This window comes from Streptomyces sp. NPDC001137 (assembly GCF_040298885.1).
Classification (GTDB): domain Bacteria; phylum Actinomycetota; class Actinomycetes; order Streptomycetales; family Streptomycetaceae; genus Streptomyces.
The window spans coordinates 1-112,747 of record NZ_JBEPBA010000004.1 but is presented as its reverse complement, the minus strand read 5'-3'; the positions used below and the strand labels follow the sequence as shown (position 1 = coordinate 112,747).

The window sequence follows — 112,747 nt, the reverse complement described above, 5'->3', positions numbered from 1 at the left end:
CCAGTCGAAGGCGGCCTTCATCACCTGCCGGGCCCGGCGTCCGCTCCAGTGGCCGGAGGCGGCGGGGTCGGCGGGCTCGTGCCCGGCGGCGGCCAGCACGCGGTAGCGCTCGGCGTGGGCGACGACCGGGAGGATGGCGAGGGGGGAGTCGGCGGGGGCGTGCAGGGCGGAGTGGTTGGCGAAGTCGTAGACCTCGTGCAGCGGGTCCGGGCCGGCGTCGGCGTGCCGCTCGGCGAGGCGGGCGACCATCAGGTGGTGGGCGTGGTGGTGGTCGGGGTAGCGGCCGCGGACCTCGGCGAAGAGCCGCTCGCAGTCCGGGCCCGGGTCGCGCTCCAGCATCAGCAGGCCGAGCCACGGCGTGGGGTCGGCGGGCACGCGCACGGCGGCGTCCCGGCAGGCCTCGCGGGCGCGCTCCGGATTCTCCTTGCCCCGTAAGGCACCTTGCACGAGCGCGAGCGCGAGCAGCACGGCGGCGTCGGCGGAGTCGGGCTCGGCGAGCAGCCAGTCCCGTGCCCAGGCGGCACTGTACGACTCCAGCGCGAGCACGGTGACCCGGTGTCCGCGCAGATCCCACTCGTCCCCCGTCTGAACGAGCAGCGATCGCGCGGCCTGCCACCGTCCCTGCGCCAACGCGGCCCGGGCTGCGACGAGTTCGGTGTCGTCGAGGGCGGCGTCGAGGGTCTGGGCCGCGCGCTTGCGGCCCCGGCCGAAGGGTGGGGGTGGGGACACCGCGGGATCTTCCTCACGCGACGCGGCTCGACGTCTGGTATCGGTCCGGCCTGATATCGGTTTGCCGTCAGCTGATCACGCACAGCAAACCCCCCGCCAAGGCTTTACGTCAAGGGAGGAAGGGTTGTTACACGCGTCAACTTCCGTGGTTGATGGGGCACTTGTGATCACCCAGCCCCCCGCGTTGCAGAGCACCAGGTCACGCATGTGGCGCACGCCATGGCGCCGCACGTCCAGGCACCCCACCATGACGGGACGACGTGGCACCCGCCCTTGATCCCCGGGGAGACGTGACCGAGTCGACGGCCCGGATCCGGGCACTCCCAGGGGCAAGCCGGGCCCTGGGACGCTACAGTCACCCACTACGCACCCCGAAGCCCGGCCTATCCGACCCGAGGTACGCAGCGTGTCCGTTCTGGTTCTGATTCTCGCCGTGAGCGCTGCCTGCTGCCTGGGCTTCGGATTCGTGCTCCAGCAGAGCGCGGCCCAGCGGGCGCCCCTCAGCGACTTCCTCTCGCCGCGACTGCTCCTCGACCTGATGCAGGTGCCGCGCTGGCTGGGCGGCATCGCGCTGATGGTGGCCGGCATGGCCCTCGGGGCGATCGCCCTGAGCCAGGGCGAGATCTCCCTGGTCGAGCCGCTCCTCGCCACCAACCTCCTGTTCGCCCTGGCCCTCTCCCGCAAGCAGACCAGACAGCCCCTGGGCCGCCAGGGCTGGACCGGCCTCGCGCTGCTCGCGGGCGGTGTCACCGCCTTCATCGTCGCGGGCGAGCCGCGCGGCGGCACCGCGGTCAGCGACCCCTTCCGGCACTGGCTGATCATCGGCGCCATGATCGGCCTGGCCCTCCTGCTGACGACGTACGCGAAGCGCTCCCGGCTGAGCGCCGCCCCCGTCCTGCTCGCCCTCGCCGCCGGTCTCCTCTACGGCGTCCAGGACGCACTCACCCGGGTCAGCGGCGAGCGCTTCACCCAGGGCGGCCTCACCGAGCTGGTGACGGGCTGGCAGCCGTACGGCGTGGCGGCGCTCGGGGTGGCCGGCCTGATCCTGGTCCAGAGCGCCTTCGAGACCGCGCCCCTGCGGATGTCGCTGCCCGCCCTCACCGCCGCCCAGCCGCTGGCGGGCATCCTGTGCGGAGTGGGCTTCCTGGGCGACCGCCTGCGCACCGACACGGGGGCCCTCGCCTGGGAGGCCGCCGGCCTCGCGGCGATCGTCGGCGGAATCGTCCTCCTCGGCCTGCACCCGTGCATGCCGAGCGGCACGGCGAAGCCGCAGCGGGTCCAGGCCCTGCAGCGCAGCTGAGAGCCTGGGTCGGACACAGGCTCTGCCGTCCTGCTTGGATGGCGGCATGACGAGCCCCGCAGACGAAATCCTCGACATCGTCGACGAGAACGACCAGGTCGTCGGCCAGTCCCCACGCGGCGAGGCCTACGCCAAGGGCCTGCGCCACCGCTGTGTCTTCATCCAGGCCCGGGACGCGGAAGGCCGCCTGTTCGTCCACCGCCGCACCCCCACCAAGCTGGTCTTCCCCTCCCTCTACGACATGTGGGTCGGCGGAGTGGTCGGCGCGGGCGAGTCCTACGACGACGCCGCGCTGCGCGAGGCCGAGGAGGAACTCGGCGTCTCCGGCCTCCCGAGCCCGCGCTTCCTGTTCAAGTTCCTCTACGACGACGGCGCCGGCCAGACATGGTGGTCGGCGGTGTACGAGGTCCGCTGCGAGCTGCCGGTCAGCCCGCAGGTGGAGGAGGTGGCCTGGCACGCCTTCCTGCCGGAGGCGGAGGTGCAGCGGCGGCTGACGGAATGGGAGTGGGTTCCGGACGGCCTGGCGGCGTACGAGCGGCTTTTGTCAGCCCGTCCGGCGATTGAGGACGAGGCCCCTTAAGGGCCGAGGCGGGGGTCTGGGGGCGGCAGCCCCCCAGCCGACGGCGCCGGACGAAGCTGGATAAGGTCGTAAGCGTGATCGAATTCGCGCGAAACGTCCGGCTCTGGTTCGCCCCGGAACAGGTCCGGAGCGAGGGCGGAACGCCGGACTACCGCTTCTCCCTGGCGAACGAGCGCACCTTCCTGGCCTGGCTGCGCACCGCCCTCGCCCTGATCGGCGGCGGCTTCGCGGTGGACCAGTTCCTGCCGGATCTGCGCTGGGCCTGGCGCGTGGGGCTGGCGCTCGCGCTGCTCGGCGCGGGCGTGCTGTGCTCGCTGCGCGCGGTCAACCACTGGATGCGCTGCGAACGGGCCATGCGGCGCGGCGAGGATCTGCCGGTCTCACGGTTCCCCGCGCTGCTGAGCATCGTCGTCGCCGTCGTGGCCGTGGCGATGGTCGTCGTCGTCCTCGTCGGGTGGGAGGGATGAACGCCGGCCCGGGCCAGGACCGCGACCCCGGCCTCCAGCCGGAGCGGACCCGGCTCGCCTGGCGGCGTACGACGCTGGCGAGCACCGTGGCCGCCGTCCTCGCCACGAAGACCGCGCTGCACGGCAGCGTCTCCGCGGTGGGGATCATCGCCTGCGCCCTGTGCTGCGCCCTCTGGCTGGGCTTCCTGCTCGTCGCCCACCGCCGCATCAGCGCCCTGGCGTCCTCGGGCAGCCCCCTGGCACTCGCCCCCCGGCATGCCACGGCGGCGGCCCTGTGCACGGTGGCCCTGGCCGCGTGCGGGGTGGCACTGGTCCTCTGACCAGGTCCGACGACTTTCACGGGCTCGCTCCTCCGGCGCACGCGGACGCCACGCAAGCCGAATGGTCCGATATGCACCATTCACATGGCACCCTGTCCGACGTCATCAGCCGCATTTCCCGAAGGCGAGCCCCCCATGACCACCCTCCACCTGGAACACACCTCTCACGCCCACATCCACGGCTCCGACTGCGGACACACGCAGGTGCCGCACGGGGACCACGTCGACTACGCGCACGACGGACACCTGCACCGCGAGCACGGCGGCCACTGGGACGAGTGCGAGCCGGACGGGCACGCACCCCACGAGGGTCACGACCACCGGCACGGCGAGGGCTGCGGACACGAGAGCGTCCTGCACGGCGACCACGTCGACTACCTGCACGACGGCCATCGGCACGCCCCGCACGACGGCCACTGGGACGACCACTGAGCCTGCCGGAAAAGGCCGGAACCAGGCGGTCGACAGCTCCCCGCGCCACCGCGCCGGGAGCTGTCGGCTTATCGTGGCTCGAATCACGTTCGGCGCACGCACTGGACGACATACCGACCGGTCGGCATCATAGTCGGGAACCGTTCTGACGCCCGTGAAGGAGCACCGATGAGCCCCGACCACCCGCCAGGTCTCGATCTCGACCGGCTGCGCGGCCTGCTCGACCAGGAGCGGCCCGGCCTGGTGCACGGCCCCCTGACCGGCCGGCTGATCGAGGGCGGGCGGTCGAACCTCACGTACGCCGTCTCGGACGGCACCTCGAAGTGGGTCGTGCGCCGCCCCCCGCTCGGCCATGTCCTGGCCACCGCGCACGACATGAAGCGCGAGCACCGGGTGATCAGCGCACTGCACCCGACGAACGTGCCGGTGCCGACGCCGGTGTTGCTGTGCGAGGACGAGGAGGTGCTGGGGTCGCCGTTCTACGTCATGGAGTTCGTGGAGGGCACGCCGTACCGCACGGCCGACCAGCTCGCCCCGCTCGGCCCGGAGCGCACCCGCGGCGCGGTGCTGTCCCTGGTGGACACGCTCGTCGAACTGCACGCGGTGGACCCCGCCGAGGTGGGCCTCGCGGACTTCGGCCGCCCCGAGGGCTTCCTGGACCGGCAGCTGCGCCGCTGGGGCAAGCAGCTGGACGCCTCCCGCAACCGTGACCTGGCCGGCATCGACGAGCTGCACGCCTCGCTGGGCCGGCAGCTGCCCGCCTCCCCCGCACCGGCCGTGGTCCATGGCGACTACCGGCTCGACAACGTCCTGATCGGTCAGGACGACCGGATCAAGGCGATCCTCGACTGGGAGATGTCCACCCTCGGCGACCCGCTCACCGACCTGGGCCTGCTGGTCATGTACAGCATGCCGCTGGGCATGCCCGACTCCCCGGTCTCCACGACCGCCGAGGCCCCCGGCCACCCGGATCCGGCCGAGCTGATCGAGCGGTACGCCGCCCGCTCCGGGCGCGACGTCTCGTCCGTGTCCTGGTACACGGCGTTCGCCTGGTTCAAGCTCGCCGTGATCCTCGAAGGCATCCACTACCGCTACACGCTGGGCCAGACGGTCGGCCGCGGCTTCGACCGCATCGGCGACCTGGTGCCCGTGTTCATCGAGCACGGCCTGACCACTCTTCAGGAAGGCTGACAGACCATGGACTTCGCGTTCGACGCGCGCACCGAGGAACTGCGCGTCAAGCTGCTCGCCTTCATGGACGAGTACGTCTACCCGGCCGAGGCGGTGGCGGAGGAGCAGCGGGCCGCGCTGGCCTCCCCCTGGGACACCCCTGCCGTGGTGGAGGAGCTGAAGGCCGAGGCGCGCCGGCAGGGCCTGTGGAACCTCTTCCTGCCGGACGCCGAGCACGGCGCCGGACTGACCAACCTCCAGTACGCCCCGCTGGCCGAGATCACCGGCCGCAGCCCGCAGCTGGCGCCGACGGCCACGAACTGCGCGGCCCCCGACACCGGCAACATGGAGGTGCTCGCGCAGTTCGGCGACGAGCAGCAGAAGAAGCAGTGGCTGGAGCCGCTGCTGGCGGGCGAGATCCGCTCGGCGTTCGCGATGACCGAGCCGGAGGTGGCCTCGTCCGACGCCACCAACATCACCACGCACCTCGAGCGGGACGGCGACGAGTACGTCATCACGGGCCGCAAGTGGTACATCTCCGGGGCGATGAACCCGGACTGCAAGATCTTCATCGTGATGGGCAAGACGAACCCGGACGGCGCGGACATCCGCCGCCAGCAGTCCATGGTCCTGGTGCCCCGCGACACCCCTGGCGTCACCGTCAAGCGGGCGATGCAGGTCTTCGGCTACGAGGACCACTACCACGGCGGCCACGCCGAGGTGATCTTCGACCACGCGCGCGTGCCGGTGTCCAACCTGATCGGCGAGGAGGGCGGCGGCTTCGCCATCGCCCAGGCCCGCCTGGGTCCGGGCCGTATCCACCACTGCATGCGGCTCATCGGCATGGCGGAGCGGGCGATCGAGCTGATGTGCCGCCGGGCGGTGTCCCGTACGGCCTTCGGCAAGGCGCTGGCCCAGCAGGGCGTGGTGCACAACTGGATCGCCGACGCGCGCGTGACGGTGGAGCAGCTGCGGCTGCTCGTCCTCAAGACGGCCTGGCTGATGGACACGGTCGGCAACAGGGGGGCCCACGCGGAGATCCAGGCCATCAAGATCGCCACGCCTCGCGCGGTCGTCGACATCATCGACCGGGCGATCCAGCTGCACGGCGCGGGCGGCGTCAGCCAGGACTTCCCGCTGGCCGAGCTGTACGCCGGCGCGCGGACACTGATGATCGCGGACGGCCCGGACGAGGTGCACCAGCGGTCGCTGGCGCGCCGGGAGCTGAAGAAGTACCTGTAGGGCATGGGTGAGGGGCGGTCGCCGTGGCGACCGCCCCTCACCCGTGTACGTCCTACGGCCGCAGCGCCCGCAGCAGCAGGTCCGCCAGGTGGTCGGCGACCTCCTGCGGGCTCATCGGCCCGTCCGGGCGGTACCAGGTCGACAGGTGGTGCACGGAGCCGAAGTGGTAGTCCACCACCAGGTCGGCGGGTGTCGCCTTGGAGAAGACGCCCGCCTGCTGCCCCTCCTCCACCAGCGCACGGAAGCGCTCGTGGTAGCGCCGGCGCTCCGCACGCACCTGCTTGTTCTTCTCCGGGCTCAGGTGGTGCATGGAACGGAAGAAGATCATCGCGTCGTCGAGGTTCTCGATCGTCGTGACGACGACATCGGCCGCCGCGCCCCGCAGGCGCTTCTCGATCGGCTCGTCGGCGTCCGCGAACGCGTCGAGGCGCTCCTGCTGGAGGCGCAGGACACGCGAGTACACCTCGTGCAGGAGGTCGTCCTTGGAGCCGAAGTAGTGGTACAGCGCCCCCTTGGTGACGCCGGCCGCTTCGACGATCTCCTGCACGGAGGTGCGGTCGTAGCCCTGCTCGGCGAAGAGCCGGGTGGCGGCGGCCAGCAGCCGCTGCGGGACGGGAGTACCGTCACCGTCCGTCGTTCTGGGCACTGTGCCGCCACCTGCCTTTCAAGCTCTCTGCCTGTATCTGTTCGCTGGTTATTCGCTGTCCTGCGGCCGGGAACGAAGCTCCCGACGGAGGATCTTCCCACTCGCCGTCTTCGGCAAGTCGGGCAGGATCTCCACCTGCCGCGGGTACTTGTAGGCGGCCAGTCTCTCCTTGCAGTACGTCGCGAGTTCACCCGGGTCCGTGTCGGCGCCCGGACGAAGGCTGATGTACGCCTTGACGGTCTCCCCGCGATACCCGTCCGGCACCCCGACGACGGCCGCCTCACGGACCGCGGGATGCGTGTAGAGGACGTCCTCGACCTCGCGCGGCCACACCTTGAAACCGGACGCGTTGATCATGTCCTTCTTGCGGTCGACGACGTACAGCCAGCCCTGCTCGTCCATGAAGCCGATGTCGCCGGTGCGCAGCTCACCGCCCGGGAAGGTCTCGGCGGTCGCCTCCGGCCGCCGCCAGTAGCCGGGCACCACCTGCGGCCCGCGGACGACGATCTCGCCCTGCTCGCCGAAGGGCACCTCCTTGCCCTGGTCGTCGACGATGCGTACGAGGGTGTCGGGACCGGGCAGCCCCACGGCCAGCGTGCCGGAGGCCGGGTCGACGGGCGCCTCGAGGCCGGGCGGCACGGAGGCACAGGGCGCGGTGCACTCGGTCAGCCCGTAGCCGTTGCGGATGTACGGGCCGAAGCCCGCCCGGAACTTCTCCACCAGGGCGGGCGGCACGGGCGCACCGCCGCTGGAGATGTTCACGAACGAGGAGAAGTGCTCCCGGGTGGCGTCCGGGTGGGCGCCCAGCGCCATGAAGGCGGTCGACGGGCCGACCGTGTAGTGCGGCCGGTGCTCGGCGAACGCCTCCAGCACGACACCCGCCTCGAAGCGGTACGTCAGCACGAGCGTGCCCGCGCTGTTGAGACACGCACCGAGCTGGCACACCATCCCGGTGATGTGGAACAGCGGCGCCAGCGCGTAGTACACGGGTGGGTCCGGCAGAGCGAGCCCGGTCCGCTGCCGCTCCGCGTTGTACATGATGTTGCCGTGCGTGTTGGTGGCGCCCTTGGGGGTGCCGCTGGTGCCCGAGGTGTAGCTGATCAGCGCGATGTCCGACGGCGTGAGCCGGCGGCCCTCGGGCGCCTCGTACCCGGCGCGGGCCACGGTCGTCAGATCGGCGGCGTCCGCGGCCTGCGGCAGCCGCTCGAAGCCCAGCACCCGCGCGTCGCCACGCGTCTGGAAGTCCAGCTCGCAGGCGGTCAGCACGATCTGCACGGGCGAGCCTTCGGCCGTGTCCCGCAGATACGACTCCCAGGCCCGGTCGGTGCAGATGAGCGCCGTGACCTCGCCGTCCCGCAGGACGTGTCCGACCTCCCCGGACTTGTACATGGGGTTGACGGGCACGACGATCGCCCCCGCCTTCCAGGCGCCCAGCAGTGCCAGCACGAAGAGCGGGGAGTTCTGCAGCAGGATCGCCACCCGGTCGCCGCGCTCCAGGCCGCGGGCGGCCAGATGTCCGGCGACCGAGTCGCTCAGCTCGTCGACCTCGCGGTAGCTCAGCCGCCCGTCGAAGTAGGCGAGGAAGGTGCGCTCCGGGGCCTCGGCGACCGACCGGCGCAGCGCGTGCACCAGGGAGTCGGCGGGCTCTATCGGTCCGCGCTGGGCCTCGTTCAGCAGGGCCACCCAGGGCCGTGCGGCGTAGGAGGAGCCGGTCATCGCGCCTCCTCCCACTTCTGCTGGAGGTGGTTCATGTTCGTCAGCCAGTGGTCGGGGTGGGTGGCCCTGGCCTGGTAGTACCCGGCGACCTCGGGATGCGGCAGGATCAGGAACCGGTCCTCCTCGATCCCCTTGAACAGGGCGTCGGCGACGTCCGCCGGCTCGATCGCGGTCGGCTGCAGCACCAGGTCGCCCGCGGTTCCGGTGGCGGCCAGCATGTCGGTGCGCACACCCTGCGGACAGATGGCGTGCACCTTGAGCCCCCGGTGCCGGTACGTGAGCGACAGCCACTCGGCGAAGGCGTACGCACCGTGCTTGGTGACGCTGTAGGAGGGCGCCCCGATCATGGTCAGCAGCCCGGCGGCGGAGACGGTGGACACGAAACGACCGCTGCCCCGCTCCAGCCACTCGGGAAGCAGCTCATGAGCGGCACGGACATGGGCCATCAGGTTGACGTCCCAGGAGACGGCCCAGGACTTCTCGTCCAGCGGCTGCCCCGGCCCCGCGTCCTCGAAGGCGACACCGGCGTTGGCGCAGAAGACGTCGATGGATCCGCCGAGCGCGTCCCGGGCGTCGGCGACGATCGCGGAGGCGTCCCCGGGCACGGCTGTACCGCCGATCTCCTCGGCCACAGCCTTGGCCCGGTCCGCATCAAGATCGTTCACAACGACCCGGGCCCCTTCGGCGGCGAACCGCCGGGCGAGGGCGGCCCCGATCCCGCCTCCCGCTCCGGTGACGACCACTCCGGCATCCTGCACGGCTTCCACCATCGGTCTCCTTCGACTGCGGCTCTGGCTGCCCGCCAGACTAACCGGTCGGTATGTAACAGGAAAGAGGTGCCTGCAACACCGTCAAGGGGCGCGGGGAACTGCGCGACAAGCCACCACGAACCCGCACCTTCCCCACGACCTGCGGCAGCAATACCGTGCACCCCATGCGCCTATCCAGACGAGCCTTACTCGCAGCGACAACGGCAGCAGCGTCCCTCGCCTCGGCACCCCCGGCCTCGGCGGCCACCCCAACCAAAAAACTCCGCACCGGCTTCGAGCGCCTCTCCGCAGCAGGCTACGCACTCCTCGACGGGCAACGAGTCGGAATCGTCACCAACCCCACCGGGGTGACCCGAGACGTCCACCACATCGTCGATGTGATGCACGCGGACAACCGCGTGAACCTGGGGGCCGTCTTCGGTCCCGAACACGGCTTCCGCGGCACCGCCCAGGCAGGTGGCTCCGAAGGCGGCTACGACGACCCCGCCACCGGCCTGCCCGTCTACGACACGTACCTCAAGAGCGGCCGGCCCCTCGCCGACGTCTTCACGGCGTCCGGCGTCGACACGGTCGTCTTCGACATCCAGGACGTCGGCGCCCGCTTCTACACGTACATCTGGACGCTGTACGACTGCATGGAGGCCGCCCAGCTCGCCGGCAAACGCTTCGTCGTCCTCGACCGGCCGAACCCGGCGACCGGCCGCGCGGCCCAAGGCCCGGTGCTGCACAAGGAGTTCGCGACCTTCGTGGGACGGCAGCCGATCTCCCAGGCGCACGGCATGACGGTCGCGGAGCTGGCCCGGCTGTTCAACGGGGAGTTCCTGACCACCCCCGTGCCCCTGGAGACCGTACTGATGTCGGGATGGAAGCGCTCGGAGTTCTACGACGCCTGGTCGCTGCCCTGGGTGCCGCCGAGCCCCAACATGCCGACGCCCGACACGGCGCTGGTGTACTCCGGGACGTGCCTGTTCGAGGGCACCAATCTGTCGGAGGGCCGCGGCACCACCCGCCCCTTCGAGCTGCTCGGCGCGGAGGGCATCGACGGGAGGTGGGCGGCCGCGGCGAACGAACTCGCCCTGCCAGGTGTCCACTTCAGGGAGGCGTACTTCGCGCCGACCTTCTCCAAGTTCCAGGGGAAGACCATCGGCGGCGTGCAGATCCACGTGCACGACCGGGCCGCCTACGACCCGGTCCGTACCGGGATCGCGCTGCTGGTGACCGCCAAGAAGGTGTGGAGCGGCTTCGGCTGGCGCTCCGACAACTGGATCGACAAGCTCACGGGCTCCACGGGTGTGCGTACGGCGATCGACGCGGGCGCGGGCACCGACGAGGTGGTGGCGGGCTGGCAGGAGGAACTCGCCGCGTTCCGGCGGATTCGAAAGGAATACCTCCTCTACAAGTGAGTCGGGACGTATGGCCATCCTCGGCCGGTAGCAGGACGATGCGCCCACATCGCACTGCTACGGGGGACGAGGGGGCCTGTCATGGCACAGCCGGCAATGAGTGTGACTCCTTACTGGGAGCTGACCTTCGACGCGGACGGGGACGTCGACGGGCGGGAGCGGGACCGGCTGCTCGCCGAGGTCACGGACCGCAAAGTCCGTGACCTGATCGTCTTCGCACACGGCTGGAACAACGACCGCTCGGGCGCGACCGCCCTCTACAGCCGGTTCTTCGCGCCGTTCCCGCAGCTCGCGGCCCAGGCGAGGATCGGGTACGTGGGCGTGATCTGGCCGTCGATGCGGTTCTGCGACGAGCCGATCCCCGACTTCCCGAAGTCCGTGGTGGCCATGGAGGCGGAGACCACCCCGGCGCCCGCGCTCGACAAGGACACCCGGCACGCGCTCATGGAGACGTTCCCCGGGCGGGCCACCGTCGTCGACCAGATCGCACGGATGCTGGAGCAGCGGCCCGAGAACGAGCTGGAGGAGTTCGGGCGGCTGGTCCGGCTGCTGGTGGAGCTCGTGCCGGGCGGGCCGCAGCCGCTGTTCGCGGCGGACACCCTCGCGGAGGGTGTCCCGCAGAGCGAGCCGGTGCTGTTCACCGGCGACACGGCGACGCTCTGCGACGAGTTCGCGCGGGCGCTGGTCGCGGTCCGGTCCGGTGGCGACGCGGAGGGTTTCTCGTTGCCGAACCCCTGGGACGGAGCGAAGGAACTGCTGCGGCAGGCGACGTACTACGCGATGAAACGGCGTGCGGGCACGGTCGGCGAGCGGGGGCTCGGCCCCGTGGTCGGGCAGCTCGCCGCCTCCGCCCCCGGCGTGCGCGTGCACCTCGTGGGGCACAGCTTCGGCGGCCGGCTGGTGTCGTTCGCGCTGCGCGGGCTGCCCCAGGGCGTGCGCACGGTGAAGTCGGTGACGCTGCTGCAAGGGGCGTTCTCGCACTACGCGTTCGCGGCACGGCTGCCGTACGACGCCCATGCGGGAGGGGTGCTGCAGGGCCAGCAGAACCGCGTCGACGGCCCTCTGGTGTGCTGCTACTCCCACTTCGACTCGGCGCTCGGCACGATCTACCCGCTGGCCTCGCGCATGGCGGACGACGCACAGGGCGTCGTCCAGGGAACCACGGAGGGCTTCGGCATCGCGGCGATGCTGGGCGCCAAGTGGGGTGCGATGGGGCACGACGGTGTGCAGGCCGTGCCGGGCACGCGCGCGTACAAGCTCGCGGACGCCCTGACCAGCACCCTGCCGGCCTCGGGTTGCGTCAACATCGACGCCGCGGCCGTGGTCAGGAGCGGCGGACCACCCGCCGGTGCGCACAGCGACATCGTGCACCGGGAGCTGGCCCAGGTGGTGCTGGCGGCGGGCCGCATCCGCTGACCCGCCGCCGCTGGTCCGTCACCGGTGCGAGGTGTACTCCACCACCTGCTGGAAGGTGGGCCGGTTCTGCCAGCTGATGTTGTAGTGCTTGATGCCGCCGAGCGTGCGCTGCACGATCGAGTCGGCGCACCACTGGTCGCCCGGCGAGCACAGGGAGTCGCCGGGGTAGACGGTCGACGCGGAGGTGCCGGCCGCCGTCTTCAGGGTGCTGATCAGGATGTCCCGGCAGGAACTGAGGCTGCCGCCGCCGCAGTACTTCTGCGCCAGCGGCCCCTGCACGGAATCACCGAGCACCGCCCGGATGTCCTTGTCGATGTAGCTCCACCAGCCGTACTGGAAGGAGCTGCCGGCGTGCGAGCCGGTCGGCCCGTGTGCGGCCGACGGGGACTCGTCGACGGGCAGGTTGTTGGTGAAGGCGGTGTACAGATCGCTGCCGAGGCCCGGTTGGAACTCGGCCTTCACCAGCAGCGGCCACCAGGCGTCCAGGATGCGGATCGCGTCGGCGTTGGCGTATTTCTTCGAACCGGCCGACGTCTCGGTCCGCTTGGCGCCCGCGGTCACCCACGCCTGCAGCTTGCTCACGGCGTCCGCGGCGGTGGAGTCGGTCACCGTGCTGCTGTTGATGACCTTGAGCAGCTTCGGCAGCACGTCCTCCGCCCGCAGATCCTCCAGTGCCGCGTCCGCCATGGCCTGCACCAGCTTGGTACGGGTCACCCCGCCGGCCGCGACCAGCTTCTTCACCCGGTCCTCCAGCAGGTTGCCGCGGTGCACGGACCCGTCGCCCCAGGGCGCGGTCGTGTAGTCCTTGGCCTGCTTGTTGTTCCAGGAGATGTAGTAGTCCTGGTCGATGGAGTTGGGGTGAGCGGAGGCCGGTGTGTAGTCGGCGGTGTTCGTCGTCGGGTCCCAGTTCTTCCACTCGTAGGCCGCCTGCCCCCACACCGGGAACTCGGCGTCGACGCCGCTCGCCCGCACGGGGTTGTTGCCGCTGTTGTAGTACGCGGTGTGCTGGGAGTCGGCGTAGAACCAGTTGAAGGTGTAGTTGATGTGCTGCGCCGCGCTCTGGAAGTCCTGCGGGCCCTTGACGTAGTCGGGGTCGTTGAGCATCTGGAAGCCGATGATCGAGTCGGCCTCGTGCATGTAGGACGAGCGCAGGGTGGTGTACGCGACCTTCTTGCCGCCGACGGTCGCCCGGTACTGCACCGGCCCGTATTTCGTGCGCCAGACTCTCATCGTGTACGAGCCCGCCGCGGTGCCGTCGGCCGTGGTCGGCTTCCAGGAGTTGGTCTGCTCGACCTTGTCCATGGCCGTGCAGGTGCCGTGGAACAGATAGTGGTAGTCGTCCTGGCACAGCTCGACGGCGTAGGTGTCGATGATGTCCTGGCCGGAGGTGGTCGCGGACCACGAGTAGTCCTGGCCGCGGCCCAGTTCGACGTACATGCTCAGGCCGGCGAAGGAGGCGCCGCGGGCGCTGAGGCCCGGTCCCTGGAGCTCCTGGAGCATGAGCAGCTGGGGCGCGAAGTAGCCGGTCTGCGGGCCGAAGACGGCGATCGGGTGCCCGCTGGCGGTGTACTTGCCGCTCACCACCAGGGCGTTGGACATGCCGCGTCTGGCCGAGCTGAGCGCGGTCGTGGTCGCCGCCTTGGAGGCGGCGGTGGCGCTCTGGCTCGCCCCGGTGCCGGTGGCGTCGTAGACCAGCGGCTCGGTCGTCACCGAGCCGGCGTCCGGCAGGGCCTCGCCCTGGGCGGTGTCGGGCTTGGTGGCGTACGGGAAGCTCTCGCCGTTGTGGACGGTGAGCACGGCCTCGGGGTCGTTGCGCTCGCGGAAGGACTCCCAGACCTTGGTGCCTTCCGCGACGCCGTACTTGGACTGGGCGGCCAGGAGTGAGATCGCGTTGTTGACCTCGCCGCCGCCGCCGGCGCCGAACAGGGCACCGATGACGGAACCCAGCGCCACCAGGTCGGTGATCTTGAAGTGGTCGATGGTGCCGGCGTTGGTGATCGAGTCCTTGTGACCGGTCAGGACGTACTCGCCGGGGAAGTAACGGCCGCTGTCGGAGGCGTCGATGTAGGCGTTGATGCCGGCCAGGTAGGCGTTGGCGTCGGCGAGGGCCTGCCGGCCGCGGGCGCCGTTGGTCGCGACGGCGTTGTCGATCTGGGCCTGCAGGTCGGCCTCGCTGTAGGGGGCGTTGCGGTAGAACTGCTGCTCCAGGCCCTGGTTGGAGGCCGCGCCGCCCGCGAACGTCGTCAGCTGGCCGCGTCCCACGTGCCGGAAGACGTCCATGAGCCACAGCCGGTCCTCAGCTGCGGCATATCCGGCGCCGAACTCCGTGCCGTATCTGGTGGTGCCGGTGATGTGCGGAATGCCCGCCTTCTTGTCGCGGACGATCGTCACGTCGGTGCGGCCCGCAGGCTTCTCGGTGGAGGCGACTTGATCGGAAGGGACCCCGAACGACGCGTCGTTGAAGAAGGTGTTGATCGTCGAGTCGGTGAGCGAGGAGTACCCCTTGGCCAGGTTGGCGTACGGGCCGAGCTGGTCCTCCGCATGGTCGGGCTGGGTGCCGAACGCCTGGTTGAGCAGGACCTGGGCGAGGGTCGCGTTGCCGTTCTCACCGGGCGGCAGGATGTCGGAACACTGGCCGCCGCAGTAGTCGTTCGAGGTGGCGGCCGCGGCCGTCGCCTGGGTGAGTGGGGACAAAAGTCCAGCAATCAGGACGCATATGGATGCGGTCTTCAGGAACCCGGCGAGTCTGCCGGGAGTTCTCAGTCTGACTGGGGCGCTACGAGAGGTACGCCAGGGCATGGCAGCTCCTACCGACGGGGGTGAGCCGGGACGTTACCGCCGGTATCCCCGGGAGTGAAGATGAACATGCGTCAAGTTTTGGAGTGGGCGGGACGGCTTATGGAGGGCATCGGAAATCGGATGGAGCCGAATCGCTTGTCGATACGTCTATTCGGCGACGTCCGTACGACGACGCCGAAGTGACCGAAGTACAGGTGCAGGTGTGACGGAGGTGCAGGGCGATGGCCGGTTTCCGGAGTCTGGCGAGACAGGTCCGCGACCCGCGGTGCGATCTGGCACTGCGGCGCTACTCACTGCGCAAGTGCCTTGAGAGGTTTGCCCCTTACGGGCACAGGGCGACCTGGGACCATTTGTGCTCCCGGGCAGGGTTCGGTCCCGAGGACCGCTCTCCCGACCCGGCGCGGCTCGTGGCCGCACTGGAGGAGCTGGAAGAAGCGCGTTCGGTCTGGCTGGCCTACGAGGTCGAGTTCGCCGAGCGGCGCAAGAAGGAAAAGCACGACGGGCTGCGCCGGCCGGGCACGGTGGACGACTGGCACCGGCTGACCTGGGGCGGTTTCGGTGTCGCCTGGTGCGACGACCCACGGGTGCACCCCCGTGAACCGCTTGCGGAGGTGCTGCGCCGGCTGATCTCCGGCCTGGAGCGTGAGCCGGGCTCCGGTTGCCCGGTGTGCGGCGCGGAGCGCCTGATCTGGAAGTACGACCTGGACCACGAACCCTCCTCGGGTCCGGTCTGCACTCACTGCGGAATTCTCGTGCCACGGCCCGTGCTCAGTCCCGAGGCCCTGGCGGACGCAAGGCGCGGAAGGCTGCTGGTGTCGGCCTAGTACGGCGGGGGTGCGCCGGGGATGCCGCACCCCCTGTATGTCCCTGTTGTCGGCTTGTCCTCGTTGTCAGTGGTGACTGGCACCATCGAGACATGGTGCAGGTGTGTCTCAACGGGCCCCGGGGGGCCGCCGACGGAGCGATGGTTCCGCTGACTCCACAAGCCATGGCCGAGTCCGCGGCGCAAGCCGTCGCGGCCGGGGCCACGGACATCCACGTCCACCCCAAGACACCCTGCGGGCGCGACTCGTTGTCGCCCCGCGTGATCGGCCCGGTCCTCGAGGCGATACGGGCGCGGGTGTCGGTGCCGGTGGGCGTGACCACGGGCGCCTGGGCGGAACCGGATCCTGCGGCACGGATGGAGCGCGTCCTGAGCTGGGCCGCGCTCTCCGAGCTTCCTGACCACGCCTCGGTCAACTGGCATGAGGAGGGCGCCGAGCAGATCGCCGCCGCGCTGCTCGACCTGGGCGTGGAGGTCGAGGCCGGCATCTGGTCCGGGACGGACGGGGCGATACGGTTCGCGGCCTCACCCCTGGCCCCGAGAGTGCTCCGCGTACTCGCCGAGGTGACGGACACCTCGCCGGACACGGCGGAGGAGACAGCGCGCGCGCTGATCACGGACCTGGGCCCGCACCCGGCCGCCCCCGTGCTGCTGCACGGCGAGGACGGCGGGGCGTGGCCGGTGCTGCGGCTGGCGGGGCGGCTCGGGCTCGCGACCCGGATCGGCCTGGAGGACACCCTGTTCCTGCCGGACGGGGAACGGGCCCTGTCCAACGCCCAGTTGGTCGCCGAAGCCCTGGCCCAGTACGGGTGCGCCCAGCGCTCGTCATAGGGCGGCGCGAGGAGCTCGGCACGGGTCGCCGGATCGGCCTCGCCCTGAGCGCGGAGGCGGGCGGCGCCCGGGCCGGCCGGCCGGCTGCGCAGGTCCGCGAGGCCGGCGTCCTCGCTGTCGTCGTACCACCAGGGAAGGGGGAGCGGTCGGACAGCAGGTCGTAGAGCCAGCCGTCGGCGGAGATCGACGGCACGGTGCGGTGGCTGGATGCGGCCGAACTGCTGGGCGGGGAGGTGCCGTTGGTGCCGCGGCTTTACGAGGGGGCGTACGACGTCGAGCGGGTGCTGGAGGTTGCGAGCGGGCGGGAGACCGTGTCGGGGCGGGGGCCGCATCTGCGGGAGGGTGTGGTGATCCGGCCTGCGGTGGAGCGGTACAGCGCGGTGACCGGGGCGCGGGCGATCGCGAAGGCGGTGAGTGCGGCTTATCTGACGCGGAAGGGTGGGACCGAGTACGAGTGAGCGTGGGTTGCGTGGTCATCGCCCTAGCTGCGGGCAGTCGTGCCGCTGGGGCGGCACCCGTCCCAAAGACAGCGGCGCCCCGCACACGCGGGCAAGCCCCCCGCCCGCACCAGCGCCGGGCCACAAGCTAAGCGCGCTTCCCCCTGCGCTCCACCATCAGCCGCGACCCCGTCAGCCGTTCGCCGAACACGTCGTCCGGGTTGGACAGGACGCATCCGTCCAGCGAGAGACAGCCGCAGCCGATGCAGTCGGTCAGGTGGTCGCGGAGCCGGTTGAGCTGGCTGATGCGTTCGTCGAGCTCGGAACGCCAGGCCTCGGAGAGCCGGGCCCAGTCCTCCCGGGTGGGAGTGCGTTCCTCGGGGAGCTCCGCGAGCGCCTCACGGATGGTGGCCAGGGGGATGCCGACGCGCTGCGCGGCGCGCACGAAGGCGACCCGGCGCAGCGTGTCGCGGTGGTAGCGGCGCTGGTTGCCCGCGGTCCGCCGGCTGCTGATCAGACCCTTGGACTCGTAGAAGTGCAGGGCGGAGACGGCGGCGCCGCTGCGCGCGGCGAGCTGGCCGACCGTGAGCTCGTGGATCTTCTCTGGAATCTGGGGCACCCCTCGAACCCTACCGATCCGTACCCGGCCGCTGTCCGTTGACATTGGTTTCGCGTGCGACCATGCTAAGCAGTTGCTTAGACATAGTGTTCAGAGCATGAGCGAGGCATGGGAGGCCGGGACATGGCAGAGCCGAGGATCTTCACGTCCGCCGACGAGCTGAAGGCGGCGGTGGGCGAGCAGCTGGGGTACACCGACTGGCTGGAGATCGACCAGAAGCGGATCGATCTCTTCGCGGAGGCCACCGGCGACCACCAGTGGATCCACGTCGATCCGGAGAAGGCCGCGGCCGGGCCCTTCGGGACGACGATCGCGCACGGCTATCTCACCCTGTCGCTGCTGCCGCTCTTCGGCCCTCAGCTGATCAGCATCGAGGGTGTGAAGATGGGCGTCAACTACGGCACCAACAAGGTCCGTTTCCCCGCCCCCGTGCCGGTCGGCTCGCGTCTGCGCGCCACCGCGAGGATCAGCAGCGTCGAGGACGTGCCGGGCGGTATCCAGCTGGCCGTCGCCTACACCGTGGAGCGCGAGGGCGGGGACAAGCCGGTCTGCGTGGCCGAGTCGGTGGCCCGCTTCTACGTCTGAGCAGTGGCCCGGCGGGCTACTTGACCCCCACCATGCGCAGCACGAGGTCGGCGTCGAGCGCGCCGACCTCGTCGGGCGTCCAGGGCCCGTCGACGTTGAACCAGCGGGCGACGTCGATGCAGAGCGACATGACGGCGAGGGTGGTGCCCTTGACGTCCAGCACCTCGAACTCGCCGGAGGCGATGCCGTCCTCGATGATCCCGCGCACCTCGGCGTCGCACTGCCGACGCAGCGCGAGGATCTCCTCGCGGGCGTCCGGACCGAGCGAGTCCAGCTCGTACTGCACGACCCGGGCGGTGGTACGGCCGCCCGCGTGCCAGCGGACGAAGGAGCTCACCGCGTCGGCGAGCCGCTCGGTCGCGGTGCCCTCGCGCCGGGCCGCCGTCCGCAGGATCTCCAGGGCCTTCTCGTGACCGATCCGGCTGATCCGGTGGAGCAGCTCCTCCTTGGTCTTGTAGTGGATGTAGAGCGCGGCGGGACTCATGCCCGCGCGGCCCGCGATGTCACGGGTCGTCGTGGCGTGGTACCCGCGCTCGGCGAAGGCCTCCACCGCGGCGATCAGCAGCCGTCGGGCCGCGTCGGGCGTGACCTCGCCCCACGCGGACGTCTCGCCGCCGGTCGTCTCCTCCGCCGTACTCATCGCTCATTACCCCTCTCACCGACAGAGCCCCACCATACCGCCGAAGGTGAGCGAGCGCTTAGAGCGGCCGCTCAGAGCTTCTCGAAGCGGCTCAGAGCTTCTCGAAGCGGCTCAGAGCTTCTCGAAGGGGTGGTACGCGCGCTCCGCCGCCTCCTGCCGGTCCCGGATCACCTTGGCCAGGGTGAAGGCGGAGGTGACCAGGTACAGCACCGCGATCCCGAGGAACGCCCGCACCCAGGCGTCGGCGTTCAGCCGGAAGATGCCGATGGCGGTCGCGGCCATGGCGATCGCGAAGGAGGCGACGGCCTGGCCGTAGAAGGCGGCGGTGTTCTGCTGCTTGCCGGATGTGTCACTCATGGGGACAAGCGTCGGCGGATGTGGCCGGTACCACATCCGCCGAGATACTCAGCTCAGGTACTCAGAACGCCGAAACCCCCGTCAGGGCACGCCCGATGAGCAGTTTCTGGATCTGGCTCGTGCCCTCGTAGAGGGTCATCACGCGGGCGTCGCGCAGCAGCTTGCCCGCCGGGTACTCGTCGATGTAGCCGTAGCCGCCGAAGACCTGGAGGGCGTTGTTCGCGGCGCGGACGGCGGCCTCCGAGGCGAAGAGCTTGGCCTTGGAGGACTCGACGGCGAAAGGCTGCCCGCGGTCGATCAGGTCCGCGACCCGCCAGGTCAGCAGCCGGGCCGCGTCCACGTCGACGGCGATGTCGCTGATCAGCTCCTGTACGAGCTGGTGATGGGCGATCGGCTTCCCGAACTGCTCGCGCTCGCCCGCGTAGATCACCGCCGCGTCCAGCGCGGCCTGGGCGATGCCCACACAGCCCGCCGCGACCGACATCCGCCCCTTGGCCAGGGCCGACATGGCGACCGAGAAGCCCTTGCCCTCCTCCCCCAGCAGCGCGGAGGCGGGCACCCGGACGTCCTCCAGGACCAGCTCGGCGGTCGCCTGGCCCCGCAGGCCCAGCTTGCCGTGGATGGTGCGGCGGGTGAGGCCGGGGCTGTCGGCCGGCACGAGGAAGGCGGAGACGCCCTTGTGGCCGGGGGCGTCGGTGGAGCGGGCGAACAGCAGCACCACATCGGCCCAGGTGCCGTTCGTGATGAACATCTTGGTGCCGTTGATGACGTAGTCCTCGCCGTCGCGCACCGCGCGCGTGGTGAGGTTCCCGGCGTCGGAGCCGGTGCCCGGCTCGGTGAGGCCGAAGCAGCCGACGTGCTCGCCGGAGGTGAGCCCCGGCAGCCACTGCCGCTTCTGGTCCTCGCTCCCCCAGGCGGCGATCGTCTTGGCGACCAGCCCGAGCGAGACGGACACGATGCCGCGCACGGAGGAGTCGCCGCGCCCGAGCTCCTCGGTGACCAGGCAGTACGCGAGGTGGTCGCCGCCCGAGCCGCCGTACTCCTCGTCGACGGTCAGACCGAGGAAGCCGACCTCGCCCAGCTTCTGCACGAGGGACCGGTCGACCTCCTCCGCTCGGTCCCAGGCGATGACGTTCGGGGCGATCTCGCGGTCCACGAAGTCCCTGGCGAGCCGCCGGACGGCTTCCTGCTCGTCACTGAGCTCCAGATTCATGACCGGTCACCCCACTCGAGATCCTGCACATTTAAATTAGCACTGCTAGTTTCGGTTGCGCAGCCCTACTATGTGCGCCATGGCCCGACCGCGCAAGCCCCTGCTCAGCACCGACCGCATCGTCGAGACGGCCCGTGCGCTGGTGGACGCGGAGGGCCTCGCGGCCGTCTCCACGCGTCGGCTCGCGGCGGAACTGGGGGTGAGCGGGCCCTCGCTCTACAACCACTTCCGCACCAAGGACGAGATCCTGGAGGCGGTCGCCGACTCGGTGAGCGCGCAGGTCGATCTGTCGATGTTCGAGGACGGCCGCGAGTGGCGCACGGCGCTGCACGACTGGGCCGTCTCCTACCGGGCCGCGCTGCGCGACCACCCCAACATCGTCCCGGTGCTCGCCACGGGCCCGGGCCGCCGTCCGGCCGGACTGCGCCTCGCGGACGCCGTCTACGGCGCGATGGTCGAGGCGGGCTGGCCGCCGGCGCAGGCCACCTCCATCGGCGCGCTGATGCGGTACTTCATCATGGGCTCCGCGCTCGGCTCCTTCGCCGGGGGTTTCGTGGACGACCAGAGCGCGTACGACCCCGCCGACTATCCGCACCTCGGACAGGCCCATCTCCTCGCCGAGCAGCAGGAGAAGATCGACGAGCGGGCCTTCGAGACGGGTCTTACGGCCCTCCTCGACGGTCTGGTGCAGCAGTACGAGCAGGTGAAACGGGCCGTGTAGCGACAGTTCGGCGACCGCCGAAGTGTCCGTGTCCCATGCTGGGACGCATGACCACCAGGGAACCCCGGGCACCGCGGCTGGCCCGGCTCGCCGGGCTGATCGCCGACGAGACGCGGGCCACCTGTCTGCTGGCGCTGCTGGACGGGCGGGCGTGGACCGCGAGTGAGCTGGCGCGGCATGCGGGCGTCGCCGCGTCGACGCTGAGCGAACGCCTGGGCAAGCTGGTCGAGGGCGGCCTGCTCGCCGAGGAACGACAGGGCCGGCATCGGTATGTGCGGCTCGCCGATGCGGGGGTTGCGCAGCTGGTGGAGGACCTGGCCGCGCAAGTGGGGCCGGGGGATGCCGTACGGCCGCGGGGGCTTCGGGAGTCGAGTGCCGGGTCGGCGATGGCGCGGGGGCGGACGTGTTACGACCATCTGGCGGGGCGGCTGGGGATCGCGGTGACGGATGCGTTGTCGCTGCGCGGGCTGTTGCGGCAGGACACGGGATTTGCCCTGACGGACGCGGGGGTTCGGTGGTTCGACACCATCGGTCTCCCCCTCGACCGCCGGGGGCGGCGGCCGTTGGCGCGAGCATGCCTTGACTGGACCGAGCGGCGGCCGCATCTGGCGGGGGTCGCGGGGGCGGCGTTCTGTCGGCATGTGATGGATGCCGGGTGGTGTGTGCGGATCGGGTCCGAGCGGGCAGTGAAGGTGACTCCGTCGGGTTTGCAGGCACTGCACGAACTGCTGGGCATCAGCGCCGATTCGCTGCGCTGAGTTGCGCCTCTGCGGGTGCGTCGTGGCTGGTCGCGCAGTTCCCCGCGCCCCTGATGGGGCGCTCCAGGACCCCGTCTGAAATTCGCGAGCCCTGGCTCCACTCCCCTTCTAGCCTCTGGAGCATGATGAACATCCGTCGCACCGGCCTGCTCGCCCCCGCTGCCGCCGCCGTCACCGTGGTGCTGTGGGCCTCCGCCTTCGTCTCGATCCGCAGTGCGGGGGACGCGTACTCACCGGGGGCTTTGGCGCTCGGGCGGTTGTCCGCCGGGGCGGTTTCGCTCGGGATGATCTGTCTGTTGCGGCGTGAAGGGTTGCCGCCACGAGGTGCCTGGCGGGGGATCGCGATATCCGGGGTGCTCTGGTTCGGGTTCTACATGGTCGTCCTGAACTGGGGAGAGCAGCAGGTCGACGCCGGTACGGCCGCGCTCGTGGTGAACATCGGGCCCCTCCTCATCGCCCTGCTCGGAGCGCGGGTGCTCGGGGATCCGATGCCGCCGCGGCTGCTGGCGGGGATGGCGGTGTCGTTCGCGGGGGCGGTGACGGTCGGACTGTCGATGTCGGGGGGCGGCGGGTCGTCGGTGCTCGGGGTGGTGCTGTGTCTGCTCGCGGCGGTCGGCTACGCGGGCGGAGTCGTCGCGCAGAAGCCCGCTCTGGCGAAGGCCAGTGCGCTGCAGGTGACGACGTTCGGATGTCTCATCGGGGCGGTGGGGTGTCTGCCGTTCGCCGGGCAGCTGGTGAGCGAGGCGGCCCACGCGCCGGTGTCGTCGACGCTCAACATGGTGTACCTGGGCGTGTTCCCGACCGCGCTCGCCTTCACCACCTGGGCCTACGCCCTGGCTCGTACGACCGCCAGCCGGATGGGGGCGACCACGTACGCGGTGCCCGCGCTGGTCGTACTGATGTCGTGGCTGGCGCTCGGCGAGGTGCCGGGGCTGCTCACACTGGGTGGCGGGGTGCTGTGTCTGGCGGGCGTCGCGGTCTCGCGGTCGCGGCCGCGGGCTGAAGCCGTGCGGGCTGCGGCGCCGGGGAGCACTCCGCGGCCGCAGCCCGAGGGCGCCTCGGAATCAGCTTGAACGCACCCTGCCCGCAAGGACCTTGATGGACAGCAGCGCGATCACGGACAGGGCGATGATGTAGCCGGACACCGCCATCGAGGTGCCCGTCGCCTCCAGCAGCAGCACCATGACGAAGGGCGCGAGGCCACCGCCGAGCACGGCTGCGATCTGGTAGCCGAGGGAGGCGCCCGTGTAGCGCATCTCGGGCGTGAACAGCTCGGCGAACAGGGCGGCCTGGGGGCCGTACATGATGCTGAGGAAACAGCCGGCGACGAAGGTGGCGACCGCCAGCCACAGCAGTGAGCCGGTGTCGATCAGCAGGAACATCGGGACCGCCCACAGGGCGATGCCGGCCGCGCCGAACGCGTAGATCCGGATGCGGCCGATGCGGTCGGAGAGGGCCGCGGCGGCCGGAATCAGGACGAGCTGGGTGAGGCTGACGCAGAGGGAGACGGTGAGCACCGCGTCGCGCTTCATGCCGAGGTCGCGGGTCGTGTAGTCGAGAACCCCGGTGATCAGGATGTAGAAGGTCGCGGTGTTCACGGCGAAGGAGCCGCCGGCCAGGAGGACCGTGCCGAGGTGGCCGCGGAGGATCGTGCGCAGGGGCGAGTTCTGTTCTGCCTTCTCCTTCTCCGCCAGCTCCCGTTCGGCCCGGCGGAATTCAGGGGTTTCCTCGACGTGCCGGTGGATGTACCAGGCCAGCGCGAGCACGAACAGGCCGACCAGGAACGGCAGTCGCCAGCCCCAGGCCGCGAACGCCGAGTCGGTGGTGAACGCTCCGGCGAGCAGGAAGACCGTGTTGGCGGTCACCACCCCGATCGGGACGCCCAGCTGGACGACGCTGCCGTAGACGCCGCGCTTGCCCTCGGGGGCGTACTCCGTGGCCAGCAGCATCGCGCCGCCCCACTGTGCGCCGACCGCGACTCCCTGCACGACGCGGAGCAGGACCAGCAGGATCGGGGCGGCGACGCCGATCGTGTCGTAGGTGGGGAGCAGGCCGATCCCGGTGGTCGCCACGCCCATGAGGGTCAGGGCCAGGACGAGCATCGGCTTGCGGCCCCGTTTGTCGCCGAGCTGGCCTGCGACGATGCCGCCCAGCGGACGGGCCAGGAAACCGACGGCGAAGGTGGCGAAGGCGGCGAGGACTCCGGCGGTGGGGCTGCCCGACGGGAAGTACAGGTCGCCGAGGACGAGGGCGGCGGCTATGCCGAAGACGAAGTAGTCGTACCACTCGACCGCGGAGGCGAGGGCGGCCGCCGTGGCGACGCGACGGCGGTTGACCGTGGGGAGGGCGGCCGTGGGAGCGGAGGAAGGGGAGGGGGCCATGTCCATGCGTGCACACTCCGGTGGGTGCGGTGGGGACGTTCCCGGGAACATACTGACCGGACGGTATGGGGTCAACGGGTGTGCACGATGGTTGTACGGAGCATCCGGGGCTCGACCGGATGCTCCGTACGGCTTGGTTCAGAACACCACCAGTGCCCGTCCGCCCTTGCCCGCCAGCATGTTCTCGAAGGCGGCCGGAATGCCGTCCAGGCCGATCCGTTCCGTCACGAGTGCGCCCAGGTCCAGGCGGCCCGCCCGTACGTGTTCGGCCAGTACGGGGAGGTCCCTCGCCGGGTCCGAGTTGCCGTACACGCAGCCCGCCAGGGTCCTGCCCCAGTGGAAGATCTCCAGGGCGTTGAAGGTGACCTGCTGGTCCTTGCCGCCGATGCCGACGACCGTCGTGCGGCCGCCGCGGCGGGTGGAGTCCCAGGCCGTGCGGATGGTGGACGCGCGGCCCACGCATTCGATCGCCACGTCGACGCCTTGCTTGTCGGTCAGTCCGCGGATCTCGCGAGCCGTCGTGTCGGAGGCGATGACGTAGTCGGTGGCGCCCGCGCCGCGCGCCAGCTCCTCCTTCTCCGGGGAGACGTCGACGGCGACGATGCGTGCGGCGCCCGCGATCCGGGCCGCCTGGAGTGCGGCCAGGCCCACTCCCCCGACGCCGTACACCGCCACCGTCTCGCCCTCCCGGACCTGCGCCGAGTGGTGGACGGCGCCGTAGCCGGTGAGCACCGCGCAGCCCAGGAGGGCCGCGTCCGTGAGGGGGATCCCCTCCGGGAGGGGCAGGACACAGCCCGCGGAGACGACCGTCTCCTCGGCGAACGCGGCCACGTTCAGGCCGGGGTGGAGGTCGCAGCCGTCGGAGGAACGGTGGGCGTACACGTCCGCGGCGCCGTTCAGGGCGTTGGCGCACAGCCACACCTCCCCGAGCGTGCAGGCGTGACAACTGCCGCAGGAAGGCGCCCAGTTGAGGACGACCTGGTCGCCCGGTGAGACGTGTGCGACGCCCTCGCCGACGGCGAGGACGGTGCCCGCGCCCTCGTGGCCGAGGACGGCGGGGACCGGCACCCGCATGGTGCCGTTGGACAGGGACAGGTCGGAGTGGCACACCCCGGCGGCGGCGAGACGGACGCGGACCTGACCGGGGCCGGGGTCCGGGAGGTCGATGCCGGTGATCTCCAGCGGGGCGCCCACGGCGGGAAGGACTGCTGCGCGAACCATGGCTACGCTCCTCAGAACTGCAGGGACTTGGTCTGGAGGTACTCGGCGAGGCCGTGCGTGCCGAGCTCGCGGCCGACGCCCGACTGCTTGTAACCGCCGAAGGGGGCAAGGGGGTTGAAGCGGCCACCGTTGATGTCGACCTGCCCGGTCTCGAGGCGCCGGGCGAAGGCGACCGCCTCGCTCTCCTCGCCCGCCCAGACGGCGCCCGCGAGGCCGTAGACCGTGCCGTTGGCGATGCGCAGGGCGTCCTCCTCGTCCTCGTAGCGGAGGATGGCGAGGACCGGGCCGAAGATCTCCTCCTGGGCGATCGTCATCTCGGGGGTGACGTCGGCGAAGACCGTCGGGGAGACGAAGTAGCCCTGCTCGCGCGGGGGTTCGGCCCCTCCGGCGACCAGCCGCGCACCCTCCGCCACGCCCTTCTCGATGTAACCGCGCACCCGCGTCTGCTGCTTGGCGCTGACCACCGGGCCGATGCGGTCGCCGTACTTGGCGGCGGCGGTGGCCGCGAGCCCGACCGCCTCCTCGTACTGGTCCCGGTGGACGAGCATGCGGGTCCAGGCGCTGCACGTCTGGCCGGAGTTGGACATGACGTTGGCGACGCCGACGTTGACCGCCTTGGCGAGGTCGGCGCTCGGCAGGATGACGTTGGCGGACTTGCCGCCCAGCTCCAGGGCGACCTTCTTGATCGCGGCGCCCGCCGTCGCGCCGATCTGCCGGCCGACGGCGGTGGATCCGGTGAAGGAGACCAGGTCGACGCCCGGGTGCTCGGCCAGGGCCTGGCCCGCGACCGGGCCGCGGCCGGTGACCAGGTTGAAGACGCCGGCCGGGACGCCCGCCTCGTGGACCGCCTCCGCGAAGAGCTGCGCGACCAACGGGGTGTCCTCGGCGGGCTTGAGCACCACGGTGCAGCCCGCCGCCACCGCCGGGGCGACCTTGGCGACGATCTGGTGCAGGGGGTAGTTCCAGGGCGTGATGGCGCCGACCACGCCGACCGGTTCCAGGTAGACGGTCGAGTTTCCGGCCTTCTCCTCGAAGGCGTACGTCGCCGCCAGTTCGGCGTAGGAACCCGCGACCGCGATCGGCACGGCCGCGTGCACGTTCTCGGAGAACTTCAGCGGCGAGCCGAGTTCGGCGGTGACCGTCTCGGCGATCTCGTCCTTGCGGGCGACGAGGACGTCCCGCAGGGCGGCCAGCCGGGCGGCCCGCTCGGCGGGCGGGGTCGCGGCCCAGGCGGGGAAGGCGGCGCGGGCGGCGCGTACGGCGGCGTCCACGTCCGTTGCCGTCCCCGCGGGGACCCGCCCGATCACCTGCTCGTCGACGGGATTCACGACATCGATCACGTCCTGACCTGCGGCGGGCCGCCAGGCGCCGTCGATGTACAGGCCGTCGTGTGCCTTCATGGTGCTCCTCCGGGGCGGGGTGCGTCGTCCGCGTCAAAACCTACCGACAGGCACATAAACTAGCGACGATAGTTTTCGGACGCCAGGCACCCCGGGCACAGCAGCGCCCCCAAAGGGGCGCGGGGCTGTCTCTCTATGCGGCTCCGCCGCGTGGGCGCGCCCAGCCACAGGCACCCGCAGACGCCGAACAACCGATCCCGGCACCCCGTGAAGCGCCCCCTAATCCTCCAGATCCGGCAACCGGGCCGGAGCCGGACAGATCCGCTCCCCATGCTGGTCGAAGACAAACAGATGGGCGATGTCGACGAGCAGCGGCACCTGCATGCCATGCCGGAGTTCGAGGTCGGGGGTGGTGCGCACCACCAGATCGCCCGGAAGCCGCGCCTCGGTCGCGCCGCCGGCCGCGTCGCCGTCCCCCGGGTCGTCCATGACCACCACAGGCCCGGCCCGGAGGGCGCCCGCCCGGTCCCGCAGACGCCCCAGCACGGTCGGCCCGCCCGCCCGCCGGCGGCGCCGGGACGGGTGGGAGCCGGGGCGCGGTGCCTCCAGGTCCGGCACGACGGCGGGCTTGGATCCGGTGTTGAAGTGCACGAGGATCTCGTGGCCCTGGAACTCGACGTGCTCCACCAGGCCGGTGAGGGGCACCTCCCCCGGACGGGCCGAGGAGTGCTTGGCGATGCGTACGGCCTCCGAGCGGAGCCCGACGATCACCTCCCGGCCCTGCTGCACCCGCAGCAACTGGTGGTCCAGACAGAGCGGTTCGGGCAGCCGCAGATACTGCTTGCCGAGGCTGATGGTCATCGCGCCGTCCAGCGGGGCGCGGACCAGGCCGCGCAGCAGGTTGATGCGCGGGGTGCCGATGAAGGCGGCGACGAAGACGTTGCGGGGCAGGGCGTAGACCATGCGCGGGGTGTCCAGCTGCTGGAGCACCCCGCCGCGCAGTACGGCGACCCGGTCGCCGAGCGACATGGCCTCGGCCTGGTCGTGGGTGACGTAGACCGTGGTGACGCCCAGCTCCCGGGTGAGCTTGGAGATCTCGGCCCGCAGGTGGTTGCGGAGCTTGGCGTCGAGGTTGGACAGCGGCTCGTCCATCAGGAAGGCCGAGGGGTGGCGGGCGATGGCGCGGCCCATGGCGACGCGCTGGCGTTCGCCGCCGGAGAGCTGGCTGGGGAAGCGGTCGAGGAGGTCCTCGATGCCGAGCATCCGGGCGGTGGCGTCCACACGCGGGCGCGGGTCCTCGCCGGGGTTCTCGACGCGCAGCGGGAAGCCGATGTTGCCGCGGCTGGTCATGTTCGGGTACAGGGCGAAGTTCTGGAACACCATCGCCATGTTCCGCTCGGACGGGAGGAGTTCGTTGGAGTGCTCGCCGTCCAGCAGCAGCCGGCCCTCCGTGATCTCCTCCAGCCCGGCGATCATGCGCAGCACGGTGGACTTGCCGCAGCCGGACGGCCCGAGCAGCACGAGGAATTCGCCGGGGTGGATGTCCAGCGACAGCCGGTCCACCACGCGAACTCCTCGCGTGTAGGTCTTGCTCACGTCGTGCAGAGAGATGGCGCGTGTCATGGCACTGCCCCCGAGGGCGTACTCAGCGAGTCCTGAGGCTCCGCGGTCGAACGGCCCGTACGGGTCGCACGGGCTGTGAGTCACGGAAGTTAACGGACCGTACGCGCCGGAGGGAAGACACCTGACGGAATCCGGTTCTTCGTTCCGCCCAGTGAGAAAAAGGGCACGGCGGCACGGAGGGCGCGTCCCGGGTCAGCGGGTCGCCGTCAGATGGGCGAACACGACGACGTTGCTGCTGTAGCCGGTCCTGCGCGTGAACAGGCCGCCGCAGGTCAGCACCCGCAGCTCGGGGCGTGAACTCGGGCCGTACACCTCCTTGTCGGGGAAGTGGTCCTTGTCGAAGACCCGTACGCGGTCCACGGTGTAGACGGCGATACGGCGGTCGGCGCGCCGGACCTCGATCCGTCCCCCGGGGTGCACCTGCGCGAGGGCGGCGAAGACCGCGGCGCCGGTCCTCGTGTCGCGATGGCCGACGGCGATGGCGGTGCCGGTCTCGCCCGGTGAGGGCCCGTCCTGGTACCAGCCGACGAGCCTGGGCCTGTCGAGCGGCGGGGTCTCCAGCTGCCGGTCGGCGCCGACCCGCACCCCGACGACCGGCGCGTCGATGCCCAGGGACGGTACGCGCAGGGCGGTCGCCGGTGACCGGGGCAGCGGCCGGGGCGGTGGGGCGGGCTGTGCGGGCGCGGCCGGCTCGGAGGCCCGGGGGCGCCCGTCGGCGCGACCGGGGGCCGGTTCGGCGGGCGCCTCGGCGCGCGGCGGGGCCCCGGCCCTGACGGACTCGGTCGGGTGGTGGTGATGCCCCCCGCACCGGAAGACCGTCACCAGGGCGGCCACGATCATGGCCGTCCTGGTGAGGCGGTAGGCGCGGGTCCGGTGCCAGGGCCTGCGGCGCCTGCGCCGGGGACCTGCCCGGCGGACCGTGCCCGCACCGTGGGGCCTGGCACGCACTCCCCCGGTGGGGGGCGCCGGACAGCTCCTACTCGGCACCGTGGGAGCGGCGGCGCAGCAGCGTCCGGACGTACACGGCCGCGCCGACGGCGACCAGCCCGACGCCTCCGGCCGCGCTCAGCGGGGTGTACGCCTGCACGGTGTCGACGAGGCCGCCGCCGCCGGCGTGGACGCCGCCCTTCGGCCCGTGGTCCTCGATCGTGTGGCTCGGGCCCGCCTGCCCCCGGTCGTGCCTGCCGTGACAGTCGACGCTGAAGATCTTTTGCTTGGGCGGGACGGGCGTCGTGGGCGGCGTGGTCGGCGGGACGATCCACTGGAGGGTGTACCTGCCGTCGGCCAGCCCGAGAATGTCGGTGTGACCGGCACCGCCGGCCAGGGAGATCGTGCCGCTCACGGTGGCCGCGGTGGGCAGCGGGGGCTGCGCCGTGATGGTGTAGGAGACGGTCGTCAGGTCGCCGAAATTCGCGGCGTCGAGATAGAACTTGCAGACCACGGGGTCGTCCTTCGAGACCCCGTAGGGCACTCGCTCACTGTGGATCCTGATGTCGGCACCGTCGCCGGGGGCGGCCACGGCGGCCGTCGTCGCGGACCAGGAGGCGCCGGCCACGGTGAGTACGGTGAGGGCCGCCGCGCCGAGACGGGCACCGGCGGACGGGGGCAGCAAGGTGCTCATGGACGTTCCTCCGAGTCAGACGATTTTCATACAAATCGCTCTTTCATCTGACTCTCTTTCACATCCGCCCGGCGTGTTGCGGCAGCACCACCCGACTCGCCGTCAGATATCCCTCGACCGGCGCAAAGGAGCGTCGGCCGGGCGCCCACCCGGAGCAGCCCCCGCCACCTGACCGCCGCCCGGAGCGGCCGGAGCGCGCAGGGCACTGCCCGCCGAGAACAACAGCAGGGCCCCGAGCATCACGAAGGGCGCCGCCACACCGGCGACCCCCGCGACCAGACCCGCGGCGGCCGGCGCGGCGACCTGGCCGAGCCGGTTGCCGGTCAGACGCAGGGCGAGGGCCGTGGAGCGGGCGCCGTCCGGGGCCGCCTGGACGACGGTCGTCATCGACAGCGGCTGCCCGACGCCGAGGCAGAACCCGAGGACGGCGAGCACCAGCCCGAGCGCCCACACCGGCATCGGCAGGGCGATCCCGGCGCACAGCACGGCCGCCAGCAGGCAGGTCACGGTGAGCAGCAGCGGCCGGCCGAGCAGCCGCAGCAGCGGGGTCAGGACGAGCCGGCAGGCGATGGTGGCGCCCGCGCGCAGGCTGAGCAGGACACCGATCACGGAGGGCGCGATGCCGCGGTGTTCGCCGACCACCGGCAGATAGGCGGTGAGGACGTCGGTGGCGGAGAGCACGGAGAGGCTGATGAGCATGCCCGCCGGCACACCCGGGGCGCGCAGGATGCTGCCGACCGGGACGTGATCGGCTTGTGCGGTACGGGACTTGACGGCCGTACGGTCCTCGATGCGCCACAGCGAGGTGAACGCGACCGCGGCTCCCGCACCCGCCACCACGAGGGCCAGCGCGCTGGTGCCCGCCATGTCCGGGCCGCCGATCAGTGCGCCCGCCGCGATCGGGCCGACCAGCTGGCCGAGCGAGACGCCGATGGTGAAGTGACCGAAGTTGCGGTCCTGTTCGTGCGGGGCGGACTGGCGGGCGACGAGCGACTGGGCGCCGATCACGAAGCAGAGGTGGCCGAGGCCCATCACTCCGCTCCAGACCGCCATCGCCCAGAGGGAGCCCGCGAGCCCGCTCAGCGCGCAGCCGCCCGCTATCAGGACCACGCCGACCGGCAGCAGGGGTGCGCAGCGGCCGTGGTCGGTGCGGCGGCCCAGCGGTACCGCGGTGAAGAGCGGCAGCAGCGCGTACACGCCCGCGATGACGCCGACCGCCCGCTCGTCGGCACCCAGCGCGAGGGCCCGGTAGGAGACGGCGGGCCGGGCCATCGACACCGCCCCCTGCGTGAAGCCGAAGGCGATGACGAGACGGAGCAGCCAGCCGCGGTTCCTACCGGGCCCCATGTGCGGATCCTCCTGAATTCCCTTGTCCGGAAGCAGAATTCTCTTGTCCGAAAGCCGGATTCCCTGGTCCGGACGGTCAGATGATGCCGAAGAGGATCCCTGCCCCGAGGACCACGAGTGATGTGAGCGCGGCCCACTTGACCACGAACCTGGTGTGGTCGCCGAACTCCACCTTGGCCATGCCGACCAGCACGTACACGGCCGGGACGAGCGGGCTCGACATGTGCAGCGGCTGTCCGATGAGCGAGGCGCGGGCGATCTCCAGGGACGAGACGCCGTGCGCCTGACCGGCCTCGGCGAGCACCGGGAGGATGCCGAAGTAGAAGCCGTCGTTCGACATGAAGTACGTCAGCGGGATGCTGAGGATGCCGGTGACGAAGGCCATGTGCGGGCCCATCCCGTCCGGGATGTTGTCCACCAGCCACTTGGCCATGCTGCCCACCATGCCCGTGCCCTGAAGGACGCCGGTGAAGACGGCGGCGGCGAAGACCATGCCGGAGACGTTGAGGACGTTCTCGGCGTGCGCGCCGAGGCGGGCCTTCTGGTCGGGCATGTGCGGGAAGTTGACGGTGAGCGCCAGGGCCGCACCGAGCAGGAACAGCACCGGGATCGGCAGCCACTCCATGATCATGGCGGTGAGCAGGGCCACCGTGAGCAGCGCGTTGAACCAGTACAGCTTGGGGCGCAGGGTGGGCCGGTCGGGGTCGAGGCCCTGGAGGCCGTCGTCCTCGTCCGCGGGGAGGTCCGCGTCGGTGCCGGAGCCGGAGCCGCCGGCGCGCCTGGCGTCCTTGCCGTTGCCGGAGCCGGAGCCTGCGCCCACGAGGACCGTCTCGGTCTCCTTCTCCTCGACCAGCACCTCGTCCAGCGTCAGCACCCCGAGCCGCCTGCGCTCACGGCGCCCGAGCACGTACGCGAGACCGAAGACGAACAGCAGACCCATGGCGAGCGCCGGGATCATCGGGACGAAGATGTCGCTCGCGTCCAGCTTCAGCGCGGTCGCGGCACGGGCGGTCGGGCCGCCCCACGGCAGGGTGTTCATCACGCCGTTGGCCATGGCGGCGACACCCGTCATCACGACCAGGCTCATCTTCAGGCGCTTGTACAGCGGGTACATCGCCGAGACAGTGATCATGAAGGTGGTCGAGCCGTCGCCGTCGAGCGACACGATCGCGGCGAGGACGGCCGTGCCCACGACGATCCTGAGCGGGTCGGCCTTGCAGAACTTCAGGATTCCCCGGACGATCGGGTCGAAGAGGCCGACGTCGATCATCACACCGAAGTAGACGATCGCGAACATGAGCATCGCCGCGGTGGGCGCGAGACTGGTGACGCCGTCGATGACGTAGTCGCCCAGCTTGGCGCCCTTACCGACGAAGACACAGAACAGTGCCGGGATCAGTACGAGCGCCGCGATCGGCGACATCTTCTTCAGCATGATCAGGACCAGGAAGGTCGCGATCATGGCGAAGCCGAGGATGGTCAGCATGAGTGGATACCTAACGTTCGCCCTTGAACATCCCACCGGGCAGGCGGTGCGAGGAACGTTAGGTCCGTTCAAACAGCGTTAACAAGACGTTGATGCGTGAGCAATAAGCGCGAAACTGCAGGTCACGGCTTTGCTCAGGTCACAGGGCTGAGCTTTTCGGTCACGGCGGCGATTTCCACCGGCACTCCGTTGAGGACCGCGTTGCCCGACAGCGGGTCGAGCAGGCTGCCGTCGAGGAGCTGGTTGACGTTGACCCCGGGGTCGGTGGCGGCGTGGCTCATCCGGGTGCCGGGCCGGTCGTGGCCCCAGCCGTGCGGCAGGCTCACCACGCCCGGCCGCACGGTGTCCGTGACCTCGGCGGGGGCCGTCACCTCTCCCCCGGCGCCCTTGACCCGTACGGCCGCTCCGTCCCGCACGCCGAGCCGCTCGGCGTCCTCGGGGTGGATGTGCAGGGTGCAGCGGTTCGTGCCGCCGGTGAGGGCCGGGACGTTGTGCATCCAGCTGTTGTTGGAGCGCAGATGCCGGCGGCCGACGAGGACGAGTTCGTCCGGGAGCCGGTCCAGGGCCGCCCGCAGCCGCGGCAGATCGTCCGCGATCGGCTGCGGCAGCAGCTCGACCTTGCCGCTCCTGGTCTTCAGCGGCTGCGGCAGACGCGACCGCAGCGGACCGAGGTCGATGCCGTGCGGATGCGCGAGGAGCCGCTCCAGGCTCAGCCCGTCCGGCCGTACGCCGAAGCCGTCGCCGTAGGGGCCGAGGCGCAGCATCATGTCGAGCCGCCGCTCGGGGCCCGTCACGCCGGTGAGCTGGGCGGCGAGTTCCTTCGGGTCGCGGCCGTGCACGGGCGACCAGGGCTCCTTGACCGCCTTGCCGAGGGTCTGCCCGATGACCAGCTCGTCGACGGCGGACGGGTCGGCGCCGTGCATGCCGGTGACGGCCAGGATCAGCCGGGCGAAGATCTCGGTCTCGGGCAGGCGGCCGGGCTCCAGGGGGACGGCGGGGCGGGTGTAGCGGACCTGGTTGCGCACGGCGAGGGTGTTGAAGGCGAAGTCGTGGTGCGGGCTCTGCGAGGGCGGGGGCGGGGGCAGGACGACGGTCGCGTGGCGCGTGGTCTCGTTCAGGTACGGGTCGATGCTGACCATGAAGTCCAGGGAGTCCAGGGCCTTGTCGAGGCGGTCGCCGTCGGGCGCCGAGAGCACGGGGTTGGCGGCGGAGGTGACGAGGGCGCGGATCGGCACGCCCTCCTCGGTCGCGGTGTCGATCTCCTCGGCGAGCGCGGACAGCGGCAACTCGCCCTTCGCCTCGGGGTGCCCGCTCACCCGGGAGTGCCAGCGGGCGAGCGTGAAGCCGTGGCTCGGTCCGGCGGGGCGGGGTGTGCGGTCGGTGGCCGCCTGCGGGAAGAGGGCGCCGCCGGGGCGGTCGAGGTTGCCGGTGAGGACATTGAGGACGTCGACGAGCCAGCTGGCCAGGGTGCCGTGCGGGACGGTGCAGCTGCCGATGCGTCCGTACACGGCGGCGGTGGGGGCGGCGGCGAGTTCGCGGGCGAGGGTGCGGATCGTGGGGGCGTCCACGTCGCAGGCACCGGAGACGGCTTCGGGGCTGAAGTCCCCTACGGCCGCGCGCAGTTCGTCCAGGCTCTGGAGGTGCGGGGCCAACTCCCCGGTGTCGACGAGGTCTTCCTCGAACAGGACGTACGCCATCGCCGCGAGGAGCAGCGCGTCGGTACCGGGGCGGATCGCGATGTGCCGGTCGGCGAGCTTGGCTGTGCGGGTGCGGCGGGGGTCGATGACGGTGAGGGTGCCGCCGCGGGCCTTGAGGGCCTTGAGCTTGCCGGGGAAGTCGGCGGCGGTGCACAGACTTCCGTTGGACTCCAGGGGGTTGGCGCCGATCAGGAGCAGATGGTCGGTGTGGTCCAGGTCCGGCACCGGGATGGCGTTGGCGTCGCCGTAGAGCAGTCCGCTGGAGACGTGCTTGGGCATCTGGTCGACCGTGGACGCGGTGAAGACGCTGCGGGTGCCGAGGCCGGCGAGCAGCACCGGCGGGTAGAGGGCACCGGCCATGGTGTGCACGTTCGGGTTGCCGAGGACGACTCCGACGGCGTTCGGGCCGTAGCGCTCGACGAGCGGCCGGATGCCGGCGGCCACCGCGTCGAAGGCCTCCTCCCAGGTGGCCTCGCGCAGCTCGCCGTCCTTGCGCACGAGCGGCGTGCGCAGCCGGTCGGGGTCGCCGTCGACGGCGCCGAAGGATGCGCCCTTGGGGCAGATGAACCCCTTGCTGAACACGTCCTCGCGGTCACCGCGGGCGCCGGTGACGCGGGTGCCCTCGATGGTGAGGGTGAGCCCGCAGGTGGCCTCGCACAGGGGGCAGATTCGCAGGGCGGTGCGGGACACGGGTCCTCCCGGTGGCGGCGACGGTGACGCTCGTACTGTGCGGCCGAGCATACCGACCGGTATGCACGGAGGGGAGGCCTCGGCGGGGGTGAGGTCGGAAATCCGCGGTCCCAGGCCCTGCGGGCTCTCAGTCCAGCGCCCGCGCCAGATACGCCCGCAGCAGCTCCCGCGCCTCCTCGATGATCTTCTCGTCGCCCTCCGGGGAGATCCGGAAGGCCAGGTGGACCAGGGTGTCGGCGGTCTCCACGGCGATCAGGAAGGTGCGGCGCAGATCGTCGTCCGGCTCCCGGCCGAGGTAGCCGGAGAGCAGGTCGGTGAGACGGTCGGCGACACGGGTGTTGGGTTCGGCGCTGCGGGCGCCGACCGGAATCTGGTTGCCGAAGTCGACGAGGGAGAAGCCGGGCGCGGTGCGCTTCATGGCCAGGTACTCGTCGAGGACGGCGTCCATCGCCGTGCGCCAGCCGCCCTCGCCCGCGGATCGCAGCCGCTCGGTGACCTGTTCGGTGAAGCGCTCCAGGTTGCGCTGGGCGAGGGCGTCGGCCATCTGCCGCTTGTTGCCGAAGAAACGGTAGACCGAGCCGATGGGGACTCCGGCGCGCAGGGCCACGGCCCGGGTGCTCAGATCGTCATAGCCGACCTCGTCGAGGAGGTCGGCGCAGGCGTCCAGGATCCGGGTCAGCCGTTCGGCACTGCGTCGCTGCACGGGGGCTCGGCGTAGCGATGTCGCGTGGGGCACAGGCTTCATGATGCCGTTCCGGCGCGCCGCGGTGAACCTCGCCCCCCGCCACGCACATAGGTGCCGGATGCACCCAGTGCCGTCGCCCCCGGAGTGGCACTCGGTGTGCCCGCCGCCTCCGAGACCGTGATGTCGGCCGTGCTCTCCACGGGGCGGCCCTGCACGGCCCACACGGTGCCGTCGTCGGCGTACAGCCGGGCGGTGACGTGGTGCGTGCCGCGTGGCACGAACCTGACCGGGAGGCGGCAGGTGAGGCCGCGGAGCCGACTGACGAGCCGGTCGTCGACGAAGACGTACGCGAGACCGCGGCCGGCCGTCGCGCGCGCCTTCGTACCGCGCGGGGAGAAGCGGAAGTTGTGGACGGTCAGATGCACGTCCCAGGTGTCGCCGGAGTCCGGCTGCACCTCGATCCCGACCTCGGGCGCGCCCTTCTTCTTCACTTCACGGTAGTGCCGCCCCTGCCTGTCCGTGTCGTCCAGGAGCTTGCCGACCGGCGAGATCGAATCGCCGTTCTTCCCCTCGTGCGCATCACTGGAGCCGCAGCTCACGGATCCGGTCAACAGCAGGACACAGACCGCGAGCGCGGCTGGAAGACCCCGCGTCCACGACATGCCCGGGAGACTAGAACACCCCTTTGACACTCGGATCCCCCTGGAGTCTGGTTCTTGTTCCTCCCTGATGAGGAGCCCGGGTACCCCCTTGCGCCCGCGAAACCGCAATCCTACGGTGATGCATAGGAATCAGAGGCATCGATCTGCATCTGTCTGCATCAGTCCGCAAGGGAGCGACGATGAGCGGGGACGCGCGCAAGACGGCCGAGGGGCTGGCCTATCTCTCCGGTTTCGGCAACGAGCACAGCTCGGAGGCCATGCCCGGCGCCCTGCCCGTGGGCCGCAACGCGCCACAGCGCGCACCGCTGGGGCTGTACGCGGAACAGCTCAGCGGTACGGCGTTCACCGAGCCACGGGCCCACAACCGCCGCTCCTGGCTCTACCGCATCCGCCCCTCGGCCGCGCACCCGGCGTTCACGCGCACGGACAACGGAGCGATCCGTACGGCCCCGTTCACCGAGTCGGTCCCCGACCCGAACCGCCTGCGCTGGAACCCGCTGCCCGAGCCCCCCGCCGGGACGGACTTCCTGGCCGGACTGTGGACCCTGGGCGGCAACGGCGACGCCACCCAGCGCACCGGCATGGCCGTGCACCTGTACCACGCCAACTCCTCGATGGAGCGCGTCTTCAGCGACGCGGACGGCGAGCTGCTGATCGTCCCGGAGCGCGGCGGGCTGCTGCTGCGCACGGAGTTCGGGCTGCTGCATGTGGAGCCGGGACATGTGGCGCTGGTTCCTCGTGGGGTGCGCTTGCGTGTGGAGCTGCTGGATGCCTCCGCCCGCGGTTATGTGTGCGAGAACTACGGCGCGCCCTTCCACCTCCCCGACCTGGGCCCGATCGGCGCCAACGGCCTCGCCAACGCCCGCGACTTCCAGGCCCCCGTCGCCGCCTATGAGGACGTGGAGGGCGCGGTGGAGGTGGTGAACAAGTTCTGCGGCAACCTCTGGACCGCCGTCTACGACCACTCACCGCTCGACGTGGTCGCCTGGCACGGCAACCACGTCCCCTACGTCTACGACCTGCGCCGCTTCAACGTCATCGGCAGCATCTCCTACGACCACCCCGACCCGTCGATCTTCACCGTGCTGACCTCGCCCTCCGACACCCCGGGCCTGGCCGGCGTCGACTTCGTGGTCTTCGCGCCTCGCTGGCTGGTGGGCGAGGACACCTTCCGGCCGCCGTACTTCCACCGGAACGTGATGAGCGAGTACATGGGCCTGATCGAGGGCGCCTACGACGCGAAGGCCGAGGGCTTCGTGCCGGGTGGCGGCTCGCTGCACAACATGATGTCGGCGCACGGCCCGGACCGGGAGACCTTCGACCGGGCGAGCGCGGCCGAGCTGAAGCCGCAGAAGGTGGACGACGGGCTGGCGTTCATGTTCGAGACCCGCTGGCCGGTGACGCTCACCCCGCAGGCGGCGGGCGCGGAGCACCTCCAGCAGCGCTACGACGACGTGTGGCGAGGCCTCGAGCGGCATTTCCGCCCATTGCACTGATCGCGTACGACCGGTACGGATAGGCCCGTGACCTCCTTCGCCCCGGACTCGATCGTCCTGAACCGCAAGCTGCCGCTCTGGTACCAGGTGTCGCAGTCCCTGCGCGCCTCGATACTCGGCCGCTCGCCCCAGGACCCGCTGCGGCTGCCCACGGAGGAGCAGCTGGCCGGGCACTACGGGGTGAGCGTGCTGACCATGCGGCAGGCGCTGAAGGAACTGGAGGACGAGGGCCTGATCACGCGCCACCGCCGCCGGGGCACGTTCATCGAACCCGACGCCCTGAGGGGTGCCCCGGTCCGGCTGCTCGGCTCGGTGGACGCGATCGTGGCCCAGCAGTCCGGGATGGTGACGGAGCTGCTGGACCACGGCAGCGCGCCCGTGCCGCCCGAACTCGCCGAGTACTTCCCCGAGACCGGCGAGGTGGCCACGTACCACCGGCTGCGCAGCGACGAGAAGACGGGCGAGCCGACCAACCACGCCCGCAACTACGTCCGTCCCGAACTGGCCGCCCGCTTCGGCCCCGCCGACCTGGAGCGCCGGCCGATGACCAAGGTGCTGCGGGACATCGTCCGGGCGGACATCAGCCGTATCACGGACACCGTGGAGGCCCGTCTGGCCGACCCGGAGACGGCCCGTCTGCTCCAAGTCCCGCTGCTCAGCCCGATCCTGCACTACACGGGCGTCACCTACGACGGGGACGGACGCGTCCTGGACGTGGCCGTCATCCACTACCGCGGCGACCGCTTCTCCTTCACGGTGACCCTGGACGCCACATGACGTCACCGGCCCCCACTGTCTGTCGGCGACACGTCGTACGATGCCCAGCGTGACGCACGACGACGCTCCGCTGCTCGCGGACCTCATGCCGTGGTCCGTCGCACCGCCGCGGCTCGGCCGGGGGTGGCCGACGGGCCCCGACGCCGCATCCCTCAAGGCCCGCTGGGACACCCTGATGAAGGCCGAGGGCCCGGACCGCGAGGCCCTGTTCGAGCCGACCCGCTCGCGCACACTGCGCTCGGCGGTCGGCCAGCTGCCGGGCCAGTCGAGCGGCACCGAGAAACTGATCCACACGTCGGATCCCTGCCCCGAGCCGGTACGCGTCCTGTACGCCCCCTTCGACGAACAGTGGCTGATCCCCGACCACCGCCTGATCGACACGGCCCGGCCCGAGCTGTGGCGGGTGGCGGACGAACACCAGGTCTTCGTCGCCGAGACGCCCACGGACGGCAACGGCCCGCGCCTCCTGGCCACCTCCCGGCTCCCCCTCCTGCGCCCCGGCCGCATCCGCCCGCTCTATCGCCGCCCGGGCGGCACGGAACCCAACCTGGCCCCGGGCCTGCTGGACCACCTGGGCACCCGCCTCGGCCACTCCCCCACCCCTGCGGACTTCCTCGCCTGGACCCTGGCGGCCGTGGGTCCCGACCTGACGGTCCCCCTCACCGAGGACGCCGAACTCTGGTCGCACGGCGTGGAGTTGGGCCGCCGCATCCTCTGGCTGATGCGCCGCAACGGCGACCGCCCCAGACTCCCGGGAGGCCGCCGCCCCTACGTCCGCGCCCCGCTGCCCTCCCGCCCCCTCACGATCGCCTACGACCGTGACGAGGAAACCCTGCTGCTCGACGAGGGCCGCATCTCCCCGGTGCCACCGGAGGCCTGGGACTTCGAGGCGTCCGGCATCCGGGTCCTGGAGCACTGGGCCACGACCCGGACGACAGAGGCCGAGACGGGCACGCTGGCCGCGATCCGTCCGCCGACATGGCCGCAGACCTGGACGTCGGAGCTGCTGGAGCTGATCACGGTCCTGGCGCTGTTGGCAGAACTGCGGCCACAGCAGCAGGAGTTGACGGTGACAGCGCCGATCACGGCAGCCGAGCTGGGCAAGGCGGGCGTCCTACCTGTGCCGGAAACGTCCCGCAAACCGGCGTCGGTCTTCGACCACCACGAGGAAGGCCCGGAAGGCCAGTTCGCACTGCTGTGACGGCCAAGGCTCACGCCCGCGGCGCAAACGCATCCAACATCCGCTCCACCATCAACTCGAAGGCCCCCTCAAGATCAATCGGCCCCGAGTCCTCGGTGAACGCCGCAGCCATCCGCGGATACTCACCGCCGGCCAGCGCGCTCCCCAGATACGCGATCCGCACCGCGCTCTCCTCCTCCGCCGACCACGGCAACGACCGCGTCCGCTCGGCGGCAGCCAACTCCGTGGCGACATACGAGGTCACACACCCGTTCAGCATCCCGACGAGCTGCATCTTCATGCCGTAGCGCGCATCGAGCGGATCCAGACAGGCCAGACAGTGCTCCAGATACCGCAGCGCGTTCGGACTGAACCCGTACACCGGTGACATCAGCCGCGTCAGCCACGGATGCCGGTGCATCAGCGCCCGCGTCTGCCGGGCGACCCGGCGCATGTCGCCCCGCCAGTCCCCCGACGGCTCCCACAGCTCGTGCTCGCCGCTGACCGCGTCCACCATCAGCTCGTACAGGTCCTCCTTGCGGGGGACGTAGTTGTACAGCGACATGGTCCCGCAGCCCAGTTCGGCCGCGACGTGCCGCATCGACACCGCGTCCAGCCCGCCCTCGTCGGCGACCTTCACCGCCGCCGCCGCGATGTCGGCCCGCGTGTGGGCCGGTCTCGGCCCCCGGCCCGTCCGCTCGGGACGAGCCCAGATCACTTCGGGTACCGCCGCTCGGCCCGCCATCGATCATCACCTCGCCCACCATCCTAGTTACGTACACCGTACGTAGTGCGCTATGGTCGGGACATGACTTCTACGTACGCTGTACTTAGTGAAGGTCTGGAGAAGAGGTTCGGCGAAGTGCACGCGGTGCGCGGGCTGGATCTCGCGGTGGCCCGGGGCACGGTCTGCGGTGTCCTCGGGCCGAACGGGGCGGGCAAGACGACGGCCGTACGGCTGCTGACGACGCTGCTGCGGCCGGACGCGGGCTCGGCGCGGATCGCGGGGCACGACCTCGTCCGGGAGCCCTCGGAGGTCCGGCGCAGGATCGGGGTCACGGGGCAGTACGCGTCGGTGGACGGCGATCTCACGGGCCGTGAGAACCTGCGGCTGTTCGCCCGACTGCACCGGGTACGGGCGCCGGGGCAGCGCGCCGAGGAGCTCCTCGAGCGGTTCGGGCTGGCCGAGGCCGCCGGACGGCCGGCGTCGACGTACTCCGGTGGCATGCGCCGCCGGCTGGACCTGGCGGCGAGTCTGATCCGCCGGCCGGAGGTGCTGTTCCTGGACGAGCCGACGACCGGGCTCGACCCGGCCAGCCGCACTCTGATCTGGAAGGCCGTGCGCGAGCTCACGGCCGACGGCACGACGGTGCTGCTGACCACGCAGTACCTGGAGGAGGCCGACCGACTCGCCGACGACATCGCCCTGGTGGACCGCGGTCGGGTGGCGCACACGGGCTCGCCGGACCAGTTCAAGGCGCTCATCGGGGCCTATGTCGAGGTCGTCGTCGCGGACGCGGACATGATGGCGAAGGCGGCCGGAGTGCTCGATCAACTCACGGGCGCCGAGCCGTCGTTCGACCGTGAACGCGACGCCGTCGGCGCGGTCACCAGGGACCGGACGCTCACCCTGCCCCGCCTGGTGCGCGAACTCGACGCGGCGGGCGTGCCGTTGCTCGACGTGACCCTGCGGCAGCCGACGCTCGACGAGGCCTTCATCCGACTGACCGCCGGCGTCAAGGAGCCCGCAGCATGAGCACATTGGCGTACGACGGCCTCGCGATGGTCGGCCGGCAGCTGCGGCGGGTCCGCAACAGTCCCGGGCTCGCGATCCTCACCCAGGTCATGCCGATCAACATGCTGCTGTTCTTCGGCTACGTCTTCGGCAGCGCCCTCGCGATGCCCGGCCACGCGTACCGGTCCTTCCTGGTGCCGGGGCTGCTGGCCTCGACGGCCGCGGGCGGGCTGATGACCGGCATGTTCCAGGCGGCCGCCGACTCGCACCGCGGCGTGATGGACCGCTTCCGCGCGATGCCGGTGAGCCGGGCGGCCGTGCCGCTCGGGCAGGCGGTGGCCGACCTCGTGGTCACGGCGATCGGGACGGTGCCGCTGCTCCTGGTCGGCCTGGCGGTGGGCTGGCGGGTCGAGGGGTCCGCGCCCCGGGCCGTGGGCGCCGTGGGGTTGCTGCTCCTGTTCCGGTTCGCCTGCACCTCGATCGGGATCTTCCTCGGACTGCTCACCAGGAGCGAGGATGCGGCCGGGCAGCTCGGTGCCTCGACGTTCGTGCTGCCGCTGCTGTCCAACGCCTACATCCCGACCGAGGGTCTGCCGGGCCGGCTGCGCACGGTCGCCGAGTGGAATCCGATCAGCGCGGTGACCACGGCCCTGCGGGACCTGTTCGGGAACGCGCCGGTGCCGGTGGATGCCGCCTGGCCGGTGGCGCATCCGATCGCGGGGTCACTGGTGTGGTGCGTGGCGCTGATCGCCGTGTTCATGCCGCTCGCGGTACGGAGGTACTCGTACGGCGGCCGGTGATCTCAACAGCTGGGGGTCGAGGGGCAGTTGTCTTCGGTGCAGGGCGGGTGGAACGCACCGAAGACACCGTCCATGGCAGGGGCACGCCCGAATACGGGCTGCGAGCCGGTGCACCACTGCATGCCGTGGGGATGACGGACGACTGCCGCAGTGCCGCACCGGACGCACGAACGCCGGTACGGCTCAGCGCCCGCCGAACAGCGAACGGCGCAGTCGGCGCAGCGGCGCGAAGAGCAGCACACGGCTGATCCGGTTGCCGCTGGCGCTGCGCTCACGTGGGGTGTCACGCGCGGTCAGCTCACGCATCAGCGAGGTCGCCTCGGCCGTCTCGCGCTGCGGTACGGCCGGGCCGCCCAGCACCGAGAGATGGCGGTCGAGACGCGAACTGGTCGCGCTGCTCCCGCAGGTGATCGCAGGGACCCTGGCCCTGCTGCGCACTGTTATCTGTTCCATGTCACTCCCCACCCGTACGAGTCCACCCGGCCCGGGCAGGGTAACCCTATCGCTCCCTCGGGGCACTCGTGTATCGCGGTCACAGGATTCACCTTCCCCATAAGGGCGTTGACGACTCCTCCATGGTCACTCTCCGAATCCAACCGATTTCAGGGCGAGTTGGACAATGGGCTGGCTGGTGGGCTGTGGTGAGCCACCGTCGGGCTCGACGGTCACTGCGAGTGACGTGGCCGACTTGTTCAGGTCGGTCGCGACCAAGGGCGTGTCGCCGCCTCCGAAGAGCCCGAGGGAGCGTGGTTGCGCACCGGGGCGCATGAGCCAGAGCTGGTGCACGCGTCCGCTGGGCAGGGCTCCGTATCCGCTCAGCGTGACGACCGCCTGCCCCTCCGATGCGGAGGCGACCGCTCCGATACTTCGGCCCCGGGGGTCCTTGCGGGTGGTCGCTCGCGCGTCGGGAGCTGCGAGAACGTGGGCGATCTCACGTGCCTGGGCGCGCTCGGCGTCCAGCTTGTCCTGGGTCCGGTTCGCCTGGACGGCGAACAGCGAGGCGACGACGAGGGCCGCGGCCGCCGTCGCCGTGGCGAACGGCACGAAGAAGGGGCGGCGCTCACGCGGCGCACGGGAGCGTCCCGGCGGTGGTTGCGTGCCCCAGACGTGCGGCGGCAGCTGGGGCGTGTGCTCCCTGGCGACCGTCCCCGCCTCCTGCGGTGTGGCGCGTACGGCGGCGAGCACCCGGTCGCGCATCGCGGCCGGCGGCGGGGCGGCCGTGGACCAGGCGAGGCGGACGGCGTCCTCGGAAAGGGCACGCACCTCGGCACGGCAGCGCTCGCAGTTCTTCAGGTGCCGCTCGAAGCGGACCCGCTCCGCGGGCTCCAGGGCGTCGAGCGCATAGGGGGCCGCGAGCGAGTGCAGATCCCCGCGGCCGAGCAGTCGGGCGAGCAGACTCATGCGACACCTCCCAGGCACTTGCGCAGCTGGGTGAGTCCGTCGCGCATCCGGGTCTTGACCGTGCCCAGCGGCAGCGAGAGCCGCTCGGCCACTTCACGGTACGTGTAGCCGTCGTAGTAGGCGAGGGTGACGGACTGGCGCTGCAGGGTGGTGAGGCGGTCCAGGCAGCGGCGTACCCACTCGCGTTCGAGGCCCGCCTCGACCTCCTCGGTGACCTGGTCGAAGGCGGGGTGGTGGGCCCGGCGTGCCTCGCGCTGTTCGCGGTCGACGGCCGCGCGGGCGCTGCGCACCCGGTCGACGGCGCGGCGGTGGGCGAGGGTGAGGATCCAGGACAGGGCGCTGCCGCGGCCGGGGTCGAACCGCGCGGCGGACCGCCAGAGTTCGAGCAGCACTTCCTGCGCCACCTCCTCCGACTGCGCGGGGTCGCGTACCACCCGGCGGACCAGTCCGAACACCGGACCGGAGACCAGGCCGTACAGCTCCTCGAATGCCTTCTGGTCGCCGCCTGCCACGAGTACCAGAAGCTCGTCCGCCTCCACTCGGTCCCCCTCTCCCCGGCCGCATGGGCCCCGTCCCGTCACACCAGGCATTCGCAACGAACGCACCTCCGGATGGGGTACGGATCAGCGCGCCCGAAACGCGGGTCCACGCCCCACCAAAGAAGTTTCGCGGCTGGACTGAAACAAGATCAGGGGTTTGCCGTAAAGACCTTTGAGATTCCACCAATCCACTCCGGCGACCGCTCCGAATCAGCGTTCGTCAGGCAAGTTGGGACTGAGGACGGACGGCATGACACCTATCTCCAGGAGCGGCTCGGGACGCAGGAGCATCGCGACCCTGATAGCCAGTGCGCTGGCCGCCGGCGGGCTCGCGGCCGCCGGTGTGGCCACGCTGGAACCGGGGGCGGCCTCCGCCTCCAGCCACCGGGAGGCTCCCCTGATCTCGGGGCAGCCCCAGTACGACAACACGGACCTGTACGCGTTCGTCAGCCCGGACAAGCCGGACACCACGACGGTCATCGCGAACTTCATCCCGTTCGAGGAGCCGGCGGGCGGCCCGAACTTCTACCAGTTCGGCGACGACGCCCAGTACGACATCCACATCGACAACAACGGCGACGCGCAGGGGGACCTGCTGCTGCGCTACACGTTCCGCACGCAGACGAAGAACAAGAAGTCGTTCCTGTACAACACGGGCGTGGTCAGCAATCTGACCGACCCGGACCTGAACATCACGCAGACGTACAACATCGACCTGATCAAGCTGAAGAACCAGAGGGTCGTCTCGAAGACCAGGCTCGCCGACGACATCCCGGTGGCACCGTCGAACGTCGGCAAGGCGTCGATGCCCGACTACGGCAAGCTGCGCGACCAGGCGGTCTACAAGCTCTCCAACGGCGGCCAGACCTTCGCCGGCCAGGCCGACGACCCGTTCTTCGCCGACCTGCGCGTCTTCGACCTGCTGTACGGCGGGAACCTCTCCGAGGTCGGCCGGGACACCCTCAAGGGCTACAACGTCAACTCGATCGCCCTGCAGCTGCCCACGGACATGCTCACGGAGTCCAAGCATCAGCCGATCATCGGCGTCTGGTCGACCGTCGCGCGCAGGAACGCCCGGGGCTACTACGAGCAGGTCTCGCGCCTGGGCAACCCGCTGGTCAACGAGGTCGTCAACCCGCTGAAGGACAAGGACAAGTTCAACGCGTCCTCGCCGTGGGAGGACGGGCAGTTCCTGAAGAACGTGACCAACCCCGAGCTGCCGAAGCTCATCGAGGCGATCTACAAGATCAAGGCGCCGTCGGAGCCGCGCAACGACCTCGTCGACGTGTTCCTGAAGGGCGTCAAGGGCCTCAACCAGCCGCCGTACGTGCGTCCGGCGGAGGAGCTGCGCCTGAACACGTCGATCAAGCCGACCGCCTATCCGAAGCGGCTGGGTGTCCTCGACGGTGACAACGCGGGCTTCCCGAACGGGCGCCGGCTCACCGACGACGTGATCGACGAGGCGCTCCAGGTCGTGGAGGGCGAACTGGTCGGCTCGAAGAACGACCTGGGCGACGCGGTGGACAAGAACGACAAGGGCTTCGGCAAGTACTTCCCGTACCTGGCCAACCCGACCTCCGGTTCGCGCGGTGCGACCGCCAAGGGCGTCTCCAGCGGCAGCGACGTCAAGAGCCAGCTCGGTGACGCGCTGCAGCCCGCGTCGGCGGGTGGCATGAACAACACCACGCTGATCGCGGCTTCGGCCGGTGGCGGAGCTGCCGGTATCGCGCTGATCGGCGCGGGCCTCATGTGGTGGCGCCGGATGCGCAGCCGCGCGTACTAGTCCGCACTGTTACCGGCGGACCGGGCGGCTTCTTCGGAGCGGCACCGCCCGGTCCGCGGGCTTCGGCCCATACACCCTGGAGGAGAGGGCATGGCCCCGGACACTGAGGACAACGAAGGCTTCGCGGAGAGTGCCGCGGTTGCCGAGCCGGAGTTGGAAACAGCCGCCGGCTCCCCGGAAGGCGTGTCCGCCGACGAACGCGTTGCCGCCGTTCGGCGGGTCGCTGCTGCCGGGCGGCGTTGGCACATGGGGCAACTGGCCGGGGTTGCCGCCCTGTTGGCCGTTGCGCTGACCGGTGGGTCCATCGCTTACGGCGCCATCCGGGACGGTGGTACCGCAGCCGTGTCCGCCGCGCCCAGTGCGCTGTCGCCGGCGTTGCTGAACAGCGGGGACATCGACGCGAGCATCCTCGCGCTGCAGGCCCATCTCAAGGCGCAGCCAAGGGATTTCGGGAGCTGGGCGAGTCTTGGGCTGGCGTATGTCGAGCAGGCGCGCACCAAGGGTGACCCCTCGCGTTACCCGCAGGCCGAGAAGGCTCTGAAGCGCTCCCTCGACGTGAAGCCCGGCAACGAGCAGGCCATCACCGGGCAGGCAGCCCTCGCCGCGGCCCGGCACGACTTCAAGGACGCCCTGAACTACGCCGACCAGGTGCTGAAGGAGAACCCCTACAGCCAAAGCGCCCTCTCCTCCCGTATCGACGCCCTCGTCGAACTCGGCCGCTACGCCGACGCGTCGAAGGCGGCCGACACCGCGGACTCGCGGCGCCCGGGCATCCCCGTCTTCACCCGGTACGCGTATGTGCACGAGCTGCGCGGGGACGTGAAGACGGCCCGCCGGGTCCTGGAGCAGGCCCTCGGCACCGCGAGCACCAAGGGCGACATCTCCTACGTCGCCTTCCAGCTCGGCCAACTCGCCTGGAACCAGGGCGACTACAGGACCGCGGTCGACTACTACGCCCGCGCCCTCGCCGCCGACGACACCTACCTCCCGGCGCTGGAGGGCCGCGCCCGCGCCGAGTACGCGAGCGGCGACAAGGCGACCGGGCTCAGGGACATGGAGCAGCTCGTCGCCCGCTACCCGCTGCCCGGGCCGCTCGTGGAACTGGGCGAGATGTACGAGAACCGCGGTGCCGACGGCGACGAGGCGAAGGCCCGTGACCAGTACGCCCTCGTCGACGCCTGGATCGCGCTCGCCCGCGCGGGCGGCGTCAACGCCGACCTCGACACCGCCCTCGCGGCGGCCGACCACGGCGACAGGGCCGCGGCCCTGCGCGCCGCCCGCGCCGAGTGGGCCCGCCGCCACACCGTGCACACCGCGGACGCCCTGGCCTGGGCTCTGCACGTCAACGGCAAGGACGCCCAGGCCCTCCCGTACGCCCGCCAGGCGACGGCCACCGGCTACCGCAACGCCTCGTTCCTCTACCACCGCGGCATGATCGAACGCGCCACCGGCCACACCGAGGACGCCCGTGACTCCCTCAAGGCGGCGCTGAAACTCAACCCCGGCTTCTCGCCGCTGGGCGCCCGCGCAGCACGCAAGGCATTCGCAGACCTGGAGGCGGCGAAGTGAACCCCCGTCGATTGCTCGCCTCCACCGGGGCCGTCCTCACGGCGGCCTGCGCGCTCGCGCTGGTACCTTCCACCGGCGCGAGCGCGCACCCCCTCGGCAACTTCACCGTCAACCGCTACGACGGCCTGGTCGCCGCCCCCGGCAAGCTCCGCGTCGACCACGTCGAGGACCTCGCCGAGATCCCGGCCACCCAGGCCAAGCCCGACATCAAGCGGCTCGGTATGACCGAGTGGGCGAAGGAGCGGTGCGCGAAGGCGGCCGAAGGCAGCAAGGCCACGGTCGACGGACGGGCCACCACGCTGACCGTCGGCAGCAGCAGGGCGCAGCTGCGGCCCGGGCAGGCCGGGCTGAACACCATCCGGGTGGAGTGCCGGCTGACCGCGCCGCTTCCCAAGGGCGACACCGTGAGCCTCGGCTTCCACAGCGAGGGCGCCACCTCGGGGCCCGGCTGGCGGGAGATCACCGCGCGCGGCGACCGGATGACGCTCACCGCGACGGACGTACCCAGGACCTCGGTCTCCCATGAGCTCACGAGCTATCCCAAGGAGTTGCTCTCCTCCCCCGCCGACACCTCGACCGCCTCGCTGCGCGTGCGCCCCGGCGGACCGGCCCTGGTCGAGGCGCGGCAGAACGCCCCCGCCGCCTCCGTGCTGCCGCGCGGCGCCGACCGCTGGACACAGGCCCTGAACAACCTGGTGGCCCGCCACCACCTCACCTTCGGCTTCGCCGCGCTCTCGCTGCTCATCGCGGTCGTCCTCGGCGCGATGCACGCGCTCGCCCCGGGCCACGGCAAGACGTTGATGGCCGCGACGGCAGCCGCCCGCGGCGGCCGCGCCCGCCTCAAGGACGTCATGCCCCTGGCCGCCTCGGTCACGGTCACCCACACCCTGGGTGTGGTCGCCCTCGGCCTCCTGGTCACGGCCGGCTCCGCGGCGGCCCCCTCGGTGATCATCTGGCTGGGCATCGCCAGCGGCGTCATGGTCACCTGCGCGGGCGCAACCCTCGTACGCCGAGCCTGGCGCAACCGCGGCCCCGGCCCGGGACACACCCACGACCCCGACCACGACCATCCGCATCCGCATCCGCACGGCCCCGCCGGACACACGCACCCGCACGAGACCGCCGAGACCGAGGAACGCGCCCTGGTCCTGGTCGCCGCCCACACCGAAACGGCCTCGGTGGCGGCGAAGGCCCACACCCACACGCACTCCCCCGGCCACACGCACGACCACGATCACGAACACTCCCACGGCCACGAACACGACCACCCTCACAGCCACGACCACGACCACGATCACCACCACGACCACACCCACCACTCCGACCACCCCCACCCCCACTCACACACCGTCGAGCACACCCACGGCGGTTTCACGCACACCCACTCCGTCGCCCCCACCCTGCGCGGCACGATCCTGCTGGGCTTCGCCGGTGGTCTCGTGCCCAGTCCCTCCGCGGTCGTCGTGCTCGTCGGCGCGGCGGCGCTCGGTCAGGCCTGGTTCGGGCTGCTGCTCGTCGTCGCGTACGGCGTCGGGCTCGCCCTCACCCTCACCGCGGCGGGGTTCGCCGTCGTCAGGCTGGGTACCGGGATGAACCGTGTGCTGGACAGGCGCCCCCGCTGGACCACCCACCCGATGGCGGCCCTCGTCCGCAGGACCGCGCCCCTGGGCTCGGCGTTCCTCGTCGTGGCTCTCGGGGTGGGACTGGTGCTCAAGGGGGCCGCATCCGCACTCGGCTGAGCTACGTTTGTGAAGAAAACGCACGGAGTGGAGAAAACACGCGGATGCGAATGGGGGACGCCCGTGTCCGAAGAACCGGGCAGTGAACGTCTGATCGCGGGCCGCTACCGTCTCCTGTCCCCCCTCGGCGAGGGCGGCATGGGAACCGTGTGGCGCGCCCGGGACGAGGTGCTGCACCGCGAGGTCGCCGTCAAGGAGGTGCGTGCGCCCGCCGGGCTGCCGGCTTCGGACGTGGAGCGGATGTACGCCCGGCTGGAGCGCGAGGCGTGGGCGGCCGCGCGGGTCGCCAACCGCAATGTCGTCACGGTGTACGACGTGGCGACGCAGGACGGCCGGCCGTGGATCGTCATGGAGCTGGTCCGCGGGATCTCCCTGGCCGAACTCCTGGACGCCGAGGGCCCGTTGGATCCGCGGCGCGCCGCACACATCGGTGCCGAGGTGCTCGCCGCGCTGCGGGCGGCACACGAGGCCGGGGTACTGCACCGGGATGTGAAGCCGGCCAATGTGCTGCTGTCGAACGACGACCGGGTGGTGCTCACCGACTTCGGGATCGCGCAGGTCGAGGGCAGCTCGGCGCTGACGATGACCGGCGAGGTGATCGGCTCGCCGGAGTTCCTGGCGCCGGAGCGGGCGCTGGGCCGCACGCCCGGCCCGGAGTCCGACCTGTGGTCGCTCGGCGTCCTGCTGTACGCGGCGGTCGAGGGCAACTCCCCGTTCCGCCAGGACACCCCGCTCAGCACCCTGCGCGCGATCGTCGACGAGGAGCTCCCGCCGCCGCACCGGGCCGGTCCGCTGACCCCCGTCATCGAGGGGCTGCTGCGCAAGGATCCCGCCGAGCGGCTGCCGGCCGACCGGGCCGAGCAGGACCTGCGGGTCATCGCGGCGGGCGGCACGCCCCACGCGTACGGCGCGCCGGTGTCTCCGTTCGCCCCGACGGTCGCGGCGTTCCCGCAGCCTCAGTCGCCGACGCCTCCGATGCCGTATCCGGCCGGACGGACACAGCCCGCGCCGGGTCCCGGGACGACGGCTACGGCCGCACCGCCGCCGGAGCGCAACCGCCGGGCCGGTGTCGTCCTGCTCGTCGGGGTGCTCGTCCTCGCCCTGGCCATCGCGGGGCTGACGTACGCGCTGCTCAACCGCGACCACGGCGGCGGAGACAACAATGCCGACACCCCCCGTTCGGACACCGGGACTCCGCCGACCGCCCAGCACAGCAGCCCGGGCTCAGGCGCGAGCCCGACGCCGAGTCCGAGCAGCAGCGCCTCCAAGGCGGCGCCCCAGACCGTGAACGTCACGCTGTCCGGCTCGAACACCGACTACTCCGGCACCTGTCCGCCCGCCCGCAGCGACGCGCCCGAATTCACCGCGACCTTCACGGTCGGGAAGCTGCCGGCGGAGGTCAGTTACCGCTGGCTGTCGAAGGACGGACAGATCATGGATCCGGGATGGAAGACCCTGTCCTTCCCTGAGGGCGGCGGAAAGACCAAGCAGGACAGGGCGTTCGTGACGACGTACAACAACACCGGGACCTTCCGGAACTCGATCAGTGTCGAGGTGCGCTCGCCGAAGCAGACGACCTCCAACTCGGTCCCGTTCTCGGTGACGTGTGTGTCGGAGACCCCGACGGGCGGGGCCTCCTCCAGTACTTCGCCGTCGCCTTCCGAGTGATCAGGCCGCGCTGGTCAGGACGGGCAGATAGCCGCCCGACTGGCCGGCCGCGGTGGGGTGGTACGACTCGCCGATGTTGAACCACTCGACGCTGTGCAGCCAGGAGCTGCCGGAGCAGATCTCGTGACCGGTGAAGGTGGTGCGGACGTCGCCGAAGGTGAAGCCGTGGTCGGCGGCGACCTTGGCGGTGGCGGTGTCCAGGTAGTCGGCCGCGTCGTTGATCGCCTTCCGCTTGGTCTCGGAGAGACCGAGGCAGGTGGTGCCCAGCTTGTAGAAGCGGGGGTAGCCGAGGACGACGACGTGGGCGTTCGGGGCCTTGGCGGTGATCGCCGAGTAGACGTTGTTCAGCTGTCCGGGGAGCGTCGAGTCGACGTACGCCTTCGCGGTGTTGATCCGGGAGAGGCAGGCGCTGTCGGACTGGAGCACACATGTCGTCATGACGTCGGAGAAGCCTGCGTCGTTGCCGCCGATGGTGATGGAGACCAGGCCGGTGGCGGAGCTGAGCGGGCCCAGCTGACCTGACAGAACATCACCCGTACGGGCGCCCGAGCAGGCGGTGAAGTCGAACGTCGAGGGTGAGTGGGCGGCGGCCCAGAGGTAGGGGTAGGCCTTGGTGCTGCGCTTGCAGTCGCCGCCGGCGCTGATGTAGCTGCCGGTGCCGACGCCGGAGGAGTAGGAGTCGCCGAGGGCCACATAGCCGGTGGCTGCGGCCTGTCCGGACGCCTGCGCCGCCGTGGCCCCGGTGAGGGCCGTGCCGGCGGCGAGGAGGATCGAGCTCACGAAAACGGCAATTCGGGAACGTCTCATGGAACCTCCCTTTAGCAGGATCTCTGCCGTAACCGTCGTACCAATGACACGTGTCGATGGGAAGTGTTCATGTCAAGACTTTTCAGACCCTGACGGGTCGTCACCGTCGCTTCACGGCATGTTTGATTACGTGCCCATGACAGGTTTGTTGACGACTCCTCAACTCCCTTGTTCCACACCCGCCGATGACCCATCCTTTACTTCGGCTTGGGACGGGAACGCGACGTTCCGGGCCGTGCGCGCGACCTCGCGCGCACCCCCCACAGTCGTGCGCCCGACCCAGGCGCGCGGCGCCTAGAGGAGGACTCCCTCGTAATGGCACAACTGCGTAGCAGGAAGCTCCGGTTCGCCGCCGTCACCGGTCTGGCGACCGCCGCTCTCGTCGGCGGACTCACCACCCTCCCCGTCCAGGCCGCCCCGGCCGAGGGCAGGGTCCTGGCAGCCGGCTCCCCCACGGCGGTCAAGGACAGCTACATCGTCACCCTGAAGAAGAGCGCCGGCCTCAAGGCGGCGTCCAGCGCGGGCAAGAGCCTGATCAAGGAGTACGGCGGCACGGTCCGCAAGACCTTCGACACCGTGCTCAACGGATACACCGCCACCCTCTCGGCGACCGAGGCGAGGAGACTCGCGGCCGACCCGTCGGTGGCCTCCGTCGAGCAGAACCAGACCGTCCACCTGACCGACACCACGCAGTCGAGCGCCCCTTGGGGCCTGGATCGCATCGACCAGGCCGCGCTGCCGCTTTCCGGCACGTACACCTACCCGGACAGTGCGGGCAGCGGCGTGACGGCGTACGTCATCGACACCGGCGTCCGTATCACCCACAGCCAGATCAGCGGTCGTGCCTCCTACGGCTATGACGCGGTCGACGGCGACACCACCGCCTCCGACGGCAACGGCCACGGCACCCATGTGGCCACGACGATCGCGGGCACGACCTACGGCGTCGCCAAGAAGGCGAAGATCGTGGCCGTGCGGGTCCTCGACAACAGCGGTTCCGGCACCACCGCGGGCGTCATCGACGGCATCGAGTGGGTCACCGAGAACCACACCACGCCGGCCGTCGCCAACATGTCGCTGGGCGGTTCCGCCTCCTCCTCGCTGGACACGGCGGTCGCCAACTCCATAGCCGGCGGCGTGACTTACGCCGTCGCGGCGGGCAACAGCTCCGCCAACGCCTCCTCGTACTCCCCGGCCCGCGTCTCCACCGCGATCACGGTCGGCGCGACCACCAGCTCGGACGCGAGGGCCAGCTACTCCAACTACGGCTCGGTGCTGGACATCTTCGCGCCCGGCTCCTCCATCACGGCGGGCTGGAACACCAGCGACACCGCGACCAACACCATCTCCGGTACGTCGATGGCCACCCCGCACGTCGCGGGCGCCGCGGCGGTCTACCTCGCGGGCCACACCTCGGCCACCCCCGCCCAGGTCGCCACGGCCCTGGTGAACGGCGCCACCTCCGGCGTGGTGACCAGCGCGGGCTCCGGCTCCCCCAACAAGCTCCTGAAGCTCGTGCCGTAGCGACGGCACCAGGGGCCCGCCCGGCCTGAACCGCGGTTCCCCGGAGGCATTCGACGCCTCCGGGGAACACATGTTTAGAGCTGGATGAGAACAGGCGTGGGAGAGTTCGTCTCTTGACTCCCCTCTTGCGCTGCGCGACATTGAAGCCCGGCATCCGGCGCGCTGGGGGGCAAAGTCGCCAATGCAGACCATCCGTATCAAGAGACTCACCAAAAGACCTTCGGCCGACGGCGGTTCGTCGGCGGACGGCGCCGAGCGGGCGCGATCAGGACCGGGGAGGGACCTGTCGCCACTGCTCGCGGGCGCCGCGACGGCCGTGGGGGGATTCGGCGCGCTGCTCGCGCTGGCCGACTCGGGCTCACCTCTGCGCGGGCCGCTCACCCTGTTTTTTCTGCTCGCCGCGCCCGCCACTGCCATCGGGGCCGCACTGCGCGGGCTGGAGCCCTTCGGCCGCACACTCGCCGCGGTCGCGGGCGCAATTGTTCTCAACATGCTGGTGGCACAGGGCATGTTGGCCGTTCACCGCTGGTCGGTGCGCGGCGGAATCATCGCAGTGACCGTGATCAGTTTTCTGATTCTTCTGGGTTCTGTAACGGTCAAACCAACAAAAACGTGAGGCCTCGTTCCAGGTCTTGCCATACGGGTTCAATCGTCAATACCGTCGTACATCTCACCCGCACCGGTCCATCATCGAGCGGCCCAGGGGAGGGCTCAGGACCGCGATGGTTCCCGGCGTGGGGCGCGGTAGGGGGGTGCCGTGCTCGGTGACCGCACTTGTGACCGGGTCGTGCCGCGCGACCGTCTGCCGTTCCACGGCAGACGGGCAGCTTTGCCAGCTCGCCATCGGCGTGCACGGAGATCCATTTCGTCATGCCACAGGCGTGAAACCCCCCTTTCGAACCGGACAGACAACCGGGCCGCCCAGGGGCGGGCGGTCCACCGGACGAGAGGGACCAGACTCATGAGTTCTGTTCTGCGGCCGGCGGCCACGGGCCAAGGCCCGTCACTTGCCGGCCGATACCGGCCGATCTCCTCTCACCTGGCCATCGCGCCGCCGGTGAGCGTGGTGATTCCCGCCATGAACGAGGCGGAGAATCTCCCGTACGTGTTCAAGACACTTCCGGACTGGATACACGAAGTCGTGCTGGTGGACGGCAATTCCACGGACGACACCGTCGAAGTGGCCCGGGACCTGTGGCCGAACGTCAAGGTCGTCGAGCAGCAGGGCAAGGGCAAGGGGGATGCCCTGATCACCGGGTTCGAGGCGTGCACCGGCGACATCATCGTGATGGTCGACGCGGACGGCTCGGCCGACGGCAACGAGATCGTGTCGTACGTGTCCGCCCTGGTCTCCGGCGCGGACTTCGCCAAGGGGTCGCGCTTCGCCAACGGCGGCGGCACCGACGACATGACGTTCATCCGCAAGCTGGGCAACTGGGCGCTGTGCACCATCGTCAACCGCAAGTTCGGCGCCCGCTACACGGATCTGTGCTACGGCTACAACGCGTTCTGGCGGCACTGCCTGGACAAGATCTCCCTGGACTGCACCGGTTTCGAGATCGAGACCCTGATCAACATCCGGGTGGTCAAGGCGGGACTCAAGGTGCAGGAGATCCCGAGTTACGAGTACCTCCGCATCCACGGCGCGAGCAATCTGCGGGCCGTGCGGGACGGGTTCCGGGTGCTCAAGGTGATCCTCAAGGAGCGGTCGAACCGGCGCGAGCTGCGCAGTCAGGAACGCCACTCGCCGATGCTCGACTCGGTGCGGGGAGAGGTGTCTTGAGCGGTCTCGACATCTCCGTCGTGATCTGCGTCTACACCGAGGATCGCTGGGAGGACATCCTCGCGGCGGTCTCCTCGGTGCGCGCGCAGTCCCGTCCCGCGCTGGAGACGCTGCTGGTCGTCGACCACAATCCGGCTCTGCTGGACCGGCTCACCAGGGAGTACAAGGACTACAGGGAGACCGGTGAGGTCCGCGTGCTCGCCAACGCGGGCCCCCGCGGGCTGTCCGCCGGCCGCAACACCGGTATCGCGGCCGCGCGGGGTGAGGTGATCGCGTTCCTCGACGACGACGCCGTGGCCGAGCGGGAGTGGCTGCGGCGTTTCGCCGAGGGGTACGCGGACCCGCGGGTGATGGCCGTCGGCGGCCGTACGATGCCGATCTGGGCCTCGGGCCGCCGCCCTGCCTGGTTCCCGGAGGAGTTCGACTGGGTGGTGGGCTGCACGTACAAGGGGCTGCCGCCGGGCCTGGTGCGGGTGCGCAACGTCCTGGGCGGCAACGCCTCGTTCCGCCGCACGGCCTTCGACACGGCGGGCGGCTTCGCGACCGGTATCGGGCGGGACGGCGACAAGCGCCCGCTGGGCTGCGAGGAGACGGAGCTGTGCATCCGCCTGACCCGTGCCAGACCGGACGCCATCCTGCTGATCGACGACCGTGCGGTGATCCATCACCGGGTGCCCGAGGCGCGTGAGCACTTCGGGTACTTCCGCACGCGTGCGTACGCCGAGGGTCTGTCCAAGGCGCTGGTGGCGCGAAGTGTCGGGGCCGAGAAGGGACTTGAGTCCGAGCGCCGGTACACCACCCGGGTGCTGCCGGCCGGTGTGGTGCGGGGGCTGCGGGACGCCGTGCTGGCCCGGCCGGGTGGTGCGGGGCGGGCGGGCGCGATCGTCGCCGGGGTGCTGACGGCGGCGGGTGGGTACGTGGTGGGGAGCGTCCGGGCCCGCAAGGGCGGTGCCACGTTCTCCGTGGTCGGGATCGAGGGGGGATCTCAATGAGCGAAGCGCCCGTACCGGTTCTCATGTACCACTCGGTCGCGACCGCGCCGAACGACGCCACACGCGCGCTGTCGGTCGCGCCGGAGGCGTTCGCCGAGCAGATGGCGATGATCGGCGACCTGGGGCTCACCCCGGTCAACACGGCGACTCTGGCAGCGAGTTGGCGCTCCGGTCGCGCGCTGCCGCCGCGTCCGGTGCTGATCACCTTCGACGACGGTTACGAGGGGGTGCACCGGCATGCGCTGCCGGTGCTCGCCAAGCACGGCTTCGCGGCCACGCTGTTCGTCTCCACCGGCTGGATCAAGGGCGCGTACGACACCGGGGGCGGCCTCGACACGATGCTGGACTGGGAGCAGGTGCGCGAACTGGCCGCCACGGACGTCGAGATCGGCGGCCACAGCCACACCCACCCGCAGCTCGACCAGCTCGACGACGACGCGCTGCGGCACGAGCTGATCCACTGCAAGGAGATCGTCGCCGACGAACTGGGCACCGTCCCGGTCTCCTTCGCCTACCCCTACGGCTACTCCAGCCGCCGGGTGCGCCGGGCGGTCCGCGAGACGGGGTACGCCCAGGCGCTCGCCGTCGGCAACGGCCTCGCGCGCCGCAGGCAGGGGCCGTACGCCCTGCAGCGTGTGACCGTGCGCCGCGGCACGGGCATCGAGGAGTTCGAGCGGCTGGTCGAGGGCCGTGCGATCGCCCGCACCTTCGCCGGGGACCGTGCCCTCACCAAGGGGTACGCCCTGGTCCGCAGAGCACGACAGATCCGCCGGAAGGCCATCCGTTCCCGTGTCTGACACGACCACGACGACCGAGGCGAAGCAGCCCGCGACCGAGGCGCCCGAGCAGTCCGGGCGCCGTCTTCGGCTGCCCGGGATGGGCAGTTCCAAGGGCGGCAGTCCACTGTTCCGCAACGCCTACGCCCTGATGCTCAACACCGGTATCTCCGCGGTACTGGGCCTGGGCTACTGGCTGATCGCCGCCCGCTACTACTCCGAGTCCGCGGTGGGCCAGGGTTCGGCCGCGATCGCCGCGATGAAGCTGCTGGCCGGGCTGACGGCGGTGACGCTGACCGGTGCCCTCGCCCGCTTCATCCCGGTCGCCGGCCGCGCCACCGGACGCCTCATCTTCCGTACGTACGCGGCGAGTTGTGTGGTGGTGTCGTTCGCGGCGGGGATCTTCCTGCTGACCCTCAGCACCTGGGGGCCGTCGTACCACTTCCTGCACGGGCCGATCAAGGGCCTCGGCTTCATCATGGCCGTGGCCTCCTGGAACCTGCTGACGCTGCAGGACGGGGTGCTGACCGGGCTGCGGAGTGCGCCATGGGTGCCGGTCGGCAACACGGTGTTCTCGGCGGTGAAGCTGGCGCTGCTGGTCGGACTCGCCGCCAGCATGCCCACGACCGGTGTGTTCGTCTCCTGGGTGCTGGCGATCGCCACCTCCGTGGTGCCGCTCGGCCTGCTGGTGTTCCGGCGGCTGGTCCCCCGGCACATCGAGGCCACGGCGGACCACGCGAAGCCGCCGACGCTGAAGGAGATCGGCAGGTTCCTGGCGGGCGACTACACCGGCTCGCTGTTCTCGCTCGCCGTGGTCTATCTGATCCCGGTGATCATCGCTTCGCAGGTCAGCTCCGAGGACAACGCGTACTTCTACATCACCACGACGATCGGCGGCACGGTCAACCTGCTGGCCATCAACATGGGCGCCTCGCTGACCGTGGAGGGCTCGCACGACCCGGGCCGGCTGTCCGCCAACACCCGGGCGGCGCTCAAGCGGATGGCGCGGATCATGCTGCCGATCTGCGGACTGCTGTTCCTCGGCGCGCCGTGGATCCTCGGCGTGTTCGGCCAGGGCTACGCGGACGCGGCGACGCCGCTGCTGCGCTGGTTCGCGGTCGGCGCGCTGCTCAGGGTCGTCATGGAGACGTACTTCGCGGTGCTGCGGGCGCAGAGCCGGACCGCCGGACTGGCCTGGCTGCAGGGCCTGTTGTGCGTCCTGGTGCTCGGTCTGACGCTGCTGCTGCTCCCCCGCATGGGGCTGACCGGCGCGGGCGTCGCCGAGATCTCCTCGCTCGCGGTGATCGTCACCATCGCGGCGCCCAAGCTGTACCGGACGGTCCGGGCCGCGCCGGCCGACGCCGTCCCGGAGGACACGGCACCCGACGGGGACCTGGCCGACCTGGGGGCGAGCGAGGTCCCGGCCACCGAGAAGCCCCGCAGGCGGGGGCCCGCCTGGGCGCTGGACACGGACACCCTCGCGCTCGGTATCCACGTCGACTTCGACCACCTGGAGCGTCGCCCCGACGTCCGCCCCGGCCCGGGCACCCCGCCCGCCGGCACCCCCGTCGTACGCGTCGACCACCGGCCGACCTGGGCGAAGAACCCGGAGGTCGGGCTGCCCGTCGAGATGGGGGTCCCCCCGCGCGAGCGAAGCCGAGCGTGGGGGAGCGAACCGGGTTCCGAGGCCTCCCTGGGACCCGCCGAGACGGAGGTGGACGCGCCCTTCGAGTCCGAGTTCGAGCCCGGCTTCGACGCGGGGTTCGACAGGGGCCTGCACGCTCGCCTCGACGCGGGCGAGAAGGTCGTACGGGAGGCGGAGGCGTCGCTCGTACCGGAAGAGGCGCCCGTGTCGGGGGCCGAACCGCCGCCCCTCTCCTGGCGGGAGCGGCTGCGGCCCACCCGTCTCGGCGTCGTCCTCGGCTGTCTGCTGGTGGCCGCGCTGCTGCTGTACTGGGTGCCCGCGCTGCGCCTGGGCGAGGCCGATCTGGACCGGATGGGCGGGCTCGGCCTGATCTCGGTGCTGCCGCTGCCGACACTGATCGGGGCGGCGCTGCTGGTCGCGGTGTTCGCCTCGCTGCTGTGGCTGGGCCGGGAGCACAAGGCGCTGCTGCTGGTCACCCTGGTGGCGACGGTGGTGTCCCTGCATGCGCTGCCCGCGGTGATCGAGACCGAGCCGCGCTTCCCGACGGCCTGGCAGCACCTGGGGTTCCTCGACTACATCGACCGCACCGGGTCGGCCGTACCGGACCTGGACGCGCGCTGGAGCTGGCCGGGCTTCTTCGCGGTGGCCGCGTTCGTCACGAAGGCCTGCGGGGTCACCGACCTCACCGAGCTCATCCGCTGGTGGCCGCTGACCATCCAGCTCCTGTATCTGGCCCCGATGTTCCTGCTCGTGCGCTCGCTGCGGGCGAGCTGGCGCGCCAAGTGGACCGGCATCTGGATCTTCGTGCTCAGCAGCTGGGTGGGCCAGGACTACTTCTCCCCGCAGGGCTTCACCTACCTCCTCTACCTCGCCTTCGTCACCATCCTGCTGGTCTGGTTCCGTGAGCCGCGGGTGATCTGGACGAAGAGGCGGCCGGGTGAGGCGGAGGTCGAGCCGGCGAACCGGCGCCAGAAGGCCGTCCTGCTCGGTGTGCTGATCGGCCTGTTCATGGCGAGCGTCCCGGCGCACCAGCTCACCCCGTTCGTGATGCTGGGCGTGCTCGCGGTGCTCGTCCTGATCGGCAGGTCCGAACTGCGCGGCCTGCCGATCCTGTTCGCCGTGGTGGTGGCGGTGTGGATCGGCTTCATGGCCGAGCCGTACTGGTCCGGGCACTTCAACGAGCTGTTCGGCGGGGTCGGCGGCGTCGGCAGCAATGTCTCCACGTCGGTCTCCGGCCGTATCCAGGGCGGCGACTCGACCCACAAGCTGGTCCTGTACGCGCGGGTGCTGCTGGCCGGCGCCGTGATGGCGTTCGCCTGCTGGGGCTGGTGGCGGCGGCGCGACCACAAGTACCGGGAGCGCTCGCTGCTGGTGCTGACGTTCGTCCCGTTCCTGGGCTTCGGCATGCAGTCCTACGGCGGCGAGATGGCCCTGCGCGTCTTCATGTTCGCGGTGCCGGGCGCGGCCCTCCTCGGCGGCCTCGCCCTGTTCCCGCGCACCGGCGTCACCGCCGAGGAACGCGACAAGGACCGCGTGAGCCTCGCCCCGCTGGCCGCGCTGATGGCGGGCCTGGTCCTGATGGGCGGCTTCCTGGTGGCCCGTTGGGGCAACGAGCCGTTCGAGCGGGTCCGGCCCGGCGAGGTCGCCGCCATGGACTACGTGTACGCCCACGACAACCCGTCCGTCCGGCTGCTGTGGCTGAGCAACGACACGGTCAACGACGTGACACCGGCGATGCCGTGGGGCGCGAAGGACATGGAGCGGGTCAACTACGTGCCCACGCTGGCGCCCGCCGACCCGGTGCTGGTGTCGGGCCTGGTCAAGGCGCTCAAGGACGCGGGCCCGAACTCGTATCTGATGGTCAACGAGAGCCAGACGACCTATCTCGAGATGGACGTGGGCTACTCGGAGACCTGGCAGCCGCGGCTGATCCAGAACCTGGACCAGCGGCCCGAGCTGAAGAAGGTCTACGTCAACGACGACGCCACCGTCTACGCCCTCAGGAAGCAGCCCGAGGGCAAGGTGGCGAAGCCGGATCCGGGTCCGATCGGACCGCAGATCACCTGGACGCCGTGGTCGGTCGTCGGCGCCCTGGCCGCTCTCGCGCTGATCGTGCTGCTGACGGCGCGCGAGGTGGTGCGGGTCGCGGTGCGCCCGGGCGTGCGGCAACTGCGGTGGCTGCAGAGCAGCTTCTGGTTCTCGCTGCCGCTGCTGGCGGTCCTGCTGGCCTCGCTGGTGCAGCGGTTCCTGACGATGAAGTGACGCTGCGGTGGCTCAGCGCTCGAGCCACCGCACCTCGTACGCCTGCATCTCGAACCGCTTCCCGTCGACCTTCGCGCTGATCGACCGGTCGAGGGTGTTGACCACCAGGACGGTCCTGTCGGTGGCGAGGACGCGGACGTTGGGCACGTCGTCCGCGGCGACGGAGACGGTCGTGTACTTCGTGCCGGGCGGGAAGGCCCGGTGGAAGCGGGAGATGAGGTCGAACATGGGCAGCTTCCTGCCGCCGTCCGCGCTGTCGGTCGGCGTCCACATGCAGCCCGCGCAGTCGCTGCCCTTCTCGTCCTCCGGGTTCCAGTAGAAGCCGGAGGAGGCGCCGCCTTTGACCATGGCGATCATCCCGGCGGCCTGGACGGCGGCGCGGCGGGTCTCGGACCAGCCTTTGCGGTCGTCGTTCCCGTCGGCGGGCTCGACGTAGTACTCGGACCACCACAGCGGGAGGTTGCCGGTCCGCTGCCGCACCCACGTGCCGACGGCGGTGAACTTGTCGGTCGCCGCGAACTCGTTCGGCAGCATCTCGTCGTCGTTGGTGTAGCTGGAGCCGTCGACGACGACGAAGTCGGCGCCCGCCTTGTTCCTGTTCCAGTAGTCGAAGGCGTCGAGGACGCGCTGGTCCATGGCGCCCCACGGGCCCTTGAACGTCTTGGACGCCTCGTCGGCGCGCGGGTCGACACTGTCCATGACCAGGTACGGCCCGCCGACCATGATGTCCTTGTCGACCTTCTTCAGGGCCCGGTAGACCAGGTTGTAGAGCCTGGTGTAACCCTCGTAGTCCCAGCGGCCCTTGGCATCGCTCCAGAAGCCCTTGAACTCGTTCCAGACGATGAAGTGGCGTACGTCGGGATAGCGCTTGGCGACGGTCGCGGCGAGCGCGGCGAAGTCCCCGTAGTGCTCGGGCCGCGGGGCGGTCTCCAGCGCGGCCTGGCTCCAGTTCGTGTTGTCGACGCCGGCCTTGCCGCCCTTCATCCAGTCCGGGGAGCAGCACAGGGTGACGACCGGGGTGCCGCCGGACTTGCGGATGAAGTCGATACGGCGGTCCATCGCGTCGAAGTCGTAACGGCCCTTCACCGGCTCGGGGTTGTCCGCGCCCCAGCCCATGAGCGCCTGGTCCTGCGGCATCCCCCCGGCGTCCGAGAGCAGCCCCTCGACGCGCTCGGTGGCGGCGGAACTGCCCTCGTCGGCGCTGTACTGGGTGTGTGTGAAGCCCCAGCCGACCTCGGGCCTGTCCTGGTCGGGCGGGGTCACCGGGGTGCCGTGCACCGTGTCGCCGTTGCGCGAGGTGCCCGCGGTGCCGGCGCCGCCCCCTGGAAGCGTGTTGATCAGGGTCACGACCAGAGCCAGTGCGGCGACACCCACGCCGAGCAGCGCGGTGAGCCGCCACCGTCGCGCCCCCGAAGTCCACTCATGACGTCCCATCGAGGGAAACAGTAACCGGCGGAATGCCAGGTATGGCAGATGTTGTAGCAAACAGACACCGAGGACAGAGCGGGGGAAATCCAGTGCGCGCAGCGCCCGGGTGCCGGATCATGGACGCCATGTCTGCGAACCCATACGACGCTCTGCCGATCCGGCTCAACGTCGACGACAGCGACTCGCCGTCCGACGTCGTCGACGCGCTGTTCCTCGGCCGCTTCGCGACGGGCGAGCAGCCGTACTCGCATGCGGCGAACATCGACCGCGTCCGGTCCGGGGCGACGCTGCTGCCGCCGGGCGCCCGGGTGCTGCGCATGGCCCGTGACGACGACCGCAGCGCGACGCTGGCGGAGGGCGAGGGCTGGACGCTGCTGATCTCCCGCTGGAACCGCGGCGCCGACGTCACGGTGACGGCGACCAGCGCCGAGCTGGCGCAGAAGGTCCTCGACCAGGCGACGGAGGGTGCGGCGGACGAGCCCGAACCCCAGCCGGAGAACGTGACGATGGGCTTTTGGTACGTCTCCCCGAGGCGCGGCCCGCACCGCACCACCCGGCAGATCTCCGCGGGCACCTGGGACGAGGTGCGGGAGAACTACACGGCGCCGGTGGCGGACGCGATGGACCGACTGATGAGGACGACTCCGGAGGACATCGCGGGCCGACTGCTCCTGCTGCACGGCCCGCCGGGCACCGGCAAGACCTCGGCCCTGCGCACGCTGGCCCGTTCCTGGCGGGACTGGTGCCAGGTGGACTGCGTGCTCGACCCGGAGCGCCTGTTCTCCGACGTCGGCTATCTGATGGACATCGCGATCGGCGAGGAGGACGGGACGGGCAAGGGCCGCTGGCGGCTGCTGCTCCTGGAGGACTGTGACGAGCTGATCCGCGGCGAGGCCAAGCACACGGCGGGCCAGGCCCTGTCGCGGCTGCTGAACCTGACCGACGGCCTGCTCGGCCAGGGCCGCAACGTGCTGGTGGGCGTGACGACCAACGAGGACCTGGAGCGTCTGCACCCGGCCGTGGTCCGCCCGGGCCGCTGTCTGGCCCGTATCGAGGTGGGGCAGCTGACCCGCGCGGAGGCGGTGAACTGGCTGGGCACCGAGGAGGGCGTGGGCCGCGAGGGCGCGACCCTGGCGGAGCTGTACGCACTGCGCCGGGGCACCTCGCCGACCGCCCTGCCGGAACCGCGGGACGGGGCGGACGCCGGGCTGTATCTCTAGGCGACCGGTGTTTTGATGGACGTATGACCCTGTTCGTCGGAACGTCGGGGTGGCAGTACAAGGACTGGCGGGAGGTCTTCTACCCCGCCGGTGTGCCCATGCGGCTGTGGCTGGAGGAGTACACGGAGCACTTCGCCACGGTGGAGATCAACAACGCTTTCTACCGGCTGCCGACACGGGAGAACTTCGAGGCGTGGCGGGAGCGCGTGCCGCGGGACTTCGTGGTGGCGGTGAAGGCGAGCCGCTACCTCACCCACATCAAGCGCCTCAAGGATCCCGAGGAGCCGGTCCACCGTCTGATGAGCCACGCGACGGGCCTGGGCGACCGTCTGGGGCCGGTGCTCCTGCAACTCCCGCCGACGCTGAAGGCCGACGCGGGGCTGCTGGACGCGTGCCTGGCCTGCTTCCCCTCGTCGACCCGGATCGCGGTCGAACCGCGTCACGACTCCTGGTGGACGAAGGAGGTCCGCAAGGTCCTGGAAGCCCGGGGTGCCGCCCTGTGCTGGGCCGACGTCCAGGCCCGCCCCGCCACCCCGCTGTGGCGTACGACCGACTGGGGCTACGTCCGCTTCCACCAGGGCCGCGCCCACCCATGGCCGCACTACGGCCGCCGCTCCCTGGAAACCTGGGTGGACCGCATCGCCACCACCTGGTCCGACCGCCGGGACGTGTACGCGTACTTCAACAACGACCCGGGCGGGGCGGCGGTGAAAGACGCGGTGACTTTCAGCCGGGCGGCAACCAGAGCTGGCCTCACGGTGACCCGCACACCGGAACTGGCTGCGCGGCGCTGACCAAAGCGCCCCGACAGGGGCGCGGGGAACTGCGCGACAAGCCACAGCGAACCTGTAGACGATCCACGGGCCGGCCGCAGTGCCAACAGCACCCCCGGGGGGACTGCTCACCCCCCGTAAGCCGCCCGCAGGGCATCCCGCACGGCGGCCAGCGCCGCCTCCTCCCCCACCGCCAGCCGCCGAGCCCGCTCCACGTAGGCCTGGGCCGCCAGGGCCAACTCCCGCTCCGCCGCCGAGCCCGCCGCAGCGACGAACGTACCGTTGCGCCCCCGCGTCTCGATCACCCCGTCGCTCTCCAGCGCCCGGTACGCCTTGGCGACCGTGTTCGCCGCGAGCCCGAGCGACTCGGCCAGCCCCCGCACGGTCGGCAGCCGGTAGCCCACCGGCAGCACCCCCGACCGCGCCTGCTCGGAGATCTGCGCCCGCACCTGCTCGTACGGCGCGGCACTGTCGTCGATGTGGATCTTCAAGGTCACGCTGCCGATTGTCCCGCACCGGCCCGAAAATGAGAGGCACCCGGGTGGGCCTTCCCCGTAGCGTGCGCCCAATGACAGTGACCGTGCGCGATCTACGCTCCGACGACCGGGCCGACGTCGAGGGTTTCGCCCATGTCCGCCACCTGGCCCTCCCGCACATCCTGTGGACCCCGGACGCCATCGTCCACCGCCTCGCCCACACCCACCCCGACGCCCGCTTCAGATCCCTGGTCGCGGAGGAGGACGGCGAGGTCGTCGGCACCGCCCAGGTACAACTGGCGTACGACAGCCCGGAGCCGGGCCAGGGCATGCTCAACATCTATGTGCACCCCGACCGCACCCGCCGCGGCGCCGGCCACCTCCTGGTCCGCGCGGCCGAGCAGCACCTGGCCGAGCACGGCGCGACCAAGCTGTTCGCCTGGGTCCTGGACGAGCCCGCGGGCCGGGCCTTCGCCGAACGGCGCGGCTACCGCGCCAGCCGCTTGGCCCACTTCCTCCGCCTCGACCTGACCGGCGGGACGCTTCCGCCGCTCCAGTCCCCGCCGCCGGGCGTCGAACTGCGCTCCGCGGCCGACTTCGCCGACGATCCGCGTCCGCTGTTCGAGCTGGATGCGCTGACGACCTCGGACGAACCGAGCGATGTCGACGCCGAGCTCACCGACTACGAGACCTGGATCGAGGAGAGCTGGAAGGCCCCGCTGCTCAACCGGGAGCTGACCACGATCGCGCTCGTCGAGGGCCGACCGGCCGCCTTCAGCGTGGCCTGGACGGACACCGCCACCGGCCGCTACGCGACCGCCATGACCGGCACCGCCCGCGCCCACCGCGGCCGCGGCCTGGCCAAGCTGGTCAAGAACGCCTCCCTGCACCGCGCCCGCGCCGCCGGATACACGGTGGCGCTCACGGGCAACGACTCCGAGAACGAGCCCATGCTCGCGATCAACAAGTGGTTCGGATACGAGATCTGCGCGTCGGAGGTGCGGTATGTCCGCGAACTCGCCTGACAGTCCACGGCAGTTGGACGTCGTCCTGGTCAAGGCGGGCCGGACGAAGATCCGTTACGGGGCGGAGCTGCTCGGCGACGACGGCACACGCGTCGTCGTCCGTGCGCTCTGGGCGGGCGACAGCGTCCGCGACTTCGGCTTCGTCCGCTTCGAGAGGGGCGACGTCTTCACGGAGTACTACTGGCGCGACCGCTGGTACGCCGTGAAGGAGGTCCGCGACTTCGAGGGCACCCTGAAGGGCTGGTACTGCGACGTCACCCGCCCGGCCACGCTCTCCGGCACGGAACTGGTCGTCGAGGATCTCGACCTGGACCTGTGGCAGTCCGCCGACGGCAGGGACGTACGCCGGCTGGACGAGGACGAGTTCGCCGAGAGCGGCCTGGCGGAGACGGACCCGGAGGCCGCGGCCGCCGCCGTCGCCGCCCTGGACGAGCTGGAGTCGCTGGCCCGCGAGGGCGGCTTCGACGCGCTGCTGGCCTGAGGGCTCACACCAGCGCCACCACCGCGTACCGCTCGTCCGTCACCTCCTTCCCCCACAGCTGCGCGTCCTGGGACAGCCGCTCCAGCCGCACCTCGGCGGCGAGCGGCGCCAGGAGGCCGGTGAGCACGTCGGCCGGTATGCCGACCGGCGTGACCGTCCCCCACACGCCCTCCACCAGCACCAGCCGGCCTCCGGGGCGCACCAGCTCCCGCCAGTGCCGCAGCACCCGGCCGGGCTCGGGCAGCGCCCACAGCAGATGCCGTACGAGGACGACGTCGAAGCGCTGCTCCCCCACCGGAGGCGCCGCCGCGTCACCGACCAGGAACGCCGCGTCACGTCCGGCCAGCTTGGCTCTCGCGAGGCCGACCATCGCGGGGGAGCTGTCCACCCCGGTCACATGGTGTCCCTGCTCGGATGCGAGGAGCGACAGGCTGCCGGTTCCACAGCCGAGGTCGAGGACGTCGCTCGGGCGCTCCGGCAGCCAGGAGCCGAGCCGCTCGGCCCAGGCGTCACGCACCCGCGGGTCGCGCAGACCGTGATCCGGTTCTTCGTCGAAGGAGGCGGCCTCCGCGTCCCAGTCCACAGCCGCCCAGCTCAGCGCGTCATTGTCGTTGGTCATGCGTCCAAGAGTGACACCCGCCACTGACAGTCGATTCGTGACAGCCACCACAGACAGACCCCGACCGATGAGTCACTCTCCCCGAAAGGGTCTACCTCCGTGAAAACGCGGAACCCGGTGGAACCTGAAGGAGGCAGCCATGCGCCGCACCACCGTGCAGAAGCCCCTGAGGAAGACGGACTCCCGCAAGGTCCGCGAGGAGGCCGACGCGCGCCCCTCCGGGCGCCCGGAGGTCCGCAAGGACATCGCACGAACGTGGTGGCCGGACGGCTGAGACAGCCGGTCCAGCCCATCAGTCAACTCAATCCAGCCGCTTGCGGTAGTGGATGCGGTCGTAGGGGCCGTCGACCCGCCGCTCGACGACCTCATAGCCGAACTTCGGATAGATCTTCTGGTTCTCCCACATCATCGCGTTGGTGTAGAGCCTGACCTCGGGCAGTCCGAGCGCACGCGCGCGTGCGTCCACGAACTGCAGCAGCCGTCGCCCCACGCCCCTGCCGTGCGCCTCGGGGTGGACGGCGATGTTGTCGAGGTACAGATGGTCCGCGCGCTCCTCGAGCACGACCAGGCCGATCACCGGGTCTCCCGTCACGAACACCTTCCCCGCGGCCACGTTCGCCGCGTGGTCCGCCTCCATGGGCTTCGGCACCACCCCGATGCGCTCGATGTAGTGGTGATAGGCGGCGTCGGTCACGGCCTTCACGGCCGGTACATCGGCGGCGACGGCCGCCCGGATCTCCTCGTCGGTCATGCCGCGCACGGTATTACCTGATCCCAGGCTGAGGACTCCCTTAACGGCACCATAAGGATCTCCATCACCCGCCTCCAGCAGGCGATTTCACGGTTTCTTGGGGCTAGCTTCTGATCGCGCCCCACGGGATTCGCCCCCGCGTCCCGCCCCGCGCGTCAGGACCGTTCCGAGGAGATTCCGCATGCCCGCACGCCGCCGCAAGGTCGCCGCTCTCACCGCCCTCGGCGCCGCCCCGCTCGCCCTGACCGTCCTCGCCGCCGGTCCGGCGTCCGCGCACGGCACGATGGGTGACCCGGTCAGCCGGGTCGCGCAGTGCTACGCGGAGGGCCCGGAGAGCCCGAAGTCGGACGCGTGCAGGGCGGCGGTCGCGGCAGGTGGCACCCAGGCGCTCTACGACTGGAACGGCATCCGGATCGGGGACGCGAACGGGCGGCACCGGACGCTGATCCCGGACGGCAGGCTGTGCAGCGCGGACAACGAGGAGTTCAAGGGGCTCGACCTGGCCCGCGCGGACTGGCCGGCGACGAGGGTGAGCGCGGGTTCGTACACCTTCAAGTACCGCGTGACCGCCCCGCACAGAGGCACCTTCAAGGTGTACGTCACCAAGGCCGGCTACGACCCGGCACACCCGCTGTCCTGGTCCGACCTGGACCTCGACCACCCGGTGGCGACGGCCACCGACCCGGTCGCCTCAGGCGGCTTCTACACCTTCTCCGGCACCCTCCCCGAGCGCTCCGGCAGGCAGCTTCTGTATGCGATCTGGCAGCGCTCGGACAGCCCGGAGGCGTTCTACTCCTGCTCGGACGTGAGCTTTGGTGGAAAAAACAGCGGCGGTGGTACGACGAGCGGCTCGTCCCCGGCGCCGACCGCCTCCGCCCCCTCCGAGCGGCAGATCGAGGCGGGTGCCGACAGGTCGACGGTCGAGCACCACGGTCACGGTGACGCCGGCGCGAGCACCTCCGCGGACCCGGCGACCGCCGCGGCCAACGGGCCCGAGGCGGCCGGGACGTCGGAGCACCTCGCCGAGACGGGTGCCGACGACAGCACCTCGTATCTCGCCATCGGTGGCGCGGCCGCCCTGGCGCTCGGTGCGGCGACGCTGTTCCTCTCGGTCTCCTCGGTCCGCCGCCGCACGACCGGCGACGGCGGACGGCACGGCCGCTGAGAGGGCGGAAAAGCGCGGGGCCTGTCCGGCGGCTCAGGTCGGACAGGCCCCGAGAGTGCGTCAGCTCAGTACCGACGCACAGGTGGTGGCGGAGGCACGCGCCGGGTCGAGGGCGTTGGCCACCTCATGGAAGGCGATCCGGTCGGTCAGTCCGATCAGGGCGTGCTCGGAGAGGTCGAGTGCGCACAGGTTCTGCAGCAGCACGTTGTGCACGTCGGAACCGCTCAGGAACTGACTGCTGTACGGCGTGACCACCTCGTCGTACTTGGTGGCGAGGACCGTGTAGTGGACGCCGGGGACCGTGTCGCCGCCCGCGTTGAGCTTGGTGAGGAAGGCGGATCCGACGATCTGGTCGGCGAGCCCGGGTGTCGAGGCGGAGATCAGGTCCGCGGCGCCGGGGAAGTACGGCAGCAGCTTGGTGAACCCGTCGAGGTCGGTGCCGTGGTTGTCGGGCGCGATACCGACGAGGGCGTTCACCTTGGCGGCTCCGCCGAGGAACTTGAGGTAGTACCGGGGCATCATGCCGCCCTGCGAGTGGCCGACGAGGTCGACCTTGGCGGCACCGGTCGCGGCGAGCACCTTGTCGACGTAGGCGGACAGCTGCTCCGCCGACTTGTCGATGGGGCCGAGGCCGTAGAAGACGGGGACGCCCGGCAGTTGGCCGTAGTCGAAGGAGAAGACGCAGTAGCCGCGGCCCTCCAGATACGGCGCGAGGGCCAGCCAGTTGTCGACGGAGTTGGCGAGGGTGCCGTGCACCAGGACGACGGGCCGGGAATGGGCGGCGGACGGCTTGCAGGAGTAGTCGTTCCAGCCGCTCGACGAGGCGGCGGCCGTGTCGGCGGCGTGGGCGGCGGTGGCGGGGACGGTGACGGCCGCGGCGGTCAGAAGCAGCGCGGTCAGGGGTCTGAGCACTCGTTTCCAGGGCAGCATCGTGTGATCTCCTTGCGGCTCAAGGGAGTTGCGATGGCCTTACGCCCTGTGATCCGGATCACGAAGGATGCTGTTCACTCGTCAAGTTACGGGCGAGTAGTGCAAGTGTGAAGTTACGCGTCAGTAAAAACTTCCAGTGATAACTGACTCGCCAGTAGCCGACGCCGAACCCTCACCAGGCGGGCCGGATGGGCCCATAGGGCGCAATACGTCCCAACTGCCCGCCCAGGGACCTCACTTCAGCCTCACCGAGCACGGCACTCCACTCCCGCACCACCTCCGCGGCAGCCTCCTCCGCGGCCCGCGTACAGGCCCATCCCCGCTCGGTCAGCACGATCAACTTGGCGCGGGCGTCCACGGGGTGCGCCCGGCGCTCGGCGTAGCCCTTCCGCACGATCTCGTCGACGAGCTGACTGGCGGCCTGCTTGGTGACGCCGAGATGGACCGCGAGGTCGGTGACTGTCGCGCCGTCCGGGGCGAGCCGCGCGAAGGCAAAGCCGTGCGCGGGGCGCACCCCCTCGAAGCCGCGGGCGACCACGCCCGCATTGATGCGTTGCGTGAGCTCACCGGCGACGGCGAGCAGGGCGGCGGACAGGGCCATGGCCTCGGAGTTGTGCACGGAGGCATTGAAACACCCTTGACGGAATGGTCAAGCAGCTTGACCATGAGAGAGGTAGTCAAGCTGCTTGACCATATGGATCGGAGTCAGCCATGCCCGTCATCCGCACGTCCGAAGCCGTCACCCACGAGATACACGGCGCTCGCTTCGTCTCGTACGCCACCCCGCTCGCCGGCAGCAAGGAGCTGTGCGCCTGGCGCGGTGAGATCCCCGCCGGGACCAAGGCGCCGGTGCACACGGTCAATCGTGAGGAGATCTTCCATCTCCTCATCGGCGAACTGCTCATCACCCTCGACGGCCGCACGGACCGCATCACCGCCGGTGACACGGTGATCGTCAACCCCGGTGCGGCCTTCGGCGTCGAGAACCCCACCGAGCAGACGGCGATCTCCTGGGTCACCACGTCCATCGGCCTGGAGGCGGTCCTCGCCGACGGCACCCGCATCACTCCCCCGTGGGCCAACTGAGGCCTATGCCGCCAGCGCCCCCGGCCGCAGCGCCCCCGGTCCGAACTTCGCCCGTACCCGGTCCGCGACCTCCTCGATGCGGCGGGCCTTCTCGTCCACCGGGTCGAAGGTGAGCTGGTAGGAGGCCTGTTCGGCGGGGCCGAGGGACTCGGCGCGGAGGGCGAGGGCGCGCACCCGGGCGCGCTGGAGGCCCAGGGACTCGTACATGTCGTACGCCGTCCGGGTCAGGGCGGCCGAGTGGGCGGTGGGTTCCTTGAGGGTGCGGGTGCGGGTCGTCGCGGTGCGGTCGGCGTAGCGCGCTGTGAGGGTGAGGGTGCCGCAGACCTTGTCCAGGGCGCGCAGCCGGGCGCCCAGTTCCTCGGCGGCACAGAGCAGCGCGCGGCGGTGCCGGTCCGGGGACAACTCGTCGCGGGTGAAGGGGCGTTCGGCGGCCAGGGAGCGGGAGACGGCGTTCGGGACGACCCGGCCGCGGTCCACGCCGTTCGCCTTCTCGTGCAGTTCGCGGGCCGCCCGCGCACCGATCAGGCGCTGGAGTGTGGAGAGCGGTGCGGCGGCGACCAGACCCAGGGTGTCGAGGCCGTACTCGTTCAGGGTGCGGGCGGTGGCCGCGCCGACACCGGGGAGCGCGGTGACCGGGCGGCCCGCGAGGAACTCGGCGATGCCGTCCGGATCGCCGGGGGCCTCGCAGGTCACCCCGGGCCCGGCCGCGCCCAGCGCCACCCGGGCCAGCATCGGGCCCGGTCCGGCGCCGATCGCGCAGTCGACGCCGTACAGGGCGAGGGCGCGCACCCGGATCACCGCCGCCAGCTCGACCGCGCCGCGCCCGAAGTACCGCTCGGCGCCCCGCAGATCGGCCAGCGCCGCGTCCGGCGGCAGCGCCTGGACGACCGGGGTGAACTCCTCCAGCAGCCCGAGCAGCCCCGGCAGCGCGGCCTCGGACGCCGAAGGCAGCTGGAAACGTACGCACACGATGGTCATCCCGCACTCCCCGGGCTCTGGTGCCACAACTTCCGTACCTGTGAGGGCTCTTGGCCCGCGGGCCGCAGATCGGCCCACGGGTTCATCTCGTATCCGGTGGGCAGCTGGATCCGCCTGCCGCGGGCCGAATCCCCGCCGCCCTCCGGCAGCGGCTGCGCCAGCCGCTTCGCCACCTCGTCGAGGCCGCCCTCGGCGCGCAGTTCGACCAGTTCGGCGAGGTTCCAGGCGGCGGCGCCCACCACGCTGAGGCTGCGCGGGCCGCGCCGCTGCACCACTCCGCGCACCAGCAGCAGCCAGGAGTGGAAGACGGTGTGGGCACAGGCGTCGTGGGAGTCGTCGAAGAAGGCGAGGTCGACCAGGCCCGTGCCGTCGTCCAGGGTGGAGAAGATGACACGCTTGCCGGAGCGGATCGGCGGGGTCTGCGTCGCCGCCTTGGCGCCCGCCACGAGGACCGTCTCGCCGTGTCTGGTCTCGCGCAGCCTGCGCGCGGAGACCACGCCCAGCTCGTCGAGGAAGGCGCGGTGATCGTCCATCAGATTGCGCGAGGCGTCCATCGACAGCACTCCCAGCTCGGCACTGAGCTTCTCCGCCTCCGACAGGTCCGGCAGCCCGGCAGACGCCGTCTTCCGCCCGCCCGCCAGCGGGAGTTGGCCGCCACCCGCACCCCGGGCACCCCGGTGCAGCTCGGTCAAGTGAAGTTGCAGATCACGGCGGTTGGCGCCGAAGGAGTCCAACGCTCCGACCTGGGCCAGCCTTTGGGCCAGCGGTCTGCTCGGCCGCGCCCGCTCCCAGAAATCCAGCAGCGAGGCGTACGGCTGCCCCTCCGCGATCCGCGCCGCCTCGGCCTCGCTGATGCCGTACACGTCGGAGAGCGCCAGCCGCAGCCCCCAGGCCTCCTTCAACCCCTTGGATCCCCTGGATCCCTTGGGCTCCTCCGATTCAGACACCAGTTCGATACGGTGTGCGACCGCCGACTTGTTCACATCCAACGGCAGCACCGGCACCCCGCGCCGCCGCGCGTCCGCCAGCAGCAGCCGCTTCGGATACATGCCGGGGTCGTGCGTGAGCAGCCCGGCATAGAAGGCGGCCGGGTGGTGCGCCTTCAGCCACGCCGACTGGTACGTCGGCACGGCGAAGGCGACCGCGTGCGCCTTGCAGAAGCCGTAACTGCCGAAGGCCTCGATGATCTCCCAGGTCCGACGAATCGTTTCTGCGTCGTACCCGGCCGCCGCCGCGTGCTGGGCGAACCACACCTTGATCCGGCCCTGCGACTCCGGGTCCGACAGCCCGCGCCGCACCCGGTCCGCCTCGCCGCGTCCGCAGCCGGTCATGATGGCCACGATGTCGATGATCTGCTCGTGGAAGACGACGACCCCGTACGTCCCCTTCAGCGGTTCCTCCAGGTCGGGGTGCGGATAACGGACCGGCGCCCGCCCGTGCCGCGCCTCGATGAACGGCCGCACCATGTCGGCGGCGACCGGGCCGGGGCGGAAGAGGGAGATGTCGACGACGAGATCGTGGAAGGTGGCGGGCTGCAGGCGTCCCACCAGGTCCCGCTGGCCCGGCGACTCGATCTGGAAGCAGCCCAGGGTCTCGGTGGAACGGATGAGCCGGTACGTCGCCGGGTCGCCTCCCTCGAGCGCGTCCAGGTCGATCCGCTCCCCCGTGGCCCGCTGCACCTCGGCGACCGCGTGCGCCATCGCCGACTGCATCCGCACCCCGAGCACGTCGAGTTTGAGCAGTCCGAGGTCCTCTACGTCGTCCTTGTCGAACTGCGACATGGGGAAGCCCTCGCCGCTGGTCGGCATGACCGGCGTACGGCTCAACAGGGACGCGTCGGAGAGCAGGACCCCGCAGGGGTGCATGGCGACTCCGCGCGGGAGGGCGTCGAGCGCCTCGACCAGTTCCCAGAGCCGTCCGTACCGCGCCCCTTCCCGCTGAAGCTCCCCGGCCAGTGCGCGTAGTTCGGGCAGTTCCTCCAGTGCCGCGCGGGCATCGCGGGCGCGGATGTGCGGGAAGGACTTGGCGATGCGGTCGATGTCGGCCGGGTCCATGGACAGGGCCGCACCGACGTCACGGATCGCGTGGCGGACGCGGTACGTCTCCGGCATCGCGACCGTCGCGACCCGCTCCTCGCCGAACCGGTCGATGATCGCGCGGTAGACCTCCAGCCTGCGCGCGGACTCCACGTCAATGTCGATGTCGGGGAGCACGACCCGCTCCTTGGACAGGAAGCGCTCCATCAGCAGTCCGTGCTCGACCGGATCGGCGTTCGCGATGCCGAGGAGATGGTTGACCAGGGAGCCCGCTCCGGAGCCGCGGGCCGCCACCCTGATGCCCATCTTCCGTACGTCGTCCACCACTTGAGCGACCGTCAGGAAGTAGGAGGCGAAGCCGTGGTGGGCGATGATGTCCAGCTCCTGGTGCATCCGCTCCCAGTAGGCGCGCCTGTCGGAGTAGCCGTGCAGCACCATCCCGGCCGCCGCCCGCGAGGCCAGTGCCCGCTGGGCGGTGCGGCGGCCGGCGCCGACGAGGTGCGGCTCGGGGAAGTGGACGGCGCCCATGCCGAGGTCGTCCTCGGGGTCGACCAGGCACTCGGCGGCCGTCGCCTGCGTCTGCTCCAGCAGCCGGTGGGCGGTGTCGCGCCGGTAGCCGGCGGCCTCGACGATCCGCTCGGCGGTGTGCAGCATGTCGCCCGCACCCTTGAGCCAGGCCTCGCCCGAGTCCAGCTCCTTCGTCGGGTCGACGGGGACCAGTCGGCGGGCCGCGTCCAGGACGTCGGCGACCGGGCCGAGGCCGGGGTCGGCGTAGCGGACGGCGTTGCTGAGCACCGGGCGGATGCGCTGCTCGGCGGCGAAGCCGAGGGTGCGGGCGGCCAGGCGCAGGGAGCCGGGGCCGGTGCCCTTGCGGCCGTGCCAGAGCGTCTCGAGGCGCAGGGCGTCGCCGTAGACCTCGCGCCAGGGGGCGAGCAGCCTGGCCGCGCGGTCGGGGCGGCCGGCGGCGAGGGCACGGCCCACGTCGGAGGCGGGGCCGAGCAGGACGGTCAGGCCCTCGGCACGGTTGTCGGTCCAGGGCAGCAGGGGCGGGCCGTCGGCGGAGTGCGCCGCGGTGACCAGGCGGCACAGGTCGGCCCAGCCGCGGGCGCCGTCCCGGGCGAGGAAGGTGACGCGGGGAGTCGACTCGTCGATGAAGGCACCGCCGCGTACGGGGGTGCGGCGCCGTTCCCGTCGTACGGGATCGTCCTCGCGCAGCCGGGCGGGCTGCTGCACCGCCAGTTCCGCGCCGAACAGCGGGCGGACGCCCGCCCCGGCGCAGGCCTTGGCGAAGCGGACCGTGCCGGCGAGGGTGTCGCGGTCGGTGAGGGCGAGGGCGTCCATGCCCCGCTCGGAGGCGCGCTCCGCCAGCCGCTCCGGGTGCGAGGCACCGTAGCGCAGGGAGAACCCGGAGACGGTGTGCAGATGGGTGAAACCAGGCATCCGCACCTCCCGCTGTCTGAGCCGTCTCCATTATCGAACATCAGTTCCCGACTGCCTCACCTCCACCATAGACCAAAAACCGAACGAGTGTGCGACAACCGTTCGGCCCTTCCCCACCTGCGGAAACGTGCGCCGCCCCGGACGGTGAGGACATGGCACAGAGGAGCTTTCTCGCCGAGGTGAAGGACGCGGTCACACCGCGCGCCACGCTGCTGGTCGTCGGTGTGATCGCCCTCCAGCTGCTGTTCATCGCCTCCTATGTGGGCGCGCTGCACGACCCCAAGCCCAAGGACGTGCCCTTCGGGGTCGTCGCCCCCAAGGCCGCGGCCGAGCAGGTGGTGGCCCGGCTGGACAGCCTGCACGGCTCGCCGTTCGACCCGCGGGTGGTGGCGGACGAGGCGACGGCGCGCGAGCAGATCCTGAACCGGGACATCGACGGCGCACTGCTGATCAACCCGGCCCGCACGGCCGACACGCTGCTGGTGGCCAGCGGCGGCGGCACCGTTCTCGCGAACACCCTCCAGCAGTACCTCACCCTCCTGGAGGCCTCTCAGCAGCGGACCGTCCGCACGGTCGACGTGGCCCCGGCCTCCGCCCAGGACTTCGACGGGCTGTCCTCCTTCTATGTGGTCGTGGGGTGGTGCGTCGGCGGCTATCTGTGCGCCTCGGTCCTGGCGATCAGCACGGGTGCCCGGCCCGCCAACCTGCGCCGCGCGGTGATCCGGCTGGTCATGCTGGCGCTGGTCTCGATCGTCGGCGGGCTCGGCGGTGCGGTGATCGTGGGCCCGATCCTGGGCGCCCTGCCGGGGAGCGTGCCGGCCCTGTGGGGGCTGGGGGCGCTGATCACCTTCGCGGTCGGGGCGGCGACGCTCGCGCTCCAGGGAATCTTCGGGATCGTCGGCATCGGCCTGGCGATCCTGCTCGTGGTGATCGCGGGCAATCCGAGCGCGGGCGGCGCCTTCCCGCTGCCGATGCTGCCGCCGTTCTGGAAGGCGATCGGGCCCGCGCTGCCGCCGGGCGCCGGAACCTGGGCGGCGCGGTCGATCGCGTACTTCAAGGGCAACGACACGACCGCCTCACTGCTGGTGCTGTCGGCCTGGGCGGCGGCCGGGATCGCGATCACGCTGGTCGCGGCGGTGCTGCGGGAGAAACGCGGCGCGGTCCGGCCGCGCCCCGAAGGGACACGGCCGGCCACAACGCGCCCGCAGAATTGAACACACCGCAGACAGTCAACTGCACATCCCGCGGAGCGACACGGCACGCGAAAGTCCCGCCCCTCGCGCGCAGGGGCGGGACTTCACACGACTTCACGCAACCGGCGGAGCCGACGATCAGCCGATCTGGGCACCCTCCGCCGACAGCGCCTCGGTGACCGGCTGGAAGAAGGTCTCGCCGCCGGAGGTGCAGTCGCCGCTGCCCCCGGAGGTGAGGCCGATCGCCGCGTCGCCGTCGAAGAGCGAGCCGCCGCTGTCGCCGGGCTCGGCGCAGACATCGGTCTGGATGAGACCGCTGACCGTGCCCTCCGAGTAGTTCACGGTGGCGTTCAGGCCGGTGACCGTGCCGGTGTGCACCTGGGTGGTGGAGCCGCTGCGGGTCACCTTCTCGCCGACCGTGGCCTCGGCGGCGTGGGTGATGGACTGCGAGGAACCGTTGTAGAGGTCGACCGCGCTCGGGTGGTCCACGTCGGCGGTGTACTTGACCAGGCCGAAGTCATTGCCCGGGAACTGGGAGTCGGCGTTCTCGCCGATCTGGTTGCCGCTGGAGTCCGACCAGGTCTTGATGGCGTCGGTGCAGTGCCCCGCGGTGAGGAAGTACGCCTCGCCGCCCTTGGTCACATTGAAGCCGAGCGAACAGCGCCCGCCTGAGCCGGAGATGGCGTCGCCGCCCGCGACGAAGGGCTTGAACTCCCCCTTCGAACGCTTGAGTTCGGCCTTGGCACCGAGCCCGTCGACGACCTTGGAGAGCTTGGCCCACTCGGCCTTGGAGACGGTCTTGTCGGCGGTGACGACGACCTTGTTGCTCACCGGGTCCGTCGACCACGAGGTGCCGGGGATGGTGGCGTCCTTGGTCAGCGTCGTACGGGCGGCGTCGAGTTCGGCGAGGGAGTTCTCGACGAGTCTCGCCTTGGCGCCGGCCGCCTCGACGGTCTTGGCGGCGGCCTGGTCGAGGACGTTCACGACGAGGCTCTTCGCCTTCGCGTCGTAATACGTTCCCGCCGCGTCGGCGCCGAGGTTCTTGCCGAGGGCCGAGGCGAGCTTTCCGGCCGCCACGGCCGACAGGGTCTCGGGCGCCGAGGTCTTCGCGGGCTCGCTGGCGTTCGCAGTCTGGAAGGTGACTCCCGCGGCCACCAGTGCGGCTATGCCCGCACCGGCCAGGGCTGCACGCCGCTTGGGTATGCGTCGGTGCTTCAACTCACGTCCTCCTGTGGGGGGTCGGTCCGGGAGGTTGTGGGGACCTCACGAACCGGAAGGCGTTGAACAGCGCCTACTATCCCGAGGACGGCAGGGAGCACACAAGGGCGTCTTCAGGACGCGCGTAGAACGCGGGATGTGCGCCCCCGCAGTTTTGACAGTCCACGGTCACCCCATGTCTTCGCTCTGCAAACACTACGAGCGAGTAGCCCATGTGCGGTGCGTGAGGTCTAGTCCTGTCCGGATTTCGACCCCTCGGGACCGGGCTCCAAGCGCGGCACGGGCGGTGGCAGTTGCTCCTGCACCGGTTGCTGTGGCTCCCGCACCGGCTGCTGCGGAAGCTGCTGGGGCGCCCCGGCCGTCTGCTGCGCCTTCTCCAGGAACCGCAGCAACTCCACCGGGAACGGCAGCACGAGCGTGGAGTTCTTCTCGGCGGCGACGGCCGTCACCGTCTGGAGCAGCCGCAGTTGCAGCGCGGCCGGGGTGTCCGCCATCTGCTGCGCCGCCTCGGCGAGCTTCTTCGACGCCTGGAGTTCGGCGTCGGCGTTGATGACCCGGGCCCGGCGCTCCCGGTCGGCCTCGGCCTGCCGGGCCATCGAGCGCTTCATGGTCTCCGGCAGGGACACGTCCTTGATCTCGACGCGGTCGATGGTGACACCCCACTCCACCGCCGGGCTGTCGATCATCAACTCCAGCCCTTGGTTGAGTTTTTCCCGGTTGGACAGCAAATCGTCCAGTTCGCTCTTGCCGATGATGGACCTGAGCGAGGTCTGTGCCATCTGCGCGACGGCGAACCGGTAGTCCTCGACCTTGACGACCGCCTCGGCCGGCCCGGTCACCTTGAAGTAGACGACGGCGTCCACCCGCACCGTGACATTGTCCCGGGTGATGCCCTCCTGCGCGGGCACCGGCATCGTCACGACCTGCATGTTGACCTTCTGGAGCCGGTCCACGAACGGCACGATCATCGTGAACCCCGGCCCGCGCACCTCGTCCCGGAGCCTGCCGAGCCGGAACACCACACCGCGTTCGTACTGCTTGACGACCCGCGCGGCCGCCATCACGTACACCACACCGGCGGACGCGAGGGTCGCTCCCGCCGCCACCAGCTCCTCGACCATGCCGCCCCCAGGGGACCGAGCACCACGTGTACTTCGAAGGTAACTCCGTCACCCGGACAAGAGGGAGCCCCCGTGCGCCGGTTGCGCACGGGGACCGGGAACAGCGGGCGTCAGCCGATGCTCACGCCGTAGTAGCTCAGGGCCTCGGTGACCGGCTGGAAGAAGGTCGTGCCGCCGGAGGTGCAGTTGCCGCTGCCGCCGGAGGTCAGACCGTACGCCACCGTGCCGCCGTACAGCGGGCCGCCGCTGTCGCCGCCCTCGGCGCAGACCGTGGTCTGGATCATGCCGTAGACGACGTCGCCGCTGCCGTAGTTGACGGTGGCGTTCAGGGCGGTGACCCGGCCGCTGTGCGTGCCGGTGGTGGAGCCTCGGCGGTAGACCGTGGTGCCGACGCTCGGGGTGGCCGCGCTGGTGATGGTCTGGCTGCCGACCGTGCTCGGGTGCGAGATCGACGAGTTGGTGTAGCGCACCAGCGCGAAGTCGTTGTTCGGGAAGCTGTATCCGACGTTGGTACCCAGGGTCGTGGTGTGGCCCGAGTTGGAGTACCAGGTGGAGGCGACCTCACCGCAGTGGCCCGCGGTCAGGAAGTAGTAGGTGTTCCCGCTGTGCACGTTGAAGCCGAGGGAGCAGCGGTACTGGCCGCCGTAGATGGCGTCGCCGCCGCTGATCAGCGGCTTGAACTGCCCGGAGGTGTGCTTGATGGTGAGGGCGCCGGCGTTGCTGCCGGCCTGCCGCTTGATCTTCGCGATCTCGGCCTTGGAGACCGTGCTGTCGACGGTGACGAGGACACGGTTGGTCTTGCTGTCGACGGCCCAGGCGGTGCCCGGGACGTTCGCCTTGAGCACCGAGGCGTCGGCGCTCTTCAGCTGGGCCGTGCTGAAGGAGGTGGCGGTGGACGCGTTCGCGCTGGGGACCGCGATCGCTGCGGCGGCCACGAGACCGGTGGTGACGGCGATCAGCCGGGTCCGTCTCGCAATGCCGCTGCGGGGGGTGGTGCGCTTGATCCTCACGTTCGTTCCTCCCAAGGGGAAGTCGGGGGCCCGCGTGGGGTCGGGGCCCGTGAGGCGCAGCCAGGGCCGCGTTCGTCCGGATTCCGGACATGCCGTGCCCCTGACAAGCGCTTGCGGGGAGTATTCGGCCGAACGGCCGGTAGGCGCAAGGGCGCCTTTCGGCCGCCAACCCCTCAACGAACCATGAGTTTTGGCCATCTCTGCCCTGGTTCGGACCAGGTTACGGACGCCCGCCTCGCCCGTATGTTCCCCGGCGGCGGGAACGGCGGAAGCCCAGCACGCGGGGATGTCCGGAAGTCGCCCTTCCGGATGGCCCTCGCCCCTGAGGCCCCGGCCGTTCAGGCGCTGACGGACGGTACCGGGTCGGGCAGGCCGAGATGGGAGCGCAGCGTCGCACCCTGGTATTCCGTGCGGAAGGCGCCTCGCTCCTGCAGCAGCGGCACCACCCGGTCCACGAACTCGTCGAGTCCGACCGGGGTGATCAGCGGCTGGAGGATGAAGCCGTCGGCGGCGTCCTTGCGCACATACTCGTCGAGTTCGGCGGCGACGGCCTCGGGCGTGCCGATGAAGGACTGCCGGCCGCCCGCCTCGATCACGGTCTGCCGGATGGACAGCCCCTTCTCCTTGGACGGGCGCGCCTCCCCCACTCTCGAACTTCGCTCGAGCGGGGGGACCCCCATCTCGGCGATCGCCACGGTGTCGCCGCGCCGGGTCCGTCCCTGGGTGATCGCGGAGTCCGCCACCGGGTCGATCTCGGGGAGCGGGCCGTCGGGGTCGTAGGCCGACAGGTCGACGCCCCAGATCTGTTCCAGGGCGATGATCGCGTTCTGCGGGGACACCTGCTGCCGCCGGATCTCGACGGCCCTCTCCTGGGCCTCGGCGGCGGTGTCGCCGAGGACGACGGTGACACCGGGCATGATCTTCAGGTCGTCCGGGGCGCGGCCGTACTTCTCCAGGCGGCGCTTCACATCGGCGTAGAAGGAACGCCCCGCCTCCAGCGTGCCGTGCCGGGTGAAGACGACGTCGGCCGTGGACGCGGCGAACTCCCGCCCCTCGCCGGAGTCCCCGGCCTGGATGACGACCGGGTGCCCCTGCGGTGGGCGCGGCACGGTGAACTCGCCCGCGATGTCGAAGTGCTGCCCGCGGTGCGCGAAGGGCCGGGAGATGCCCTCGGGGGTCCAGGAGTCCCACAACTTCCTTGCGACGCTTACGAATTCGGCGGCGCGCGTGTACCGGTCCGCCGGGTCGAGGAAGCCGCCGCGCCGGAAGTTCTCGCCGGTGAAGGCGTCGGAGGAGGTCACCACGTTCCAGGCCGCGCGGCCGCCGCTGAGGTGGTCCAGGGTGGCCAGCCTGCGGGCGAGTTCGTAGGGCTCGTTGAAGGTGGCGTTGACGGTGGCGGCGAGGCCGAGGTGTTCGGTGACGCCGGCCAGCGCGTTCAGCACGGTGAGCGACTCGGGCCGCCCCACCACGTCCAGGTCGTGGATACGGCCCTTGTGTTCGCGCAGCCGCAGCCCCTCGGCGAGGAAGAAGAAGTCGAACAGGCCGCGTTCGGCGGTACGGGCGAGGTGCTCGAAGGACGAGAAGTCGATCTGCGACCGCGACCGCGGATCGGCCCACACCGTGGTGTTGTTGACCCCCGGGAAGTGCGCCGCGAGACGTATCTGCTTGCGTCGTACGGTCATGACGCTCCCCCTGTCACGGCGTACCGGTTGGCGGGCCTGGCGAGGCCCAGGTGCTCCCTCAGGGTGCTGCCCGGGTAGAAGGTGCGGAACAGGCCGCGGTGCTGGAGCAGCGCCACCGTCCCGTTGACGAGCCGCTCCAGGTCACGGCGCGGCTCGGTGGGCGTGAGGTGGAAGCCGTCGACGACGCCGTCCGCGTGCCAGCCGGCGATCAGTTCGGCGAGGTCCACGGGGCCGCCCCGGTACAGCGGGCCCTGCACGGTCTGCCGGGGGCCGCCCCCGCCGTGGCCCGGCTCGGCCGCGTGCTCACCGTCGCCGAGGTCGACGAGGAGGCTCACCAGGACCCGCAGGTGGTCGGGGTTGCGTCCGAACTCGGCGGCCGACTGGCGGAGTTGGTCCCGTACGGCGGCGGCCTGCGCGGGGCTCGCGGCCCGCACGAGCGCCACGTCGGCGTACCGGGCGGCGGTGGGCCGGGTGTGTCCCTCGGTGGCGTCGACCACGCGGACGGGGTGGCCCTGCGGGGGCCGCGGCACGATCGAGGGGCCCTTCACCGAGAAGCCGGTGCCGGTGAAGTCGACGTGGTGCAGCTTGTCCCGGCCGATGAAACGGCCGGTCGCCAGGTCCCGTATCTCGGCGCCGTCCTCCCAGCTGTCCCACAGCCTCGCGGCCACCTCGGCGACTTCTCCGGCCTCGCGCCACAGCTCTTCGCCGGTCACGGCATGCCGGCGGCCGAAGAGGCGGGCCTCGCCCTCGGTGGTGGACACGTCGATCCGCCAGCCGGCCCGGCCGCGGCTGACCCAGTCGAGGGTGGCGACCGCGGCCTGGACGTGGAAGGGCTCGGTGTGCGTGGTGGTGACGGTGGGGACCAGGCCGATGCGGGCCGTGGCGGGGGCGACGCGGGACAGGACGGCGAGCGCGTCGGGCCCGGGGCGGGCGAAGCTGTCGTCCAGCGTGACGAAGTCCAGGCCGCCGCGCTCGGCGAGCCTCGCCAGTTCGATGTGGGAGCCGGCGTCGAACACCGCCGGCTGGTCCAGGGCGGCGGCCAGGTGCAACAGCCCCCGCCCGTGCGATGAGGTCATGTGGGGGGAACCTTTCAGAGAACCTTGGAGAGAAACGCCCGGGTCCGCTCGTGGCGGGGAGCGTCCAGGACGTCACCGGGCGGGCCCTGCTCGACGATCTTTCCGTCGGCCATGAACACCACCGTGTCGGCGACCTCGCGGGCGAAGCCGATCTCGTGCGTGACGACGATCATCGTCGTGCCCTGCTGGGCCAGGTCCCTGATGACGTCGAGGACTTCGCCGACCAGCTCGGGGTCGAGCGCGGACGTCGGTTCGTCGAAGAGCAGCAGCTTGGGCTCCAGTGCCAGCGCCCGTGCGATGGCGACCCGCTGCTGCTGTCCCCCGGAGAGCTGCCGAGGGTAGGCGTCGGCCTTGTCGGCGAGACCCACCCGGTCGAGCAGCCGGCGCGCACTCTCGAGAGCTTCCTTGCGCGGCCGTTTCAGCGCGGACACGGGCGCCTCGATGATGTTGTCCACCACGGTGAGGTGCGGGAACAGATGGAAGTTCTGGAAGACGAAGCCGATCCGGGTCCGCTGTCTGAGCACCTCACGCTCGGGCAGTTCGTGCAGCTTGTCGCCGGAGCGCCGGTAACCGACCAGCGTGCCGTCCACGCTGATCGCGCCGTGGTCCACCTTCTCCAGGTGGTTGATGGTGCGCAGCAGCGTCGACTTGCCGGAGCCGGACGGGCCGAGGACGACGGTGACCTCGCCGGTGCGCACCTCCAGATCGATGCCCTTGAGGACCTCGAGCGAGCCGAAGCTCTTGTGGACGGATCTGATGTCGACCATGACGCTCATCGGGGCACTTCCTCGGGAGTGAGTGGGGGCGAGGCGGCCGCGCTGCCGGCCAGTTCGCGCAAGAACCGCAGCGCCGCCCGTGCGGTGGCGTCGTTCTGCCGGAAGGCGGGCCCGCCGGTGCGAGGCCGGGTGAAGGCGCCGGGCGTGCGTCCGTCGGTGTAGGGCCCGAGCGCGAACCGCCGGGGATGCGGCCGCCCGCCCCGGTCGAGGAGCCGCCCGTCGGCGGGGTCCACCCGGAGCAGCCCGTCGGGGGTCTCGACGGCCCCGTCGGCGTGCAGTTCGCGCAGCAGGGTATCGCGGGCCCGTCCGACGGTGGGCTCGGGCAGCCGCGCCTCGACCAGCGCCCGTGCCTCGACGAAGGCGCCCGGAACGGTGGCGCTGGACGCCCGGAACACCCCGCCCTCGGCGCTGACGGTCATGTCGGCGCCGAGGAACTTCAGGACCCCGGCACGGGACAGCGCCAGCATCTGCCGCAGCCGCGGCCCGGGTGGCCCGGAGGCCAGATAGCTGAAGAAGCCGTGCCACCAGGGGCCGATGCCACCGAGCCGGACCAGCTGACCGTAGACGGAGAGCAGCCCGAGGAAGACGGCCAGGTCGGGGCTGTATTCAGGATCATGACGTCTGCTCAGGTCACGCTCGACATAACCGCGCAGCCCCTCCTGGAACTCGTCGAAGGAGCCGTACCGCACCCCGTCCAGCGGGTGGTCGAGCGCCTCCAGGTCGAGCCGGTCGGCGGGGTCCGGCACGGCGGACGCCACGAGGGCCTGGATGTCCGCCCCCTTCCCGGCCGCGTACTTCTCCTCGAAGTCGGCCCAGGACATGAGGGTCCGCTCGGGATGCACGGTGAACAGCCGGTGGTAGTGGGCGAACCCCAGCTCCTTCTCCACCAGCGGCCACACATCCCGCCTGAAGTCGAACGCCTCGGGCCGCGCGAGCAGCGCCTCGACCTCGGGCGGCCCGAAGAACCTCGGCAGCGGCGGCCGTTCACCGCTCCAGTCGTAGCCGATCTTCGAGTGGTACGGCACTCCGCGCCGCGAGCCGACGTACAGCACCGGCTCCTGCCCCGACGGCACATAGGTGTCGCCCTCGTACCGCCCGCCCCGCCCCTCGGTGAGCAGCACCATCAGGTCGACGAAGGCGAGCCCGAACCCGCGCACGAGGACGGGCTCACCGGCCTTCAGCGCGGACAGGTCGCTGTCGGCGGTGAAGTCGGGCGGCAGGTGGACCAGCCCGTGAGCACGCGCGTACTCGGCCAACTCGACCTGCTGGCCGTCCAGTTCGGCGTCGAGGTGGCCGAGTGTGAGCACGACGAGGTCGGCCAGGAGCGGGCGCGGGCGGTCCTCCAGCCACACCTGCTGGCGGCCCTCGCGCGGGCCGCTGACCCGCAGGGCACGGCGCGGGTGGTGATGGACGACCACGCCCGGGGGCAGGTCGGCGACGGCCTGTTCATGCACCCAGCGCAGATAGGCCCCCTGGAGCTGCCGGTCCGCGAAGGTACGGCCGTCGATGCGGGCCCACTCGTGCAGCGTGGGCCCCTCCCGTACCGGGCCCTCCATGGCCACCGTCTCGTCGGTGAACATGGTGACGTCCTCGGCGTGGGAGTTCATCCACAGCAGCGGCGACTGCGCGGCGCGCCAGATGCGTCCGGCGCCCGGCGGATGGGGGTCGACGAGATGGATGTCGAGGCCCGAACCGGCGTACAGCTCGGGCGCGTTGGCGGCGACCCGCTCGATGAGACCGGTCCCCCGCGGCCCGGCCCCGACGATCACCAGGGAGGGCCTCATCGCGCGCGCTCCGAACCGCGGGCGTAGTGCTTCTCCACGTAGTACTGCCCGACACCGAGCACCGAGGTGACGACGGTGTACCAGAGGGTGGCCACCATCAGCAGCGGAATGACCTGGTAGGTGCGGTGATAGATCAGCTGCGCCGAGAAGAGCAGGTCGTTCACCGCGATGACGCTGACGATGGAGGTGCCCTTGAGGGCGCCGATCAGCATGTTCCCGGCGGGCGGCACGATGGAGCGCATCGCCTGCGGCAGCACGATCCGCCGCCAGCGCCGCCACCGGCTCAGCCCGAGCGCCTGGGCGGCCTCGATCTGCCCGCGGTCGACGGACAGGATGCCGCCGCGCACGACCTCGGCGGCGTAGGCGGCCTCGTGCAGCGTCAGCCCGACGACGGCGACCTCGACCGGCCCGAGCAGATTGACGGTCTTGACCCCGAACAGCTCCGGGTACAGCGCCCCGATGTTGAACCACAGCAACAGCTGCACCAGGATCGGAATCGACCGGAAGAGCCAGACATAGCCCCAACTCACCGCTCTCAGCACGGGGTTGGCGGACAGCCGGAACGCGGCGAGCAGCGTGCCCAGCGCAAAGCCGAGCACCATCACGACCGCGGTCAGCCACAGGGTGAGCCACAGCCCGCGCAGCACCGAGTCCGAGGTGAAGTACTCGGCGACGACGTCCCACTGGAACGCCTTGTTGCGCAGTACGGAGTTGAGTGCGAGCCCGAGGAGCGCGAGGACGAGGACGGCGGCGGTCCACTGACCGAACCGGCGCTGCGGAACGATCCGCAGCGAGTCCACGCGTTCGGGTATGTCCGGCGCGGCGGGGATTTTGGCGAGGGTGTCGGAAGACATGCGAAGGCTCCGTGACGCGTAGGTCGAGCACGGTGGATGCCTTCACACAGGCGCGCCGGGCCGGGCACAGCGACAGCGCGTCACGGCCGAGCCCCTCAGCAGGGCCGTCCATCGACTGTACGGGGCCGTTTCCCCTCACTGTCAAGGCTGTCCGGCATGTGAGCCGCACGTCTCAAGTCAGTTGACGCAGAACCGGATGCCTGTTCCACTTGGCCCATGCATCCACAGCAGTGGCTGGTCACGCGCTCCCACATCGACTTCGGTCGAGTGTGGTCCTGTTCCTGTTGAGCCGACTCCACTGCGCGCCCTGACGGGGCGCTCCCAGCGTTCTCCCGCTTCGCCTTCACACGCGCACGCACCCCTCCCCTCGCGCTCTTTCACTCTTCCTGCTTCCAGGAGACCGCACACGATGCGCACGTTCACGCGTACCCGCAGAACCCTCTTTGCACCTTTCGCCCTGATCACCTCGGCCACTGTGCTGCTCACCGCCTGCGGCTCCGGTGCGGACGGCTCGACCGACAGCGCGGGCACCTCGGCGAAGGCCGACAAGATCCCCACGACGGACGTGGTCTCCGGCGTCCACAAGGACGAGGCGTCGGTGAAACTCCTGCCGCCGGGCACGAGAAGCCTCACCGTCGCGTTCAGCGTCGGCGGCACCCCGCCCGGCACCACCTACCTGGACGACGGCAAGACCCTGACCGGCCAGGACGTCGACTTCGCGAACGCGGTCGCCCACGTGCTCGGCATCAGGCTCAAGTCCGAACAGGCCAGCTTCGAGGCGATCCTGCCGGCCCTCGACAGCGGCAAGTACGACTTCGGCGCGAGCAACTTCGGCGTCACCGACGAACGCCGCAAGACCATCGACTTCGTCACCTACATCAACGACGGCCAGGGCTTCGCCGCCCGCAAGGACAGCAAGCTCTCCAAGGTCACGGACCTGAGGCAGCTGTGCGGCCTGAACGTCGCGACGGGCGCCGGCACCACCTTCGAGGCGACGCTGGAGGAGAACAAGAAGCTCTGCACGACCGCGGGCAAGAAGCCGTACAAGGTGCAGACCTACAACGAGACCGGCGCCATCTGGTCCTCCCTCCAGCAGGGCCGCAGCGACGTGGTGATGTCCACCATCAACGGCCTCCGCTACGCCGTGGCCCAGCAACCCGGCGTGAAGTTCCTCAACGAGTACCACCGCCTGGACGTGGGCTTCGCCTTCAAGAAGGGCACAAAACTGGCCCCGGCCTTCCAGTCGGCGGTGAACAAGCTGATAGCAGACGGCACGTACAACAAGATCCTCAAGAAGTGGGGCACGACGGGCTCGGCGATCACCAAGTCCCGGATCTCACCCCCGGAACTAAAAAACTGACGGTACATACCCCGCGCCCAAGGGGCGCGGGGCTGTGTCGATTTGCGCCTCCGCCGCGTGGGCGCGAGCAACCACGACGCACCCGCACCCGCACCCGCTAACGCACCATCGCAACCCGCCTCTTGGGCGCAGCCCGAACCCCGATCACCCGATCCATCAACGCCCCCAGAACATCCCGCACCGAGGAACGATCCCGCGCATCACACTCCAGCACCGGCACATCCGGCCCCAGGCCGAGCGCCTCGCGAACCTCCCCCAGCTCAAACCGCTCCGCACCGTCGAAACGGTTCACGGCCAGCACGAACGGTGCTCCCTGAGCCTCGAAATAGTCGACCGCCGGAAAACACTCCTCGATGCGCCGGGTGTCCGCGAGGACAACCGTTCCCAGCGCTCCCTCCACCAGGTCGTCCCACAGGAACGAGAACCGGTCCTGACCGGGCGTCCCGAACAGATAGAGCGCGATGGTCGGATCAAGAGTGATCCGCCCGAAATCCAGCGCGACGGTCGTGGTCGTCTTCGACTCGACCCCGTCGAGCGAATCGACGCCCACGGAGACCTGGGTCATCGCGGCCTCCGTGTCCAGCGGTTCGATCTCCGAAATCGCCCCGATGAACGTGGTCTTGCCGACGCCGAGCCCGCCGCTCACCACGATCTTCACGGCGAGCGGCACGATCCTGTCAGAGCGCCCGGACATGGTCCCTGATCCTTTCGAGCATCTGGAGCGGCAGCTCCTCGGGTTCCCGGCAGTCGAGCCGGCCGGCGACGACGAGGTCGGACACGAGCACCTTGGCGACGCCCAGCGGGACACCGACCCGCGAAGCCACCTCGGCGACCGTCGTCGGCTGCTCGCACACCGCGACGATGTGCCGCCGCTCGAACGTCAGCGACTCGTCGGGTTCACCGACGGCGACGACCAGCGTCTCCAGCCGCAGGTCCGCCTGGAGCGGCTCGGCCCGGCCGCCGGTGATGATGAACGGCCGGACGAACGTCGCGTCCTCAACAGGCTCTACGTCCATGGGCTCTTCGCCGTTCACCGCGGCAACGCCTGCCGCAGATCCGTGATGAGGGCCGGCGTGAGCAGATCGCCCGCCCGCTCCGCGAGGACCGCCATCTCGTAGCCGACGAGCCCCAGTTCACCGCTGCTGTCGGCAAGCACTCCAAGACAACTGCCGTCGCGGATCGCGGAGACGAGCAGGAAACCCCGCCCCATCTCGATCATGATGAGTTTGACCCCGTCGAAGCCGTACCGCTTGGACGCGCTGCGCGCCAGGCTGCTGAGCCCGGAGACGATCGCGGAGAGATGGTCGGCCTCGGTCCGCCCGAGCCCGTCGGACACGGCGATCAGCAGCCCGTCGGAGGAAACGGCGACCGCGTCCCGTACCCCGTCGGTGCTCTTGACGAAGTTGGCGAGCAGCCAGTTGAAGGTCTGCGAGTCGTTGTGGGCGTCGACGGCGGTCACTTGGCGTCACCCGCTTTCTGCTCGGCGCCCTTGTGGTTGTCCTTGTCGCCCTCCTTCGCCTTCTCCTTCTCCGCGCTGATCCCGCCCCGCATATGGGCGCTGCGCAGAGTGGAGAGCATCCCGGAGATCTCCTCGGGGCTGCGGTCGGGTGTGGGCTCGGCGGGGGCCGGGCGCTCGGGGCGGTCGGTCTCGCTGACGGCGTCGGAGATGGCGCTGCGCTGCGGGCGCTTGACGAGCCCGTTGCGGGTCCGCGCGGCGGAGGTGCCCTTGCCGCCCGCGGCCTGGTGGCCGGCGTTCTCGGCGGGTTTAGCCTCTGCCTGAACCGTCACCAGCTCCGCGGGGGGAACGTCCACGTCCTTCTCCTTCCGTGGAGCGGGAAGCACCGGCTTGTCGGCGGCCTTGCCCTGCGGAGCCTCCGTGAGCAGCTGCACCGGAATCAGCACCCGGGCGACCACTCCGGCCGCCGGCGCCTCGCCGAGCCGTACCTCGATCCCGCACTTGCGGGCGAGGGCGCCGACCACGAAGTGGCCCAGGAACCGGGTGGGTTCGGCCATGAAGCTGGCCGTGCCGGACAGCCGTACGTTCGCCTCGGCGAGCGCCTGGGTGTCCATGCCGAGCCCGTTGTCGACGATCGCGACGAGATACCCGGCGCTGGTGCGCCGCCCCTCGATCTCCACGTCGGAGTCCGGCGGCGAGTAGCTCAGCGCGTTCTCGACCAACTCCGCCAGCAGATGGGCGACTTCGGCGACGACGGAGCCGCTGATGTGCGCCGGCTCGATCCGGCGCAGGGTGACCCGGCGGTACTCCTCGACCTCGGCGAGCGAGGCGCGCAGCACGTCGGTGACGGCCAGCGGGGTGGCCCAGGGGCGGGGGCTGGACTCCCCGGCGAGCACGAGGAGGCTTTCCGCGTTGCGACGCATACGGGTGGCGAGGTGGTCCAGTTCGAAGAGGTTGGCGAGGGTGGCCGGGTCGGCGTCCTCGTGCTCCAGCTTGTTGATGAAGCTGATCTGGCGGCGTACCAGGTTCTGGTTGCGGCGGCCCAGGCTGACCAGCGAGTCGGTGGCGTTCCGGCGCAGCACGGCCTGTTCGGTGGCGAGGTCGAAGGCGGCGCGCTGGACGCGGTCGAAGGCCTCGGCGACCTCCCGGACCTCGGCGCCTGCCCTGCGGTCCACCATGAGGGGGGCAGGTGGCTCGGGGCTCTCCCCGGAGTTCGCGTCCTGTACGGCGGCGACGGCGCGCGGCAGGCGCTCCCCCGCCACCTCACGTGCCTGCTGGGCGAGTTCGGCGAGCGGCGCGGAGACGGACCGTACGCAGTCGAGGGCGAGCGCGCCGAGCGCGGCGACGGTGCCGAGGGCGAGCAGCACGAACAGCAGCAGGTCGCGCTGGGCGGTGCTCTCCAGTGCGGCGGCGCGGTGCTCGACGTCGGCGCCGAGGGAGATCTGCACCGCCCGCAGCCCGTTGATGGTCGAGGTCGTGGTGTCCCACCAGTCCATGGGCGGGACCTCGGACGGGTTCAGCCTGGAGCCGCCGTGCACGGCGATGCTCTCGTACGCCAGCATGCGTTCGGCGTCCGGAGTGGTCAGGGCCTCGTTCAGGCGCCGTTGCTGGTCGGCGGTCGCCGAGCGCGGGAAGGCGGCGAGGGCGGCCTGGCGGCCGGCCCGGATCTGCATGAAGCGGCTGTAGTCGTCGCCGCGGAACCGGCCGCCGGAGGCGCGCACCGAGCCGAGCACGATGGCGCGCTCCTCGCCGGTGAACTCCTTGGCGTTGCCGAGGACCTGGAGCGTCTGGTAGGCGTCGCGCAGGGTGCCGTCGCGCACCGCGTCGAGGCCGAGGTCGAGCCGGTCGAGGACGGTGATCGTGGTGGTGAAGTAGTTGAAGGTGTCCTTAACGACGCCGGTCCCGTCGTCGGCGTGCCCGCGGATGCCCGCGAGGCCGCCGAGCCGTCCGAGGGACGCGCGCACGGAGTCGGCGGCCGCGTCGTCGCGCCCCTTCAGTGCCCTGTCGAGCGCCGCGCGGGCGGTGTCGGTGGCCTTGCGCTGGGCGGGCAGCTTGGCCTTGAACTGCCGGACCCCGCCCACGTATCCGGTGGTGAGTCCGCGCTCCTTCTGCAGCTCGTGGACGAGGCCCTGGAGGCTGATCTCCAGCCGGGCGTTCTTGTCGGTGGCGGATGCGTTGCGGTAGGCGGAGATCTGCTCGGCGGCCGCGAGGCCGAGCAGCGCCAGCAGGACCGCGAGGGCGAGGATCAGGATCCGCAGCAGTCTGGTGCGAATGGTGGTGGTCGCTTTTGCTGTGACGTCCACAGAAGTGCCTTATGTGGGTGGCGAGTCGGGGCAGGGACAGAAATGGTTCTGCTTCCGCCCAACGACCTCGCGGGGGCACCGGTCACCAGATCATCTTCTTCTTTTACGTTGTGGACACAGGATCTTCGGGAAGCTCCAGGTGACCGCCCCGCCCGGCGCATTCCGTATACGACATCCGCGGTAGCGAATCAGCAGTCGCAACCGCAGTCGCAGCAATCGCACCCGTCACAGCAATCGCAGCAATCACAGCCGCAGTCACAGCAATCGCAACAGTCGCCGCAGTCGGTGCCCTTGCAGAGGCCGTCCTTCCGCCGGCGGCTCCACGGGTCCTCGTACTCGCCGCAGCACATCTGGCACGTACAGGCCAGCCCTGCCCACACCGCGCAGCCCGCCAGCAGTCCACGCCGGTCGCGCCGCGGTGGCTCCGGCGGCGGGAACGGCCCACCGGGGCCGCCGGGCGGGGCGTACGGCCCCGACAGCGAAGGCGCCGCCCCGTGCGCGCAGGAGGCCGTACCGAAGGCGCGGTCGACGGAGGCGCGCAGTTCGTGCACGAGCAGCCGGTGGGCAAGGCCTGCGTCGTCGAACTCCACCTCGCGCAGTGCGAGCCGGATCCCGTGCACGGCGTCGTCGGCGAGCCGCCGGGCCTCGGCGAGCGGGGTCCCGGTGGCGGTGAGCGGGTTCCAGGCGCCCGACGCGGCGTCAGTTTCCCTGTCCTCCACGGCGTCCAGGAGGTGGGCGAGCCGTCCGAACAACCGCCCGGCCTCGGCGAGCGGCCCGGCGTTGCCCGGCCGTCCGGCCAGGACCGCGGTGTGCGCGAAGGCCGCCGCGGTCGCCGTCTCGGTCGGTTCGGTGACCGTCAGCACCGGCGTCCCGGGACCCGCGAGGGCCTCGACACCGGTCTGCCGGTCCACGGCGTCCACGAGCACCGCGGTGTCGAACCCGACAGCGGATCCGGTACGGGCCCCCGCCGCACCCCAGCTCGAGGCCACCCGGCGTGCGGCGAGCGCCACCGGCCTCCGCGCCAGCAGCCCGTCCCCGTCGGCGAGGTGGTCCCGCACCTTGGCCGAGGCGAGCACCAGCGACACGGCGGCCGCGAGCCGCGCCCCTTCTCCCTGCGCGACGGACGCGGTACGCATTCCGCGCAGCGGGCAAGGCCCCGCCGTGCGCCGCCCCCTGGCGACCTTCGCGGTCTGAGCCTCCGTCAGAACGGAGATGAGCAGCCCGTCGTAGTTGGTCACGATCCGCGCGAACTGACCGTGATCCTTGCGCAGTGCGAGACACAGTCCGCACAAATGGGCAACCCATTGGGACTTGAGGTTCTCACCGAGCCGATGTCGGCATGGCCTGACGATTCCGAACACGACGATCCCCCCGTGGCTCGTGTGACTTCCGGTGCTACTGCTGCTTCTGATACGGCGTTGAGCTGCCGCATCGTACCGACCACTCCGTTCACCCGTACGCAGTGACCGTCACCCGTACGCCGTGAAGAATCATATTTCACTCACAGTCAGCATCTGTGTACAGCACGACCCTTGGGAAACGCGGGCTCTCGACGGATTCGCTCTGCACCAGTACCGTCACAAACCCCCCGCGCGGCGTCTATCCACTTGGCGCGCCAACCGCATCATGGATGACCATAGGGATGCGGAAAGCAAGAAGGACCGCTGTGAGAGGAGGCGTCCATGGGATCGGTACGCAAGGCGAGTGCCTGGCTTGGCCTCGTCGACGACAACGATGACGAGCGTTACTACGACGACGACTACTCCGAAGGGACCGAGCAGCCCGGGGATGCCTGGGTCACCGACCCGCGGGTCAAGGTGGCCTCGGACACCGCCGAGGAAAAGGGCCGCCGTATCGGCACGGTGACCCCGGACAGCTTCCGGGACGCCCGTGCCATCGGCGAGCTGTTCCGCGAGGGTGTCCCGGTCATCGTGAACCTCACCGCCATGGAGGCGTCCGACGCCAAGCGCGTCGTCGACTTCGCGGCGGGGCTCATCTTCGGTCTGCGCGGTTCGATCGACCGTGTCTCCAACCGCGTTTTCCTGCTCACTCCCGCCGACACGGAAATCATCAGCGGGGAGCCGGCCTCGCACCGTTCGGACGGTTTCTTCAACCAGAGCTGAGGCAGGGCCGCTCACCGGCCCTGCCCCCGCGCAGGGTTCACCGGAAGGCGTCGAGTCCGGTGAGCGCCTTGCCCAGTACGAGCTGGTGCATCTCGACGGTGCCTTCGTAGGTCAGCACCGACTCGAGGTTGGTGGCGTGCCGCATGACGGGGTATTCGAGCGAGATCCCGTTGGCGCCGAGGATCGTCCGTGAGGTACGGCAGATCTCGATGGCCTCTCGTACGTTGTTGAGCTTGCCGAAGCTGACCTGCTCGGGACGCAGGCGGCCGGCATCCATGCGCCGCCCCAGATGGTGGGCGAGCAGAATCCCCTTGTGCAGTTCGACCGCCATGTCGGCGAGTTTGGCCTGGGTGAGCTGGAATCCCCCGATGGGCCGCCCGAACTGCTCCCGAGACTTCGCATAGTCGACGGCGGCCTCGAAACTGCTGCGGGCCGCGCCCATGGCGCCCCAGACGATCCCGTAGCGGGCGTGCGAGAGACAGCTGAGCGGCCCCTTGAGGCCGACGACCTCCGGCAGTACGGCATCGGCGGGCAGCCGTACGTCGTCGAGGACGAGTTCGCTGGTGACGCTGGCCCGCAGGGACCACTTGTGCTTGATCTCCGGCGCGGAGAACCCGGCGCTGTCGGTGGGCACGACGAACCCGCGGATCCCGTCCTCCGTCCGGGCCCACACCACGGCGACGGCCGCCACGGACCCGTTGGTGATCCACATCTTCCGCCCGTTGAGGACCCAGTCGTCGCCGTCCCGCTTGGCGTGCGTGCGCATCGAGGCGGGGTCGGACCCGTGGTCGGGCTCGGTCAGTCCGAAGCAGCCGATGGCCTCACCGGCGGCCATGCGCGGCAGCCACTGCTGCTTCTGCTCCTCGCTGCCGAAGCGGTGGATGGCGTACATCGCGAGCGACCCCTGCACGGAGACCAGCGACCGGATCCCGGAATCGGCGGCCTCCAGCTCCAGACAGGCCAGCCCGTACTGCACGGCACTGGCCCCCGCACACCCGTACCCGCTGAGCGACATACCGAGGGCCCCGATACTGCCGAGCTCCTTGGCGAGCTCCCGAATGCCCGGCAGCTCCCCCTTCTCGTACCACTCGGCGACATACGGGAGCACGCGGTCCGCAGCCCAACCGCGAACCGTGTCCCGGATGGCCAGGTCCTCCGGGTCGAGCAGGTCGTCGATGCCGAGCGGGTCGGCGGGATCGAAGGGGGGCAGCTTCGAGGACGCGGACATGGGACACCCTCCGGCACACGGCGAAAACTAGCATCGCTAGTTAAGATTTCCAGAGCGACGTTACGGTGCAGTGTCCCGCACGTCCAGTACGGCCGCGCCCCTTTAGGGGCGCGGGGAACTGCGCGACCAGCCACAAAGGCGCAGCAGACAACGAACGACCCCGCGGCGGAGCCGCAAATAGGTCAGGCCGAAACCCTGGAGTCGGCAACTTCCCGAGGCGCCGGCAACTCCACAGGCACCGCAGGCTCCCCGCACTGCATGATCCGCGGCAACCGCAGGGCCATCACCGCACCCAGCAGCAACAACCCCGCACTGACCAGCAGGGTCACATGCAGCCCGTGCACAAAGGAGTCCCTCGCGGCCCGCCGCAGAGCCACCCCCACGGGCCCGCCCAACTGCGCGGCAACCTGATACGCCTCGCCCAGCGAATGCGACGCAGAGGTCGCGGCCGACGAAGGAACCCCTGAGACGGACGCCAGGCCGGGCGTGTACGCGGCGTTCATCACGCTTCCGAGGAGCGCGATACCGATCCCCGCCCCCAGCTGGTACGAGGTCTCGCCGATCGCCGCAGCCCCACCGGCCTGCTCCGGCGGAGCCTCGCTCAGCATCGACTCGTACGCCCCGAAGAGCGTGGTCTCCAGGCCGAAGCCCAGCAGCATGAACGCCGCCACCATCAGCCCCGCGTTGTCGGACCCGCCCATCACGGTCAGCAGCACCACGGCCCCGGCGGTGAGGCAGAACCCGAAGCTCACCATCCGGCGCGGGCCGAAGCGGCGCAGCATCCGGGCACCCGCGAGCCCCGCCGCCATCGCCGCGAAGGTCAGCGGCAGCAGTCGCAGGCCCGTCTCCAGCGGGGACAGCCCCAGCACGAGCTGGAGATACTGCGCCGCGATCAGTTCGAGACCGACCAGCGCGAGCATCGCCAGCACGATGCAGCCCACGGCGGTGCTGAAGGCGGGCCGCGCGAACATTCCGAGGTCCACCAGCGGATGCGTACGGCGCCGCTGTCGTCGTACGAAAAGGACCAGCAGCAGGGCGCCCACGAGGAGTGGCGCCACGGTGAACAGATCCAGCTCGCCGCCGCCCAGCCGCTTGACGCCCAGCACCACGCCGAACAGCCCGGCGGCCGCCATCAGTGCGCCGACCACGTCCCAGGGACCGTCACCGGCGCCCCGCGACTCGGGCAGCAGCAGCCTGCCCACCGGCAGGCTGACCAGCATCAGCGGGATGTTGACGAGGAAGACCGAACCCCACCAGAAGTGCTCCAGCAGGAAGCCGCCGAGCAGCGGGCCGACCGCCGCGCCGACCGCGGCGACCGCGCTCCAGAGGCCGATCGCGAGGGCCCGTTCCCGCCGGTCGGGGAAGACCTGGCGGAGGATCGAGAGCGTCGCGGGCATGATCATCGCGCCGCCGACGCCGAGCAGCGCCCGCGCGAGGATCAGTACCTGAGGGTCGTGGGCGAGGGCCGCGAGCCCGGAGGCGAGGCCGAAGAGGGCGTAGCCGAGCAGCAGGATCCTTCTGCGGCCCACCCGGTCGCCGAGCGTGCCGAAGAGGATCAGCAGCGAGGCGCAGACGAGGGGGTAGACGTCGACGATCCAGAGCAGTTCTATCGCGCCGGGCCTGAGGTCCTCGGTGACGGCGGGGACCGCCACGTGCAGCACGGTCGCGTCGACCGCGACCAGCAGCAGACTCACGCAGAGGACGACGAGCACGACCCAGCGGTTTGCACCGGCCCCGGCCGCCCGACGGCGCAGCGCAGCGGCGGCCGTGGTCGTCCCGGACATGTACGTACCTCCCAGATGTTCCCTCGCGGTCGGCGGGCACACGGGGTGGGGACTCCCCGTGATCTCGGCCGGAGAGGAGCGGTGTTCTCCGGCCCGCGCAACGAAAGGCGAGTGACACGTCAGCGTACGCGAGTTCGTGTAAAGGTCACGTGGTGGACCTCTCAGACTTCGCCCAGACCGGTGTGGCGTACGCCACTCCCCCTCCTTCCGGGTCACGCCCCGCCGGGCCTCGCGGTTCCGTCGGCCCTCGATAATCGAGCCCGTGACCGACCTTGTGACACGCGTGGCGCCGCCCCGCGAGACGGCCCTGCGCCGTGCGGCCCCGGCCCTCCTCGGGTACGTGGCCGTGCGCGCCCTGGGCCTGCTCGTGCTGGCCCTGTGGAGCGCCGCGCGCGGCAAGAGCGCGTACACGCTGCTGACGGCCCGCTGGGACGCGCTCTGGTACACGAGGGTCGCCGAGCTCGGTTACGGCTACGAGGTGCGGCTGCCCAATGGCGACGTGCACTCGAACCTGGCCTTCTTCCCGCTGCTGCCCTGGCTGGAGCGGGGCCTCGCGGCGGTGAGTCCGCTGTCGTACGCCGACGCGGGTTTCGTCGTCAGTCTGCTCGCCTCGCTCGCGGCGGCCTGGGGGATCTTCGCGGTCGCGGAACATCTGTACGGCCGCCGGGCCGGGGTGTGCGCGGTGCTGCTGTGGGCGGTGCTGCCCGTGGGGATCGTGCAGTCGATGGCGTACAGCGAGTCGCTGTTCACGGCGCTCGCCGCCTGGTCGCTGTACGCGGTGCTGACCGGCCGCTGGCCGGCGGCGGGCGCGCTGGCCGCGCTGGCGGGGCTGACCCGGCCGGTCGGGCTCGCCGTCGTCGCGGCGGTGTGGGCGGCTGCGGCGGTCTCTTTCGTGCGAGAGCGGAGCGCGGCGGACACGCGCGCGGGCGAGTGCACTCCCGCGCCGCCCGGGGACGGCTCCACGCAGCGCGTCGGGTCAATCGAAGGCGCGCCGGACGTGCCGCGCGCCCCCGCGACCGCAGAACGCGCCCTGGCCGTGCTCCTGGCCCCGCTGGGCGCCGCGGGCTACGTCCTGTGGGTCGGCCACCGCACCGGCCGGGGCCCGCTGGGCTATCTGGACGTCCAGGCGGGCTGGCGCAACGGCTTCGACGGCGGTCTGGCCTTCGCCCGCTTCGTCGCCGAAAAGTTCACGTCGTTCCCGTCGGCGCTCGCGGCGGCCGGGATCGTCCTCGGGGTCGCCCTCGTGGTGTGGCTGTACGTCGTCTGCGTACGGCAGCGCCAGCCGCTCCCGCTGCTGGTCTACGCGGGTGTGGTCACCGCGCTCGCGCTGTGCGCCTCGAGCTACTTCGGCTCGAAACCGCGCCTGCTGCTCCCCGCCTTCCCGCTGCTGCTGCCCCTCGCCCTGGCCCTGTCCCGGCTGCGTACGTCCAGGTCGGCCCTGGTGGTGGGTGGTGTCGCGGTGGCATCGGCCGTGTACGGAGCGTTCTGGCTGAACGGCTCCGGTCCTCCATGATCGACTTGCCGGGCCGGTGAGCGTCCGGGGAAATCAACTCCAGCATTCGGTGAACGAATTCGTAAGCCCCATAAAACTGATTCGCTGAATGATCAAAGGAATTGAAGGGAGCAGCCGCCGGACATTGCGGATTCCTTGGAAATAAACGTGCTGCTGAGAGGAATCCCACATCACATCGTCATCACAAAGCAGCTGAAGAGACGGAGAACTTACCTCACTCGCTGTAACGTCGATTGGGTGCGTACCGAACGAAACCTCACCCGTCTGGACCGGGTGTTCGCCAGACTGGACAGGGAGCCGGAACGACCGGCCCACATCGATGTGCCGAGGATGAGCCGGCACCGGGTCGCGTTGCTGACCGGGACCCTGGCCTTCTACCTGGCGATCGTGTATCTCGTCGTGACCACGTCGTGGCTGGTCCGCTTCGACTGGCAGGTCATGTTCTTCCGGCCGTACCAGCAGTGGCAGGGCATCCACTGGTTCGTCGACTACTACGTCGTGCTCGGCCAGCGCGGCCCGACCGCGGTGATGGTCGCGGCCTGGCTCGGCTGGCGCTCCTGGCGCCAGCACACCCTGCGCCCGCTGCTGACGCTGGGCGCCTCGCTGCTGCTGCTGAACATCACCGTGGGCGCCGCCAAGCTGGGCATGGGCCGCCTCGGACCGCACTACGCGACCACGATCGGCTCGAACGAGATGGGCCTGGGCGGCGATATATTCCCCAGCGGCCACACCGCCAACGCCGTGGTGACCTGGGGCATCCTGGCCTACCTCGCCTCCACCCCCAGAGCCCGCCGCTGGCTGTCCGCCCTCTCCGCGCTGACCGCCCTGGGCGTGGGCCTGGCCACCGTCTACCTCGGTACGCACTGGCTGAGCGACGTGCTCCTCGGCTGGGCCGCCGGTCTGCTGATCCTGCTGGCCCTGCCGTGGTGCGAGCCGGGGATCGCCAAGGCCGAGGTCGCCCTCTTCGACCTGCGCGACCGCTGGCGCGCCCGCAAGGGTGCCGGCGCACCGGCCGCTCCCGTGGGCGCCCCGGTGCTGCTCAAGCCGCATACGACCGCGCAGGACGAGGCCGCCGCACGCGAGACGGTCTCCTCAGGGCCCCGCTCGGCCCGGGCACCCGTCTACCTGGCACCGGGCCCGCACACGGCCCGCTCGGAGCGCACCCCGGTCACTCCGGCCGGCAGCCGCCGCCCGCCGCACTCTGACCGCATCCCGCGCGGCGCGACGGCCTCCACGGCCCGCCCCCTCACGGGCGGCTGACGAGCGAGGCCGGTACGCACAACCACCCCCGCACAGCGAAGGCCCCGGTTCCCGTTCGGGAACCGGGGCCTTCGTCATCCGTCAGCCCTTCCAGGCCCGCACGACCCGGCCGTCCTCCACCTCGAAGTTCAGCCGGCCCGTGCGGTACTCCATCGTGATGATCGCCCCGGGCGGCAGCGAGCGCACCGTGGACCAGCCGCGCTCCCGCGCGCGCCGCTCGGCGCCGGCCGCCTCGAGGCCGACGTACGCGTCCGGACTGTCCTGGGGCTCCGCCTGCGGAGTGGGAATCGGTGCCATGCCGCCACGCTAGGCCCTGCCCCACGGCCGGGGAAGGCAGGGCGGTCCCACAAGCCCCATATCCCCCTCCGGTCACACTTCTGTCACAGGATCACGACACGGGTTTCGGCTCACGTGACATCAACCACTGCGCCGGGGCCGTCACACGTACGAGCGGTTCCGCACCGGTTCCGTAGGCCTTCCGCAGGCAATCGAACGTAATTCCCGCGTGTCGCGGCCGCACTCCGAATAACCCGTCGGAAAGTGCCCTGAGAACTGACCCCGGACTCCTTTCCGGTCCGATTCCGGGCGGGTTCGTGAGAGCTGACACCGCGTAGGAAATACACGGTTCCAGCACATAACCCCCGCACGCCCCCTGTCGGAGCACGGGACGGCGCGCGCATCATGACGTGAGCTCGCGGGCGGGGGTGGCGCGGGCTTCGGCGGACCCGGGGCGCGACGAGCGAAGGGGCGAGCGAGCGATGGGGACCCAGACCGTGCAGGCGGCGGCGCGACCCCTGCGGACCAGTCAGGGGCGGGTGATCGTCGACTGGCTGACGACCACCGACCACAAGAAGATCGGGCATCTGTACCTGATCACCTCGTTCCTGTTCTTCCTCACCGGCGGGGTGATGGCGCTGCTGATGCGCGCCGAACTCGCCCGGCCGGGGCTGCAGATCATGGACAACAACCAGTTCAACCAGCTGTTCACCATGCACGGCACGATCATGCTGCTGCTCTTCGCGACGCCGATGTTCGCGGGCTTCGCCAACGAGCTGATGCCGCTGCAGATCGGCTCCCCCGACGTCGCCTTCCCGCGGCTGAACATGCTGTCGTACTGGTTCTTCCTGTTCGGCGGCCTGATCGTGCTCGGCTCGCTGCTCGTGCCCGGCGGTCCCGCCGCCTTCGGCTGGTTCGCCTACGCGCCGCTCAACAGCGCGGTGCGCTCCCCCGGAGTCGGGCCCGACCTGTGGATCATGGGGCTCGCGCTGGCGGGCTTCGGCACGATCCTCGGCGCGGTCAACTTCATCACCACCATCATCGGGATGCGCTGCCCCGGCATGACGATGTTCCGGATGCCGATCTTCACCTGGAACACGCTGTTCACGTCGATCCTGATCCTGATGGCGTTCCCGGTGCTCGCGGCCGCGCTGCTGTGTCTGGAGGCGGACCGGCGGTTCGGCGCGCAGGTCTTCGACGCGGCCAACGGCGGTGCGCTGCTGTGGCAGCACCTGTTCTGGTTCTTCGGCCATCCCGAGGTGTACATCATCGCGCTGCCGTTCTTCGGCATCGTCACGGAGATCCTCCCGGTCTTCAGCCGCAAGCCGCTCTTCGGCTATCTCACGCTGGTCGGCGCGACGATGGCGATCACCGGGCTGTCGGTGGTGGTGTGGGCGCACCACATGTTCGTCACGGGTGCGGTGCTGCTGCCGTTCTTCTCGTTCATGACGTTCCTGATCGCCGTGCCGACCGGCGTGAAGTTCTTCAACTGGATCGGCACGATGATCAAGGGCTCGCTGTCCTTCGAGACGCCGATGCTGTGGGCGTGCGGCTTCCTGGTGACGTTCCTGTTCGGCGGTCTGACCGGGGTGATCCTGGCCTCGCCGCCGCTGGACTTCCATGTCTCGGACACCTACTTCGTGGTGGCGCACTTCCACTACGTGGTGTTCGGCACGGTCGTCTTCGCGATCTTCGGCGGGTTCTATTTCTGGTGGCCCAAGTTCACCGGGAAGATGCTCGACGAGCGGCTGGGCAAGATCCAGTTCTGGACGCTCTTCGTCGGCTTCCACACCACGTTCCTGGTGCAGCACTGGCTGGGCGCGGAGGGCATGCCCCGGCGGTACGCCGACTATCTCGCGGCGGACGGCTTCACGGCTCTCAACACCATCTCCACGATCGGCGCGTTCCTGCTCGGCATGTCGACGCTGCCGTTCCTCTACAACGTCTGGAAGACCGCCAAGTACGGAGAGAAGGTCGAGACCGACGACCCCTGGGGCTACGGCCGCTCACTGGAGTGGGCGACCTCCTGCCCGCCGCCCCGGCACAACTTCACGATCCTGCCGAAGATCCGCTCCGAGTCCCCGGCGTTCGACCTGCACCATCCCGAGCTCGCGGCGACGCCCGAGGAGCCTCTGGGAGAAGAGCGCGAGAAAGCCGGTCCCGGGCCGTCCTGATCGCCTCGGTGAGCTCGGCGGGCTCCAGGACCTCGAAGTCGAAGCCGGTCATCATCACGTGAATGACCATGACGTCGAGGCTCGCGGCCCCGGTGCGCAGGATGCAGCGGTCGGGGCCGTCCGCCTCCAGCTGCCCCGCCGAGGGCGAGATGCGCTCCGCGGCCTCCTCCAGGGGAACGAGCAGCCGCACTACGGCATGGGAGGCGTACGCGCGCGTCGAGACGCCCTTCGAGACGTACGCGGCGAGGTCCTCGGCGGGCGGGGTGCGCGGCGCGAAGCGCGGGCCGTGCGGCGGCTTCGGGGTGATGCGGTCGGCACGGAACGTACGCCAGTCCGCGCGGTCGAGGTCCCAGGCGACCAGGTACCAGCGGCGCTCGGAGCACACCAGGCGGTGGGGTTCGACGGTCCGGCGGCTCGAAGCACCACCATGGTCGCTGTACTCGAAGCGGAGGCGTTCGGAGTCCCGGCACAAGTTGGCCAGTTCGGTCAGGACGGCCGGGTCGACGGCGGAGGGCTGCGGGCCGCGCAGCATCGGCACCGTGAACGCGTTCAGGGCACCCACCCGCCGACGCAGTCGGCTGGGCAGCACCTGCTCCAGCTTGGCCAGGGCCCGTACGGAGGTCTCGCCGATGCCCTCGATGCCCTGCCCGGCGGCCGTGCGCAGCCCGACGGCGACGGCGACCGCCTCGTCGTCGTCCAGGAGCAGCGGCGGCAGCTCTGCGCCCGCGCCCAGCTGGTAGCCACCGCCGGTACCGGGACTGGCGTTGACGGGATAGCCCAGCTCGCGCAGCCGGTCCACGTCCCGGCGCACGGTGCGCGCGGTGACACCGAGACGCTCGGCGAGGTCGGCGCCGGACCACTCGCGGTGGGCCTGGAGGAGCGAGAGCAGACGCAGCAGTCGTGCCGAGGTCTCCAACATGGGTCCGAGTCTGCCAGCCGTTGCGGACCGCCGCTGTCCTAAAGAGGAGTGTGCACCGCCGTGACGGAGACGGACAGGTCGTTGTCCCGTGTGTAGTAGGGAGCGGCCTCCACCGGGCCGTACGACGCGTCCACGCGCACGCGTGGATAGGTGAACACGGGCTTCTTGTCGGCCACGTCGTCGAGCAGCCGCGCGACCCGCACCGCCGGTCCCGCCTTCCCGGCGGGCCGCAGCCACAGGTCCCACAGGCCCGGCTCCAGGGCGCCGTAGACCACCTTGAAGCGGAACTCGGTGCGGTCGGCGAGGAGTTCGGTCCGCCGCACCGGGACGGGCGCGTGCCGGCCGCGGAGCTCGGCATGGGCGTCCGGGCCCAGCCCGATGCCGTACACCCGCCCCGGCACCGTCAGCACGCCCTGCTTGACCCGCAGTTCGCCCGCCTCGGCATGCGGGGCGCGCAGCCAGCTGCGGACGGTGAGGTTGCCCTGCCGGGTCGCATACGGGATGCGGACGGCGACGTGGCCGCGGGAGCCGCTGGGGGTCCGGGCGGCGAGCGAGCGCAGATCGGTGACGCCGGGCGCCAGACGGCGAGGCTCGCCGGCGTCCACGCGCGCGTAGGCGTCCCAGCGGCCCTCGGGGAGGGCGACGATGCTGGGCAGCGCGGCGCGCAGCCGGCCGTCCGCGGCGGGGGTCAGCGGCAGGTACACCTCGTCGTGGCTGTCGCGGCGGCGCAGCACGAGCAGGGCCGTGGCCGTCTCCCCGACCGCGCGGACGTCGAAGGTCAGGCCGCCCGCGGAGTCGGCGATGCAGTCGGCGCGCAGCGGTGTGGACTGCGAAGCCACCGTCGTCATGCGGTACGGATCCCTTCTCGTCCTGTGCTTCTCTGTCAGACCGACGAACAGGCACTTTGGTTGCCCTTTACCCGGACAGCGGCCGACACCGGATCACGGCCGCCGGCCGGCTACGGCCGGTAGGGGAGTTGCGGCACGTCGAAGCAGGTGCTGTTCATGTCGCCCTGGGACACCCAGCCCCTGCCGTCCTGCCAGCGAGCCACCGACAGACAGGTCCTGCGGTCCTTCGGCGGCTCGGCCAGCCGCTCGAAGGACACGGGAACCAGCAGCCCGCCCGCGGTGTAGTGCTCACTGCGGTTCATGAAGGCGTCGACGCACGCGCGCGTGATGCCCGCCCGTGCACAGGACTTCGCCGCGTCCGTGAACCACATGGCGGCCGCCCAGCCCTCCAACTGCCACTGGGAGTGCGTCTTCAGACCCTTCGTCGCGTCCCGGAACTCGCGTACGGCCGCGTTACCGGTGTCCTCGTAGTTGCGGCTGGAGCCGGTGGCCCAGAGGGCGTTGCGGCAGCGCGGGGAGTCCTTGTAGTCGTCGGGGACGGTGGACGTCCAGTTCTGGACGTTGGTGACCTTCGCGGTGACCTTGGCGCCGACCTCGTCCATCGCCTTGCACAGCTGGGCGTTGCCATGGGTGTCGATCGCGTCGAAGACCAGGTCGGCGCCCTGCTCCTTCAGGTCGGCCGCGGCGGCACGGAAGTTGGGCAGTGCGAAGTCGACCTGTTCGGTGACCACCTTGTAGCCCTCGGCCTTCAGGCCCTGCTCGACGAGACGGGCGTAGGCGGCGGACGCGGCCTGGTTGTAGGACACGACGGCGGCCGTGCGGGCGCCCTTCTCGCGCTTGAAGTAGCGGTAGACCTCCGTGCCGCCGTAGAGCTTCCCGTCCCAGCCGGGGGTGCCGTTCCTCGGGGCGAGGCTGCCGTAGATGCCGTAGAGGTGCGGCCAGGTGTCGTAGGCGGCGCCGATGGGCTGGCCGCCGATGTCGGGCACGCGCGCGTGGGAGACGCGGGAGGCGCCCGCGTAGTCGAGGGCGGTGGTGGCGACCAGGGCGACCACCTGGTCCTCCTCGATCAGCCGGTGCACGCAGGTGTTGTTGCCGACGCCGCTGCCGCCGTCGTCGCACTCCCGCACCTCGACGGGGTGCCCGTCGATGCCCCCGCGCGCGTCGAGCCGGTCGAAGTAGGCCTTGGCGCCGTCGCGCGGGCCGGTGAAGGTGTTGCCGCCGACCGGGCTGGTGGCGCTGGTGATGATGCCGACGCGGACGGGTGTGCCGCTGCTGGGCGCGGGCGCGTTCGTCCGCCCGTCGTGCTCGAAGTCGCTCTCCGGCAGACGGCTGCCGCAGGCCGTGCCCAGCAGGAGCAGCAGCGCCGCGGCAGCGCACTCAGCAGCCGGGGAGAGCCGACGCCGAGGCATTGCCGCTCATGCCGACCAGTGCACAGAGGGTGTTCACGGAGACCTTCCAGGTGCCGTTCTGCTCGACGGCCGTCCCGGAGGCGTTCGGCAGGGCGGTGGCGCCCTTGAGGGTCAGGTTGTACGTCACGGTCGCCTTGGTGGGCGAGGTGAAGTCGACCTTCGTCACCTGGGCCTGCACCTGCCCGCCACGCTGGTCACCGCCGAAGGCCTTCAGGACCAGCACCATCCTGTCGCCGTTCTCCAGGACGGCCAGCTTGTCCTTGACGGGCGTCTTCGGGTCGAAGAACTTCTCCCAGTTCTGCTTGATCTCCTTCGTGGCCGCCGCCGGGTCAGCGGGCGCGGTGGCCGGCGCGCTCGTCGTCTTCTCCACGGACGGAGTGGGGGGTGTGCTCGAGCTGCCGCCGCCGTTGTCGTCACTGCACGCCGCGAGGACCGGGGCGAGGATGAGAACAAGGGCGGCCGCGAACGCCGTGCCCCGTCCCGCCGCCCTTGGGCCGCGCCCCCTGCCCGCGTTCCCCCGCCTGAGGTCGCTCCCGAGAACCATCTGGCTCACCACCGGGTGTCGGTCCGGGCAAGGTGCGCCCGGTGCTTTCAGGGTCAGCTTCCAGGAGGCATAGTGCAAGCCATTGGCTGACATGGACAGGCACATGCACAGAAACGCGACGTGTGGGAGCCAGTTATGCGGACAGCCCGACTGCGGACCGTGCACCCCGTCCTGTGGGCCGGCTGGGCCGCGCTCGCCGCGGGTGCGGTGCTGTGCGTCCTCGGCTGGTACGGCATCTCCGGTGAGCGTTACGCCGAGCGTCAGCTGCCCTATCTGGCCTCCTGCACGGTCCCCGGCGCCGCGCTGATCATCGCCGGGTCGGTGCTGCTCACCCACGGCCGGGGCGCGCTCGCCGCCGCACGCGTGGAGGAGCTGTACGGCCTGCTGGTCGCCGCCGAGTCCGCCGACGCCGACGAGTCCCGGCAGGCGGCCGCCCTGCCCCTGGCGGTCAGCGGTGACCTGCTGATGGTGCCGGGCGGCACGCTGTGGCACCGGGCGGACTGCCCGCTGGTCTCCGGGAAGGTGGAGGCGGTGCCGGTCGACGCGAAACTGCTGCAGAGCGGCGAGCTGGGCCCGTGCCCGATCTGCGAACCCGCCGACGAGACCGGCTGAAGCCTCCCGATGTCCTCCCTGACGTACGACCTCACGCTCGCCGGCCTCTCCGTCGGCAGCGCGGCCGCGCTCACCGGGATCGGCCTGATCGTGACGTACCGCGCGACCGGCGTGCTGAACTTCGCGCACGGCGCGATCGCGATGGTGTGCGCTTATGCGCTGCGGCAGTGCGTGGTCGAGTGGGGGTGGCCACTGTGGCTGGGGGCCACGGTGACGCTCGTCGTCCTGGCCCCGGCGATCGGCGTGGTCCTGGAACGGTTCGTCTTCCGGCCGCTCGCCGTCCTGGGCAGCGACCCGGCGCAGACACTCGTGGCATCCATCGGGGTCTTCGTCCTGCTGGTCGGCGGGGCGGCGCTGGTGTGGGGGCAGGGTGCGCGGGACGACGCTCCGGAGCTGGTGTCGGAGGACCCCTGGGGCCAGTTGGCCGTGGTGCTCGTGCTGGCGGTGGGGGTCGGGTCCGTGATCCGCTGGACGCGGTTCGGGCGGGAGCTGCGCGCCGTGGTCGACGACCGGCAGCTCGCGGTGCTCGGCGGGATCGACGCGGACCGGGTGGCGGCCGCGGGCTGGGCGTTCGGTGCGTTCACGGCCGGCCTGACGGGGGCGCTCCTGGCGCCGTACGTACGGCTGGACCCGTACGGTCTGCCGCTGCTCGTGATGGAGGTGGTGGCGGTCGCGGTGGCGGCGCGGATGCGGCACCTGCCGGTGGCCGTCGTCGTGGCGCTGGGCATCGGGATCGCGCAGAGCCAGCTGACGCGGCTGCATCCCGGCGGCTGGGGCGAGCCTCTGCTGCAGGCGGTGGGCGCGAACCTGTTCGTGGTGGCCCTGCTGATCGCGGCCCTGGTGCTGCCGCGGATCGGCACCCGTGACGCGCTGCCCCGCACGGCCACCGCGCGCGTGCCGACACCGCCGGGCGCAGGGATAGTCGCCGCCGTCCTGTTCCTGCTCCCCCTGGGGTTCGCCGGTTCGGACCTGCACACCTCGGTCCAGGTGCCGGCGCTGGGCGTGGTCCTGCTGTCCCTGGTGGTGGTCACCGGCCGGGGCGGCCAGATCTCCCTGGGACAGGCCGCTTACGCGGGCCTGGGAGCCTTGTTCACGGCCCTCCTCGCAGCGGGCCGTTTCCCGGGGCTGCCGCGCCTGCCCGAGCTGGCCGCCCTGGCGGTGGCGGTGGTCCTGGTCGCTCCCCTGGGCCTCCTGACGGGCTGGCCGGCGATCGGCCGCCAGGGCCTCGCCCTCGCACTGGCGACGTTCGCGGTGGGCGTCGGCGTGAGCCGCTTCGTCTTCGCGCAGCCGTACGCCACGTCCGGCCTCTGGCTGGACCGCCCCCCGGGCTTCGACGGCGACCGCGCCTACTACGTCCTCGAACTGGCCCTGCTGGCAGCCGCGTTGCTGGCCACGCGGGCGCTGCGCCGAGGCCGCACGGGCCGGGCCCTGGCCGCCATGCGCGACCACGAGTCGGGCGCCTCGGCAGCCGGCGTCCGGGTCCCCTCGCTCAAGCTCCTGGCCTTCGTCTCGGGCGCCGCCCTGGCCGCGCTCGGCGGCGGCATGCTCGGCATGGGCCTGCGGGCCTTCGACCCGGGCGCCTACGACCCGGTACGCAGCCTGCTCTGGTTCGCCGCCGTCGTGGTGCTGGGCGCCGACAGCACCCTGGGCGCCCTGGCCGCGGCCGCCCTCCTGGTGGGCCTGGACGCGGGCGCCCGCGGCGGGATGGCGGCGGCCCTGATCGGCGTACTGGCGGTGCTGGTCGGCCGCTTCCCGGGCGGCCCGTACGAGGCGCTGCGGGCAGCGGCGGCGGGCCTGCGGCTGCGACGGAGGGCACGGCTGACGCCCTTGGGGATGCGCGTACGAGCACGGCTGCGCCCCACGGAACGACGACCTGACCAGCAGCCTGGCACTGGTCCCTCACGAAAACACCCCGCAGCCGCCGACAGCGCCCAGCCCCCACAGGGGCCACCCGCACCCGACAACGAAAGCCGCACGAGTGGTGCGGGTGGGAACCCACACCCGGCCGAAGGCCGGGTGCACCCCCACACACCCGCACACGCACCCGCACCGACCCTCCAAGCCCACGAACTCCACGCCCGCTACGACGGCTTCCAGGCCCTCGACGGAGTAGACCTCGCCGTCCCGCCGGGACAGATCACCGCCATCGTCGGCCCCAACGGGGCAGGCAAGAGCACCCTCTTCCACTGCCTGGCAGGCACCCTGCACCCCACCCACGGCCAAGTCCGCCTGGGCCCAAGGGACATCACGCGGCTCGCCGCCCACACCCGCACCCGCCTGGGAATCGCCCGCACCTTCCAACAACTCTCCGTCTTCCCGTCCTTGACGGTGGCCGAAAACGTCCGCGTGGGCGCCGAACAGGGCCGGCTGCACGATCCGGCAGCCGTCGACCGGGCGTTGCGGCTGCTCGGCCTCGACGGCCCCGTACGAACCCGGCCCGCCGCGAACCTCCCCACCGGCACACTGCGCCGCGTAGAGCTGGCCAGGGCCCTGGCGGGCGGCCCCCGCGTGCTGCTGCTCGACGAGCCCGCGGCCGGCCTCGACAGCACCGAGGTCGCCGCCCTGGCACGGGTGCTGAAGGCCCTGGCGGCCGACGGCACCGCCCTCCTCGTGGTGGAGCACGACCTCGACCTGGTCGCCGACCTCGCTGACGTCGTCCACGTCATGACGGCGGGCCGTATCGTCGCCTCCGGCCCACCGGGACACGTACTCCACACCCTCGGCACCGGGGAGGCGGGCGCATGACCATCTCCCTGCGGCACGCGCGCGTGCGTTACGGCCCCCTGGAGGCCCTGCACGGCGTCACCCTCGCCGCCCCCGGCCCCGGCCTCACCGTCCTGCTCGGCCGCAACGGCTCCGGCCGTACGACCGCGCTGCGCGCGCTGGCCGGTGTCGTACCGCTGTCCGGTGGCGCGGTGGTGTGGGACGGCGTGGACGTCAGCCGGACCCCGGCGTACGAGCGGGCCCGGCGGGGCCTGTGTCTGGTTCCCGAGCGGCAGGCCGTGTTCGGCTCCCTCACCGTGCAGGAGAACCTCGAACTGGCGGCCGACGACCACGGTTTCGCCCTGGAGGCCTATCCGCAGCTGGAGCCCCTGCTCGCGCGCCGCGCCGGCACCCTCTCCGGCGGCGAGCAGCGCATGCTCGCCCTCTCCCGCGCCCTGCTGGCACGCGCACGTGTGGTGCTCGTCGACGAGCCCGCGCAGGGCATGTCGCCCGCGGTCGCGGCCCGCACCTACGAGCTGCTGGGCGCCCTCGACGCCTGCGTCGTCATCGCCGAGCAGCGGCTGCCGCCCGGCCTCCGCGACCGGACGGGGGTCATCGTGTACGAACTGCGCCGCGGCACCGTCGTGTTCAGCGGAGAGGCGGGCGAACGGGAGCGTCGTCCTCGGTCAGGGGCGGGCCGGCCGCCTCGAAGTCCTGGTACGGCTCCTGGGCGCGGGCCGAGCCCCGCGGGATGAGCAGCTGCGTACCGACGTTCAGCCGGGTCGGATGCTCGCCGACCATGTCCCTGTTGGCCCGGTACAGCGACAGCCAGCCGCCGTCGACGCCGTACCTGTCCGCGATCGACACCAGCGTCTCGCCGGCGTGGACGGCGTGCACGCGCCCCTGGAGACGGTAGCGCTGGGAGCAGGCCGGCCAGGTCTCCCACCCCTGGGCGGCCAGCACCTTCTCGGCCACGGCGATCTGCTCCTCACGGCTGGCGAGATCCGCGCGCGGGGCGTACTTCAGCCCGCCGAAGTACTTCCAGGTGGACTGCCGGAACTGCAGCCCGCCGTAGAAGCCGTTCCCGGTGTTGATGTCCCACCGTCCGCCGCTCTCACAGTCCGCGATGCAGCCCCAGGGCCAGTGGTCCTTGGCACAGGCGTAGGAAAAGCGCACCGGAAGCGTTCCCGGCAGCGGTGGCGGTGGTGCCGCCTGCGCCGTGACGGGGACGAGGGCGCCGAACAGGGCGGCGGCCAGCGCTAGTGCGAACTGCGTACGGTGCATGCGGAACATCGGGCCACGGTAAGCAGTGGGCGCCCCGCGAGCGCTCCGGCGCGTCCGAGGGGCCGAAGGGCCCCACCCGGTCGGACGACCGGACGAGGCCCTTCGGTGAGGGGAGCGGCTCAGAGGTCGAGCTGCTGCCCGGGCACGATCAGGTCGGGGTCACCGCCGATGACGGCCTTGTTGGCGGCGTACAGCCGCTGCCAGGTGGTCCCGTGCCGGGCGGCGATCTTGCTCAGGGTGTCGCCCTCGCGGACGGTGTAGTCGCCGCGGGAGGCACTGCGCCCCGTGTGACCGGCCGAACGTGCCGGCGCCTTCGACGGCTTCGACTTGGCCACGGATTTCGGCTTGGCGGCCGATGAGGACTTGGTGGTGGCGGATCCGGAGGAGGCCGCGGGTGCGCTGCCGTACGCTCCGGCCCGTGCCGAACAGACCGGCCAGGCACCCCAACCCTGGGCGTGCTGGACCTTGGTGGCCACTGCGATCTGCTGTTCCCTGGAGGCCCCGGCGGCCGTCGGCGCATAGGCCGTGCCGCCGTACGCGCGCCAGGTGCCGGCGGAGAACTGCAGCCCGCCGTAGTAGCCGTTGCCGGTGTTGATGTGCCAGTTGCCGCCGCTCTCGCACTGGGCGATGCGGTCCCACACCCCGCCGTCCGCCGCCGCGGCGTTGCCGGTCGCGGCCAGCAGCCCGAGCGGGGCGAGCAGTGCAGCCCCGGCGAGGAGCGCCGTCGTACGGTTCCTGCGGACGTTGTCACGGGTGGTATCGGCACACTCGGACATGTAATTCCCTCTCGAAACACCCGGGCTCCCCCAAGGCGGGGCGCGCTCACGGCACATGGGCCGGTCGCCGCGCTCCGCCCCGTCCGCCGGTGATCGCGTTCTGCTGGTACTGCTGGCTGGTGCGGTCGGCGGACGTTCCCGAGCGGTGCTCGTTGCACACGGCGGAGGAATCTAAGGAGCCTGTCGAGGCGTCAGCAACCAACTGCTTGTCATTCCAGGCCAGTTCGCCGTTACCGCTGGTATCAGCATGTTTCGGCCACCCACTTAATCCGCTGATTTCCTGATTTGTCAACCATGGGTCGTGACGATCTGTGACTCACTTCACGCAACCAACTTCCTTGGATTTCCAAGGAATTGACAATGAGTGTCCGATTCCGCACCTGCGGTGACCCTGCGCGGTGGATGGTTCGACTCCGTTCGCCCTGAAGCGTGACTCCCGCCACAGATCGCCCGTTGTCTTCTTCATGAGCCCGGGACCCGCCCGGTTCACACTTCCCGAGGGGAGCCACCCGTGCCGCGCATGCTCGACGTCAGCGACGAGGTACGAGCCGAGATCGGCGACGAAGAAGCCGACCGGCTGCTCGCCGGAGAGAACGCCCCCGGCAGTTACGACTGCACCTCCTGCCGCACCCCGGGCGACTCCGAACAGGAGCGCACCAGCACCGTCCTGTTCGTCGGCGAGGAGACCGCCGTCCTCGCCTTCGCCCACGCCACCTGCCTGCCCTCGCAGGTCGTCCAGGTCACCGAGGAGCAGCTCCAGGGGGCCGTGCGGTCCATCTCCGGGGACACCGTGGACCTGGACCCCGACCAGGTCGTCCCCGAGCAGGCCGTGCTCGGCGTGACCAGCGGACTCGTCCTCATCGCCGGGGAGTTGCACCCGGCGCTGGTCGTCGAGCCGACCGGGCCCATCGTGCGGCCGGGCACGACCGGCCTCGGTGACGACTTCCTGCCGCTGCTGATCGAGCAGGGCTTCATGCCGCTCATGGAGCTGTCCGAGGTGCCGCCGGTGCTGCACGGCTGGTCGGTGCTGCTCGCCATGGGCCAGCTGCACGCCGTGCTGCAGCCCGGCGCGAACGGCGGACAGCCGGTGGCGTGGTGGCAGGCCCACCAGCCGCTGCAGGTGACCGACGGCTGGCGGGCCGCCGCCAACAAGCACCAGCAGGTGCTCATGTTCGCCGCGCCGGTCGGGTCCATCGGGCGTCAGCCCCGGGAGGACCTGCTGAGGGACGCACTGGACAAGGCGGCGGCCAACGGGAAGCTGGTCGGCGTCGCCATGCCGCTCGCGGGCACATGAGATCACCCAAAGAGGCGGATATCAACCGCATCCCTTGAAGTTCGGGGTCGTTTGGACATACGTGCACGCATACGACATCCCCCGCCGCCAGTCCTTCCAGCCGATTCCCTCCGCCCGCTCGGCCCAGGACATTTCGGGCAGCCACTCGGCCACGCCCATCTACGACGCGCTCTGGTCCGAGTACGTCAAGTCCTTCCGTACGCTGCCGGGTGACCGCAGCGGCGAGGAGAACCTGGGGTTCGTCGCCTTCGGGAACATTCCGACCAGTTCGGACCCGCACGGAGGTCATCGGCCGGGGTCGTTCAGCAGCTCGTACAGCGCCTACAGCGCCGGGGCCTACAGCGCCCGGCAGCAGACGCAGTGGCAGCGCGTGCCGGCCGCACTGCCACCCGGCACGCGCGGCGTCCGCTGAGACGTTCACCGGCACATGGGGGAGGGGGGGGGGCGGGCGGGGGGCCCCCCCCCCCCCCGGGGGGGTAAATAATTTTTGTGGCCGGGGTGTAGCGCACCCCCATCGGGAAATAGGGGTGGTTGGTGTTAGTGTTGTTGTGGTGGT

The 112,747-nt window shown here is 70.9% G+C and carries 102 protein-coding genes and 2 pseudogenes (1 of these 104 cut by a window edge); 49 read left to right on the top strand and 55 right to left on the bottom strand.

The window, feature by feature from the left end:
- Positions 1-729: the 5' portion of a hypothetical protein gene (locus ABT254_RS09175; protein ID WP_351465897.1), read on the bottom strand. The gene continues 213 nt to the left of window position 1, outside the view; 729 of the gene's 942 nt are visible here — the first part of the coding sequence; its start codon is at positions 727-729; its stop codon lies off the left edge, out of view.
- 406 nt (positions 730-1,135) lie between these two features.
- Between ABT254_RS09175 and ABT254_RS09170 the strand changes: the two genes are divergently transcribed.
- The 7 genes from ABT254_RS09170 to ABT254_RS09140 all read left to right on the top strand — a co-directional run bounded on the left by ABT254_RS09170 (position 1,136) and on the right by ABT254_RS09140 (position 6,240).
- Positions 1,136-2,029 (top strand): DMT family transporter, encoded by an 894-nt coding sequence (locus tag ABT254_RS09170; protein WP_351465894.1) that lies wholly within the window; start codon positions 1,136-1,138, stop codon positions 2,027-2,029.
- 46 nt (positions 2,030-2,075) lie between these two features.
- Positions 2,076-2,609, top strand: coding sequence for an NUDIX hydrolase (locus ABT254_RS09165; protein ID WP_351465891.1), 534 nt, complete (start codon positions 2,076-2,078; stop codon positions 2,607-2,609).
- Positions 2,610-2,683: 74 nt separating this feature from the next.
- Positions 2,684-3,076, top strand: coding sequence for a YidH family protein (locus ABT254_RS09160; protein ID WP_351465888.1), 393 nt, complete (start codon positions 2,684-2,686; stop codon positions 3,074-3,076).
- On the top strand, positions 3,073-3,396 hold the full coding sequence (locus tag ABT254_RS09155) for a DUF202 domain-containing protein (protein WP_351465885.1): 324 nt from the start codon (positions 3,073-3,075) through the stop codon (positions 3,394-3,396). Before ABT254_RS09160 ends, ABT254_RS09155 begins: the two co-directional genes overlap by 4 nt.
- Positions 3,397-3,531: 135 nt before the next feature.
- Positions 3,532-3,828 carry a hypothetical protein gene (locus tag ABT254_RS09150; protein WP_351465882.1) on the top strand — a complete coding sequence of 99 codons (297 nt, stop codon included), beginning with the start codon at positions 3,532-3,534 and terminating at the stop codon, positions 3,826-3,828.
- A 168-nt stretch (positions 3,829-3,996) separates the two neighbouring features.
- The gene (locus tag ABT254_RS09145; protein WP_351465879.1) at positions 3,997-5,019 is read left to right on the top strand and encodes a phosphotransferase family protein; all 1,023 of its coding nucleotides are present in this window, start codon (positions 3,997-3,999) and stop codon (positions 5,017-5,019) included.
- Between the two features lie 6 nt (positions 5,020-5,025).
- Positions 5,026-6,240: an acyl-CoA dehydrogenase family protein gene (locus ABT254_RS09140; protein WP_351465876.1), complete on the top strand. Its 1,215-nt coding sequence runs from the start codon at positions 5,026-5,028 to the stop codon at positions 6,238-6,240.
- Positions 6,241-6,292: 52 nt separating this feature from the next.
- On the opposite strand, the gene ABT254_RS09135 is transcribed toward ABT254_RS09140, so the two are convergent.
- From ABT254_RS09135 to ABT254_RS09125, 3 genes are read right to left on the bottom strand one after another with little or no spacing between them, the layout of a single operon-like run.
- Positions 6,293-6,886, bottom strand: a complete 594-nt coding sequence (locus ABT254_RS09135; protein WP_351465873.1) for a TetR/AcrR family transcriptional regulator — start codon at positions 6,884-6,886, stop codon at positions 6,293-6,295.
- Between the two features lie 48 nt (positions 6,887-6,934).
- Entirely contained in the window at positions 6,935-8,602 is a 1,668-nt protein-coding gene (locus ABT254_RS09130; RefSeq protein WP_351465870.1) for a class I adenylate-forming enzyme family protein, read from the bottom strand.
- A complete protein-coding gene (locus ABT254_RS09125) occupies positions 8,599-9,372 on the bottom strand; it encodes an SDR family oxidoreductase (RefSeq protein WP_351465867.1) in 774 nt (257 codons plus the stop codon). The genes ABT254_RS09130 and ABT254_RS09125 overlap by 4 nt, the downstream gene beginning before the upstream one ends.
- 164 nt (positions 9,373-9,536) lie before the next feature.
- Between ABT254_RS09125 and ABT254_RS09120 the strand changes: the two genes are divergently transcribed.
- Together ABT254_RS09120 and ABT254_RS09115 are read left to right on the top strand one after the other, a co-directional pair.
- Positions 9,537-10,775: an exo-beta-N-acetylmuramidase NamZ family protein gene (locus tag ABT254_RS09120; protein ID WP_351465864.1), complete on the top strand. Its 1,239-nt coding sequence runs from the start codon at positions 9,537-9,539 to the stop codon at positions 10,773-10,775.
- An 81-nt stretch (positions 10,776-10,856) separates the two neighbouring features.
- On the top strand, positions 10,857-12,191 hold the full coding sequence (locus tag ABT254_RS09115) for a serine-threonine protein kinase (RefSeq protein ID WP_351465861.1): 1,335 nt from the start codon (positions 10,857-10,859) through the stop codon (positions 12,189-12,191).
- 18 nt (positions 12,192-12,209) lie between these two features.
- Here ABT254_RS09115 and ABT254_RS09110 read toward each other — a convergent pair whose 3' ends face one another.
- Positions 12,210-14,990, bottom strand: coding sequence for a penicillin acylase family protein (locus ABT254_RS09110; protein WP_351465858.1), 2,781 nt, complete (start codon positions 14,988-14,990; stop codon positions 12,210-12,212).
- 221 nt (positions 14,991-15,211) lie between these two features.
- Here ABT254_RS09110 and ABT254_RS09105 point away from each other — a divergent pair, with 221 nt between their 5' ends.
- The 3 genes and pseudogenes from ABT254_RS09105 to ABT254_RS09095 all read left to right on the top strand — a co-directional run.
- Positions 15,212-15,814 carry a hypothetical protein gene (locus ABT254_RS09105; protein ID WP_351465855.1) on the top strand — a complete coding sequence of 201 codons (603 nt, stop codon included), beginning with the start codon at positions 15,212-15,214 and terminating at the stop codon, positions 15,812-15,814.
- A gap of 92 nt (positions 15,815-15,906) precedes the next feature.
- Positions 15,907-16,644 (top strand): 3-keto-5-aminohexanoate cleavage protein, encoded by a 738-nt coding sequence (locus ABT254_RS09100; RefSeq protein WP_351465852.1) that lies wholly within the window; start codon positions 15,907-15,909, stop codon positions 16,642-16,644.
- Between the two features lie 173 nt (positions 16,645-16,817).
- Positions 16,818-17,102: pseudogene (locus ABT254_RS09095) on the top strand (RNA ligase family protein); the annotation flags it as partial.
- 127 nt (positions 17,103-17,229) lie between these two features.
- On the opposite strand, the gene soxR reads toward ABT254_RS09095, so the two are convergent.
- Positions 17,230-17,700: a redox-sensitive transcriptional activator SoxR gene (gene soxR / locus ABT254_RS09090; protein ID WP_351465849.1), complete on the bottom strand. Its 471-nt coding sequence runs from the start codon at positions 17,698-17,700 to the stop codon at positions 17,230-17,232.
- Positions 17,701-17,823: 123 nt separating this feature from the next.
- Here soxR and ABT254_RS09085 point away from each other — a divergent pair, with 123 nt between their 5' ends.
- Positions 17,824-18,285 (top strand): MaoC family dehydratase, encoded by a 462-nt coding sequence (locus tag ABT254_RS09085; protein ID WP_351465846.1) that lies wholly within the window; start codon positions 17,824-17,826, stop codon positions 18,283-18,285.
- A 16-nt stretch (positions 18,286-18,301) separates the two neighbouring features.
- Here the strand turns inward: ABT254_RS09085 and ABT254_RS09080 are convergent, their stop codons facing one another.
- The 3 genes from ABT254_RS09080 to ABT254_RS09070 form a co-directional block, all read right to left on the bottom strand.
- Positions 18,302-18,925: a TetR-type transcription factor C-terminal domain-containing protein gene (locus ABT254_RS09080; RefSeq protein ID WP_351465844.1), complete on the bottom strand. Its 624-nt coding sequence runs from the start codon at positions 18,923-18,925 to the stop codon at positions 18,302-18,304.
- Positions 18,926-19,036: 111 nt separating this feature from the next.
- The gene (locus tag ABT254_RS09075) at positions 19,037-19,282 is read right to left on the bottom strand and encodes a YiaA/YiaB family inner membrane protein (RefSeq protein ID WP_099927742.1); all 246 of its coding nucleotides are present in this window, start codon (positions 19,280-19,282) and stop codon (positions 19,037-19,039) included.
- 61 nt (positions 19,283-19,343) lie between these two features.
- Positions 19,344-20,495: an acyl-CoA dehydrogenase family protein gene (locus tag ABT254_RS09070; RefSeq protein ID WP_351465841.1), complete on the bottom strand. Its 1,152-nt coding sequence runs from the start codon at positions 20,493-20,495 to the stop codon at positions 19,344-19,346.
- 79 nt (positions 20,496-20,574) lie between these two features.
- Here ABT254_RS09070 and ABT254_RS09065 point away from each other — a divergent pair, with 79 nt between their 5' ends.
- The 3 genes from ABT254_RS09065 to ABT254_RS09055 all read left to right on the top strand — a co-directional run bounded on the left by ABT254_RS09065 (position 20,575) and on the right by ABT254_RS09055 (position 23,047).
- Positions 20,575-21,216 carry a TetR/AcrR family transcriptional regulator gene (locus ABT254_RS09065; protein ID WP_351465838.1) on the top strand — a complete coding sequence of 214 codons (642 nt, stop codon included), beginning with the start codon at positions 20,575-20,577 and terminating at the stop codon, positions 21,214-21,216.
- Positions 21,217-21,251: 35 nt separating this feature from the next.
- Entirely contained in the window at positions 21,252-21,974 is a 723-nt protein-coding gene (locus ABT254_RS09060) for an ArsR/SmtB family transcription factor (protein ID WP_502971948.1), read from the top strand.
- 125 nt (positions 21,975-22,099) lie between these two features.
- Positions 22,100-23,047 carry a DMT family transporter gene (locus ABT254_RS09055; RefSeq protein WP_351466883.1) on the top strand — a complete coding sequence of 316 codons (948 nt, stop codon included), beginning with the start codon at positions 22,100-22,102 and terminating at the stop codon, positions 23,045-23,047.
- On the opposite strand, the gene ABT254_RS09050 is transcribed toward ABT254_RS09055, so the two are convergent.
- The 11 genes from ABT254_RS09050 to ABT254_RS09000 form a co-directional block, all read right to left on the bottom strand.
- A complete protein-coding gene (locus tag ABT254_RS09050; RefSeq protein ID WP_351465832.1) occupies positions 23,039-24,361 on the bottom strand; it encodes an MFS transporter in 1,323 nt (440 codons plus the stop codon). The genes ABT254_RS09055 and ABT254_RS09050 overlap by 9 nt on opposite strands.
- A gap of 132 nt (positions 24,362-24,493) precedes the next feature.
- Positions 24,494-25,576: a zinc-binding dehydrogenase gene (locus ABT254_RS09045; RefSeq protein WP_351465829.1), complete on the bottom strand. Its 1,083-nt coding sequence runs from the start codon at positions 25,574-25,576 to the stop codon at positions 24,494-24,496.
- Positions 25,577-25,587: 11 nt separating this feature from the next.
- A complete protein-coding gene (locus tag ABT254_RS09040; protein ID WP_351465826.1) occupies positions 25,588-26,976 on the bottom strand; it encodes an aldehyde dehydrogenase family protein in 1,389 nt (462 codons plus the stop codon).
- Positions 26,977-27,195: 219 nt separating this feature from the next.
- On the bottom strand, positions 27,196-28,539 hold the full coding sequence (locus ABT254_RS09035) for an ABC transporter ATP-binding protein (protein ID WP_351465823.1): 1,344 nt from the start codon (positions 28,537-28,539) through the stop codon (positions 27,196-27,198).
- 192 nt (positions 28,540-28,731) lie between these two features.
- Positions 28,732-29,379: a class F sortase gene (locus tag ABT254_RS09030; RefSeq protein WP_351465820.1), complete on the bottom strand. Its 648-nt coding sequence runs from the start codon at positions 29,377-29,379 to the stop codon at positions 28,732-28,734.
- Positions 29,380-29,515: 136 nt separating this feature from the next.
- Positions 29,516-30,160 carry a hypothetical protein gene (locus ABT254_RS09025; RefSeq protein WP_351465817.1) on the bottom strand — a complete coding sequence of 215 codons (645 nt, stop codon included), beginning with the start codon at positions 30,158-30,160 and terminating at the stop codon, positions 29,516-29,518.
- A 102-nt stretch (positions 30,161-30,262) separates the two neighbouring features.
- A complete protein-coding gene (locus ABT254_RS09020) occupies positions 30,263-31,507 on the bottom strand; it encodes an MFS transporter (RefSeq protein ID WP_351465814.1) in 1,245 nt (414 codons plus the stop codon).
- Positions 31,508-31,583: 76 nt separating this feature from the next.
- Entirely contained in the window at positions 31,584-32,993 is a 1,410-nt protein-coding gene (locus tag ABT254_RS09015) for a CitMHS family transporter (RefSeq protein WP_351465811.1), read from the bottom strand.
- Between the two features lie 134 nt (positions 32,994-33,127).
- Complete coding sequence (locus ABT254_RS09010; RefSeq protein WP_351465808.1) at positions 33,128-35,380, bottom strand: molybdopterin oxidoreductase family protein; 2,253 nt, start codon at positions 35,378-35,380, stop codon at positions 33,128-33,130.
- 127 nt (positions 35,381-35,507) lie between these two features.
- Positions 35,508-36,125: a TetR/AcrR family transcriptional regulator gene (locus ABT254_RS09005; RefSeq protein WP_351465805.1), complete on the bottom strand. Its 618-nt coding sequence runs from the start codon at positions 36,123-36,125 to the stop codon at positions 35,508-35,510.
- Positions 36,122-36,727 carry a hypothetical protein gene (locus ABT254_RS09000; protein ID WP_351465802.1) on the bottom strand — a complete coding sequence of 202 codons (606 nt, stop codon included), beginning with the start codon at positions 36,725-36,727 and terminating at the stop codon, positions 36,122-36,124. The genes ABT254_RS09005 and ABT254_RS09000 overlap by 4 nt, the downstream gene beginning before the upstream one ends.
- Before the next feature lie 179 nt (positions 36,728-36,906).
- Here ABT254_RS09000 and hmgA point away from each other — a divergent pair, with 179 nt between their 5' ends.
- From hmgA to ABT254_RS08985, 3 genes are read left to right on the top strand one after another with little or no spacing between them, the layout of a single operon-like run.
- Positions 36,907-38,223: a homogentisate 1,2-dioxygenase gene (hmgA, locus tag ABT254_RS08995; protein ID WP_351465799.1), complete on the top strand. Its 1,317-nt coding sequence runs from the start codon at positions 36,907-36,909 to the stop codon at positions 38,221-38,223.
- Positions 38,224-38,250: 27 nt separating this feature from the next.
- The gene (locus ABT254_RS08990) at positions 38,251-39,000 is read left to right on the top strand and encodes a GntR family transcriptional regulator (protein WP_351465796.1); all 750 of its coding nucleotides are present in this window, start codon (positions 38,251-38,253) and stop codon (positions 38,998-39,000) included.
- A 40-nt stretch (positions 39,001-39,040) separates the two neighbouring features.
- The gene (locus ABT254_RS08985) at positions 39,041-40,201 is read left to right on the top strand and encodes a type ISP restriction/modification enzyme (protein ID WP_351465793.1); all 1,161 of its coding nucleotides are present in this window, start codon (positions 39,041-39,043) and stop codon (positions 40,199-40,201) included.
- A 10-nt stretch (positions 40,202-40,211) separates the two neighbouring features.
- Here ABT254_RS08985 and ABT254_RS08980 read toward each other — a convergent pair whose 3' ends face one another.
- Positions 40,212-40,925 (bottom strand): TetR/AcrR family transcriptional regulator, encoded by a 714-nt coding sequence (locus ABT254_RS08980; protein WP_351465790.1) that lies wholly within the window; start codon positions 40,923-40,925, stop codon positions 40,212-40,214.
- Between the two features lie 63 nt (positions 40,926-40,988).
- Here ABT254_RS08980 and ABT254_RS08975 point away from each other — a divergent pair, with 63 nt between their 5' ends.
- Together ABT254_RS08975 and ABT254_RS08970 are read left to right on the top strand one after the other, a co-directional pair.
- Positions 40,989-41,936, top strand: a complete 948-nt coding sequence (locus ABT254_RS08975) for an ATP-binding cassette domain-containing protein (RefSeq protein ID WP_351465787.1) — start codon at positions 40,989-40,991, stop codon at positions 41,934-41,936.
- On the top strand, positions 41,933-42,715 hold the full coding sequence (locus ABT254_RS08970) for an ABC transporter permease (protein ID WP_351465784.1): 783 nt from the start codon (positions 41,933-41,935) through the stop codon (positions 42,713-42,715). Before ABT254_RS08975 ends, ABT254_RS08970 begins: the two co-directional genes overlap by 4 nt.
- A gap of 183 nt (positions 42,716-42,898) precedes the next feature.
- Here ABT254_RS08970 and ABT254_RS08965 read toward each other — a convergent pair whose 3' ends face one another.
- The 3 genes from ABT254_RS08965 to ABT254_RS08955 form a co-directional block, all read right to left on the bottom strand.
- A complete protein-coding gene (locus ABT254_RS08965) occupies positions 42,899-43,168 on the bottom strand; it encodes a hypothetical protein (protein ID WP_115909075.1) in 270 nt (89 codons plus the stop codon).
- A 126-nt stretch (positions 43,169-43,294) separates the two neighbouring features.
- The gene (locus ABT254_RS08960) at positions 43,295-44,116 is read right to left on the bottom strand and encodes an anti-sigma factor (RefSeq protein WP_351465781.1); all 822 of its coding nucleotides are present in this window, start codon (positions 44,114-44,116) and stop codon (positions 43,295-43,297) included.
- Complete coding sequence (locus tag ABT254_RS08955) at positions 44,113-44,655, bottom strand: ECF RNA polymerase sigma factor SigK (protein WP_266953822.1); 543 nt, start codon at positions 44,653-44,655, stop codon at positions 44,113-44,115. Before ABT254_RS08955 ends, ABT254_RS08960 begins: the two co-directional genes overlap by 4 nt.
- A gap of 250 nt (positions 44,656-44,905) precedes the next feature.
- On the opposite strand from ABT254_RS08955, the gene ABT254_RS08950 reads away from it, so the two are divergent.
- The 4 genes from ABT254_RS08950 to ABT254_RS08935 all read left to right on the top strand — a co-directional run bounded on the left by ABT254_RS08950 (position 44,906) and on the right by ABT254_RS08935 (position 51,414).
- Positions 44,906-46,438, top strand: a complete 1,533-nt coding sequence (locus tag ABT254_RS08950; protein WP_351465778.1) for a DUF4331 domain-containing protein — start codon at positions 44,906-44,908, stop codon at positions 46,436-46,438.
- Positions 46,439-46,528: 90 nt separating this feature from the next.
- Entirely contained in the window at positions 46,529-48,007 is a 1,479-nt protein-coding gene (locus ABT254_RS08945) for a tetratricopeptide repeat protein (RefSeq protein WP_351465775.1), read from the top strand.
- Entirely contained in the window at positions 48,004-49,746 is a 1,743-nt protein-coding gene (locus tag ABT254_RS08940; RefSeq protein ID WP_351465772.1) for an urease accessory protein UreH domain-containing protein, read from the top strand. The genes ABT254_RS08945 and ABT254_RS08940 overlap by 4 nt, the downstream gene beginning before the upstream one ends.
- A gap of 63 nt (positions 49,747-49,809) precedes the next feature.
- Positions 49,810-51,414 carry a serine/threonine-protein kinase gene (locus tag ABT254_RS08935; protein WP_351465769.1) on the top strand — a complete coding sequence of 535 codons (1,605 nt, stop codon included), beginning with the start codon at positions 49,810-49,812 and terminating at the stop codon, positions 51,412-51,414.
- Here the strand turns inward: ABT254_RS08935 and ABT254_RS08930 are convergent, their stop codons facing one another.
- On the bottom strand, positions 51,415-52,221 hold the full coding sequence (locus ABT254_RS08930) for an SGNH/GDSL hydrolase family protein (RefSeq protein WP_351465766.1): 807 nt from the start codon (positions 52,219-52,221) through the stop codon (positions 51,415-51,417).
- A 315-nt stretch (positions 52,222-52,536) separates the two neighbouring features.
- Here ABT254_RS08930 and ABT254_RS08925 point away from each other — a divergent pair, with 315 nt between their 5' ends.
- The 6 genes from ABT254_RS08925 (at position 52,537) to ABT254_RS08900 (ending at position 61,203) form a co-directional block, all read left to right on the top strand.
- A complete protein-coding gene (locus ABT254_RS08925) occupies positions 52,537-53,745 on the top strand; it encodes a S8 family peptidase (RefSeq protein WP_351465763.1) in 1,209 nt (402 codons plus the stop codon).
- Between the two features lie 181 nt (positions 53,746-53,926).
- Positions 53,927-54,361 carry a hypothetical protein gene (locus ABT254_RS08920; RefSeq protein WP_351465760.1) on the top strand — a complete coding sequence of 145 codons (435 nt, stop codon included), beginning with the start codon at positions 53,927-53,929 and terminating at the stop codon, positions 54,359-54,361.
- A gap of 345 nt (positions 54,362-54,706) precedes the next feature.
- The gene (locus ABT254_RS08915; RefSeq protein WP_351465757.1) at positions 54,707-55,528 is read left to right on the top strand and encodes a glycosyltransferase family 2 protein; all 822 of its coding nucleotides are present in this window, start codon (positions 54,707-54,709) and stop codon (positions 55,526-55,528) included.
- Positions 55,525-56,520: a glycosyltransferase family 2 protein gene (locus ABT254_RS08910; protein ID WP_351465754.1), complete on the top strand. Its 996-nt coding sequence runs from the start codon at positions 55,525-55,527 to the stop codon at positions 56,518-56,520. Before ABT254_RS08915 ends, ABT254_RS08910 begins: the two co-directional genes overlap by 4 nt.
- A complete protein-coding gene (locus ABT254_RS08905; RefSeq protein ID WP_351465751.1) occupies positions 56,517-57,317 on the top strand; it encodes a polysaccharide deacetylase family protein in 801 nt (266 codons plus the stop codon). The genes ABT254_RS08910 and ABT254_RS08905 overlap by 4 nt, the downstream gene beginning before the upstream one ends.
- Entirely contained in the window at positions 57,310-61,203 is a 3,894-nt protein-coding gene (locus ABT254_RS08900) for a lipopolysaccharide biosynthesis protein (RefSeq protein WP_351465748.1), read from the top strand. The genes ABT254_RS08905 and ABT254_RS08900 overlap by 8 nt, the downstream gene beginning before the upstream one ends.
- A gap of 12 nt (positions 61,204-61,215) precedes the next feature.
- Here the strand turns inward: ABT254_RS08900 and ABT254_RS08895 are convergent, their stop codons facing one another.
- Positions 61,216-62,637 carry a GH39 family glycosyl hydrolase gene (locus ABT254_RS08895; RefSeq protein ID WP_351465746.1) on the bottom strand — a complete coding sequence of 474 codons (1,422 nt, stop codon included), beginning with the start codon at positions 62,635-62,637 and terminating at the stop codon, positions 61,216-61,218.
- Positions 62,638-62,756: 119 nt separating this feature from the next.
- On the opposite strand from ABT254_RS08895, the gene ABT254_RS08890 reads away from it, so the two are divergent.
- Together ABT254_RS08890 and ABT254_RS08885 are read left to right on the top strand one after the other, a co-directional pair.
- A complete protein-coding gene (locus ABT254_RS08890) occupies positions 62,757-63,851 on the top strand; it encodes a DUF5925 domain-containing protein (protein ID WP_351465743.1) in 1,095 nt (364 codons plus the stop codon).
- A gap of 23 nt (positions 63,852-63,874) precedes the next feature.
- Positions 63,875-64,645, top strand: coding sequence for a DUF72 domain-containing protein (locus ABT254_RS08885; protein WP_351465740.1), 771 nt, complete (start codon positions 63,875-63,877; stop codon positions 64,643-64,645).
- Between the two features lie 107 nt (positions 64,646-64,752).
- Here ABT254_RS08885 and ABT254_RS08880 read toward each other — a convergent pair whose 3' ends face one another.
- Entirely contained in the window at positions 64,753-65,121 is a 369-nt protein-coding gene (locus tag ABT254_RS08880; protein ID WP_351465737.1) for a GntR family transcriptional regulator, read from the bottom strand.
- 71 nt (positions 65,122-65,192) lie between these two features.
- Between ABT254_RS08880 and ABT254_RS08875 the strand changes: the two genes are divergently transcribed.
- Both ABT254_RS08875 and ABT254_RS08870 read left to right on the top strand, forming a co-directional pair.
- Positions 65,193-66,125: a GNAT family N-acetyltransferase gene (locus ABT254_RS08875; protein ID WP_351465734.1), complete on the top strand. Its 933-nt coding sequence runs from the start codon at positions 65,193-65,195 to the stop codon at positions 66,123-66,125.
- The gene (locus ABT254_RS08870) at positions 66,106-66,606 is read left to right on the top strand and encodes a ribonuclease FAU-1 family protein (RefSeq protein WP_351465731.1); all 501 of its coding nucleotides are present in this window, start codon (positions 66,106-66,108) and stop codon (positions 66,604-66,606) included. Before ABT254_RS08875 ends, ABT254_RS08870 begins: the two co-directional genes overlap by 20 nt.
- A 4-nt stretch (positions 66,607-66,610) precedes the next feature.
- Here ABT254_RS08870 and ABT254_RS08865 read toward each other — a convergent pair whose 3' ends face one another.
- The gene (locus tag ABT254_RS08865) at positions 66,611-67,225 is read right to left on the bottom strand and encodes a class I SAM-dependent methyltransferase (protein ID WP_351465728.1); all 615 of its coding nucleotides are present in this window, start codon (positions 67,223-67,225) and stop codon (positions 66,611-66,613) included.
- Positions 67,226-67,364: 139 nt separating this feature from the next.
- Between ABT254_RS08865 and ABT254_RS08860 the strand changes: the two genes are divergently transcribed.
- The gene (locus ABT254_RS08860; RefSeq protein ID WP_107057611.1) at positions 67,365-67,499 is read left to right on the top strand and encodes a hypothetical protein; all 135 of its coding nucleotides are present in this window, start codon (positions 67,365-67,367) and stop codon (positions 67,497-67,499) included.
- A gap of 27 nt (positions 67,500-67,526) precedes the next feature.
- On the opposite strand, the gene ABT254_RS08855 is transcribed toward ABT254_RS08860, so the two are convergent.
- Positions 67,527-67,976 (bottom strand): GNAT family N-acetyltransferase, encoded by a 450-nt coding sequence (locus tag ABT254_RS08855; RefSeq protein WP_351465725.1) that lies wholly within the window; start codon positions 67,974-67,976, stop codon positions 67,527-67,529.
- A gap of 181 nt (positions 67,977-68,157) precedes the next feature.
- Between ABT254_RS08855 and ABT254_RS08850 the strand changes: the two genes are divergently transcribed.
- On the top strand, positions 68,158-69,141 hold the full coding sequence (locus tag ABT254_RS08850; protein ID WP_351465722.1) for a lytic polysaccharide monooxygenase auxiliary activity family 9 protein: 984 nt from the start codon (positions 68,158-68,160) through the stop codon (positions 69,139-69,141).
- Between the two features lie 60 nt (positions 69,142-69,201).
- Here the strand turns inward: ABT254_RS08850 and ABT254_RS08845 are convergent, their stop codons facing one another.
- Positions 69,202-70,071, bottom strand: coding sequence for an esterase/lipase family protein (locus ABT254_RS08845; RefSeq protein WP_351465719.1), 870 nt, complete (start codon positions 70,069-70,071; stop codon positions 69,202-69,204).
- A 172-nt stretch (positions 70,072-70,243) separates the two neighbouring features.
- Entirely contained in the window at positions 70,244-70,690 is a 447-nt protein-coding gene (locus ABT254_RS08840; protein ID WP_351465716.1) for a MarR family winged helix-turn-helix transcriptional regulator, read from the bottom strand.
- 92 nt (positions 70,691-70,782) lie between these two features.
- Between ABT254_RS08840 and ABT254_RS08835 the strand changes: the two genes are divergently transcribed.
- Entirely contained in the window at positions 70,783-71,157 is a 375-nt protein-coding gene (locus ABT254_RS08835) for a cupin domain-containing protein (protein WP_351465713.1), read from the top strand.
- 3 nt (positions 71,158-71,160) lie between these two features.
- Here ABT254_RS08835 and ABT254_RS08830 read toward each other — a convergent pair whose 3' ends face one another.
- Positions 71,161-72,135, bottom strand: a complete 975-nt coding sequence (locus tag ABT254_RS08830; RefSeq protein WP_351465710.1) for a DNA polymerase Y family protein — start codon at positions 72,133-72,135, stop codon at positions 71,161-71,163.
- Complete coding sequence (locus ABT254_RS08825; RefSeq protein WP_351465707.1) at positions 72,132-75,611, bottom strand: DNA polymerase III subunit alpha; 3,480 nt, start codon at positions 75,609-75,611, stop codon at positions 72,132-72,134. The genes ABT254_RS08830 and ABT254_RS08825 overlap by 4 nt, the downstream gene beginning before the upstream one ends.
- 152 nt (positions 75,612-75,763) lie before the next feature.
- Between ABT254_RS08825 and ABT254_RS08820 the strand changes: the two genes are divergently transcribed.
- Positions 75,764-76,825 (top strand): ABC-2 transporter permease, encoded by a 1,062-nt coding sequence (locus ABT254_RS08820; protein ID WP_351465705.1) that lies wholly within the window; start codon positions 75,764-75,766, stop codon positions 76,823-76,825.
- 117 nt (positions 76,826-76,942) lie between these two features.
- Here ABT254_RS08820 and ABT254_RS08815 read toward each other — a convergent pair whose 3' ends face one another.
- From ABT254_RS08815 to ABT254_RS08780, 8 genes are all read right to left on the bottom strand, one after another.
- Complete coding sequence (locus ABT254_RS08815; RefSeq protein ID WP_351465702.1) at positions 76,943-78,022, bottom strand: S1 family peptidase; 1,080 nt, start codon at positions 78,020-78,022, stop codon at positions 76,943-76,945.
- A gap of 230 nt (positions 78,023-78,252) precedes the next feature.
- Entirely contained in the window at positions 78,253-79,143 is an 891-nt protein-coding gene (locus tag ABT254_RS08810) for a slipin family protein (protein ID WP_351465699.1), read from the bottom strand.
- 110 nt (positions 79,144-79,253) lie between these two features.
- Positions 79,254-80,153: a S1 family peptidase gene (locus ABT254_RS08805; protein ID WP_351465696.1), complete on the bottom strand. Its 900-nt coding sequence runs from the start codon at positions 80,151-80,153 to the stop codon at positions 79,254-79,256.
- Between the two features lie 338 nt (positions 80,154-80,491).
- Positions 80,492-81,835: an NtaA/DmoA family FMN-dependent monooxygenase gene (locus tag ABT254_RS08800; RefSeq protein WP_351465693.1), complete on the bottom strand. Its 1,344-nt coding sequence runs from the start codon at positions 81,833-81,835 to the stop codon at positions 80,492-80,494.
- Positions 81,832-82,911 (bottom strand): LLM class flavin-dependent oxidoreductase, encoded by a 1,080-nt coding sequence (locus tag ABT254_RS08795; protein ID WP_351465690.1) that lies wholly within the window; start codon positions 82,909-82,911, stop codon positions 81,832-81,834. Before ABT254_RS08795 ends, ABT254_RS08800 begins: the two co-directional genes overlap by 4 nt.
- Positions 82,912-82,925: 14 nt before the next feature.
- Positions 82,926-83,687, bottom strand: a complete 762-nt coding sequence (locus ABT254_RS08790; protein ID WP_351465688.1) for an amino acid ABC transporter ATP-binding protein — start codon at positions 83,685-83,687, stop codon at positions 82,926-82,928.
- Positions 83,684-85,471, bottom strand: a complete 1,788-nt coding sequence (locus ABT254_RS08785; RefSeq protein ID WP_351465685.1) for an FAD/NAD(P)-binding protein — start codon at positions 85,469-85,471, stop codon at positions 83,684-83,686. The genes ABT254_RS08790 and ABT254_RS08785 overlap by 4 nt, the downstream gene beginning before the upstream one ends.
- Complete coding sequence (locus tag ABT254_RS08780; protein WP_351465682.1) at positions 85,468-86,325, bottom strand: amino acid ABC transporter permease; 858 nt, start codon at positions 86,323-86,325, stop codon at positions 85,468-85,470. The genes ABT254_RS08785 and ABT254_RS08780 overlap by 4 nt, the downstream gene beginning before the upstream one ends.
- Positions 86,326-86,734: 409 nt before the next feature.
- Here ABT254_RS08780 and ABT254_RS08775 point away from each other — a divergent pair, with 409 nt between their 5' ends.
- On the top strand, positions 86,735-87,685 hold the full coding sequence (locus ABT254_RS08775) for an ABC transporter substrate-binding protein (RefSeq protein WP_351465679.1): 951 nt from the start codon (positions 86,735-86,737) through the stop codon (positions 87,683-87,685).
- A 97-nt stretch (positions 87,686-87,782) separates the two neighbouring features.
- Here ABT254_RS08775 and ABT254_RS08770 read toward each other — a convergent pair whose 3' ends face one another.
- The 5 genes from ABT254_RS08770 to ABT254_RS08750 all read right to left on the bottom strand — a co-directional run bounded on the left by ABT254_RS08770 (position 87,783) and on the right by ABT254_RS08750 (position 92,805).
- Positions 87,783-88,379, bottom strand: a complete 597-nt coding sequence (locus tag ABT254_RS08770; protein WP_351465676.1) for a GTP-binding protein — start codon at positions 88,377-88,379, stop codon at positions 87,783-87,785.
- Positions 88,363-88,719 (bottom strand): DUF742 domain-containing protein, encoded by a 357-nt coding sequence (locus tag ABT254_RS08765; protein ID WP_115909040.1) that lies wholly within the window; start codon positions 88,717-88,719, stop codon positions 88,363-88,365. Before ABT254_RS08765 ends, ABT254_RS08770 begins: the two co-directional genes overlap by 17 nt.
- On the bottom strand, positions 88,716-89,144 hold the full coding sequence (locus tag ABT254_RS08760; protein WP_351465673.1) for a roadblock/LC7 domain-containing protein: 429 nt from the start codon (positions 89,142-89,144) through the stop codon (positions 88,716-88,718). Before ABT254_RS08760 ends, ABT254_RS08765 begins: the two co-directional genes overlap by 4 nt.
- On the bottom strand, positions 89,141-91,444 hold the full coding sequence (locus ABT254_RS08755; RefSeq protein ID WP_351465670.1) for a sensor histidine kinase: 2,304 nt from the start codon (positions 91,442-91,444) through the stop codon (positions 89,141-89,143). The genes ABT254_RS08760 and ABT254_RS08755 overlap by 4 nt, the downstream gene beginning before the upstream one ends.
- A gap of 188 nt (positions 91,445-91,632) precedes the next feature.
- Positions 91,633-92,805 carry a DUF5685 family protein gene (locus ABT254_RS08750; RefSeq protein WP_351465667.1) on the bottom strand — a complete coding sequence of 391 codons (1,173 nt, stop codon included), beginning with the start codon at positions 92,803-92,805 and terminating at the stop codon, positions 91,633-91,635.
- 321 nt (positions 92,806-93,126) lie between these two features.
- Here ABT254_RS08750 and ABT254_RS08745 point away from each other — a divergent pair, with 321 nt between their 5' ends.
- Positions 93,127-93,567, top strand: a complete 441-nt coding sequence (locus ABT254_RS08745) for a cell division protein SepF (RefSeq protein ID WP_115909036.1) — start codon at positions 93,127-93,129, stop codon at positions 93,565-93,567.
- 37 nt (positions 93,568-93,604) lie between these two features.
- Here the strand turns inward: ABT254_RS08745 and ABT254_RS08740 are convergent, their stop codons facing one another.
- Both ABT254_RS08740 and ABT254_RS08735 read right to left on the bottom strand, forming a co-directional pair.
- Positions 93,605-94,795, bottom strand: coding sequence for an acyl-CoA dehydrogenase family protein (locus ABT254_RS08740; protein ID WP_351465664.1), 1,191 nt, complete (start codon positions 94,793-94,795; stop codon positions 93,605-93,607).
- Between the two features lie 182 nt (positions 94,796-94,977).
- Positions 94,978-96,579 (bottom strand): MFS transporter, encoded by a 1,602-nt coding sequence (locus ABT254_RS08735; RefSeq protein WP_351465661.1) that lies wholly within the window; start codon positions 96,577-96,579, stop codon positions 94,978-94,980.
- A gap of 262 nt (positions 96,580-96,841) precedes the next feature.
- Here ABT254_RS08735 and ABT254_RS08730 point away from each other — a divergent pair, with 262 nt between their 5' ends.
- Both ABT254_RS08730 and ABT254_RS08725 read left to right on the top strand, forming a co-directional pair.
- Positions 96,842-98,092, top strand: a complete 1,251-nt coding sequence (locus tag ABT254_RS08730; protein WP_351465659.1) for a glycosyltransferase family 39 protein — start codon at positions 96,842-96,844, stop codon at positions 98,090-98,092.
- A gap of 237 nt (positions 98,093-98,329) precedes the next feature.
- On the top strand, positions 98,330-99,352 hold the full coding sequence (locus ABT254_RS08725) for a phosphatase PAP2 family protein (RefSeq protein ID WP_351465657.1): 1,023 nt from the start codon (positions 98,330-98,332) through the stop codon (positions 99,350-99,352).
- A gap of 81 nt (positions 99,353-99,433) precedes the next feature.
- Here the strand turns inward: ABT254_RS08725 and ABT254_RS08720 are convergent, their stop codons facing one another.
- Positions 99,434-99,649 (bottom strand): I78 family peptidase inhibitor, encoded by a 216-nt coding sequence (locus tag ABT254_RS08720; RefSeq protein WP_351465654.1) that lies wholly within the window; start codon positions 99,647-99,649, stop codon positions 99,434-99,436.
- Between the two features lie 461 nt (positions 99,650-100,110).
- Between ABT254_RS08720 and ctaD the strand changes: the two are divergent.
- Positions 100,111-101,679: pseudogene (ctaD, locus tag ABT254_RS08715) on the top strand (aa3-type cytochrome oxidase subunit I); the annotation flags it as partial.
- Here ctaD and ABT254_RS08710 read toward each other — a convergent pair.
- The 4 genes from ABT254_RS08710 to ABT254_RS08695 all read right to left on the bottom strand — a co-directional run bounded on the left by ABT254_RS08710 (position 101,678) and on the right by ABT254_RS08695 (position 105,522).
- On the bottom strand, positions 101,678-102,721 hold the full coding sequence (locus ABT254_RS08710) for a helix-turn-helix transcriptional regulator (RefSeq protein WP_351465652.1): 1,044 nt from the start codon (positions 102,719-102,721) through the stop codon (positions 101,678-101,680). The pseudogene ctaD and the gene ABT254_RS08710 sit on opposite strands and share 2 nt — an antisense overlap.
- A 38-nt stretch (positions 102,722-102,759) precedes the next feature.
- Positions 102,760-103,569 (bottom strand): hypothetical protein, encoded by an 810-nt coding sequence (locus tag ABT254_RS08705; RefSeq protein WP_351465650.1) that lies wholly within the window; start codon positions 103,567-103,569, stop codon positions 102,760-102,762.
- Positions 103,570-103,679: 110 nt separating this feature from the next.
- On the bottom strand, positions 103,680-104,978 hold the full coding sequence (locus tag ABT254_RS08700; protein ID WP_351465647.1) for an ABC transporter substrate-binding protein: 1,299 nt from the start codon (positions 104,976-104,978) through the stop codon (positions 103,680-103,682).
- A complete protein-coding gene (locus ABT254_RS08695) occupies positions 104,947-105,522 on the bottom strand; it encodes an MTB12 C-terminal domain-containing protein (protein ID WP_351465644.1) in 576 nt (191 codons plus the stop codon). The genes ABT254_RS08700 and ABT254_RS08695 overlap by 32 nt, the downstream gene beginning before the upstream one ends.
- A 135-nt stretch (positions 105,523-105,657) precedes the next feature.
- On the opposite strand from ABT254_RS08695, the gene ABT254_RS08690 reads away from it, so the two are divergent.
- The 3 genes from ABT254_RS08690 to ABT254_RS08680 are packed head-to-tail and all read left to right on the top strand — an operon-like array spanning position 105,658 to position 109,592.
- Complete coding sequence (locus tag ABT254_RS08690) at positions 105,658-106,134, top strand: hypothetical protein (RefSeq protein WP_351465642.1); 477 nt, start codon at positions 105,658-105,660, stop codon at positions 106,132-106,134.
- 9 nt (positions 106,135-106,143) lie between these two features.
- Positions 106,144-108,879, top strand: a complete 2,736-nt coding sequence (locus ABT254_RS08685) for an ABC transporter permease subunit (protein WP_351465639.1) — start codon at positions 106,144-106,146, stop codon at positions 108,877-108,879.
- Positions 108,876-109,592: an ATP-binding cassette domain-containing protein gene (locus ABT254_RS08680; protein ID WP_351465636.1), complete on the top strand. Its 717-nt coding sequence runs from the start codon at positions 108,876-108,878 to the stop codon at positions 109,590-109,592. The genes ABT254_RS08685 and ABT254_RS08680 overlap by 4 nt, the downstream gene beginning before the upstream one ends.
- On the opposite strand, the gene ABT254_RS08675 is transcribed toward ABT254_RS08680, so the two are convergent.
- Both ABT254_RS08675 and ABT254_RS08670 read right to left on the bottom strand, forming a co-directional pair.
- Entirely contained in the window at positions 109,486-110,121 is a 636-nt protein-coding gene (locus ABT254_RS08675) for a transglycosylase family protein (RefSeq protein WP_351466880.1), read from the bottom strand. The genes ABT254_RS08680 and ABT254_RS08675 overlap by 107 nt on opposite strands.
- A gap of 119 nt (positions 110,122-110,240) precedes the next feature.
- Entirely contained in the window at positions 110,241-110,897 is a 657-nt protein-coding gene (locus tag ABT254_RS08670) for a transglycosylase family protein (RefSeq protein ID WP_351465633.1), read from the bottom strand.
- A 511-nt stretch (positions 110,898-111,408) separates the two neighbouring features.
- Here ABT254_RS08670 and ABT254_RS08665 point away from each other — a divergent pair.
- Both ABT254_RS08665 and ABT254_RS08660 read left to right on the top strand, forming a co-directional pair.
- Entirely contained in the window at positions 111,409-112,191 is a 783-nt protein-coding gene (locus ABT254_RS08665; RefSeq protein WP_351465630.1) for a DUF8842 C-terminal domain-containing protein, read from the top strand.
- Positions 112,192-112,252: 61 nt separating this feature from the next.
- Positions 112,253-112,603: a hypothetical protein gene (locus tag ABT254_RS08660; protein ID WP_351465627.1), complete on the top strand. Its 351-nt coding sequence runs from the start codon at positions 112,253-112,255 to the stop codon at positions 112,601-112,603.
- The last annotated feature ends 144 nt before the right edge of the window (positions 112,604-112,747 follow it).

Excerpts from the sequence above, each read along its gene's own strand:
- ABT254_RS09165 (WP_351465891.1), top strand. The coding sequence starts at position 2,076 with ATGACGAGCCCCGCAGACGAAATCCTCGACATCGTCGACGAGAACGAC.
- ABT254_RS09155 (WP_351465885.1), top strand. The coding sequence starts at position 3,073 with ATGAACGCCGGCCCGGGCCAGGACCGCGACCCCGGCCTCCAGCCGGAG.
- ABT254_RS09150 (WP_351465882.1), top strand. The coding sequence starts at position 3,532 with ATGACCACCCTCCACCTGGAACACACCTCTCACGCCCACATCCACGGC.
- ABT254_RS09145 (WP_351465879.1), top strand. The coding sequence starts at position 3,997 with ATGAGCCCCGACCACCCGCCAGGTCTCGATCTCGACCGGCTGCGCGGC.
- ABT254_RS09140 (WP_351465876.1), top strand. The coding sequence starts at position 5,026 with ATGGACTTCGCGTTCGACGCGCGCACCGAGGAACTGCGCGTCAAGCTG.
- ABT254_RS09130 (WP_351465870.1), bottom strand. The coding sequence starts at position 8,602 with ATGACCGGCTCCTCCTACGCCGCACGGCCCTGGGTGGCCCTGCTGAAC.
- ABT254_RS09125 (WP_351465867.1), bottom strand. The coding sequence starts at position 9,372 with ATGGTGGAAGCCGTGCAGGATGCCGGAGTGGTCGTCACCGGAGCGGGA.
- ABT254_RS09120 (WP_351465864.1), top strand. The coding sequence starts at position 9,537 with ATGCGCCTATCCAGACGAGCCTTACTCGCAGCGACAACGGCAGCAGCG.
- ABT254_RS09115 (WP_351465861.1), top strand. The coding sequence starts at position 10,857 with ATGGCACAGCCGGCAATGAGTGTGACTCCTTACTGGGAGCTGACCTTC.
- ABT254_RS09110 (WP_351465858.1), bottom strand. The coding sequence starts at position 14,990 with ATGCCCTGGCGTACCTCTCGTAGCGCCCCAGTCAGACTGAGAACTCCC.
- ABT254_RS09105 (WP_351465855.1), top strand. The coding sequence starts at position 15,212 with ATGGCCGGTTTCCGGAGTCTGGCGAGACAGGTCCGCGACCCGCGGTGC.
- ABT254_RS09100 (WP_351465852.1), top strand. The coding sequence starts at position 15,907 with ATGGTGCAGGTGTGTCTCAACGGGCCCCGGGGGGCCGCCGACGGAGCG.
- ABT254_RS09085 (WP_351465846.1), top strand. The coding sequence starts at position 17,824 with ATGGCAGAGCCGAGGATCTTCACGTCCGCCGACGAGCTGAAGGCGGCG.
- ABT254_RS09080 (WP_351465844.1), bottom strand. The coding sequence starts at position 18,925 with ATGAGTACGGCGGAGGAGACGACCGGCGGCGAGACGTCCGCGTGGGGC.
- ABT254_RS09075 (WP_099927742.1), bottom strand. The coding sequence starts at position 19,282 with ATGAGTGACACATCCGGCAAGCAGCAGAACACCGCCGCCTTCTACGGC.
- ABT254_RS09070 (WP_351465841.1), bottom strand. The coding sequence starts at position 20,495 with ATGAATCTGGAGCTCAGTGACGAGCAGGAAGCCGTCCGGCGGCTCGCC.
- ABT254_RS09065 (WP_351465838.1), top strand. The coding sequence starts at position 20,575 with ATGGCCCGACCGCGCAAGCCCCTGCTCAGCACCGACCGCATCGTCGAG.
- ABT254_RS09060 (WP_502971948.1), top strand. The coding sequence starts at position 21,252 with ATGCTGGGACGCATGACCACCAGGGAACCCCGGGCACCGCGGCTGGCC.
- ABT254_RS09055 (WP_351466883.1), top strand. The coding sequence starts at position 22,100 with ATGAACATCCGTCGCACCGGCCTGCTCGCCCCCGCTGCCGCCGCCGTC.
- ABT254_RS09050 (WP_351465832.1), bottom strand. The coding sequence starts at position 24,361 with ATGGACATGGCCCCCTCCCCTTCCTCCGCTCCCACGGCCGCCCTCCCC.
- ABT254_RS09045 (WP_351465829.1), bottom strand. The coding sequence starts at position 25,576 with ATGGTTCGCGCAGCAGTCCTTCCCGCCGTGGGCGCCCCGCTGGAGATC.
- ABT254_RS09040 (WP_351465826.1), bottom strand. The coding sequence starts at position 26,976 with ATGAAGGCACACGACGGCCTGTACATCGACGGCGCCTGGCGGCCCGCC.
- ABT254_RS09035 (WP_351465823.1), bottom strand. The coding sequence starts at position 28,539 with ATGACACGCGCCATCTCTCTGCACGACGTGAGCAAGACCTACACGCGA.
- ABT254_RS09030 (WP_351465820.1), bottom strand. The coding sequence starts at position 29,379 with ATGATCGTGGCCGCCCTGGTGACGGTCTTCCGGTGCGGGGGGCATCAC.
- ABT254_RS09025 (WP_351465817.1), bottom strand. The coding sequence starts at position 30,160 with ATGAGCACCTTGCTGCCCCCGTCCGCCGGTGCCCGTCTCGGCGCGGCG.
- ABT254_RS09020 (WP_351465814.1), bottom strand. The coding sequence starts at position 31,507 with ATGGGGCCCGGTAGGAACCGCGGCTGGCTGCTCCGTCTCGTCATCGCC.
- ABT254_RS09015 (WP_351465811.1), bottom strand. The coding sequence starts at position 32,993 with ATGCTGACCATCCTCGGCTTCGCCATGATCGCGACCTTCCTGGTCCTG.
- ABT254_RS09005 (WP_351465805.1), bottom strand. The coding sequence starts at position 36,125 with ATGAAGCCTGTGCCCCACGCGACATCGCTACGCCGAGCCCCCGTGCAG.
- ABT254_RS09000 (WP_351465802.1), bottom strand. The coding sequence starts at position 36,727 with ATGTCGTGGACGCGGGGTCTTCCAGCCGCGCTCGCGGTCTGTGTCCTG.
- hmgA (WP_351465799.1), top strand. The coding sequence starts at position 36,907 with ATGAGCGGGGACGCGCGCAAGACGGCCGAGGGGCTGGCCTATCTCTCC.
- ABT254_RS08985 (WP_351465793.1), top strand. The coding sequence starts at position 39,041 with ATGCCCAGCGTGACGCACGACGACGCTCCGCTGCTCGCGGACCTCATG.
- ABT254_RS08980 (WP_351465790.1), bottom strand. The coding sequence starts at position 40,925 with ATGGCGGGCCGAGCGGCGGTACCCGAAGTGATCTGGGCTCGTCCCGAG.
- ABT254_RS08975 (WP_351465787.1), top strand. The coding sequence starts at position 40,989 with ATGACTTCTACGTACGCTGTACTTAGTGAAGGTCTGGAGAAGAGGTTC.
- ABT254_RS08970 (WP_351465784.1), top strand. The coding sequence starts at position 41,933 with ATGAGCACATTGGCGTACGACGGCCTCGCGATGGTCGGCCGGCAGCTG.
- ABT254_RS08965 (WP_115909075.1), bottom strand. The coding sequence starts at position 43,168 with ATGGAACAGATAACAGTGCGCAGCAGGGCCAGGGTCCCTGCGATCACC.
- ABT254_RS08960 (WP_351465781.1), bottom strand. The coding sequence starts at position 44,116 with ATGAGTCTGCTCGCCCGACTGCTCGGCCGCGGGGATCTGCACTCGCTC.
- ABT254_RS08950 (WP_351465778.1), top strand. The coding sequence starts at position 44,906 with ATGACACCTATCTCCAGGAGCGGCTCGGGACGCAGGAGCATCGCGACC.
- ABT254_RS08945 (WP_351465775.1), top strand. The coding sequence starts at position 46,529 with ATGGCCCCGGACACTGAGGACAACGAAGGCTTCGCGGAGAGTGCCGCG.
- ABT254_RS08930 (WP_351465766.1), bottom strand. The coding sequence starts at position 52,221 with ATGAGACGTTCCCGAATTGCCGTTTTCGTGAGCTCGATCCTCCTCGCC.
- ABT254_RS08925 (WP_351465763.1), top strand. The coding sequence starts at position 52,537 with ATGGCACAACTGCGTAGCAGGAAGCTCCGGTTCGCCGCCGTCACCGGT.
- ABT254_RS08920 (WP_351465760.1), top strand. The coding sequence starts at position 53,927 with ATGCAGACCATCCGTATCAAGAGACTCACCAAAAGACCTTCGGCCGAC.
- ABT254_RS08915 (WP_351465757.1), top strand. The coding sequence starts at position 54,707 with ATGAGTTCTGTTCTGCGGCCGGCGGCCACGGGCCAAGGCCCGTCACTT.
- ABT254_RS08905 (WP_351465751.1), top strand. The coding sequence starts at position 56,517 with ATGAGCGAAGCGCCCGTACCGGTTCTCATGTACCACTCGGTCGCGACC.
- ABT254_RS08895 (WP_351465746.1), bottom strand. The coding sequence starts at position 62,637 with ATGGGACGTCATGAGTGGACTTCGGGGGCGCGACGGTGGCGGCTCACC.
- ABT254_RS08890 (WP_351465743.1), top strand. The coding sequence starts at position 62,757 with ATGTCTGCGAACCCATACGACGCTCTGCCGATCCGGCTCAACGTCGAC.
- ABT254_RS08885 (WP_351465740.1), top strand. The coding sequence starts at position 63,875 with ATGACCCTGTTCGTCGGAACGTCGGGGTGGCAGTACAAGGACTGGCGG.
- ABT254_RS08875 (WP_351465734.1), top strand. The coding sequence starts at position 65,193 with ATGACAGTGACCGTGCGCGATCTACGCTCCGACGACCGGGCCGACGTC.
- ABT254_RS08870 (WP_351465731.1), top strand. The coding sequence starts at position 66,106 with ATGTCCGCGAACTCGCCTGACAGTCCACGGCAGTTGGACGTCGTCCTG.
- ABT254_RS08865 (WP_351465728.1), bottom strand. The coding sequence starts at position 67,225 with ATGACCAACGACAATGACGCGCTGAGCTGGGCGGCTGTGGACTGGGAC.
- ABT254_RS08860 (WP_107057611.1), top strand. The coding sequence starts at position 67,365 with ATGCGCCGCACCACCGTGCAGAAGCCCCTGAGGAAGACGGACTCCCGC.
- ABT254_RS08855 (WP_351465725.1), bottom strand. The coding sequence starts at position 67,976 with ATGACCGACGAGGAGATCCGGGCGGCCGTCGCCGCCGATGTACCGGCC.
- ABT254_RS08850 (WP_351465722.1), top strand. The coding sequence starts at position 68,158 with ATGCCCGCACGCCGCCGCAAGGTCGCCGCTCTCACCGCCCTCGGCGCC.
- ABT254_RS08845 (WP_351465719.1), bottom strand. The coding sequence starts at position 70,071 with ATGCTGCCCTGGAAACGAGTGCTCAGACCCCTGACCGCGCTGCTTCTG.
- ABT254_RS08835 (WP_351465713.1), top strand. The coding sequence starts at position 70,783 with ATGCCCGTCATCCGCACGTCCGAAGCCGTCACCCACGAGATACACGGC.
- ABT254_RS08830 (WP_351465710.1), bottom strand. The coding sequence starts at position 72,135 with ATGACCATCGTGTGCGTACGTTTCCAGCTGCCTTCGGCGTCCGAGGCC.
- ABT254_RS08825 (WP_351465707.1), bottom strand. The coding sequence starts at position 75,611 with ATGCCTGGTTTCACCCATCTGCACACCGTCTCCGGGTTCTCCCTGCGC.
- ABT254_RS08820 (WP_351465705.1), top strand. The coding sequence starts at position 75,764 with ATGGCACAGAGGAGCTTTCTCGCCGAGGTGAAGGACGCGGTCACACCG.
- ABT254_RS08810 (WP_351465699.1), bottom strand. The coding sequence starts at position 79,143 with ATGGTCGAGGAGCTGGTGGCGGCGGGAGCGACCCTCGCGTCCGCCGGT.
- ABT254_RS08800 (WP_351465693.1), bottom strand. The coding sequence starts at position 81,835 with ATGACCGTACGACGCAAGCAGATACGTCTCGCGGCGCACTTCCCGGGG.
- ABT254_RS08795 (WP_351465690.1), bottom strand. The coding sequence starts at position 82,911 with ATGACCTCATCGCACGGGCGGGGGCTGTTGCACCTGGCCGCCGCCCTG.
- ABT254_RS08790 (WP_351465688.1), bottom strand. The coding sequence starts at position 83,687 with ATGAGCGTCATGGTCGACATCAGATCCGTCCACAAGAGCTTCGGCTCG.
- ABT254_RS08785 (WP_351465685.1), bottom strand. The coding sequence starts at position 85,471 with ATGAGGCCCTCCCTGGTGATCGTCGGGGCCGGGCCGCGGGGGACCGGT.
- ABT254_RS08780 (WP_351465682.1), bottom strand. The coding sequence starts at position 86,325 with ATGTCTTCCGACACCCTCGCCAAAATCCCCGCCGCGCCGGACATACCC.
- ABT254_RS08775 (WP_351465679.1), top strand. The coding sequence starts at position 86,735 with ATGCGCACGTTCACGCGTACCCGCAGAACCCTCTTTGCACCTTTCGCC.
- ABT254_RS08770 (WP_351465676.1), bottom strand. The coding sequence starts at position 88,379 with ATGTCCGGGCGCTCTGACAGGATCGTGCCGCTCGCCGTGAAGATCGTG.
- ABT254_RS08745 (WP_115909036.1), top strand. The coding sequence starts at position 93,127 with ATGGGATCGGTACGCAAGGCGAGTGCCTGGCTTGGCCTCGTCGACGAC.
- ABT254_RS08740 (WP_351465664.1), bottom strand. The coding sequence starts at position 94,795 with ATGTCCGCGTCCTCGAAGCTGCCCCCCTTCGATCCCGCCGACCCGCTC.
- ABT254_RS08735 (WP_351465661.1), bottom strand. The coding sequence starts at position 96,579 with ATGTCCGGGACGACCACGGCCGCCGCTGCGCTGCGCCGTCGGGCGGCC.
- ABT254_RS08720 (WP_351465654.1), bottom strand. The coding sequence starts at position 99,649 with ATGGCACCGATTCCCACTCCGCAGGCGGAGCCCCAGGACAGTCCGGAC.
- ABT254_RS08710 (WP_351465652.1), bottom strand. The coding sequence starts at position 102,721 with ATGTTGGAGACCTCGGCACGACTGCTGCGTCTGCTCTCGCTCCTCCAG.
- ABT254_RS08705 (WP_351465650.1), bottom strand. The coding sequence starts at position 103,569 with ATGACGACGGTGGCTTCGCAGTCCACACCGCTGCGCGCCGACTGCATC.
- ABT254_RS08700 (WP_351465647.1), bottom strand. The coding sequence starts at position 104,978 with ATGCCTCGGCGTCGGCTCTCCCCGGCTGCTGAGTGCGCTGCCGCGGCG.
- ABT254_RS08695 (WP_351465644.1), bottom strand. The coding sequence starts at position 105,522 with ATGGTTCTCGGGAGCGACCTCAGGCGGGGGAACGCGGGCAGGGGGCGC.
- ABT254_RS08690 (WP_351465642.1), top strand. The coding sequence starts at position 105,658 with ATGCGGACAGCCCGACTGCGGACCGTGCACCCCGTCCTGTGGGCCGGC.
- ABT254_RS08685 (WP_351465639.1), top strand. The coding sequence starts at position 106,144 with ATGTCCTCCCTGACGTACGACCTCACGCTCGCCGGCCTCTCCGTCGGC.
- ABT254_RS08680 (WP_351465636.1), top strand. The coding sequence starts at position 108,876 with ATGACCATCTCCCTGCGGCACGCGCGCGTGCGTTACGGCCCCCTGGAG.
- ABT254_RS08675 (WP_351466880.1), bottom strand. The coding sequence starts at position 110,121 with ATGCACCGTACGCAGTTCGCACTAGCGCTGGCCGCCGCCCTGTTCGGC.
- ABT254_RS08670 (WP_351465633.1), bottom strand. The coding sequence starts at position 110,897 with ATGTCCGAGTGTGCCGATACCACCCGTGACAACGTCCGCAGGAACCGT.